We start from the raw sequence: 115,343 nt of genomic DNA, 5'->3' as shown, positions 1-115,343 counted from the left end.
AAAAGCTTTGCATAATTGAGCCAAAAAATTGCAAGAAAAATGCAATGAGAGTTTCATCTCTATGCAACCTAATGTTTATAAATTGGTCATATTTTAATAAAAGACGAATGAAAACATGAAACTACAAGTTTCGGTACTGATATGGTTAAACAAGGCGATGTGGGACCTGAAGGTCTGATTTTTATTGCGGCCAAAGATTCACCCAATGCTCAACCTTTGTTGGTGGTTGGAAATGAAGTGAGCGGTAGCACGGCGGTTTATCAGATTAAATTGAAATAATTAAAGTTTAAAGCATTTGTTTTATTTGAGGTTTTTGTTTTAGTGTCGAGAAATGCACGGAACGAAATTGTATGAACGCCAGATAAACTGTCATAATGCGCTCAAGTCCTTCATTTATTGGAGGGCTTTTTCTTTATGGCAAAGGTGTTTTGTTTTCATGACAATCGAAATTCTGATGGTCATAGGCTTCTGTCTCGCGGCCTATTCTATTGTCGGTAATGATGTGCCACAGACATTGGGAACCTTTATTTCATCCAATGCACATCGCCCTTGGTGGCTGTTGTGGATCTATGTCAGCAGTATTTTAGCCATTGTATTGGTTTATGGTTGGTACAGTTCTGGCGTGGGGGATGCATCTTATGGTCGTTTAGAAACGATTCCATTTCCTGCAGAAGGGGTCACGTGGCTCTATATTGTGCCACCGATCTTACTGATCATTTTGACTCGCTACGGAATCCCAGTCAGCACCACATTCTTAGTGTTGACGATCTTCTCTCCGAGTAGTCTCGGTTCGATGTTAACCAAGTCGATGATGGGTTACGCGGTTGCTTTTGTTGTCGCGATTATTGTTTATCGTTTTGTGATTAAAGGCATCTCGGTTTATTTCAGTAAAACACGTGATGAAACCCCCTCGAATATTTGGGTGGGACTACAGTGGGTTTCGACGGCATTTTTATGGAGTCAGTGGCTGATTCAGGATTTGGCCAATATTTTTGTCTACGTCCCTCGTCAGGTGCCGCTGGAGTTCCTGATTTTTGCAATTGTGGTGTTTATCGTACTGCTTGGGATCATTTTGTACCAACGTGGTGGAGCGATTCAGGGCATTATCGACACCAAAACAGGTGTGGCTGATATCCGCTCGGCAACCATTATCGACTTTATGTATGCCTTGATTTTATTGGTGTTCAAAGAGTGGAGTAATATTCCAATGAGTACCACTTGGGTGTTCTTGGGCTTACTCGCAGGACGTGAATTTGCCATGTCCATGCATTTACATGAAGTGAATAAATATCGAACTTCACGAAATGTCAGCAAAGATGCGATGAAATTGATGCTTGGTTTATTGATGAGTATTTTCTTAGCGACAACCTTGCCATGGTTCTATCGTGTGGTGTCGGGTTAAGTCGGCACGATATAGATTTGAAGTAGGACATCGAGTAATAAAAAAGGGGAATGATTTATTCCCCTTTTTAACATCCAAAATACAGTTAGACCACGAAATTTTTCGGGCAATCTAAATTTTTCAGTGCGCTAAAGATCTGCTTCGAAGAATTACATACGATCAGTTTGGCACGATGCTGCGGCGGCAAGAAACCTTCAGCGACCGCATGGTCTAATTGTGCAATCAGTGCATCATAGAAGCCATTGACGTTATAAAGCATCATCGGTTTTTGGTGTTGATTCAACTGTCCCCAAGTGGCGATTTCTAGAATTTCTTCGAATGTTCCAAGACCACCGGGCAGGGCAACAAAGGCACTTGCACGTTCTGCCATCATGGCTTTACGTTCATGCATACTGCGTACGACGTGTAGTTCAGTCAAATGATTATGTGCAATTTCATAATCCAACATAAACTCAGGAATCACACCCACAGCTTCGCCGCCATGATCGACCACAGCGTCAGCAACTTGACCCATCAGGCCAATACTGGCGCCACCATAGACCAGACCAAAACCATGTTCAGCCAAGCCTTGCGCCAATGCAATGGCTTTTTCTTGATAAATTGGATTGTTACCAGAGCGGGAGCCGCAATACAGTGCGATTAAAGGTTGTGTTGTAGCAGGAGAAGGATTACCACGTTTTTCTGTCATTTTTAATCCGCTATTCATTACGTTTTAATTTTACCTTAGCATGTTATTTTTTATGACACTACATTGGCAGCTAAATATGACAATTTAATGTCATCATTGGGTTTAAATTCTTCCATACTGAGATTGTACTTTGGTAAAAAAGGGTGAATTTTTACCTTAACTTGCTATACTTAAAACTTCATTTTAAGCTAAAGAACCGTCATGGGTAGTGGTTGTTGTCACTCAGCACACATCAAAATATTAGAAAGAACGCCATTAAAAGCGTTTGCGCATGTCCAATGCATTTCATCTTCAAATCAGCATGATCTACGTGTGAATAACATTCAGGAGATACAACCATGATCTTTGAATGGATGTCCGATCCTTCTGCATGGGTGGGATTATTGACACTGGTGGTGCTTGAGATTGTTTTAGGTATCGATAACCTGGTTTTTATTGCGATTCTTGCGGAAAAATTACCGCCAGAACAGCGTAATACTGCACGGATTGTCGGCTTATTGCTTGCATTGTGTATGCGATTGATCTTACTGGCCTCGATTGCATGGGTGGTGACCCTAACCAACCCACTGTTCCATATTTTCGACCATCCATTTTCCGGTCGAGATCTAATTTTACTGTTTGGTGGGGTGTTCTTGCTATTTAAAGGCACCATGGAACTGCGTGAACGTCTTGAAAACAAGCCTATGCTAAAGGAAGAAAATCCTGTGCATGCGACGTTTTGGATGGTGATTGTGCAGATTGTGGTGCTCGATGCCGTGTTCTCGCTCGATAGCGTGATTACCGCTGTTGGGATGGTGAAACACCTTTCTGTCATGATGATTGCGGTCATTATTGCTGTCGGCATTATGCTGTGGGCATCTAAACCACTGATGAACTTCGTGAACCGTCACCCAACGGTGGTGATTCTGTGCCTGTGCTTCTTAATGATGATCGGTTTCTCGCTCTTGGTCGAAGGCTTTGGTTTCCATATTCCAAAAGGTTACTTATACGCGGCCATTGGTTTCTCTGTCATGATTGAGTTCTTGAACCAAACCATGCGTCATAATCAGGAAAAAATGGTGACAACCACAGACTTACGTTATCGCACAGCCTCAGCAGTGATGCGTATGCTCGGTGGGAAAAATGTTGCAGACAATCAAAATGAAAATGAAGATGTGCTTGCAACACGTGCTTTTGCTGATGAAGTCTTTGATGAAGACAACGGGGTTTACCACAGTGTCATGGTACAAGGGGTACTGGGTTTATCTGAGCGTCCAGTAAAGTCCGTGATGACACCTCGTCCTGAACTGGAATGGATTGATTTAGATGAAGAACCTGAGGCGATTCGTGCTCAATTACTCAGTACCACGCATTCACGTTTAATTGTGGCACATGGTGAGCTTGACAATATTGCGGGTGCGGTACTGACTCATAAAGTCATGAATGACTATATTGAAACGGGCGTACTCGATTTCGAAAAACATCTCCGTGAGCCAGTGGTGGTGCATGAAAATGCTCAAGTTTTGATGGTGATGGAACAGCTACGTCAAGCGCCGTTGCAAATGGCCTTGGTGTTAAACGAATACGGTTCAATTGAAGGGATTGCAACACCGATTGATGTCTTAGAAGCGATTGCTGGTGAGTTCCCTGATGAAGATGAACCAGAGACGGCAGCAGAAAGTCTCGATGATGGTTCATTGTTACTCGATGGCTCAACCGATATTCGCCACGTGTCTTTATTGTTGGGTCGTGACTTGGTGGATGATGCTGAACAGTATTCGACATTGTCCGGATATATCTTATTTCATTTGGGCCGTTTACCAGCCAATGGTGAAAAATTCAAAGCGGATGAACACATCTTTGAAGTGGTCACAATGGATGGCCATAAGATCGAAAAAGTGCATGTCATTCCCATGCCAACTGAAGATTAAGCTGAAGCCAAGAGAACATTCAGCTTAATCTATATAGATCAATATTGATTCACATACTGCTGATGAAAATTGTGTGGAAAGATCCGTTAAAATAGCCTGCATTGTCAGGCTATTTTTTATGGAAACAAATATGTCACAAGTCCAATGTCCATGTGGCAAAGGTGAATATGGTAGCTGTTGTCAGCCCTTACATACGGGGCGTGAAAATGCACAGACTGCAGAGCAGTTGATGCGTTCACGTTATAGTGCTTTTGCACAGCATGAGATTGATTATATTGTACAAACAACTGCGCTTGGACAGCAGCAAGCCTTGGATGTGAGTGCCATTGCAGCGTGGAGTCAGGCCAATCAGTGGTTAAAACTTGAAGTTGTACAAGCCCAAGAAAAACTCGATAAAAACCATGCTCAAGTTGAATTTAAAGCCCATTATCACGATGGGCATCAAGCGCAGGTACATCATGAAATTTCACACTTTGTGAAGTTCGAGCAGCGCTGGTATTTCCTTGATCCGACCACAGAGATGCAAATCACCATGAAGCAACCATGTATTTGTGGCTCTGGACGAAAATTTAAACAATGTTGTGCGCAATTTTTATAACATTTGAGCAGATTTAGCTTAGAATAGCGCGCATCTCAACCCTCAGTGGAAGAAGGGCGATGTTACTTACCGTTATTTATATTATCGCAATTACGGCAGAAGCAATGACAGGTGCATTGTCTGCGGGTCGGCGGAGTATGGACTGGTTTGGGGTAACATTGATTGCCTGTGTCACGGCACTGGGGGGCGGTTCGGTTCGTGATGTGCTGCTTGGGCACTATCCACTGACTTGGGTTAAGCATCCAGAATATCTCATGCTGACCTGCTTTGCTGCATTTGTCACCATCCTGATTGCAAAGTGGATGCGTCATCTTCGTAATATCTTCTTGGTTCTCGATGCCCTTGGTCTCATTGGTTTTACCATTATTGGCTGTCAAATCGCTTTAGAAATGGGACATGGTTTTGTCGTTTCTGCGGTAGCAGGGGTGTTAACTGGGGTCTCTGGCGGTATTTTACGAGATATCCTGTGTAACGATGTCCCACTGGTGTTCCGTCGTGAACTTTATGCCAGTATTTCTTTTGTGTCCGTGATTTGTTATTGGCTCTGCATTGAGATTGGCTTATCGCTAGAATTGACCGTCATTGCGACGCTCATTTTCGGTTTCACCTTACGTCTGATCGCCATTTACTTTGGCTTAGAAATGCCTAAATTTATTTATAAAGATGATGATGATCAGTCAGTATCTTCAAAAGATTTGTCATAGCCGCGTTGCTATAACATCACATTAAAATGCTAAAAAGACGGATCAATGGTCGGTCTTTTGCATGGATCTATACTAAAAAACGCAAAATCATACATCCTGTTGGGAAAGCAGTGTTCATCCTTCCACCAGTTCAGAGATCTTGTTATGGACTTAGTCTCACGTATACAACGCTTACCCATCGGTAAGTTTCACTACACTTTACTTTGGGTTATTGGCCTTGGCTGGATGTTTGATGCCATGGATACGGGACTCATTTCCTTCATCTTAGCGAAAATGGCTGAAGATTGGGCTATGACGCCAAATGATAAAAGTTGGGTGGTCTCGATTGGTTTTGTTGGGATGGCGATTGGCGCGGTGTTTTCTGGAGGACTGGCAGATCGCTTCGGCCGAAAAACAGTGTTTGCATGGACATTGGTGATTTATAGCTTAGCCACCGCTGCATGTGCGTTTGCACCTAATCTAACTTGGTTGTTGGTATTTCGTTTTATTGTCGGCTTAGGTTTAGGGGGGCAACTCCCAGTCGCGGTGACTTTGGTCAGTGAATATATTCCGGCTCATGTACGTGGACGTTTTATTGTCTTACTAGAAAGTTTTTGGGGGCTGGGCTGGTTGGTTGCTGCATTGGTATCACGCTTTATTATTCCGGATTTTGGTTGGCATGCAGCGTTCCTGATTGGCGGTATTCCTGCGTTATATGCAATCGTGATTTGGAAAATGGTGCCCGAATCGGTGCCTTATTTAATCAACCGTGGACGTTTTGATGAAGCACATGCATTGGTGAAAAAGATTGAAGCCAAATGTGGTGTAGAAGTTGTTGAAATCTTTGAAGTCAAACCAGTTGCAGAAAAGCACAATATCAGTTTTTCACAGTTGTGGTCAGGGATTTTTGCACGTCGTACTTTAATGCTGTGGCTCATTTGGTTCGGTATCGTCTTTTCTTATTACGGTATTTTTACATGGTTACCAAGCTTATTGGTCAAAGAAGGCTACACAATTGTTCAATCCTTTGAATATGTTTTGGTCATGATTTTGGCACAATTACCGGGTTATATTGCAGCTGCATGGTTGGTCGAAAAATTAGGTCGTAAAGCTACGTTGGCGGGCTTCATTGGGATGTGTGCCATTTCGGCATATTTCTTCGGTCAGTCTGGCAGTGTGACAGAGATTGTGATTTGGGGCTGTTTAATGTCCTTCTTTAATCTCGGTGCTTGGGGCGTACTTTACACCTATACACCAGAACAATACCCGGCCAATATTCGTGCCTTTGGTTCGGGCTGGGCGGGTGCCATTGGTCGGATCGGGGGCATTGCCGCGCCTTTTGCTGTGACACATATGATGGATATGGATCATGGTTTTAGCTATGTCTTTATGATGTTTACTGCAGTCTTAATTGCCGTTGCCGTGGTGATTTTGGTTTTAGGTGAGGAAACCAAAGGCAAAACTTTAGAATCCATTGGTCTATAAAGACTGTTGAATTTTTAGTTGATCATGGTGAATAAAATGGATATTTTTACGCCATAAGACACAATTTGTCGCAGAGTGTTAGATCATCCCCTTGTATAGGGGGCACCTGCGACATAGCATAAGAACCCAATAAAGAACGAACAATTTAGGATTACAGGTTGTTATGACAAGCCTTGCGCATCATGCGACAGAAAACCGTTCCGTAGCAGAATTTACCGAACAAGCATATCTCAACTACGCCATGTACGTGATTATGGATCGTGCATTGCCACATATCAGTGATGGTCTAAAACCCGTTCAGCGTCGTATCGTCTATGCGATGAGCGAGCTCGGGTTAAAGCCAACGGGTAAGCCAAAAAAATCTGCACGTACGGTTGGTGATGTACTGGGTAAATACCATCCTCACGGTGACTCAGCTTGTTATGAAGCCATGGTCCTCATGGCGCAGCCGTTTAGTTATCGCTATCCATTTATTGAAGGTCAGGGAAACTGGGGCTCACCAGATGATCCGAAATCCTTCGCAGCGATGCGATATACCGAAGCAAAACTGTCTGCTTATAGTGATTTATTATTGTCTGAGTTAGGACAAGGAACCTGTGATTGGCAGGATAACTTTGATGGTTCGATGAAAGAGCCAGTGAATTTACCAGCACGTGTTCCAAATATTTTACTCAACGGCACAACGGGTATTGCTGTGGGTATGGCAACGGATATTCCACCGCATAACTTACGTGAAGTGGTGAAGGGCACCATCGCCTTAATTCGCAATCCAAACTTAACCGATGAGAAAGTCGCAGAATATATTCCTGCACCTGATTTGCCGACACGTGCGGAAATTATTACCTCTCCAGAAGAATTACTTAAAATTCAAACCACGGGTCGCGGTAGTTATCGAACTCGTGCAGTGTACAGCATTGAGAAAAATGAAATCGTGATTACGGAGCTGCCGTATCAGGTTTCAGGTTCGAAAGTGATCACGCAGATTGCAGATCAAATGCAGGCGAAGAAGTTGCCATTGGTCACGGACTTACGTGATGAGTCAGATCATAAAAACCCAACACGTTTAGTGATCGTCCTGCGCTCAAACCGTATTGATGCTGAATCGGTGATGAGTCATCTATTTGCAACCACCGACTTAGAGTCGAGCTATCGTGTCAATATGAACATGATTGGCGCAGACGGTCGTCCACAAGTGAAATCGATCCGCCGTATTTTGTTGGAATGGATCGAAATCCGTAAAAATACCGTGACACGTCGTTTGACTTATCATCTGAATAAAATTGAAAAACGATTACATATACTTGCAGGCTTGATCATTGCTTATCTGAATATTGATGAAGTGATTCGTATTATTCGTGAAGAAGATCAGCCTAAACCGGTGTTGATGACGCATTTTAATATCGATGAAATTCAAGCCGAAGCGATTTTAGAACTCAAGTTACGTCATTTGGCAAAACTTGAAGAAATGGAAATGCGCCGTGAACAAGAAGAATTGGAAGCCAAAGCAGCCATTATTCGTGAACAATTGGCGAACCCTGAGTCATTAAAAGCATTGATCATTAATGAACTTAAAGAAGATGCGAAGAAATTTGGTGATGACCGCCGTTCTCCAATTGTGAAACGTGCAGAAGCCCATGCGATTAATGAACAAGATATGCTTCCTGCAGATCCTGTGACTGTGGTGTTGTCTGAAGCGGGTTGGATTCGCTCGGCGAAAGGGCATGAAGTCGATGCTGAGAACTTAAATTTCCGTGCAGGTGACCAATATCTCAGCCATGCGCAAGGTAAATCGAATCAACGCGTTTATGTCTTAGATGATGCCGGTCGTAGCTATGCTTTGGGCATCAATACTTTACCATCCGCGCGTGGTTTAGGTGAGCCTCTGAGTTCTAAACTTGCACCTGCAAGTGGTGTCGGCTTTAAACAAGTATTTATTGCTGAAGATGAAACAGAAGTCTTGGCGATGAGTAGTAAAGGCTATGGCTTTAAAACCCAAGCCAAAAACCTCGATACCAATGCAAAAGCAGGTAAAGCCTTTCTTAGCTTGTCTGAAGGGGCGGCGGTCATGAATTTAACGGCGATTGAGAATGCAACACATCTTGCACTCCTCAGTTCTGCGGGGCGTTTGCTGTTGGTTGAACTTGATGAATTACCAGTATTGAATAAGGGTAAAGGTAATAAATTGATACAACTTGAGGAAAAAGATCAAATTGTATCCATGACAACTTTGAATTTAGATGAAATAATTCAAGTGCTTGCAGGAAATCAACAATTAAAGCTTAAAGGCGACGATCTGCAAAAATATGTGGGTAAACGTGCATCGAAAGGCGTGTTGTTACCACGTGGATATCAAAAAGCAAATAAACTGTTCATTCAAAGATAATACTAGCATCCATGGAACGAAATACGTTATATATGCTGTTATTCGTGAAATGGATGCAATATTAAGCACAAACAAGTTAAATAATGGCCGCTTAATATTGAAAAAAAAACAGTTGGATTATTAAGGATTACGACAGGAGAATTGGGCGTTATGGAAAAGATTTGGTTCGCTGAATACCAAAAGACAGGGATTCCAGAAACTGTAGAATTACCCGCAGAAAATACCTCATTGGTCGATATTTTTGAGCGTAATTTTCAGAAGTTTGGCTCAAGAGATGCCTTTATCTTCATGGATAAAGTCTTAACTTTTAAAGAACTTGATGAAGCTAGCCGTAAATTTGCAACTTATTTGCAAAGTTTAGGTTTGGCACAAGGTTCACGCGTTGCAGTTATGATGCCTAACGTTCTTCAATATCCTGTTGTTGCATTAGGTGTATTCCGTGCTGGACTGGTATTGGTCAACGTGAATCCACTGTATACCTCTCGTGAGCTTGAACATCAATTAAATGACTCTGGTTCAGAGGCATTGGTTATCATTGAAAACTTTGCATCTGTTTACCAAGCGATTATTGGTAAAACCCCAGTAAAACATGTGATCGTGGCATCTGTGGGTGACATGCTTGGTACGCTGAAAGGCACATTGGTTAACTTTGTATTACGTTCAGTACGTAAACAAATTCCAGCTTGGAACATTCCAGGTCATATTCGCTTTAATGCAGCAATGTCTAAAGTGAGTGCAAACAATTACAAACGTCCAAACTTAACTCTAAGTGATACTGCAGTACTTCAATATACTGGTGGTACAACTGGCGTATCTAAAGGCGCAGAATTGACACATCGTAACCTTGTGTCAAACATGTTGCAGTGTGATGGTATTTTCCAAAGTAAATTTGGTCAGCAAGATGGTCAGCCAGATGATCGTATCTTCTGTGCATTACCGCTGTATCACATCTTTGCATTTATGGTGTGTGCACTTTACGGCATGTACAAAGGTCAGGCGAACGTATTGATTCCTAACCCGCGTGACCTACCTGCGGTAATGAAAGAATTACGTAAATACCAACCTTCATTCTTTCCAGCAGTGAACACTTTGTTTAATGCTTTGGTGAACAATGAAGAGTTCAAGCAACTTGACCACAGCAAGCTAAAAATGGCGATGGGTGGTGGTATGGCAGTACTTCCTTCGACTGCAGAAGCGTGGAAGAAAGTTACCGGTACCAATATCATCGAAGGTTATGGCTTATCAGAAACTTCACCTGTTGCAACTGCAAACCCTCCAGCATCAATGGAATTCAGCGGTACGATTGGTATTCCATTGCCACTGACTGAAGTTGCTATTTTAGATGATGATGGCAATGAAGTTGCTCAAGGTGAGCAAGGTGAAATTTCGATTCGTGGTCCTCAAGTCATGAAAGGCTATTGGAACCGTCCAGATGAAACTGCCAAAGTAATGACGGCGGACGGTTTCTTCCGTACTGGTGACATTGGTGTCATGGATCCACGCGGTTATGTGAAGATTGTAGACCGTAAAAAAGACATGATTTTGGTATCAGGTTTCAACGTTTATCCTTCTGAAATTGAAGAAGTTGTTGCAAAACATCCAAAAGTACTAGAAGTTGCTGCGATTGGTGTTCCTGATGAAAAATCAGGTGAAGTACCTAAATTATTCGTTGTGAAAAAAGATCCATCTTTAACGACTGAAGAAGTTTTGGCATTCGCAAAAGAAAACTTAACTGGCTATAAACGCCCACGTTATGTTGAATTTATGGATGAATTACCAAAATCGAATGTTGGTAAGATTCTACGTAAAGATTTGCGTAAAACAGCATAATATAATGCATAAAAAAAGCGCCTTCGGGCGCTTTTTTTATCGCTTTTAATTTTGATCATTAAAGCTTGCCTTTATTCATCGACCAGCGATCAAAGTAGCGACGTCCTACACCAAAGACACCTAAGAAAATAAACATCGCGCCGAACTGACGACTAAAGCCAGATTGGTTATAGCTGCCATAGGTTAAAATATTGTCGACTAAACAATATAGTGCAATGACAATGACCCAATGCCAAAGGGGAAGTTGCTTGATGGAAACTGCATAGAATGCAATCCACATGATGACAAAGCTGAAAACAGTCGACCATACATTTAAGTTGGCACAGATCACAGCAAGTAAAAATGCAGTCACAGGAATGACAATTTTTAAAACACGATCGACGCGAAGCTGATGGCGTTTTTGCTCTTCAAGAACTTCAAATAATTGATCTTGATCAGAAGTACTCATAGAGGATCCTTTCATCTGCCGATTATAAAAACACTATATTTAACAAAAATTATTCACGAAATGCCATGTTATTATAGCAGCCATAAAATCTTCTTGAGAAAAAACACATGCACAGCATCAGTGGGATCATCTATCTCATTTTGGCCGCTTGTTTATTGCCATATGTATTTACATTTATTGCGAAGCGAGCTGCAGGTTTTAAGTCGAGTGATAATCAAAATCCACGTGAAGTTTTAGCGCGCTCTACAGGATTGGCGAGCCGCGCACATGCAGTGCAGCAAAATAGTTTTGAAAGTTTACCTTTATTTATTGCGGCTATTCTAATGGCCGAATACATGGTGATTCATCAACAATACATCATGACCTTTGGGATTGCCTATCTCGTTTTACGCGTCATTTATGGGCTATGTTATTTAGCCAATTGGGCAACTTTACGTTCAATCATTTGGACTTTGTCGATGTTATGCCCAATTTGCCTGATGTTATTGGTCATTAAATTAAGCTAAATGTTCTGCTTGATGATTAAATTATCAGCATGATCGCTAAAATCACAAAAAAAGCGATAAAACCGTTATAATTGTGCCGGATTAAAAGATTTAACTTTGTTTAAAGAGTGATGCTATGAGCTACAGCAATATCCCAGCGGGTAAAGATGCACCAAACGACATCTATGTCATTATTGAAATTCCTGCAAATGCAGCACCAATCAAATACGAAATCGATAAAGATTCTGATGCGTTATTTGTAGACCGTTTCATGGGTACTGCAATGTTCTACCCAGCGAACTATGGTTATGTTCCAAATACATTATCTTTGGATGGTGACCCACTAGACGTACTTGTGGTAACTCCACATCCAGTAGAACCAGGTTCTGTAATTCGTTGCCGTCCTGTTGGTAAATTGAACATGGAAGATGACGGTGGTGTTGACGCAAAACTCGTTGCGGTTCCACACGACAAATTGACTCCGCTTTATAAAGATGTTCAAGAATATACAGATCTTCCTGCGTTATTGATCAATCAAATTGAACATTTCTTCCAACACTACAAAGACTTAGAGCCTGGTAAATGGGTTAAGTTAAGTGGTTGGGAAGGTGCTGATGTTGCTAAACAAGAAGTACTTAGCTCAATTGAAGCTTACAAAGCTGCGAACAAATAATATTGTTTTAAGCTGAGCATCGTTTTTATATAAAAACGATGCTCATAAAAAAACCTGCACAGTGTGCAGGTTTTTTTCGCTATCTTAGAGGAGCTGTGAAATTAAAATAATTTCACAGGGATGTCTAAGAATAAACGCCATTCGTTTGTATCGCCGATATAAGCATTTGTTTGGTAATCATCGCTAGCACGGTAGTATGAGTGACGAACACGTAAGCTTGCATCTTTGGCAAAACCAGATTGAACAGTATATTTCACTTGGTTAAAGAATTCGCGTTCTTGTGCATCGTCAGTTAAGCCAGCAACTTTGATGTCCCAGCCATATACAAATGCAGTTGTCCAAGTTAAACCAGGAACATTCATACCCGCAAAGTTATATGTGTATTGAACCTGAGCAGATTTTTCATCATTACCGATGAAGTCAGATAGATAAGAGTTTGGTAGGTAGATACTTTGACCGCCATCAGCATTTTCGCCATAGTCATAACCAGTGTTGCCACTGTTTTGTTGGTAAGCCAACATTACGTTATGGTTACCCGTGTTATACGTACCTGAAACCGCCCAAATCGAGTTTTGACGATCTGAGTCATCTGCAACGATTTGTGAATAAGTACTACCTTCTTTGTCCCATTCAGTATGGTAACCACTAAAGTCAAAAGTTAATGTATTTTTGTTTGCTAATGGATAGGTATAGTTCACATTTGCATAATGGCGCTCAAGCGCTTCTTTGCTGTCTAAACCGTAGTATGACGCATTAAGCTGATCATTAAATTTGTATTTAGCACCCCAAACAATTGCGCGGTCTAATTTACGGCCATCAGTATCAATTTGATCTGAGTATTGGTTTTTAGTGAATTTACCAGCTGTCAGTTCTAAGCCATTAATTTCACGGCTTGTTGCTAACACACCTTCAAAATATTCAGGAACTAAACGAGCTGTGTTACTTGCAAGTACAGGTAGATCTAGAACTTGAGTACCATAAGTCACAGTTGTATTTGAAATACGTGCTTTTACGTTCGCGCCACCACGAGCCCAATGATCATAAGTATCACCAGAGTTTTCTTTGCCATTCAACGTTTCACGAGGAATCATGTTGTTGCCGGCATTGTTGTTGTCACCGATTTTAAATGAACCATCACCAACAACACCTACACCAAAGCCAACAACACCTTGAGTGAAGCCTGAATCTAATTTCACAATCGCAGTTTGTGCCAGTGAGCTAGTGTCATCTACACCATTTTTCTTATCGCGCTTAATGTAACCTGTACGGAACAATACAGAGCCTTCGGCATCTTCCACAAAGCCTTTAGATTCACTTTGTTCGCTAGCAAAAGCAGTAGAAATAAGAGCAGCGTTTACTAAGACTGCAAGTGTTAGTTGTTGAGCTTTAAGCATTGGGAGAGAGCCTCATGCAAATTTGGTTAATATGTAGTGCGATTGTATATTTTTTCTTAAAAAAATCACTATTTTTAATGCGCTTATTACACTAAAGTTAGAAAATGGCCAGATCATTGGTCAATCTGTAATAAGCAAATTTTTCGTATGTTATTGTTGTTTAACAAATAGTTTATTTAAATTGAATATATATCAATCTAAAGAGAAGTTTATTCATTACTTATCATAAAAAAATATAAAAAATGGTAAAAACTTTCATTTAACTTGCTGATTTATTATCATTCTTATCGCCATTTTGTGCTGAATCTAAATTCGTATTTTGATCAAAAAGTATATCAATGGTTGAGGTGCATGGCATCACTGTTCAGGCACAGTAAGCACCGTTGGCGTGTTTTTTGTAAATAGAGAATGACTTTTAGCGAAGTCGTCAGAAATTTTTCCTTAAAAAAACAGTTCAATAAAAGATGATAATATTCGTGATAAATACATATAAATGAATGCATTAAATCATTGTTAAAGACTAGAACAAGATAAAAGATATTTTATGAATCAAAAGCTTGGTTTTTACTGTTTTATATAATCTTACCTTTGTTTTTAAATGATTTAATTTATCAAAATAAGAAAAAAGGGGCTATGCAGGGCGGTAAAATCGATTAAAATCGGCGCTAAATTTTACTCAACCCAATCCACGATCGATCCGATGTGGGGACTAAACATGATTCAATTTTATAAAAAAGCAATTTTAAGTATTTTAGTGACCCTAGGTACAGTCCCTGCATTTGCAGAACAAACTGAACAAGCCACAACTGCACAAGGGAATTGGTCTGGAAGTCTGGGCGTGGTAAACAAATATGTGTACCGTGCGAGTGAAGAAAATGATCAAGCGGCATTACAAGCCGGACTTGAATATGCACACAACAGTGGGCTGTTCGCGGGCTATTGGGGTTCTACACTCAACTATGATCCTACGGACGACAGTCAGTCGCATGGTTTTGAACATGATTTCTATGTCGGATATGGACGTGAACTGAATGAAGATTGGAGCTATAAGTCACAAGTGATGGCTTATGTCTATCAAGGTGGAGGTTCTGTTTATAACGACGACCGATCTGAAAAGCGTCGCACGACAGGCGTCGAATTTATTCAGGACATAAGTTATAAAGATTTAACTGCAAGCATGGCTGTATTGTTGTCTGATGTTAATTATGGCAACGCAGGTGATGTATATCTGAATGCTACTTATAGCTATGCATTACCTTATGATGTTTCATTAAATTCATCGCTTGGTGTTTCTGTTTTTAATGACAGTCGTGATGACAGCCTATTAACAACCACAGAAGATGTGGTGTTCACTGAAGCACGTTTGGGCTTGAGTAAACCGATTGCAGATACTGGATTTGAAATTGCTGCTGACTATGTATGGGGCGGTAAAGATCGTGAAGGCGAGCAATTAGACGATAACGTTGTGGTTGGATTGACCTATTCTTTCTAACATTAACGAGTTGATCGTATTCGGTCATATTCTTGAAAGTGCATAATGGTGATTGTGCACTTTTTTTATGCATTTTTGAGATCGGTGTTGAAAAAATATACTCAAAAAAGCGCATTTTTAAAATCCTGTTACAACTATCAACCCGAAGATTTAAATAATCTAAATAGATGAAAATCTGCATTCTAAAATAAATTAAAGAGAAAAAAGGCCAAATAGGATAATTAAAAAATAATAAATAAAAACAGTAATATATTGGTTTTTGATAAACCAAAATGGTGGCTTTTATAAAAAAAATATGCGCTTATTTTTAAACATGGCACAGTGCTTGCTAATACCTCATTGAGTTCAACGAAATAACCAAAAAATACGTCGTCGCACGATGTGGGGGAACAAACCATGAAATTTGCACTTAAAGCTTTATCAATCGCTGTACTAGGAGCAGCATCGACGTTTACTTTTGCTGAAGCGCCTGCTTCTGAGCATTCTGTATCCGGAAATATCGGCGTACTGTCTAGCTATAATTTACGTGGTATTACCAATGTACCTGAAAATAGCGGCGCAACTATTCAAGGTGGTTTGGACTATAGCCATGCGTCAGGCTTCTATGCAGGTTACTGGGGTTCAACCTTAGATTATGCACTTGGTGAAGAAGGTCGTGATTCTTTTGAACATGACTTTTATGCAGGTTATAACGGCAAAATTACTGAAGATTTAGGTTATACCGTCGGTGGTACGTATTATTACTACTATGAATCGGATGTTGATTCAGATGGTTTCGAAACACTTTTAGGATTGAACTACAAAGACTTTAGCGTATCTGCGCAAACCTTAACGCAAAATACGACTTGGGGTAACAAGGGCGATACGTATATCTTAGGTAGCTACAGCTATGCATTGCCAAAAGATTTCACCCTAAATACTTCATTGGGCCTATATGCATATGGTGATGATGACGAATTTGTAGAAACCACTGAAGACTTTGGCTTCCGTCATTTTACAGCAGGTTTAAGCCATCCATTGGGTGACACCGGTGCGAGCGTAAATATGGATTATATCGTGGGTGGTTATGACCGTCTGGATGAAAAACAAAAGAATAAAGTCGTATTTGGCTTGAAATACGAATTCTAATGTTAAAAAGCATTAAAAAATGGCGACCTAGGGTCGCCATTTGTTTAAGCATTGAGCTGGCTTCGATAGGACAGTGCTTCAGAAACGTGCTGAGCTTGAATATGTTCACTTTGAGCCAAGTCGGCAATGGTTCTGGCAACACGTAATACCCGATGATAAGCACGTGCAGATAAATTCATTCGCTGCTGGGCTAACTGTAAAATATTCTGTGCAGTAGCATCCAAAACCGCCTGTTGCTCCAATTGCGTCGGCGTGAGCGCCATATTGGATTTTTGCTGACGCTCTATTTGTAACTCATAAGCTTGTATAACACGATGCCTAACCACACTTGAACTTTCAACCTCTTGCGAACTTTGTAATTCATGCGCTGCCAGTGGCGGGACATCTATATGTAAGTCAATTCGATCTAATAATGGACCTGAAATACGGTTTTGATAGCGTTTAATACTTTCAGCACTACATTGACAGCGGCTGTCTTGGTTAAAGGCATAGCCACATGGACAAGGATTCATCGCCGCAATCAGTTGAAAATTTGCAGGGAAGGTGATTTGACGAGAAGCGCGTGAAATCACAATTTCTTTGGATTCGAGTGGTTGCCGTAACACCTCTAACACCTTTCGATCAAATTCAGGCAGCTCATCTAAAAATAAAACTCCTAAATGTGCCAAGGTGATTTCACCCGGTTTAGGATTTGATCCTCCACCGACGAGGGCAATCGCAGATGCGGTATGGTGTGGCGCACGAAATGGACGCTGCCCAAAATGATGATTTGCACCTGCAATAGAATAAATACTCGCGACTTGCAAATTTTCTTGCATATCTAAGGGGGGCAGAATACTGGGCAAACGCGAGGCGAGTAGAGTTTTGCCTGTGCCCGGTGGACCCCGAAATAGTAGAGAATGACCGCCAGCCGCTGCAATTTCTAAAGCACGACGTGGTCTGAGTTGACCTTTCACATCAGATAAATCAAAAGGGTAACTGAGTTGATTGGCTGACGATGTCGAGGGATGGCTACTGATTAAGGCTGAACGACTTAAATGTTCACACACATCCTTAAGATGCTGCGCAGGAAAGACTTGGAACTCCGGCAGTTGCGCCGCTTCATCGGCATTGAGTGCAGGTAGAATCAGATGATGCCCGATATGCTGACAGGCAATGGCTATACTTAAGATGCCACTGACAGGTCGTAAATAACCATCAAGTGCTAATTCTCCAATAAATTCAAAACCATCTGCTGCATTTTCAGGAAGTTGTCCCGACGCGATCAGAATCCCTAAAGCAATAGCGAGATCTAAACGTGAACCATCTTTGGGTAAATCTGCGGGTGCAAGATTAATGGTCAGACGTTTGGTTGGGAACTGAAAGCCGCTATTAATAATCGCAGAGCGGACACGGTCTTTACTTTCACGGACGGCGGCCTCAGGTAGGCCCACAATGGTCAATGAAGGCAGACCTTGGCTGACATGGACTTCAACTTCAATTTGGGGTGCATTTAAGCCGAGCAAACCCCGAGTATAGATTTTGGCAAAAGACATATTATTGTTCCATTATGGTGCATTATTTTTAATCGTTATGCGTCTTTTGTTGCACTAAAAAGGTGCTTATTTTTTGTTCTGAATTTTTTGTTCGAGTTCTTCGATGTGTTTCAACAATTCATTTAAACGTAAATTGGCATTATTCAGTGCAGTACGTTGGCGTTCGATTTCTTCTTTAGATACGAGATCCATTTTGCTCACAGCTTCATTGAGTAAGCTGCGAAGATTATGTTCGACGTCTTTTTTCGGCTGATCGATTTGTTCTAATATCGCTTGTAGTAAGGTTTCAATCATTGTTTAGACCATCCTCAGTGAATTGGTGGCAGCAGTTTAACATCGCCACATTCATGACCATAGTGCTTTCATTTAAATATGCGTTTAATCGATCAGTAAAATCGTAATTCTTCTAGTAAAAACGTCTATTTTTATAAGCATACGCAAGATTATCCGTATAAAATAGGTTATAAAGAAATCTCATGCTGGGCTGACTATTTTCCCCCGACTGTAGTCATATTGGCATGAAAATTGAACATAAAACCTTACAGGTGAAATAAGCCGAAGGAAAACAAAACATGAAGCTCGTAACTGCAATTGTAAAACCTTTTAAATTAGATGACGTGCGTGAAGCACTCTCTGAAAATGGTGTTCAAGGGATCACTGTCACTGAAGTTAAAGGCTTCGGTCGCCAGAAAGGTCACACTGAACTTTATCGTGGTGCTGAATATGTGGTTGATTTCTTACCAAAAGTAAAAATCGAAATCGCAATCAGTGATGAAATGGTCGATACCGTAATTGAATCAATTACTCGTGTTGCAAGCACAGGAAAAATTGGCGACGGTAAAATTTTTGTAAGCAATCTGGAACAAGTCATCCGTATCCGTACTGGTGAAACAGGTGCAGATGCCGTTTAAAAAATTGGCATGAAGTTTGCTGAGTAGCTAATAACTCAGAAAATCAGGTCGGGGGATACGAATGAAAAAGATGCTAATTGCACTCGGCTTGTCCAGTGCACTTTTAGGTGGTTCTGTTGCGTGGGCTGAAGAAAGCGCAACAGCACCTACAGAAGAAGTCACAGTAGTTGATACTGCAAATACAACAACGCTAAATACAATAGAAGCTGCAGTTCCAGTTGAAGCAGCGCCAGCACCTGCAGAAGAAGAGCCTAAGCTCGATACAGGTGATACAGCATGGATTTTAGTGTCCACTGCACTTGTGTTACTCATGACAATTCCCGGTTTAGCATTATTTTACGGTGGTATGGTCCGTAAGAAAAATGTACTCAGCACCATGGCACACAGTTTTGTTGCGGCAGGTGTTGTGAGCTTAACGTGGGTGATTGTGGGTTATACCTTAGCATTTGGTGAAGGTAATGCCTTTATCGGTAGCTTAGACAAATTTATGTTGTCGGGCATCACCACAGAAGCCTTGTCCGGTACGATTCCAGAGATTCTTTTTGTTATTTTCCAAATGACATTTGCCATCATTACCGTTGCCATTATTAGCGGTTCGATTGCAGAACGTATGAAATTCGGTGCTTTCGTTGCGTTCATCGCAATTTGGAGTGTCGTGGTTTATGCACCAATTACCCACTGGGTATGGGGCGGTGGTTGGTTAGGTAACGACGGTGCGCTTGATTTTGCGGGTGGTACGGTTGTTCACATCAACTCAGGTGTTGCGGGTCTTGTTGCAGCGTACATGCTTGGTAAACGTATGGGGCTTGGTCGTGAATCTATGGCGCCACATAACCTAACTTTAACCGTCATCGGTGCAAGCCTTGTATGGGTAGGTTGGTTCGGTTTCAACGGTGGCTCTGCACTGGGTGCAAATGGTTCAGCTGGGTATGCATTGGTGGTAACACAAGTTGCAGCAGCGGCAGCAGCAGTGGCATGGTTAATTACTGAAAAAGTGGTTCGTGGTAAAGCGTCTGTCTTGGGTGGTGCTTCTGGTGCAGTAGCAGGTCTTGTAGTGATTACACCTGCGGCAGGTTTCGTAACAGTTGGTGGTGCTTTAGCGATGGGTCTGATCGGTGGTGTGGTTTGCTTCTGGGGTATTACTGCGCTGAAACGTGCGTTGAAAGCGGATGACTCTTTGGATGCGTTTGGTCTACATGGTGTCGGTGGTATCGTGGGTGCGATCCTTACAGCATTCTTTGCCAGCGAATTCATCATGGGTGATAAAGCACCGAGCAACTTAATGCATCAATTATGGGTTCAAGTCGAAGGTGTACTAGCGACTATTGCTTACTCAGCTGTGATGACATTCATTATCTTGAAAGTGATTGATCTAGTGATTGGCATCCGTGTTGAAGCTGATGACGAACGAATGGGTCTAGACTTAAGTCAACATGGCGAACGTGTAGAATAATAAGATCACAGTAAATCAATATATTGTGTAAAACAGCCCGAAAGGGCTGTTTTTTTTCCATATCTAGCGTAAAGCTCTACAAATTTCAAAATTTTTGCTACACTCTAAATCCATTCGGATTTGTTCAATTTAACCGCTATGCATTGTCCATTTTGCAACGCTGAAGACAGTAAAGTGATTGACTCACGTCTTGCTGCTGAAGGCTGTCAGATACGCCGCCGCCGTGAATGTATTAGTTGCGGTGAACGTTTTACAACTTTTGAAAGCTATGAAGTGGTGATGCCGCGTGTCATCAAGTCTGATTCAAAGAGCGAACCTTTTGATGAAGCCAAGCTCCGCCGCTCGCTCATGCATGCCTTGCAAAAGCGTCCAGTAACGCAAGAGCAAATTGAAACGGTACTCAGTGATATTCAATTGCAAATTCGCCGTTTGGGTGAACGTGATGTGAAATCACGCACCATTGGTGAAATTGTCATGCAGTCATTGTTTGCTTTAGATCATGTGGCTTATGTACGTTTTGCTTCTGTGTATCAAGATTTCCAAGATGTAGAAGCTTTTCGTCGTCAAATTGAACAAATGCAGCAGCGTGAGCACTAATGCACATCTGCTTCAATTTTTATCATGAGTGATTACATGTCTGAGTTAGATCAAGTGACGTTGCAGCAGCATCAACAGTGGATGCGGCGTGCAATTGCATTGGCACAGCAGGGGCAATACAGCACTCGTCCCAATCCCAATGTGGGCTGTGTGATTGTCAAAGACGGTCAATTGGTTGGTGAAGGCTTTCATCCAAAAGCGGGTCAGCCGCATGCAGAAGTCTTTGCAATGCGTGATGCAGGTGAGGCCGCTCGTGGCGCAACCGCTTATGTGACTTTGGAGCCTTGTGCACACTATGGACGTACGCCACCTTGTGCCAAAGGCTTGGTAGAAGCAGGTGTCGCTCAAGTCGTTGTGGCATGTCCCGATCCCAACCCATTGGTTGCGGGTAAAGGTGTACAAATCCTACGTGATGCTGGCATTGAAGTGATTACGGGTATTTGTCAAGCAGAAGCGCATCAATTGAACTTGGGCTTTTTAAAAGCCATGGCGACGGGTATGCCTTATGTCCGCCTCAAAGTTGCATCGAGCCTGGATGGGCGTAGTGCCATGGCCTCGGGTGAGTCTAAGTGGATAACCGGTTCGATGGCGCGACAAGATGTACAGCATTGGCGTGCGATATCAGGTGCCGTAATCACTGGGATTGAAACGGTATTAGCCGACGATTGCTTACTCAACGTACGTCAGCTCGATGACGCTGTTGACATGCGTAACGTGGTTCAGCCGAAACGTATCGTGCTAGATCGTCAAGGCCGCTTGCCATTAAGCGCAAAAATATTGCAACAACCTGAAACCGTGATGGTCATGGGGCCATATCGTCAGGAACTTGCTGACTTGGGCGTGGTACAATTTGAAATTCAGCCTTTGGCCGATCTGTTAGCAGCATGCGTTCAACAGTTCCAAATTTATGATGTACTTGTGGAAGCCGGTGCGACACTTTCGACCGCTTTCTTACAAGAACATTTGATCGATGAAATGATCAGTTATGTTGCACCGACCTTGTTGGGTCAGTCAGCACGTGCGATGTTTAATGCGGAATTTGACCGCATGGCAGAGCAGCTTCGATTTAAGCTGAAAGATGTCACTCAATTGGGTGATGACATTCGCTTAAGGTTAATCCCTTCTCAAGAGACGCTATGAATTCAGAGTCTACGGTTTATCACAAACGTCGTCATGCGGCTCGTACCACAGACGAATATCTTTTCCATCAGTTGGTTCCTTATTTGGGAAACAAACGCCGTCTATTACATCTGATTTTAGAAGCACTTGAGCAAACGGGAACCTTAAAACGCGAAGATGGTCGTGCGCCGATATTTGCTGACTTTTTTGCAGGTTCGGGTGTAGTGTCACGGTTGGCACGTCAAAACGGCTATCGTGTTATTGCCAATGACTGGGAACCCTACAGCCATGCTTTGAACAGTGCGATTCTCTCTTGTGTTGAAGCACCAGCGTTTAAAGAGTTGGGTGGCTATCAGAAAGCCATCGATTATCTGAACCGTTTGCCAGAAGTTAAAGGTTGGGTGACCCATAACTTGTGTCCACGTAATGATGAAATCTACGATCCTGCACGTGACCGCTTATTCTTTAAACGCCGTAACGGTATGCGTATCGATGCGATTCGTCAGCAAATTGCAACTTGGCAAGCTCAAGGCGCGATTGATGATGTGGAAATGAGTGCTTTATTAGCGCCGTTATTGTATTCAGCAAGTTTTGTCAGTAATACCAGCGGTGTATTTAAAAGCTTCCATCATGGTTGGGGCGGTAAAACCCAAGCGGCATTAGATCGTATCGGTTCTTTGTTATGGCTGACTCCAAGTCGTTTTTGTGAAATTGGTGATCCGAAAAAACCCGCCGCTGAAATGTGGTGTGTCGACGCACAGCATTTGGCTAATCAAATGAGTGGCTTTGAAGTGGATGTGGCTTATCTCGATCCACCGTATAACCAGCACGCTTACAGCAGTAACTACCATGTGTTGAATGCTTTAACGTTATGGGATCAGGTGGATTTACCAACACCAGACACCAAGGGTTTTAAGAGCGGAATCGATCGTGCATGGCGTAAAGAACGTCCAAGTCCATATAATTCTTCGAAGCATGCGAAAGAAGCTTATGAAAAATTATTAGAAACCATCAATGCACGTTACATCCTGACGAGCTATTCAACCGATGGTAATATCAGCGCCACAGATTTGTTACAAGCCAATTTAAAACGTGGCCGAGTAAGCTTATTGACGCAAGATGTACCACGTTACCGCGTGAGTAAGCAGCGTCAGTCTGAACGTGCACGCGTCCTAGAGTTTATTGTCATCACGGATACACATGCCAAATCAGGTCCACCAATCCGTCAGTTGTTGAGTCAATTGCACCATTTTGCAGAATTAGGTGGTGTCGATACCTCTGGCGTGAGCACGCAACTTGATTTGTGGTAAAAATCATCGCCCCATATTTTTCAGGGATTGAACATGTTTACAGGCATTATTGAAAGTCTAGGTAAAGTTGAAAGCATTCAAAACGTGGGTGGCGATGTCCGCTTGCGTATCCAGACAGATTTAGACATGTCGGATGTGCATTTGGGGGACTCGATTGCCACCAATGGCATTTGCTTAACCGTGATTGACTTTGGTAGCAATTGGTATGCAGCTGATGTATCACGTGAAAGTTTAAATCGGACCACTTTGGAACACTGGAAAGCAGGGCAGGCAGTAAATGTGGAAAAAGCCATGTTGCCGACCACGCGTTTTGGTGGACATATTGTCAGTGGTCATGTCGATGCAGTGGGTGAAATCACTCAAGTTCGTTCAGATGCACGTTCAATTTATTTTGAAGTGACCGCACCGAAAGAAATTGCACGCTATTTAGCAGAAAAAGGCTCTGTGACCGTGGATGGTATTAGCCTGACAATTAACCATTTACGTGGCAATGTGCTGAGCTTAAATTTAATTCCGCACACGGCTGAACGAACCAATATCGGTACGTGGAAAGCTGGGGCTAAAGTGAACTTGGAAGTGGATGTTTTAGCACGTTATATTGAGCGTTTATTGCTCGGTGATAAAGCCGCTGAGACCACAGCGCAATCGAAAATTAGCTTAGATTTTCTCGCTGAAAATGGCTTCTTGAAATAAGTTGATACCGAAGAAAACCAAACAGTCTGATTGAAAAATTAGACTGTTTTTTTATTTTTGGTGATAATGCGTCGCGGAATGACATATATGATGAATAATCAGACAGGTGATAATGATTGATTTCTTACTGAATCTGGAACAGTGGTTACCCATGTTATTGGAAAATTATGGTGTGTGGATTTATGCCATTTTATTTCTGGTGATATTTTCAGAAACGGGTTCAGTATTTATGTTCTTCCTGCCGGGAGACAGCCTATTGCTTGCCATCGGCGCATTATGCTCAACGACGGAAGTGGTGCATTTACACACTATGGGGCTGCTGTTATTTGTCGCATCGGTCTTGGGCTACTGCGTCAATTACTACACGGGCAGCGTGCTAGGCATTAAGTACTTTAATAAGCACACACGTTACTTTAAGCCCGAATATATGGTCAAAACCAATAAATATTTTATGAAGCATGGTGGTAAAACGATTTTAGTCGCACGCTTTGTACCCTTTGTACGTTCTTTTGCGCCTTTTGCTGCTGGATCTGCACGCATGAACCTTGGCACATTTATGTTCTATAACGTGCTAGGTGGTTTCATCTGGATTGGATTATTACTCGGTATCGGTTATTTCCTAGGACATACCGTTTCTGCAGTTGCAGATTTGGTCTAAGCCAAACTTAGACATAAAAAAAGCCCACAGTTGTGGGCTTTTTTTATGGAGTAGATGACCACTTAGTGTTTTGTAACGGTCACTACATCAAGGGTTTGAAAAATCGAGCTGTGGGGCGGTTGCTGAATGCTAAAACCACCTTTTTCTGATTCACGGCTGAGATAAACCGAAATACTGTGAAAGTCTGAATGACTCAGCCAAAGATCTTTGGCACGAATGTCCCATTGTTCTCCAGCAGATAGAGAGGATATTTTCTGGGTAATCTGGTGAATGATGTCCATATTGAATTCCCATCTGGATGCATGATTATATTTTTAGGATGCCTGAAGCATTGTATTTTAGGGACAATGCTTCAGCCATATGAACATCATGTTGCAAATACATGTCAGTTTAATGACAGTGACCAGATTTCGATGCACGGCTTAAGATGCTTGGGACGATGTAGATTCTGTCGAAAAATTAGAGTTTTCTAAGATATAGTCAATTTCTTCTTGTGCGGCTGCTTTCAATTTTGCACGGAAATCACTGACGGCCATTTCGATTTGCGTTTCTGCTTCAAGTTCCAAACGCACGCGTACACTTTCGAGTTCTGACAACATCTGTCCTTCGCTCACCGATAAGCTTTGACTTAATCCCGCTAAACCCGTTTCAGGGTTTTTATGATAGCGAGCGGCATAGTGTTGTACTTCACGATTAAGATTATGCTGCATCATGGTGAGCGTTTGCGTTTGTGCAGCAAAGCGTAACTCTTCGTCACGTTTCAGTTGTTCTGCATAGGCTTGTTCAGCTTCACGTTTTTCTTCTAAGGCTTTTTCTAAAGCCAGTTGTTTGCGAATACGAGCATCTTCAATCAGCTGTGCTTTCAAATCTGCATAGGCAGACTCAATTTTGTCAAAAGACACTTGCTGCTGCTGTTGGTCATTGACCAGCCATTGTTGAATGTCTGTACTAGGATTGAGTACATCGCAAACGCGACCAAGGTCATCAATAAAGGTCTGACGAATAGCTTCAGGTACTTTTAACCAGCGCTGTTTAAAGTCTGGACCGACATTCAATGCCATGGTGCACCTCCTTGCAAATAGGGTAAAACCAATATCACGTTAAAGTTTATGGGTCTGCGGTTGAACGCCTAAACGTCGATATTGTTTATATTTTTCACGCCCGATAATTTTAGCGGGTTCGTTATTTTCAATAATTTCGATAATGTGACTAAAACTTGCGAACTGTTCAAGTGCTTGATCGTTAAAATTAAACACAATCCAGTCGGCTTGCTCAGGCAATTGGGCAGAAATACAGACCGTTGCCTCGGGTTGATCGATACCATGGGGAATGAAACCTGTGTGATCGAAACTCCACAGGCGTTCATCAAGTTGTTGCTGTAAGTCTGGGTCAGCACAATGTAGCCAAATACGTACAGGCTGACGCAGGATCTTACGGCATAAACGACAAGTGCTTTCGACTTGTCGTTCAGGACTTTTTTCAAATAAATAAAAGCTAACTTTAGCCATTCGCTTGAGCACGATTCGCTAAAAATTGCATTAATAATGGCACAGGACGACCTGTTGCGCCTTTATTTGCACCTGAGTTCCATGCAGTACCAGCAATGTCTAAATGCGCCCAACGATATTCACGCGTGAAGCGTTGAAGGAAACATGCAGCTGTTACAGAACCTGCTTTGGGACCACCAATGTTGGCAATATCTGCAAATGGAGAATCAAGTTGTTCTTGATAATCTTCAATCACGGGCATACGCCATACGCGGTCAAAGCTGTGTTGACCCGCAGCAGTCAATTCAGCCGCAAGTTCATCATCCGGAGTGAACATACCAGTAAGGACTGAACCCAGTGCTACGACACATGCACCAGTGAGAGTTGCAATATCAATCACCAGTGCAGGGTTAAAGCGTTTTACATAGGTCAAGGTATCGCACAGAACCAAACGACCTTCGGCATCGGTATTTAAAATTTCAACGGTTTGACCGCTCATGGTTGTCACGATGTCGCCCGGGCGAGTGGCATGACCAGACGGCATGTTTTCTGCAGCAGCAATTGCGCCGACCACATGAATCGGTAATTTCGCTTCACACAGCGCACGGATGGTACCCAAAACTGATGCAGAACCGCACATGTCGAATTTCATTTCGTCCATGCCCGCACCTGGTTTAAGTGAGATACCACCAGTATCAAAAGTCACGCCTTTACCAACAAGCACTACAGGGGCTTCTTCACGATTTGAAAGGTATTCGATGGTAATAATACGGCCTGGACGGTCAGAACCTTTACTCACAGCAAGGAAAGCACCCATACCGAGATCAGCCATTTGCTGTTCATCGAGTACAGTCACTTTGAGTTGATCTGGGAATTCAGTTGCAAGTGCTTGAGCTTGTTCGGCTAAATATTCAGGAAAACAGATATTGCCCGGACGGTTACCTAAGTCACGAGTAAAACTTTGACCTGATTGCACTGCAGAAATTAATTCAAGCTGTGCAGTGGTTAATGGACTTTCAGTAGCGATTAAATGGATCTGCTCCAAAACAAATTCATTTTTCTTAGACTTGTATTCATCAAATGCATAAGCCGCTTGCGTCAGGCTAAGTGCAAATAAATAATGTTGTTCTTGTGGTAGGGCAGAGATATCGACACTGATCTGTTTGAATTTTTTTTGTGACGCTTTAATAATGGTTTGTGCAATTTTTGCAAATTTATTGACCTGTAATTCAGCAACTTTGCCGAGGCCTAAAAGTGTGCTGTTACGACAAGCGGCAATGTTCGCCACCAAAGGCAGGCTTTCATTGAGTGCTGCTTTAAATTGAGTCGCTTCAATTAAATTATCTAAATCATTGATTTGATATGAAGTAGCTGCATTTGTAACGTGCTCAGAATCTACTAATATCAACAAATATTGGCTGGACGCATTCGCTTGGAATGACGTATTAATAGAAAGTTTCATGTGCGGTATTTATGCCTTTTTAAATTTATAAACCATTAAACCATTGAAACATTTATATGAATAGAGTTTCAATGAGCAACAAGGGTATAGGTTTTATATTTTCTACATTCGGGTAAACTAACGCTAGTTTTTATTGGCCCTATTTTTGGAAGAATTAATTTGATTATTCGGCGTTATCTGGTCAAGCAAGTGGTGTCGACATCACTGGTTGTGATTGCCTTATTGACCTTGATCATGATGGGTGGTCGTTTGATCAAGTACTTTGGTGTGGCGGCGCAAGGTCGTTTAGATGCAAGTATTTTATTTAGCATTATTGGCTACCGTTTGCCTGAGTTTTTAACTTTAATTCTTCCGCTCGGTTTCTTTATTGGTCTGATGTTAGTCTTTGGTCGTCTGTATGTCGATCATGAAATGGCTGTGCTTAATGGTAGTGGTGTCAGTCGAAATCAATTGTCACGTTTATTGGTGCCGATGACTGTGGTCTTTATGACTGTTCAAGCATTTTTGATGCTGTGGGCGTCGCCTTGGGGCATCCGTCAATTTGAAGCATTAACGACTTCGCAAGCGGTACGAACAGGCTTTGACTTGGTTCGACCAAAAGAGTTTATTTCCTCTGGGCCCTATACCATTTATGCAGGGGACTTGTCAGAAGACCGTAAAAACTTAAAAGATATTTTCTTTTATCAGCGTGCAGAAAAAGAGGGTAAGCCTGATGTCATTATTTTGGCAAAAGAAGCGACCCGCGTCGAAGTGCCCGATGACAATGCCAATGTCGTTGATTTAGTTGAAGGTCGCCGTTACGAAATCTATCCGGGACAACCGCGCTATTCTCAAGCAGAATTCCAAAGTTATCGTTTACGTTTAGAAAATGATAAAGAAGCAAAATTTGAAAGTACCGAAGTAGAAGCTTTACCTACCTCGAAGTTATGGGATAACCGTAATGATCCTGTGGTTGCCAGCGAACTCGGTTGGCGGATGTTTGTGCCGTTCGCTATTTTGGTGGCGTTATTACTCGCTACCGCTTTGTCTGAAGTGAGTCCTCGTCAAGGGCGTTACCTGAAACTGTTCCCAGCTTTACTTATTTTTGCCAGTTTAATCGTAGCCTTAATGGCGATCAAAACGCGGATCAGTAAAGATGAAATGGGGATTTGGGCTTATCCACTGGTCTTAGTGATTTACGGCATTGCAGCAGCATTGTTCTCGCGTAAACAAAAATTAGCGCCCAAAATTAAGAAACAAATTCAGCGAGTGAGGTCTTAAAATGTTGGCACGTCGTATAGTTGCAAAACATGTGACCAAAACTACTGCTTTAGCCATGCTTGGTGCGACCGCGGTATTGGCTGGCTTACAAGTGCTTTTTACTTATTTAGGTGAATTGGGCTCGCTGAAAGAAGGCTATAACGCATGGAATGCTTTGCAGTATGTGTTATGGAGTTCACCGAATTATTTATATGAAATTTTACCGATTTCAGCCTTGATTGGCGCGGTACTGGGTTTAGGGACTCTAGCTTCAAACAGTGAATTGATTGTCATGCGTTCGGTCGGAATCAGCCTTTGGCGGATTGTGGGCTGGGTGATTCGTTCGGCACTCATTTTGGTGGTTTTATCCTTTGCATTAAGCGAATGGGTCATTCCCTATACCAATGAACAAGCCAAAAGCGTCAAAAGTCACCGCACTGCGGCTGAGTTGGGTGAAGTCAAAGGCTATTGGTCGCGTGAAGGTCAGCGCTTTATTTATATTGACTATGCCAATTCGCAAGGTCAAATTAAAGATGTTCAGGTTATTGATTTTGATGAAAAATATCGTTTGCGAGGCACTTTGGATGCGGAGCAAGGGAATTTTGTCAAAAATGGTTCTTGGTCGCTGCAAAATTCAACCCAAGTGGATCTATTAGCGACGGGTGATGCTGTAGCGAAGCAAAATGCTGAACAACCGCTTTCATTGGCCTTGCAACCCAAATATGTGCATATGGTTACCATTGACCCTGAAGACCTATCACCGAGTCAATTGGTGAGCTTTATGAGCTATATGCATGAATATAGCCAAGTCCCGAAAACTTACCAATTGGCGTTTTGGCAAAAGTTTGGTTCGCCCTTTGCTTTAATTGCCTTGGTGGTGATTGCTTGTTCATTTATTTTTGGACCTTTACGTCAACAGTCGATGGGTTTCCGCTTGGTGATTGCCTTATTTGCTGGACTGGGTTTTTACTACTTACAAGATTTCTTGGGTTATGCAAGTTTGGTGTACGCGCCATCGCCTGCATGGTTCGTCTTTATACCAATTATTTTGATGTTTGTAGCGGGTGGCTACTTGCTGCATCGCGCACGTTAAGTGCATGCAAGATTGAGTAAAACAATGTTGATGACCTAGATAAACCATGGTTGTCACATAGAGTCTTCACCGAAAATTCGGTAAGATAGTATGATTAATTTATAAACGAAAGAGTGTTCATTATGACGGATGCAACTGCTGGCAAAATCCCACACGTATTGGTAATTATGGATGGTGTGGGTCATCGCGAAGCGGTCGAGGACAATGCCTTTTTAGCAGCAAAACGACCAAACTTGACTGCAATGCAGGAAAAGCATCCGCATGGATTGATTTCAGGCTCTGGCGAAGACGTTGGTTTACCTGATGGACAAATGGGTAACTCTGAAGTGGGCCACATGAACCTTGGTGCAGGACGTGTGCTGTATCAAGACTTTACTCGTATTACCAAAGATATTCGTACCGGTGCATTCTTTGAACATGATGTTTTAGTTGATGCGGTTGAAAAAGCCAAAGCTGCCAATGGTGCAGTGCACATCATGGGCTTATTGTCTGAAGGTGGCGTGCATTCACATGAAGATCACATTGTGGCGATGGCTGAATTGGCATTAAAACGCGGTGCAAAAGTTTATCTTCATGCATTCCTTGATGGTCGTGATACACCGCCAAAAAGTGCACAACCTTCGCTTGAAAAATTAGATGCACTGTTTGCTCAGTATCCGGGTCAAGGTCGTATTGCCACCATGATTGGTCGCTACTTTGCAATGGATCGTGACAACCGTTGGGATCGTGTTGAGCAAGCCTATCGTCTTTTAACTGAAGGTGAAGCAGTGCGTACAGCAGCGACTGCTGTTGAAGGTCTAGAGCAGGCTTATGCTGCTGAAGAATCAGATGAATTTGTGAAAGCGACGCGTATTGGTGATTTAGCACCGATTCAAGATGGTGATAGCGTTGTCTTCATGAACTTCCGTGCTGACCGTGCGCGTGAAATTACCAAAGCATTTGTGGAAAAAGATTTTGCAGGTTTTGAACGTAAAGTGGTTCCCGCTTTATCAAAATTTGTCATGTTGACACGTTACCAAGCGACAATTGATGCACCTGTGGCTTATATGCCAGAAGCGTTGCATAACTCGATTGGTGAATACCTGTCTAATTTGGGTAAAACACAACTTCGTATTGCTGAAACTGAAAAATATGCACACGTGACCTTTTTCTTCAGTGGTGGTCGTGAAGATGAATATCCGGGTGAAAAACGTATTTTGATTCCATCACCAAACGTTGCGACCTATGATTTAAAACCAGAAATGAGTGCTTATGAAGTCACTGATGAATTGGTTGCCGCAATTAATTCAGGTGAGTACGACTTACTGGTGGTGAACTATGCCAATGGTGATATGGTTGGCCATACCGGTGTGTTTGATGCAGCAGTCAAAGCGGTTGAGGCTGTAGACACGTGCTTAGGCCGTGTATATGAAGCTGTGATGGCAAATAAAGGTCACATGCTCGTGACTGCCGATCATGGTAACGTAGAGCAAATGCAGGATTACCAAAGTGGTCAGGTGCATACTCAACATACCACTGAACTTGTACCGTTTATCTATGTTGGCCCGACCAATGCAACAATTGCAGAAGGTGGTGTTTTGGCTGACGTAGCGCCGACACTTTTAACGCTTATGCACATTCCTGTACCAACAGAAATGCAAGGTCGTAACTTGATTACTCTTGAAGCTTAAAATGTAAGGAAGCATGAATGACTAAAGCACACTGGACGTCAGTTGTAAGCCTTACAGCCTTGCTGCTGTGTTCTAGTCATTCGACATGGGGAGCCGACAAAGCAAAGTCGGCTTTCGATGAATTTGATGGCAGCTATGAACAAAGTTATGCCGAAGTACCTGTCGAATCGATCCAACAATTTGTTCAGATCTATGGCATTGTCAAAGAAAATTATGTCGTTGAAAAAAATGACGATGCATTATTCCAACAAGCCATCAAAGGCATGGTCAGTGGTTTAGACCGTTATTCACGATATCTTTCACCTGAAGACTATAAGCAGCTTTTGCAATACACCGAAGGGGATATTGCGAGTGTGGATTTCAATTTGCGCTTTGATGCAGGTCTACAGCAATGGGTCATCACCAATTTAAAGCCTGATGCCGATTCAGCAAAGTTAGGTCTGAAAAATGGCGCAGCGGTGTTTAAAATTGATGATCAAGAACTCAAAAAACTTAATCAAGATCAAGTGCGACACCTGCTCACAGGCAGTATCGGCTCGACGCTGAATCTACAGCTGATAACTGCAAGTCAACCGGTCAATTTGGTCAGAAACACTAAAGTTGAAACAGATATAGAATCTAAATTATTAAATAATCAGGTTTTAGTTTTACACGTTAAAGTTTTTCAACAAGATACTGCCAACGAAATAAAGCGTTTAATTGAAAGTCATGGCTCACGTGTCAAAGCTGTATTGTTTGATTTAAGAAATAACCCCGGGGGGTTACTGTCCGCAGCAGTGGAGTCTGCCGATTTATTTTTGAATCAGGGCATTATTGTGTCGACTCGAAGTCGATCTGAAGGTGACCAACAATTTCAGGCTTTACCGAGTTTTGAATTTCAAAATATGAAAGTTGGTATTTTAATCAACAATCGTTCTGCTTCTGCCGCAGAGGTCTTTACCGCAGCATTAAAAGAGCATAAACGTGCATGGGTAGCGGGTGAGAAAAGTTATGGTAAAGGTGTGGTTCAAAAACTATTTCCATTGAGTAATGGTGCGGCTTTACAAATGACTGTGTCGCAATATCTGACACCGAATGGCAAAATGATTGAAGGAATTGGAGTGCAGCCAGACTATAACTATCCGCTGCAACATGATGCACGTGAAGATCACTATGTCGATCATGTTGCAGAGTTATTGCTGAATCAAAAATAAACAGCAATACGCTTGAAAACTTTTACTCTTCGTCTTCAGTATCTAAGCCGAATTTTTTCAAACGATAGCGCAATGAGCGGAATGACATACCTAATTTTTTTGCGGCAAGGGTTCGGTTCCAGTGAGTCAAATTCAACGCATTCATGAGCACTTCTTTTTCGATATTTTCTAAAAAGAGTTCTAAACCTTCTTCAGGTAGTTTACGAGGAACCACACTCTGTTCGTTGCTGTTTGCAGCAAGCTGTGCAGAATCATTCGTTGTTGGAGCGGAATTGAACTGAGCACTCGGTTGTCTTAATGGCGCACTTTGCAGATGTTGAAGATCAATTTGCTCATCATCGCAGAGGGTCATGGCACGTTCGATAATATTGCGGAGTTCACGGACATTACCCGGATAATATTGGTTGAGTAGGAAGTTTTTCGCTCGTTCAGTCAGAGGCTTAGTGGCAATTTCCCATTCATGGCTAATTTTTTGAATAAAATGTTGTGCCAATAAGAGGATGTCGTCGCCACGTTCACGTAAGGCAGGCAACACTAAATCCATCACATGGATACGGAAGAATAAATCTTGGCGGAATCGACCTTGTTGGACGAGCGCTTCTAAGTCCTGATGACTGGCACTGATCACACGGAAATCAACATCAATTTCACAGTCTGAACCTACGGGGCGAATACGTTTTTCCTGTACCGCACGTAGCAGTTTAACTTGCATGGCTAAAGGTAATTCGGCAATTTCGTCCAGAAATAAGCTACCGCCATGTGCAGATTGAATCAGACCTTGCTTGTCTTGGGTGGCACCACTAAAGCTGCCTTTTTTATGGCCAAAAAGTTCACTTTCCATTAACTCTGTGGGAATTGCCCCACAGTTAATAGCAATAAAGGGCCCTTCATTACGGTTGCTTAAACGGTGAACCAGATTGGCTACGACCTCTTTACCCGTACCAGATTCACCCGTAATAAAAACAGGTGCTTGTGAACGTGCAATTTTCTTTAGAGTTCGACGCAATTGCTGGATTGGAAGCGATTCACCAATCAACATTTTATGTTCTAAAGCATCTTGCGAAGTAATGTCTTCGGCCAATGGCTTATTCAGGGCTTTTTGTAGCAGTTGTTCAAGATGTTTGGGATTGATCGGTTTGCTGACAAAGTCGAAAGCTCCCGCCTTTAATGCGGCAATGGCAATGTCCATGTTGCCATAGGCTGTTAGCACAGCAACAGGCAGGGTAGGACAGTGCTCATTCATCCAATCTAAGAGCTGTAGACCATTACCATCGGGTAAGTTGAGATCGGTTAGGCAGGCATCGTAGCTATAGGTAGACAAGGCTTTTTTAGCTTCGTCGAGGCGATGTGCAACATGTGTTTTAACCCCCATCCTTGATAAAGACATTTGCATCAGCATACATAAGTCTTCTTCGTCATCAACTAACAATACCAGTGGTTGTGAATCCACAGTTTTCCCCTAAAAACAATTAAATAACAGCTTGTAAGCACTCAATCCTAAAGCAAGCTCCCTGTTTTTGTTCTACATAGGAAAGCTGTGCTTGATTCGCTTCACAGAAGCTATGAGCAAGATATAATCCTAAACCAGTTCCAGTAATTTCGGTACTAAAAAATGGTTGAAATAACTGTGTGCGGTTTTGTAAAGCAACCCCATTGCCGAAATCTCGGACATCGATCTGGACTTTTTTCTGATCCGTCCGCGCTACCACTTCGATATACGACATGTCCGGATTGTTATGGCGAATGGCATTACGAATTAGGTTGATTAAAATTTGTCTGAACTGTGCCTCATCAAAATCAATCAAGGTTTTGGCTTGCACATTGAGCCGAATATTCTGTTGAATGTCTGCCAGATCTTCTTGCAGGAACAGCGGTAAAAATTGTTCTAGATTTAGACGAGTCGGATGGGTTTCCTTATTACGCACCATATTTAGGGTGTCTTGAATAATTCGGTCAATCCGCACCGCTTGACGTGAAATCATATGATTCAACATGTGCTGTTGTTCGGTATCACTTTGCGGATATAAATCATTGGCATGCACAATCGCCGCTAAGGGATTGCGAATTTCGTGAGCAATACTGGCGGAGAGTTGACCTAAAGCGGCTAATTTTAATTGTTGCACTTGCTGATTGAGTTTTTGTGCATCTTGTAAAATCAGCAAGGTCAGCATTTGATGCGGCACAACGAGTTTTTGTACGAGTACCTGAATGTGGTATTGGCTTTGTTGCGATTCAAATTGAAATTTTTCCCCGCTTTTTAAATCTTCAAACTTGAGTAATTCAAATAAGTCGGGCTGCGTGGTATACAGTGGATATTGATCATGATGATAAGAATTTGGCATGCCGAGTAAATGGCAAGCAGCAGGATTACTCAGTACTACATGACAGTTTTCATCCAATACTAAATAGCCCGTGTCAATCTGCTCTAAAATATAGCGATTAATGTTTTGTAGCCGATGGAGCTCTAAGGATTGCGAAAAATTCAGATTTTCCAATAACTGGAAACGTTTCACGGCAATTTGCGCACTGCCATACACTACACAAAATAAAAAAGCCAAAATCGCACTGTTGGTTAAATTTTTAAGTGAGGTAAATTCAAGAATTGAACCTAAAAACAGTTGATATACTACACAGATCACAGCGATGAGGGTGATGACCAAGGCTTTTTGGGCATCTAATAATAGGGACGCTGCAAAAATCGTAATCACAAACAGCAAACTCAAATGTAAATTGGGTCCATCGATGGCTAAGGTCAGTAAGCTCAGCGAAATGACATCTACAATGAATAACAGCAGTAACTGGTTTGGAATACGGACTTTGAAACGTCCAAGTGACATGAATTGAATGCTGGTAAACAGCAAATAAATCGTCAATACATATAGATATAAACGTGGGTATTCATAATCTGAAGTGAATTGAGTGTAGGTCAGTAAAAAGACCAGTAACAGACAGGCACTGATGATAAAGCGATAAGCACTGTACCAAAGGCCCAAATGATACTGGTTCAATTCACTATGAATTGAACGCTGTGTCATAAGTAACAGGATATACGTTGTGTTAAGGTTTGATTAACCCGTAGCGAATCGCCAAGTGAGTTAGTTTGACATCACTATCAATATTCAGTTTTTCAAAAATGCGGTAACGGTAGGTATTCACTGTTTTAACACTAACGAATAATTTATCAGAAATTTCTTGTGCACTAATACAATTGACCACCATCATGGCAACTTGCATTTCACGCTCAGACAGGGCGTCAAAAGGTGATTGTTGTGTATCAGACAAATATGAGCTGGCCAGTTGTTCTGCAATGTCTGCACTGAAATATTTGCCGCCTTGCATCACTTTATTAATCGCACGGACCATTTCATTAACTGGTGCACCTTTGGTGATATAGCCTTTGGCACCTGCTTTTAACAATAAAGACGGGTAGGGTTCTTCAGCAAGTCCACTGACGGCGAGGACTTTTGTATCTGGCGCTGTTTGAAGTAGGCGACGTGTGGTTTCTACCCCCCCGATCCCTGGCATATTGACATCTAATAGTACGACGTTTGGATGATGTTGGCGAACAAGTGTAATCGCATCTTCACCAGATTCGGCTTGTCCAATGACTTGGACATCTGCATGGTCTTCGAGCATACGGCAAATACCAGTACGGACTAATTCATGGTCATCTACCACCAAAACTGTGATCACCTACACTCTCCCTTAAGTCAAAACCTGTTTTTTTTGTTACATAAAGCAAAATAAGCTTGCAATGAAACGACAAAATTAGCAATCCTATTCTTATATGAAATGAAAAACTTCATACACAATGTGTGAGCAAAAAATGTTCGTAGTTGTGACCAATGTACGGCATATTGCTGGTCTTGCGCAAATGTTTAGTATCCTGAGTTGAGTGAGCAATGGTGAAAAAATTAAATAAATCCTTCATGCACGTTTTGGGCATGTCAATTTTATTCAGTATGAGCAGTTTCAGTTCTGCTGAAATTGTGATGAATAGTGCTGCAAATCAGCAGTCAAATATTAGCTGGTCATCTGAAGATGCAAACCAGTTACTCAACGGTGACGTGTCTTATAGCGCTGAAGAGCCATCTCCTCAAGGGTCAACTAAAGTGACTACTTCTGTACGTAGTACAGGCGGTGTGGTACAGACAGCACCATCGAAAACGGTCCGTATTATTGATACCAATCAATACGCAGGACAGCCCTCTGTAAATGCGCGTGCAGCACTGGTTATGGATGGTCAAACTGGTGAAGTGCTATATAGCAAAAATAGCAATACCGCTTTACCGATTGCATCAATTACCAAACTCATGACAGCAGTAGTGATTTCAGATGCCCGATTAAACATGTCTGAAAAGATTACCTTACAACAGTCTGATTTCTCATGTTCAGGTTGTAAAAGCTCAAGTTCAACGCTGCGTGCTGGCGACAGTATGAATCGTGCAGAAGCATTGCTGTTTGCTTTGATGAAATCTGAAAACCCAGCTGCTTCGGCATTAGCACGTACTTATCCAGGTGGTCGTTCTGCATTTATTGCAGCGATGAATGCGAAAGCACGCTCATTAGGGATGAACTCGACTCATTATGTGGAATCGACTGGCTTGCACCCAGGCAATGTCGCTTCGGCACGTGACTTAGGTATTTTGGTGAATACCGCTTCGCAGTATGGTTTGATTCGTCAATTTTCAACCACACCAAGTTATGACTTTAATTTGGGCTACCGCGTATTGAAATCAAACAATACTAATGCTTTAGTGCGTAATGGTGGTTGGAATATTAATATTTCAAAAACTGGATTTATTAATGAAGCAGGGCGCTGTGTAGTGATGCATACCACATTGAATAACCGTCCAGCGGTAGTGGTGTTATTGGGTGCGGATTCTTCAGTTGCACGAACCAATGATGCGACACGTTTAATGAATTGGGCGAGCCAGTTACCAAAACGTATTTAATAAGATTTCAGATTTTTCATTCTTTCAGTATTTGGATTTACTCAACGTTTAAATGCTGAAGTGAATGCAAGATATAAAAAGCCCTGCAAGAGCAGGGCTTTTTTATTTATTCAGCATATGAATTACATATTTGACAGAATTGAATCGCGAACTTGATCCATAGTTGCATCAATCGACAACATCACTGCATCTTGGCATTGCTTGATGGCAGTGTCAGGATCTTTTAAACCGTTACCTGTCACAGTACATACGATCACAGAACCTTCAGCAATTTTACCTGCTTTGATGTCACGAATCGCGCCACCGATAGACGCTGCAGAAGCAGGTTCTACGAATACACCTTCGTACATAGACAGTAGACGCTGTGCTTCTAAGATTTCAGCATCTTGGAGTTCATCGAACCAGCCTTCTGAATCGCGGACTACTGCTTTAGCATGGTTCCAGCTTTGTGGATTACCGATACGGATTGCAGTTGCTACTGTTTCAGGGTTTTCTACAGGTGCGCCGCGTAGGAATGGTGCCGCGCCAGCAGCTTGGTAACCCACCATTGTTGGTAGACCCGCAGGTTTTGGACCTGTGAATTGATCAGTTTCAGGATCATAAACCACTTGTACAAATTCTTCTTTAGGCTGATTCGCCACAGCTTCGGTATAACCCATCCAGTGTGCTGTGATGTTACCCGCATTACCTACAGGTAGGCAGTGGTAATCTGGCGCACGACCTAATTCGTCAACGATTTCGTAAGCAATGGTTTTTTGACCTTGCAGACGGTATGGGTTGATTGAGTTTACAATCGTAACTGGTGCTTGATCTGCAACTTCTTTTACAAGACGCATACCGTCATCGAAGTTACCGTGAATTTGCATTGTTACCGCGCCATACATCATCGCTTGTGCCATTTTACCCATGGCAATTTTGCCTTCTGGGATGAGCACAAATGCTTTAATGCCTGCACGTGCAGCATAAGCAGCCGCTGCAGCAGATGTATTACCTGTAGATGCACAGATAATTGCTTTAGAGCCTTCTTCAACTGCTTTTGTTACAGCCATGGTCATACCACGGTCTTTAAATGAACCAGTCGGGTTTAAGCCCTCGTACTTCACATAAATTTCAACATTTTTGCCAATAATGCGTGGAATGTTCTCAAGCTTAATCAGTGGCGTATTACCTTCGCCCAAAGAAATTGCGCGAGTAGTTGCAGATACGGGTAAACGGTCGCGATAGCGGTCAACTAAACCAGTATAACGATTGGCATTAGACATGATGATGTTCCAATTGTGTGTAGAGCTTGGCGAGAGGAACTGAAATATTCCCCTCGACCCGATTAATTATCAAGCGATTCTAAACGAATTCGTACAATTTCGCCATGAATGACAGGCAATGCTTGAATTTGTTGAAGGGCTTCATCCATTTTAGATTCTTTAACTGGATCAGTCAGAATCACGATAGGAATAAGGTCTTTTAAGCGCGGCTGTTGCATGATTGCATCGATGCTGATTCCTGCACGGCTTAAAATCGTAGTGACATCAGCAAGAACGCCAGTTTGATCTTCGGCATTAATACGGATGTAGTATCCAGTGGTCATTTCTTCACGTGGAAGAATTGGTAAATCAGTTAGGGCTTCAAACGCAAGCTGTGGAATTGTACCTGCACCATCTTCGGTATAGGAGATGTCACGGACAATATCGACAACATCGGCAACCACTGCTGATGCTGTCGGGCCTGCACCTGCACCTGCGCCATAGTAAAGCGTTGGACCAACGGCATTGGCTTGAACCAATACAGCATTTTTAACGCCATTTACATTGGCAATCAGTTGGTCTTCAGGGATCAGCGTTGGATGAACACGAAGCTCAATACCCGTTGCAGCACGACGTGCGATACCTAAATGTTTAATACGGAAACCGAGGTCTTCTGCATATTTGACATCTTGCGCAGTAACTTTGCTGATGCCTTCAGTGAAGACTTTGTCAAATTGGAGTGGGATACCAAAAGCAATAGAAGCCAGCAATGTTAACTTGTGCGCCGCATCGATCCCTTCGACGTCGAATGTAGGATCTGCTTCGGCATAACCGAGTTCTTGCGCTTCTTTGAGAACGTCTGCAAAGGCACGACCTTTTTCACGCATTTCAGTCAGGATAAAGTTACCAGTACCGTTAATGATACCTGCAAGCCAGTCAATTTTATTGGCTGCCAAACCCTCACGGAGGACTTTAATAATTGGGATACCACCTGCGACAGCTGCTTCATAAGCAATCTGAACGTGATGATCATCGGCCAATTTAAATAATTCATTACCGTGTTCAGCTAATAAAGCTTTATTGGCTGTGACCACTTGTTTGCCATGAACGATTGCTTCACGAATCACTTCATACGCAGGGTGAATGCCGCCCATAACTTCAACCACAACGTCTACATCGGGTTGACGGACGATATCCAATAAATCAGCACTTTGCTTCACTGAAGCAGGCAGTTCTAAATCAGGACGAGGGCGACGCGTACCCACATGGGTAATTTCAATTTCACGACCGGTGCGACGTTTAATCTCAGCAGCATTTTCTTTTAGTAGTTTAAGGGCACCACCACCCACAGTACCAAGACCGAGGATTGCCAGACGAACTGGTTTCACGTCACACTCCATTTATTTCATCATTGCTTTAAGTGAGTTTAGATCATAGCTAAAAAAACGTTCGGACTCTAGGGTAGAAATCACTTTATTCCCACCCATAAAAAACATTCATTTAGCCTATAAAAATTAGTTATTTAAGCGCACTTTCAAGTTCGGAAGCCGACATGTAAGCACCGATGTGTTTGCCTTCTGCGTTATAGATCGCTGGCGTACCATTCACACCAATATTTAGACCCATTTCATACATGCTGCGCACTGGGTTTTTACATGATGCTGGCTCGATTTGCTCACCGGCAATGGCTTTATCAAATGCGGCACGACGGTCTTTGCTACACCAGATAGTTTCCATCATTGGCATGTGTTGTTCACCACGTGGCCAAGCGATGTAACGGACTTCAATGCCACGGGCATTAATATCATCCATTTGTTCATGTAATTTGTGGCAATAAGGACAGCTGACATCGGTAAACACATAAACCACGTGTTTGGTTTTACCTTTGGCTTTATAAATCAGTAGGTCTTCAGTTTTTAATTGATCAAATAATTTTTTGTTGGCCTCTGCTTGTAGTGTATCGCCTACATTAAAGAGTTGTTTTTCACCTAAACGAACCACGTCGCCTTGGAAAATGTATTTACCATCAGCTGTAGCATAGACCGCAGGCATGCCTTCAAAGCTTACCCAAAACAAATTAGGAACTTCAGTCGCTTTCACCCCAGTGACTTTGGCATTGATATTGGCTTTTTGCAGATTGGATTGCAAAGTATCAATTAAACGCTGCTGAGCATTACGTTCAGATAAATTCGAAGCTTCACCAGTTGCAGGCGTACTTGCCGTTAATGTCGCATCTTTCTTTTCGTCATTATTTGAATTAGAACAAGCCACTAACGCCATACTGGCAACAAGTGTCGATGCGAGAAAAATTTTTGAACGGGTAAATAACATAAACAACCCTTTTCTTTTAGCTTTATCAAACAGGTGAGTAAGCATAGCAAAAAATATCGGGCACAATAGAACTTCTTGGTCTGATATTTCCTGCCGTTAAGCTCTCGGATGATAGTCTGCATGTAATTTTTGCATACGAATCTGCGCGACATGGGTATAAATTTGCGTGGTAGACAAGTCACTGTGGCCGAGCAGCATCTGCACGACACGTAAGTCGGCACCGTGGTTGAGCAAATGCGTGGCAAAGGCGTGGCGTAAGGTATGTGGTGATAATTCGGCTTGAATGCCTGCAATGAGCGCATAGCGTTTAATCGCGTACCAAAAGTTTTGGCGACTCATCATTCCACCAAGTTGAGTGAGAAATAAAGCATCGGTTGCGCTTTTGTATAAGACGGGACGTGCTTCAGCTAAATACTTCTCGATCCATTCCACCGCCATTTGTCCTAAAGGGACTAAGCGTTCTTTATTGCCTTTACCGGTAATTCGTAAATAGCCTTGTTTAAGATTGATCAGTTCTAATCTTAAATTTAATAACTCAGAGACACGTAAACCACAGGCATACAGCACTTCGAGCATGGCACGATCACGTAGACCCAATGCGGTGTTGAGGTCTGGGGCATTAATCAGGGCTTCAACATCTGCTTCAGATAAATCCTTTGGTAGGGCACGACCCAATTTGGGTGTTTTATGGATTGCAACAGGATTGTCACTGCGTATTTTTTGTTCACGCAAGAACTTGAAAAATGAACGCAGTGCAGAAAGTGATCGGGCGATCGAGCGAGGGCTTTTTCCTTGTTTCGTCAGGCTAAGCAAGACATCTGAAATGTCGTCACTGCTCCAATCAGTCATGACATGCGTATGACACTCACTGCATTGAATTAAATCAGATAAATATGCATTTCGAGTGTGTGGACTGACGGTTTGAGCTATTAAATCATCACGATATCCGTGTAAAAAACTGAGTGATTCTGGAATTTGGACTGGGGTTGGAATACGTGGTTTTTTATTTAACATGTGCCGCTCATTTTCGAAATTAAACCAAGAAATCACAATGGTTTAATGCAATGTAATTTAAAAAAATAGTCGTGTCGATGCTAGATTGTTAAATGAGAATTGAAATCGAATCCGATTTGTTAATTATTCTCATTTGTTTGTATAATATTCAAAATTTTTTAGGGTTAGTTGCGTGCGATTATCTGATTTGAAAGTGAAACAAAGCGCAGTCATTCATAAGGTACATCGTAACCAGAATGGCAACAATGCTCCGGCTGATTTAGTCGCTAGCCGTTTAGAGACTTTGGGTTTTGTTCCCGGAACAAAAGTACAGGTGATTACCAAAGGTATTTTTGGTGGTGACCCGATTTTAATTCAAGTTGGGTTTACTCGTTTCGCACTGCGAAAAGTAGAAGCTGAAAAAGTGGAAATAGCAATGGAAGGGGCATCAGCATGAGTGATGCGTTACGTATTGCCCTCGTTGGTAATCCAAACTGTGGTAAAACTTCATTATTCAATCATTTAACGGGTACACGTCAGAAAGTTGCGAACTATGCTGGAGTAACGGTTGAGCGCAAGGTTGGTCAATTTACGTTGCCATCGGGTAAATCTGTTCGAGTTTTGGATTTGCCGGGGACGTATAGCTTAGAAGCGACGAGTCCTGATGAAGCCATTACGCGTGATGTCGTGCAAGGTAAAATTGCAGAAGAAGGGCATCAAGATGTCTTTTTATGTGTAGTTGATGCGACAAACTTAAAATTGCACCTCGGTTTGGTCATGGAAATGATCGATTTGGGTCGTCCAATTTTACTTGTCCTCAACATGATGGATGAAGCACGTCGTCGTGGCATGCAAATCAATACCCAAAAGCTGTCTCAGCGTTTGGGTGTGCCTGTTGTAGAAACCGTTGCAGTACGTAATGCGGGTATTGAAAACTTAATGGGTGCTTTGGATGCTGAAGGTTTCAGAAAACCAGATGCGTCATTAAGTGATACCAATCTTTCTGGGACTAACCACGAAAAAATTGAACAAATTTTAAAAGACGTGGTGATGTTTGTTGATCATGAAGATAAACGCTCAGACTTCCTTGATAAAATTTTTCTACATCCAGTCTTTGGTTTAATTACCTTAGCGGTGATGATGTTTATTATCTTCCAAGCGGTGTTTGCATGGGCTGCGCCGTTTATGGACGGTATTGAAACCTTCTTCGGTTGGTTCGGTGAATTAGTCGGTGAACACATTTCACATCCACTACTGAACAGCTTGGTGGTTGATGGGATCATTGCGGGTGCAGGCGGTGTAGTGGTGTTCTTGCCGCAGATTTTAATTTTATTCTTCTTTATTTTGGTTTTAGAAGAATCAGGTTATTTACCACGTGCAGCATTCTTACTAGATAAGCTGATGTTTAAAGCAGGTTTGAGTGGACGTGCTTTTATTCCTTTGCTGTCGAGCTTTGCCTGTGCTGTACCGGGCATTATGGCAACCCGGAGTATTCAAGACCCCCGAGATCGTCTGGTAACGATTTTAGTTGCGCCGTTGATGACGTGTTCGGCACGTTTACCAGTTTATGCTTTGCTGATCTCGGCATTTATTCCACAGCAAATGGTCTGGGGCGTCTTTAACTTACAAGGCTTGGTACTATTTGCATTATATGCAGCAGGGATTGTGAGTGCCTTAATTGTGGCAACAGTGCTGAAATTCTTCCAAAAAGATAAATCACAGCATGCCTTATTGATGGAACTTCCAAGCTACCGTTTCCCAGATATTAAGAGTGTTTGGATTGGTTTACTGGACCGTGCCAAGATCTTCTTGAAACGTGTCGGTGGCATCATCTTCGCTTTATCGATTTTGTTATGGTTCTTGTGTACTTTCCCGCAACCGCCAGAAGGCGCAACTTTGCCGGATATTGATTATTCATTGGCAGGTATGCTTGGGCATGTATTACAACCGATTTTTGCACCATTAGGTTTTAACTGGCAGATCTGTATTGCCTTAATTCCAGCGATGGCTGCACGTGAAGTCGTTGTAGCGGCATTGGGTACGGTGTATGCCTTGTCTGCAACAGATGAAGATGCCATGTCTCAAGGTCTGGCAAATTTAATTAGTAGCGATGGGTCATTGGGTTGGTCATTGGCAACCGGTCTATCATTATTGGTATGGTTTATTTATGCGCCACATTGCTTGGCGACATTGGCGACAGTTAAACGTGAAACTGGCTCCTTGAAAACGGTGAGTTTCATGACTATCTATTTATTTGGTTTGGCTTATCTAATGGCATTCATCACGTATCAAATTGCAACACGCTATTTTGGATCGTGAATTGTGAATGGCAAAAGCTGAACAAAGGAGAGAGACATGCTTGAATCAATAATTATTGCGGTATTGGTGATTTGGAGTGCTGTCGTGGTGTTTAAGAAGGTATTTCCAAAAACATCGAACTCAGTCTTCACAACTTTTTCTGAGCACTGTGCAAACCGTGGTTGGAACAGTTTAGCCAAATGGTTAAAGCCCAAAATGGCCGCAAGCTGTGCAGGCGGTTGTGGATGTTCAGCTTCGGATAATCCATCTGCAAAAAAAGCTGAAGTACAAGCGGTGAAATGGAAATAAACTCACCGTCCGTTGCGTGAAGAAACCGCCCAAGATGGGCGGTTTTTTTACGAGCGGACACAAAAAAACTGCGAGAAAGTGAAAACATAAAAAGCATTCAAAACAGCAAAGTGCTAACATTTTGTCAGATTTAAAAACCGACCAAAAAATGGGGCGAAAATGTTAATACAGCGTGGTGGATTGAAGGTTGTTGCCGGATTAGGGATTTCTGGTGTTTCCGCAGTGAATTTCTTACATAGCCATGGCTACCGCGTTGCAGTCACCGATTCACGAGCAGTTCCACCGGGTCATGATCAAATTCCAAGTGATGTACAAACTAGTTTCGGTCAGTTGGATCAAGATTTATTACTTCAAGCAGAAGAAATTATAATCAGTCCAGGGCTAGATCCAAAATTACCACAAATTCAGGCGGCCATTGCAGCCAACATTCCTGTGGTTTCAGAAATTCAAATTTTACGTCGTGCGACAGATAAGCCGATTGTCGCAATTACAGGTTCGAATGCGAAAAGTACCGTAACAACTTTATTTGGTCTTATGGCAGCAGATGCAGGCAAAAAAGTGGCAGTGGGTGGTAACTTGGGTCGTCCAGCTTTGGATCTCACCAAAGATGATCCTGAACTTTATGTTTTAGAGCTTTCAAGTTTTCAATTAGAAACCACGTCGAACTTGGCAGCAGAAGTGGCTGTGGTGTTGAACATGAGTGAAGACCATTTGGACCGTCATGGCGATATGATGGGCTATCACACTGCGAAGCATCGTATTTTCCAAGCGGTGAAAAAAGTGGTGTATAACCGTGATGATTCATTAACACGTCCATTGGTTCCAGATGTCACCCCAATGCAAAGCTTTGGCCTAAATGCTCCAGATATGAATCAGTTTGGTATTTTACGTGATACTGATGGCACAATTTGGTTGGCACGTGGTCGTGAGCGGTTACTGAAAAGTGCAGATATGTATATCCAAGGGACACATAATGTGGCAAACGCCTTGGCATGTTTAGCTTTGGGTGAAGCGATTGGTTTGCCACTAGAAGGCATGTTGGAAACTTTGAAAACCTTTAAAGGTTTAGAGCACCGCTGTGAATTTGTCAAAGAAGTGCATGGTGTTCGTTATTATAATGACTCTAAAGGTACCAATATTGGTGCGACTTTAGCTGCGATTGATGGCCTAGGTGCTGCGATTGAAGCCAAAGGCGGTAAAGTGGCGATTATTTTAGGTGGTCAAGGCAAAGGGCAGGACTTTACTGCACTGCGTGATTCACTTTCAAAATATGCCAAAGTTGCGGTATTGATTGGTGAAGATCGTCCAATTATTGAAAAAGCGATTGAAGGGACAACCACGCTGATTCATGCTGAAAGTTTGAAACAAGCGGTTGAGCTGTGCCAACAAAATGCGGTAGCCAATGATGTGGTGTTATTGTCTCCAGCGTGCGCAAGTTTTGATATGTTTAAAGGCTACAGTGAGCGTGGACACCAATTTGTTGATTGTGTGAATGCACTCGTTTAAAAGAACGATAAGGAAAGTTGTATGGCTGGGTTGGCTCAGACGACCATAAATAGAATAAATGAAGTTGTAGAGCGTTGGCTTCCTCGGTTACCTGCCGAGGTCAACGTGCGCAATGTTCTGGTGTTCTGTGTTTTGGCATTGTTGTGTATTGGTTCGATCATGGTGGCATCAGCATCGATGCCTTATGCAGAACGCATGCATGAAAATGCCTTTCATTACATTTCACGACACGGTATTTCGATTGCCGCTGCCGCCGCCGCCGCCTATATCGCCTATAAAGTGCCGTTAAATGTCTGGTTTAACAACACCTTCTTTTTATGGATAATCACGATTATCTTACTGGCTGCTGTATTGGCTGTCGGGACAGAGGTCAATGGTTCTAAACGTTGGATTCGTATTGCTGGTTTCACCTTACAGGCTTCGGAAGTTGCCAAAGTCATGATGGCGATATTTACCGCGGACTATGTGGTACGGCGTGCCGAAGAAGTCCGTAATAATATTAAGGGCTTGGTGCGTTTGGCAGTGATTATGGCTGCAACTGTCGGTTTGGTCATGGCAGAGCCCGATTTAGGGGCGACGGTGGTGATTGCCTTAACCATGCTAGGGGTATTCTTCCTCGCAGGAGCACCGTTGATTCAGTTCGCAATTGCCTTTGGTGCGATCATCATGGCCTTTGTGTTCTTGATTTTATTTGAACCTTACCGTTTAGAACGTTTGATGTCGTTCTCAAATCCATGGAATGATCCATTAGGCGCAGGCTACCAGTTGTCGAATGCATTAATGGCTTTTGGTCGCGGTGAATGGTTTGGTGTCGGCTTGGGTCATAGTATTCAAAAAATGTCGTATTTACCTGAGGCTCATACTGACTTCATGTTGGCGGTTTTGGGCGAAGAATTTGGCTTCTTTGGGATTTTGACCGTATTGACGCTGTCATTTGTGATGTTGATCTGCTGTATTCGCATTGGTCATCGTGCTTTACGTCATCAATACTTACGTGCAGGCTACTTGGCTTATGGCATTAGTATTATCTTCTTGCTGCAAATTTTGGTGAATGCCGGCATGAACATGGGCATGCTTCCTACCAAGGGTTTGACCTTACCGTTTATTAGTTATGGGGGGTCTTCTCTGATTATCTGTGCGGTTATGGTGAGTCTGATCTTAAAGATCGATGCGACGACCAAAGAAGTGAACCCAAGTAAAGAAGAATCAAGCTTCTAAATTGGTATCTCGTTGCGGATCGGGAGATGCATGGTGCAGTACACTCGCCGGCATCTCCGTTCCACAATGGAGACATTTGACCAAGCTCGCCTTGGCTTTAGATAGTGGAATCAATGGAATAAAAAATAAAGAAAAATAATTACGTTGCTGTTTCAACTCATACTGAGTTCTGCTGCGGCACACAGGGCAAGTAAATTGGCTCTTTTCAATGACTTTGGTTTTCGGACCAACTCCACAAATAAAAAACATTAGACTCTCCAATGGTCGATTGATCACTTTATTAAAGCATAATTCAATTGAATATCGAGTGATTGGCTCAGATAGGGATGTGGGTTTATTGATAGATTTGAGGCAATGCTGTGCCATGGGGAATTTGTTGAATATCCCACTGCGCAATCGCCTGTTGCAGCATAATACGCGGCGTGTCTAAGTCGACTGGCGGTTGATGTAGAGCCTGCAATGCTTGTTGCAATAAAGATGCTGCTTGGTTTAAATCAAGAGCTTGAGCCATATTCTGTTTTGACAGCTTTTGTCCCTGATTATTCATTGCCAATGGCAAGTGCATGTATTCAAGGTGCGGATAACCCAAAACCTGTCCGAGCCAAATTTGACGTTCGGTATTGTCCAAAAGATCAGCCCCACGTACAACATGGGTCATCCCTTGTAGGTAGTCATCCACCACGACAGCAAGTTGATAATTGATAATGCCATCACGGCGTTTTAAGACAAAGTCACCCAAATCCTGTTGCAGATTCGAGCAATGCGTCCCTTGTAAGCGGTCGGTAAAACAAATCTTCTGTGGATCGACTTTGATTCGAATAGCCTGATCCTGAAGGGGAAGGCCAAGATTACGACATGTGCCTTGATAGATATGATTCGAACCAAGCATTTTTCGGGTGCATTGACAGGCATAGATCAAGTCTTGGGAATACAAATGTGCAATGACTTGCTCATAGATTTCGAGGCGGTCTTTTTGGAAAATGATCTCGGCATCTGGTTCGAATTGAAATGCATCAATACAACGTAAGATATGTTCTTCGCTACCGGGAAATATGCGTGGAATGTCGGTATCTTCGATACGAATGACCCATTGCCCCTGATGGGCACGGGCATCGCAGTAGCTTGCGACTGCTGTAATTAAAGAGCCAAAATGCAAAGGGCCGGTTGGCGATGGCGCAAACCGACCCACGTAATGCTCTGCAGCTTTCCCACCCTTATCTAAAGGGAGGGCTAGAGAGGAATTACTCAACACAGAATTAACCGTTATTTTGCTTCTCTTTGATCTCTGCAAGTGTTTTGCAGTCGATACATAAAGTTGCTGTTGGACGTGCTTCTAGGCGACGTAAGCCAATTTCGATACCACACGTTTCACAGAAGCCGTAGTCATCATTTTTGATCGCTTCAATTGATTGTTCAATTTTACGGATCAGTTTACGTTCACGGTCACGTGTACGAAGTTCAATCGCAAATTCTTCTTCTTGCGTTGCACGGTCGTTCACATCTGGAAGCGCAGTATTTTCGTCTTGCATGGTATTCAAAGTACGGTCTACTTCAGACATTAACTCAGCTTTCCACGCCAATAAGATATGACGGAAATGCTCAAGTTGCCCTTCAGACATGTATTCTTCATTCTTTTTAGGCTGATAAGGTTCAATACCAAATAAGCTTGCAGTAGAACCACCTTCAGTCGCCTTTGGCTTTGATTTGCGCACGCGTTTGGTAGACTTTTCGTCTACTACATCAGTTTGTTCGTCTAAGACTTGATTTTGGTTGTCATTCGCCATGTAGGGCATTCCTCATCATATGCATATATCTATACGCAAAAAATATGGTGATATGCAAGTTTTTTATCCACCCAACACAGAGTTTCCTTCTGTGGGGGTCGTCATCATATAGACTTTTTCTGCTTATTGATAGTCTTTGATGTTTGGATTCTAACTATCACTTTTCCTTTAGAAGCCATAAAGTAAAGCAAAAAAATCAAATTGAAAAGTTAATAACCTGAAATTTCAACATTAATTTGAGGTTGTTTCAATTTGACCCGAACAACTTCAGTTTTAAATTCACCATTATCATTCAGATAGAGTGCACGATACCCTGGTAAAGCCTCATCTAAGGCAAAATTTTCACTATGCGGTTTGAACTGAACACTGGTCGAAGGCGTCGATAAAAACTGAATATTGCGCCATTGATTAGACGAGTCTTGATGTACGTGTCCGCATAGTACAATTTTGACATTGTCATGGCGTGAAAGCACATCTATGAGATGTTCAGCGTTCTTTAGTTTATGCTGATCTATCCAATGCGATTGCATGGCAAAAGGGTGGTGGTGGCATGCCACAATGATGTGTTGCTGTGGGTGTGCTGTGAGTAACTGATCTAATTGTTCCAACTGCTGTTGTGATACCCAACCATCCACTTTTCCTTTAACCGCACTGTTCAGTAAAATCAGACACCAATTGCCTAATGCGATGCAGTGAGCACGATCTTCCTGTTGATGAAATGGGAAGCAAGACGCTTCGTCATGGTTCCCCGGAATCTGATAAAACGGAAACGGCTGCTGTTGCATATATTCGAGATAACGCGCATAGGTACGCTCTACCGGCACTTGTGCAAGATCGCCAGTATGGACAAGCGTATCGATGTGATGATGGTTCAACTGAATTTGTTGAATCACATCGTGAAAACTCTGCTCTGGATTCATGCGGACAAATTCAAGATCTTCCTGATCCATTAAATGTGTGTCCGAGATCTGGATCAGTGTCCAGTCGTATTGTGGTGTATCCCTTAAAGTCATGTCCTTCCCCTTAGACATTCCTTGTAGTATGTATTTGTTGTTGTAACCATTGCAAGGCCATAATGACAGGTGCATTTTTTAGCCGACCATTGGTTAATAATTCAGGAATATCAGCATAATCTAAGATATGCAATTGAATATTCTCTCCTTCATCAGGCATGCCAAAGACTCCGCCATGTTCAGGAAGTTCAGCTTCAGCACTATAAAGGTGGAATAATTCCGCGCAGGCACCCGCAGAGGGATAAAAACTAAATAAATGCTGTAGTGCATCTAATTCACAGCCTGATTCTTCCAAACTTTCACGGCGGATGCAGCTTTCAGCAGATTCATCACCATCGAGCACGCCGGCAATAATCTCTAGTTGCCATGGCGAAGTTTCATCATCAATCGCCCCAATGCGGAATTGTTCAATTAAGGCAAATTTTTGTTGTTGATGACTATAGATCAGCACACCTGCTGCTTCAGGACGATGAATCAATTCACGCTGAATGGTTGGAATCATGCTGTCTTGATGGAATAAGCGGTGTCGAAGCTGAACTTTTTCAACTTGAATAAAGCCTTTATAAAGATGTTCACGCCCTTCAATGCTGTAATCTTTTTTGTTATATGTGGCCTGTTTAATAATATTCATAAGCGCTAATTAGGATGAAATCTTCCATTTCATCCTAACCGAGATTTTGTTGAATACAAAAGATTTTTTTTAAGCTTTACACTTTGTGGTACAACTTTTGACCATGTTCATGATAGGCCGCTTTCATGCTTTGTAAACCTGTTTCAATTTCAGGATTAGATTCTGAAGAAAGCTGCATATCTTGCTGATTTTTTGCATAATCTCTCACATTTTGTGTGATTTTCATCGAGCAAAATTTAGGTCCACACATCGAACAAAAATGGGCTGATTTATGTGCTTCTTTCGGCATAGTTTCATCATGCATGCTACGCGCTGTATCAGGGTCTAAGCTCAGATTAAATTGGTCTTCCCAGCGGAATTCAAAGCGTGCTTTGGATAATGCATTATCACGAGCCTGCGCACCGGGATGACCTTTGGCAAGGTCTGCCGCATGGGCTGCAATTTTGTAGGTGATAATGCCATCTTTGACGTCTTTTTTATCTGGTAGACCAAGGTGCTCTTTCGGGGTCACATAACACAGCATCGCGGTGCCGTACCAACCAATCATTGCTGCACCTATCGCAGAGGTAATGTGGTCATAGCCCGGGGCAATATCGGTGGTGAGTGGTCCAAGGGTATAGAAAGGCGCTTCTTTGCATACCTCGAGTTGTAGATCCATATTTTCTTTGATCATATGCATTGGGACATGGCCCGGGCCTTCAATCATGACTTGTACATCATGTTCCCATGCCCGGTGAGTCAATTCACCTAAGGTGCGTAATTCACTAAATTGAGCTTCATCGTTGGCATCTTGAATACACCCTGGACGTAAACCATCACCTAAACTGAATGACACATCATAGGCTTTCATGATTTCGCAGATTTCATCAAAATGCGTATACAGGAAGTTTTCTTCATGATGCGCTAAGCACCACTGCGCCATGATGGATCCGCCACGTGACACAATCCCTGTTAAACGGTTGGCGGTGAGTGGAACATAACGAAGCAGTACGCCTGCGTGAATCGTAAAATAATCGACACCTTGCTCGGCTTGTTCAATCAGTGTGTCTTTGAAAATTTCCCAGGTTAAGTCCTCTGCGACACCATCAACTTTTTCTAAAGCTTGGTAAATTGGCACGGTGCCAATCGGTACAGGGGAGTTGCGAATAATCCATTCGCGGGTTTCATGGATATTTTTACCTGTCGATAAATCCATGATGGTGTCAGCGCCCCAACGAGTTGCCCAAGTCATTTTTGCCACTTCTTCATCGATGCTTGAACCAAGTGCTGAGTTACCAATGTTGGCATTGATTTTCACCAAGAAGTTACGACCAATAATCATCGGTTCACATTCAGGGTGGTTAATGTTGGCAGGGATAATGGCACGGCCTTCAGCTACTTCTTGACGTACAAATTCAGGGGTGATTTCAGTTAAATTGCGTGCGCCAAAATTTTGACCGGCATGTTGGCGCATATCAACACCTTCACGCTGGCGCTGATTTTCACGAATCGCAATGTATTCCATTTCAGGAGTGATGATGCCTTGTTTGGCATAGTGCATTTGAGACACATTGTGTCCACGACGAGCGCGACGGGGTTTTGAAATATGCGCAAAACGAATCTCTGCAGTACGAATATCTCGAAGACGCTCTTGTCCAAATTTTGAAGTTAAGGTATCGAGTATTTCCGTATCATTTCGAGACTCGATCCAAGATTCACGGACATTAGGTAGACCTTGATTCAGGTCAATTTGAATATTGGGGTCTGTATAAGCACCAGAGGTGTCATAAACCATGATCGGCAGATTTTTTTCTCCACCCAGACCTGTAGGCGTATCTGTAAGACTGATCTCACGCATTGGTACGCGAATATCTGGACGTGAGCCTTGGATATAGACTTTCTTTGACGCGGGGAGAATACGAGTGAGATCTTTAGCATCTTGTTCATGTTGAGCAGCGCGATCTGAAGCGGTGAGATTCGTTAATTGGTTCATTGCAATGATCCTTATGAATGACATCAACGAATCAAGCACGACCAAAAACGTGGCAGTTTATCTGATGGATTCACCTGAAAATAAAGGCGTAAAACCAAGAGATAAGAAAGGCTTAAGTTTTTAGATGGCTTGATTCCTACGCAGGTATTAACCTGATCAGGTTCAACGGTACTCATCCTTAAATTTAGCGAACTAAATTTAGATGATCTCAGCAGGAAATTACCTGCGCTCCGTCAAGCTTTGTGCGGATATTAGCATGAAGGCTGTTTTAAAACAGTGTTATTTTTCATCGATTTTGCATTGCAGAATTTTGGCTAGGCACATGTGCAATTGAACTTGCATTGGCTAAGTAGAGGACTGATTTACACAGATGGCGTCACTAAAACAGTCTTTCTTATAATGCGGATCAGGATTGCGGACACCAATTAAATTCAACAGCTGCGCTTCTGATCGCTGATTAGATGCAGCAGTATTTTGATCTAATAATTTTAAAAATAAACGCGCCTGATCTGCCAATTTGGAGTTTTTTAATTGAGCCAAGCGTTCAATTTCTTCTAAAGAACTGGCTTGAATACTGAGGCGGTCTGAAAAATCATTAGAAACGGGACTATGTGCCGAACCAATAAATAACAACTGGCTATATTGATATAGCAATTGTTGTGCATCTTTTTTGTAGGGGCTATCTGGATATTGTTTCAGATAGTCTTCCCAAAAAATAGCACGTGTTGCAATCTCTTGCGGCTCAATGGCTAAACTTTGTTGCAGCAAGGCGGGTTGTGCATTTTGTTCAGCCAGTTTTTCAATAAAGACCTGCTCAGGTTCTTCCATATAAGGCGCAAAAATTTTGGCTAAATATTCAGGACTTCGGCGATAGCGTAATTGTCCTTCACCTGCATCGAACAATTCTACATAGGCTTGGCCTTTATGTTTCAGTAAGTATTGATCTCGGGCAGTGAGCTGCTCATAATGATTTTGTTGAATTGTGGGATGCTGAGCCATATCAAAGGCAAATTGTTCGAACGCCATTTGCTGTTGAGCTGTACGTTCAACATGTAAAAAGTTGCGATACATTTGATTGGACAAACGCAGTAATTTTTTTTGTTCGTCCGCTTTTAACAGCGGTAAGCAGACTTTGAGATCTTGGTTGATTTGTTCTAAAGCGAAAGTTGTGCGTTGATCGTCTATTTCCAGCATGTTTTTTTCAAGTTTTTGGCACAGCAAAGACAAATCGACTGCTTCTTTTTGAACAGTCTTATTGTTGGGAAACTCTGGTGCAGGTTGAGGTTCAGGCTGTTGTTGGCATCCATTCAACATACTGAAACATAAAAACATTGCACTAAACTTTGCAGGCAGCTGAAAAAATTTTGACACAGGAACTCGATGCGCTATAGAAGTGGTATTGTCCGATGGAATGTCGACTATTTTATAGATGAAACACGTGCAATATGTGTACTATTGTACAGTTCTTTGTTATAGCGTTGTGAGTAGTGTCCGAAAACGACTGAAATTATCCGGTTTTGTCGCATTTGATATAAAAAATTAATAAAAATCATACGGAAATTTGTAAGGATATGATTAGTATCTGCTTAGTTTTAGGCTTGAATATTCAATCTCGGGCATTTGAATATTAGGAATTTACAAAAAAAATGAACAAAAAAGTTGTGGTGGGTCTTTGTTTGCTTTTCACGAGTCAATGGGCGTGTGCGCTAGACCTTGTGCAAGCTTATGAACGTGCAAAACAAGAAGACCCCAATTGGCAAGCCAATAAACTACAATATGAAGCGGATAAATTGAATTTGGGGATTGCCAATGGGAACTTACTTCCAACGGTAACAATCTCCGGAAATGTGACCCGAAAAAATCAAAATTCCAACCAAAGTGGCGCTCAAGCCGGGCTGATCATGCCAGACAGCACCACAACAAGACAAATTGCGCTTACTGCCCGTCAGCCCATTTTTCGTTGGGATGCATGGGAAGGGCTGAAGCAAGTCAAGACCTCGATTAATTTAAGTGAAATCAATCTGCGGATTCAAAAACAAGATCATATTTTAAATGTCTCTGAAGCTTATTTTAATGTCCTACGTCAGCAAGCATTGACGGTTGCCAACTTACAAGAAGAACAGGCGCTATCGGAACAGCTGCGCATGATGAATGCTAAATTAAAAGAAGGTTTGGTGGCAAAAAGTGATGTCAGCGAAGCCAATGCTCAATATCAAAATGCTCGGGCCAACCGCATGGCGACTAATGTTCAATTGGTTTTGGCGCAGGAACAATTACAACAGTTGATTGGGCCATATCGAGAAAATTTGGCGGTGTTACGTGAAGATTTTCAGTTTGAAAAACCGATTCCAAACAATGTACAAGCGTGGGAAGAACTGGCTCAGGAGCAGAACCTAGGCATTTTACAAGCGCGTATGCAACAACGTTATGCGGAAGATGGCAAACGCGTCGAAAAAGCTGCCTTATATCCTCAGATTGAAGCGGTAGGGACCTATGGTTATAACAAGCAAAGTCCACAATCCATCATGTCGCAAGATGGTCAATTTGATCAGGTGGGGATTGAAATGAACTGGAATGTGTTTAATGGTGGACGGACACAGAAATCCATTAAGCAAGCGGCGATCAATGTTGAAAAAAGCCAAGCACTGGTGGATGCAGCGATTCGAAAAGCACAAACCGATGTAAAAAAATCATATATGCAAGTCGAAACGGATCAGAGTAAATTACAGGCACGTAAAGCCGCGATGGATTCTTCCGCGCAAGTGTCTTTGGCCTCACAAGCCCAGTACCAAGAAGGTCTGAAAACTATGGTTGATGTGCTACTGGCACAGCGTAATGCCTTTTCAGCCCGTCAAGATTATTTAAATTCCAAGTACGATTATTTAATACATGTACTGCAACTCAAAGCCTCCGTTGGGAAATTAACGGAAGCTGATTTAGTGGAAATGAATGCATGGTTGGTCGATCAGAAAAATCAGCCATCGATCCTACTAAAGAAATAATCCATGGTCATAAAAGTTTCACAATCAATATGCTTTAATATGGCACTAAAATCTGCCGATTCACGTTGTAGTGGAGACTCGCTTTGCCTAATAATCCCGTTTTAAACCATCACATTTCTTCGCAATTCAATGAAGAGTTGCAGGATGTGCATACCAAATTTATGACTATGGGCGGTTTGGTGGAGCAGCAGGTTGCAAATGCCATTCATGCCTTATTGGATACGGATGCAACGATGGCGATCGATGTTCAATTTCAAGACAATACGGTGAACCGTATGGAAACTGAAATTGATGAAGCGCTTACCCTAATTTTGGCGCGTCGTCATCCTGCTGCGATTGATCTACGCATGGTGATTGCGATGTCGAAAGCCAACACCGATTTAGAACGGATTGGTGATGAAGCGGCAAAAATTGCCCGTATTGCACAAAGCTTGTGTGAAGAGGGTGGTTCACCGCGTGGTTATATGGAAACACGTCATATTGGCAACCAAGTCCGCGTGATGATTCATGATGCGCTCGATGCCTTTGCACGTTTGGATGTAGATCAGGCTTTACGTGTTCTTTTGGCCGATGCTGATATTGACCGCGAGTACCAATCGGCAACCCGTACCCTCATGACGTATATGATAGAAGATCCACGGCACATTACTCGGGTCATGAATGTGCTTTGGGTGCTGCGTTCACTGGAACGTATTGGTGACCATGCACGAAATATCTCTGAACAAGTGATTTATATGGTGAAAGGTCTAGATGTCCGTCACACTAGTGTTGAAGAAATTGAGCAAAAAGTTCAGCGTTAATTGATAAAAACCAATATTAACGAAGCCATCACACGATGGGCTTTTTTTTGTCTAAAATTAACTATGTGTTTCTTCGTCTTCCTCAAAAGTTCGGGCAATTTTGTCAATATTCAAACTTTTTGCCATCGCATCAAAGATTTGCTTATAGGCACCTTCTTGATGATACAAATCGTGATGTTCCCCGTGTTCTACGATTTGTCCGTCTTTCATGACATAGGTGTAATCGGCATCGATAATTTGCGACAAACTATGTGAAATCATGATGACGGTACGCCCTTGTTTAATTTGATCCAGACTATTTTTAATTTGTTCAGCAGCGATCGCATCTAAACTTGCAGTCGGTTCGTCCAAGAAAATAATCGGCGGATTTTTCAGGAACATACGTGCCAAGGCAATACGCTGTTGCTGTCCACCTGAGAGCAGCAAGGCATCGGCTTCATAGGCATGCGGCAGTTTTAAGATCTGATCATGGATCGAGGCTTTCCGTGCTGCATCGAAGACTTCTTGCTCTGTAGCTGTACTTTTTCCATAGCGAATATTTTCAAAAATTGAACCTGGGAAAATATGATTTTTTTGCAATACCAAACCAATATTTTCACGTAAATACTGTGTATCAATCTGTTCTAAATCGATGCCATCGAGTTTGATATTGCCCGCTTGAGGATGATAAAACTTATCCAGTAAGCTAATTAATGTCGATTTACCAGCGCCAGATAAACCAACCAAGGCGGTGATTTTGTTCGGTTGGATGGTCATATTGATGCGGTGCAATGCCTGAAAACCATTGGGATAGCTAAAGTCGACATTGCTTAATTCAAACTGACCTTGAATCGGAGGTTGAGCAGTGCCACTGGTTTCAATTTCATGATCCGCTTCTAAGATGTTAAAGAAGCTTTCTGAATAAATCATCGCAGAGTTAATTTCATCATAGATACGATGCAGCGAGCGAATCGGGGCAGAGACATTATTAAATAACAACACGTGATACATAATCATCCCGATACTCATTTGCCCATCCAAAACAAAATAGGCTGTCAGAATGATGATCAGTACCACACCGACCTGTTCAATAAAGGTTTTGAGTCCGTCAAAGATATAACTGGTTTGCCGTGTCTGCATCTGGTTTTCAGTCAGTGACTTTTGCAGATTTAATTGCTTTTTCGATTCGACGGCTTCTTTGTTAAAAGATTTAATGACCGTTATCGAGTTGATAATACTCAGAATACCCTGATTTTTCTTTTCAAAATTATCGCGTAGGGCACGGCGTTTGCCTGCCAGTTTTTGTGATTGTTTGAAAGTTAGCCAAAAATAAATCGGCACAATAATTGTGGCCACCACGCCAACCCAAACATTGGCATAATACATTAAGCCCAGTGCAATAATCGCACTGGTAAATAGCGGTAAAATATCAATAAAAAAGATTTGAACCAGTCGTGTAAGCGAGCTGACACCCCGATCAATTCGAGTTTGGAGCTTACCTGCTTGGTTGTCTTGTTGATCGAAGAATGCCAATCGATAGGTGATAAATTTTTCAATAATGCCTTGGGACAAATCCTGAGAAATTAAAATACGTAACTTTTCACCAAACGATTTTTGTCCAAATTGCACGATGGCATTGATGACTTCTTTTCCCAGTAAGACTACGGTGATGGTGATTAATATATGCCAACCATTGGCTAGACCGAGGCCTTGTTGTAAAAGCTGATTGATGCTGTCTACGGCATATTTGAGTGTCAGGGCATTCACCTGTGCCGTGAGTGAGCCAATTAAAGTCAAGATCAGCGTCACGACCACCAGCCAACGGTATGGCTGTACGAATGGGCGTAATTTTTGGAAAAGTTGCCACAGATTCATAAGCAATTATTTTTATTGTGAATATGAGCTTTAGTCTAAGACTGAAAATTCTATGCGACAAGTAATGACAATGTTTTGATTTGTGACGAGAGTTTTTCGGCTAAGATATTTTTTAAATGTGCTCACGACATCAGCATCACGCTGCTGTGCCAAATAGTGTTGAGTTGAACCGATGAATTTTGAATTATTTACGCCTGAACCGCATGCAAATCTGTTGCCCTATGATGGTGAAGTTGAAGATTATGGATTGATCTTCAATGCTGAAGACAGTGAAAAATATTTACGCTATTTCCTCACGCAGTTGGCTTGGCAGCATGATGAAGTCATTTTGCATGGACAGTATTTTCAAACGGAACGAAAAGTGGTTTGGTATGGAGATGCTCATTATGAGTATCACTATTCAGGCATGCAAAAGCAGGCATTGATCTGGAATCCAGCTTTACTGCGCTTAAAGAAATATATTGAGCAACGGGTGGGTCAGACGTTTAATTCCTGTTTGGCCAATTTATACGAAAATGGTACGCAAGCGGTGGGGTGGCATAGTGATGATGAGCCATCTTTGCTTTCACCCACACAGCAGGTGGTGATCGCATCTTTGAGTTTTGGTGCAAGCCGAAAGTTTTGCTTTAAACATAAAAGCACTCAAGAGAAAGTACAGCTTTTACTGCAAAGTGGACAGTTGATTGTGATGCGTGGGAAAACCCAACGGTATTGGAAACATGCCCTAATGAAGTCGATGAAAGTGACCGAGCCGAGGGTGAATTTAACCTTTCGTTATTTCTATGATCAACAGCCGTAAAAAAAGCCCATATCTAGATGAGCTTTTTTCTTTCTCTGAGGAAGAGTATAGCGACAATCAACTGAAATCATGGAACACATGGTTGAGATGACTGCTAAAGAACAATAATCATATTATGATAATCTATCTGGAATTTATAATTAATAAATTCAATTAATAATATAAATTTATCAGATTAATTAAATATCATCTTTACAACATCGCATCAGTTGTGCGCAAACTGATCAGATTTAAATGGCGTCCGATTCTTCCATCATACTGCTGTATTTTTTCTCAATACGCGCTGTACAGTCTTGCATCATTTCTACGACTTTTTGAAAATTCATAAATTCAAAACGATTTTTAGACGCCAATAGGGTCAAAGCAAGCGGGGGTTCTTTACTGGAAAATTTAATCGGAATCGATAAGCTCGACATATTCGGGTCAACTTCACCATTGGAAAAATAGTAACCCTGCTTTTTAATCTTTTTCATTTGCTGCATAAATTCTTCTTCATTATGCGCAAAACCAACTTGAGATAACTCGTCCGCAAAACGGTGGTAATAATCTAAAATCCGTTGCTTAGGTAACTGCGACAAAATCACTTTAGACGATGAGCCTTTGTACATCGGACGCGGGCTACCTCGACCATAAGCCAAGGCTGCATAGTCTTTATACAGTTCATGATGTACATCAATACATGAGTCGATATTCAGATGCGTCAATAAGCAACAAGACTCTGTGCGTTCCACAATTTCTTTCATGAAGGGAATGCTAATTTGCACCAATGGATCGGTGGTGCGAGAAATAAAATCAAGCACAGCAATTTTTGAACCCAGTGTGTAATCGCCAGAAGTCCCACTGAGGCGCTGCAATAATTCAGCAGAAACCAGTTCTTTTAAATAGCGATAGCTCGTTGGTTTAGATAAGCCTAATTCTTCACTAATAATGTCGACATTGATGATGGGACGAGCAACTGAAAATAAGTCGAGTACGGTGAGAATTTTACCAAAACTGGAAAGCGCCATAAGAACCTGCTTGGTCACAATAAAAATGAATCGTTAAGTTACTTTATAACAAATTGCTCGGCCTGATGTTGCGCTTTTCTACATTGAAAATGAAACAAATCTGAAATATCACAGGGTTTCTTGGGTTATTCTGATAAAAGCATAATAAAAAATTGAAATACGCATTTAAAATATAGGTAAATTATCAAAATAAGATATTAATATTGACTTTAATTTGTTTTTTTATCAAAATTGTTGTGAAAATATCCTATATTGAATAAATATTGCCCATTCTTTCGATGCGCAGGCAATGTTGCACACTACTTTTTGTATTCAAATGGTTTGAAACACGATTTGAATCGCTTCTTTACTTATTGAAATTTCTAGTCATTCCTGTGCCGTGATACAGGTTGTGCTGTCGAATGTTTAAGCATTCGATACGAGGCCGTTTTCACTAAAAAGAAGCAAACCGATGAGATCAATCATGCTGCTGACGAAACAAATACTCGCTTTTCGGCCCAATAAAATGGACTGGATTTTTGCGACCAAAACGTTCATCGCGGGCATGTTGGCATTGTATGTGGCCTTTGTACTGAATTTGGCTTATCCGATTTGGGCGATTGGCACCGTTTTCGTGATCGCGAATCCATATTCAGGGATGACGTCTTCAAAAAGTTTGTATCGTGTATTAGGAACATTCTTAGGGGCGGCCGTGTCGGTGGTGGCACTGCCACATCTTATTCATATGCCAGTACTGTTTACAGTGTTTTTGGCTGTTTGGGTTGGGTTTTGCTTGTATTTGTCACTGCTAGACCGTACGCCTCGTAGTTATGTTTCCATGTTGGCGGGTTATACCACGGTCATTATCTGTTTTAACGTCGTGTATTTTATTGATACCGCTTCGATCTTCGATATGGCCTTGGGGCGTTTTCTCGAAATTACGGTGGGTGTGGTATGTAGTGCCATCGTGACTACGACATTATTTCCAATGCATATTGGTCCTGCAGTCGAAACACGGGTGAGCAAAACCTTTGCCGATACCAAAGAAATTTTTGATCAGATTTTATTAGAGCCTGCCGAACTAGAAAATTATTCAAAAAATCTCGGCAATATTGCACGAGATATCGCGGATATACATGTCATGGCGGTGCATTTGTCTTATGAAAAATCAACCTTAAAAGGCATGACACGTCCGTTGCAGGAAATCTTGCATCAGTTGAGTTTGTTGGTCAGTAACTTGGTGGCCATGTCTGAGCGGATGAAACAATTAGACGGTCTGGACACACATTATCGGACGGCACTCAAGCAAGCCCATGAACATATTGCCGCGTTTTTATTAGATCAACATCAGATTGAGGAAAGTGAACTTAATCAATTGCCTGAACAGTTTGAGCAAGATTTTCAACACATTCAGACACAGGCATTGCCATCACAGCAGGTGATTTTGGGCAGTCTAAAAATGGATATTCGCCATTTTATTCAGAATATCCGTGCGATTCGCTTGCTTTGGCAGCGGGTACAGCAAGGCGACTCAACTTTACCAGCCACACTGACTGCCTTGGGCAATAGTCATTATCCGACTTTGCACCGAGATGCGGGGGTTGCCATTCGTGGCGGGGTGTCTGCATGTTTGATTATTTTAATTTCTACGGGTTTTTGGATCGCCAGTGGTTGGAAAGCTGGATTTATGATGGCCGAAATGGCTGCGATCAGTGCCTGTATTTTAACTGCAATGGATAACCCTGTTCCTGCATTGAAAATGTTTATTCGCGCCAATATGTATGCGGCTTTCATAGTGTTTATCTACGCCTATGGCATTTTCCCGCATGTGACCGTTTTTTGGCAGTTGATCGTGGTGTTAGCACCGTTTGTGATGTTCTGTCTGATGCTGTTTTTACATCCGCCTTTGATTGGGATCAGCTTGCCGCTTTTGATGGGCACCATCATGGGACTGAATTTTCAAAACCGCTTTAGCCTCGATCAGGTGTTTTTCTTTGATGCATCGATTGGGACGGTTTTGGGACCCATTATTTCGGTGTTTATTATTCATTTAGTGCGTGCAATGTCACCAGATATGACGGCCCAACGCATCCTTTCTCAGCATTATAAGGCACTGCGTCAGGCTTTATATCTGCCGTACGGCTTACCGTTTCGGGTGCATTTACGCAGTATGTTGGACCGAATCGGCATCCTAAATAGCAAAATGGTGCAATCAGGGAACTTGAAACAACAGATCGAGTGGGCTTTGGTGGAAGCCAGTGCGGTGATTGATTTGACCCGCTTGCAAGAACTCATGAATAAACTCGATCTGAATGATGCACTGGTCGGTGAACTCGAGGAGTTACAACAAGATTTAGATGACTATTTTCGGGCCATGGAACAAGGGCAAAAGAATGTGTATATGAGGTTGAAACAGCAAATTGTAGAGCGAATTCAACGATTGAATCAGGCCGTTCAGGGTATTGAAAACGACGATGTTATGCATCGAATTCAGTATTCACTGAACAATATTCAAAGCAGTTTGTGTCATGTTCTAACACAGCAGACTCCAAATCATTTACAGGTCGAGGCACAACATGGGTGAGCTAAATGTATATGGCGTCTATGTGCCCATTCTATTGATTCAAGCGGTATTGGCCTATCTGTTATTGCGGATCATCATGCGTTTGCTTGACCGATGGATGGCACAAGATTGGGTGCCGATGCCCAATATTTTTTATTTGGGTGTATTTGTGATGTTGCTTTGGCTGGTGCATGAAATCTTTATTTTCTGCCAGTTCTAAGCCCCTAAAAAAATGAAATGATTGAGGTAATCGTATGACCAATTTGAATGTCCGAAAATATGTTCGGCCTGTACTGTTGATAATCGTGCTATGCGGCGCATTACTTGCGCTGAAACATATTTGGGACTATTACAATTCGGAACCATGGACGCGTGATGGACGGGTACGTGGTGACGTGATTCAAGTGTCATCGGATGTTTCAGGTTTGGTCACAGACGTTTTAGTTCAAGACAACCAACAAGTGAAAAAAGGCCAAGTGCTGTTTCGTATAGATGTGGCACGTCAAGCCTTGGATGTTGAGCAAGCCAAATCTGACCTGGCGAAAGCCAAAGCAGGACTGGCAGGGGCTGAAGCGCAGCTTGCTGAAGCAAAAGCCAATCTAGTGAAGTCACAAGCCAATATTAATCTTGCAGATAAAAATGCAAATCGTTATGCAAGTTTGATGGACGGTGCGATTTCAAAACAAGAACAAGATCAAATGTTTGCAGTACGTGATCAATCCCATGCAGAGCATGAGCAAACTCAGGCCGCGATTGAACAAGCCAAAGCCAGTGTGGTGCAGCAAAAAGCCCTAATTGAAGCGGCCAATAGCAGTTTGCATTTGGCTGAGTTGAATTTAAAACGTTCGGAAGTGGTTGCACCGACTGATGGAACATTGTCTAACTTTGAACTCAAAGCAGGGAATTACGTCAAAGTAGGCCAAGCCGTAGCGGCCTTAATTGACCGTCAACAATTGTATGTTGTGGGATATTTTGAAGAAACCAAACTGGATAAAATCTATGTTGGCGCACCTGCAACAATCCAACTGATGGGAAGTTCTGAAGTTTATAAAGGCCATGTACAAGGCGTTGCAACAGGGATTGAAGACCGTGAACGTACCTCGACTGATGGCTTACTGGCCAATGTCAATCCAACCTTTAGTTGGGTCCGTTTGGCACAGCGTGTACCAGTGAAAATTGTACTGGATGAAGTACCGCATGATCAGTTGGCTTTTGTCGCGGGTCGAACCACCACGATTCATATTGTGGATAAAAACTAAGTTATCCCCAATCATTTCATTTGCGCAGCATTGAGTGATCAATCTTGCGCATAAAAAAGCATCCTTTTTCGGATGCTTTTTTATTTGCCTGCTCGTTGAACGCGCTTAAGGTTTTAGTCCCACTGGATTTCGATACCAACTTTCAATAAACAATGCTGCAGCAAGGCTGTCGGCAGAAAGATTCTTCGCACGGCCTTGGGCTTGATAATGATCTAATTCATCACGCGCTTCACGCGTAGTTAAGCGTTCATCGACCATCAAGGTTTCAATATTGGTTTGGTGGCGAAGACGTCGTGCAAATTTACGCGCACGTGTGGAGAGCTCAGATTCGCTATCATCCATATTGAGTGGTAGACCCACGATGAACAAATCCGGCTGATACTGTTTCACAATCTTGAGTAGATTATCCCAATTGGGAATGCCATCTTTCATGGGAAAGAGTGGTAGGGGATTTGCACTTTCAATCAGGGCTTGTCCAACAGCCATTCCTGTTTTTTGTGTGCCAAAGTCAAAGGCCATAATCATTTGATATTGTGGTAAATCAGGCATGTCCAATCTCAGATGATAACCACATGCGGTCTACGCCCATTTTTTTATAGGCAGCGTCCCAGCGGTCGTCATAAGGTAAGTTAAATATTAAATCCATGTCTGAGTCACAAATGAGCCAATCACCCCGAGCAATTTCTTCTTCTAATTGGCTTTTACCCCAACTGGCATAGCCTAGAGCCACCTGATAACGACCCACACCTTCATTGTGTGCAATCGCATCTAAAATATCTTTAGACGTGGTAATGCAGACATTTTCACCTACAGCAATAGACGAATGCCATGTCGGTTGACCGGTATGAAGAACAAAACCTGCCTCTGGGCGCAAAGGACCACCTTGCAACACTTCATGAGGATGCACATTATCTGCCTCAATTTCCAAATCATTCAATAGTTCTTTGATCTGCAAGCCCGAAGGACGATTAATAATGATGCCTTGAGCGCCATCTTCATCATGTCGCGCTAAATAAATCACCGTATTGGCAAAGAATTCATCGTTCATTTCGGGTGGAGCAATCAGGCAGCGGTGTGTGAGGTATTGTTTAGTCACCTAATGGCTTCTCCTTATTGGGGTAAGTTTCATTCTTGGGGGTGAATTGCATTCGAATAACGTTGTATTTATCAACATACTAGACTCACAAGTTTTCAACAATGAGTTTTTCTGCAAATTCAATATTTGTCATGCTCGACCAGTGAGGGACATGCTAAAAATCTTCATCGTGCAGGCGGGTCTGTAATGTGGTGAATTGTGAAGCGATGATTGGTGATTTGAACAACAGCAGTACAAAAGTGAGGAGAAGATATACGTGATGGATGACTGAGATTGCTTAAAATAGCAGGATAAACTGAGGGTAAAACAATGACACATTATTCAAAAATAATAGGGATGGCACTCTGTGCAAGCCTACCTATTTCAGGCTTTGCAGGAAGCGCTGACTTACAAAAACATGAATCTCAGGTGATTAAAAAATATAAAAACTTAAATTTTTATGAGGTCAATGAAGCGATAGAACGTGAAATTGTGGATATCATTGCGGCAGATCCGAGCAGTTTTCACTACGGATTTACGCAACTCGAAAAGCAAGGTTTTGTTCATGTGCAATATTCACCAGATAAAAAACTTAAATTTTATAGTTTTGATGTGTCTGGTGGAGGCACCATGGGGGAGTGGAGCAGCTATGTGCAATATGCAACGGGAAAAACGCAACATTTAGATCAATTTGACTCAGGCTATATCAATCAAATTTTGCCGGTCAACATCCAAAATAAAACCGTATATTTGGTGAAGAGTTATTATAAAGGTGATAATTGCAGTGGACTACATCATCTAAGAGCTGTTGAAGTTGGACCAAAACAGTTACTTAAATCTTATGTATTTCAAACTAAGCAAAAGAAACTAGATCAAATCTCGGTAGATTATGACTGCCATTATGAAACTGATCGTCGTAGCGGTAATGAATATCTCAAAATCAGTCCGAAACACGTGGATGTTATGTTACTCAATCAACAACATCAGCCGCAGTATAAATATATACGCTATAGCTTAGGCTCGAAAGCCTTTGTGTATCAGGGGATTGTCAAATAGTGTATTTAAGAAAAAAGCCTGTGTACTTTGAATACACAGGCTTTTTTGAAAGCATCAAAAATTAACTATGTTGAAATTTTAATTGTCGCAACTGTTTTGCGTGTTGTAAGGTCGTTTGACTAATCTCCACACCACCAGTCATTCGAGCCAGCTCTTGGATCCGATCATCTTCTTCTAATTCGATAATGGTACTGCTTGCAGGATCCGTTTGACGTTTTTTCACCAAGAGATGTTGGTCAGATTGGGCAGCGACTTGGGCTTGGTGAGTAATACATAAAATTTGAACATGCTGCGCAAGGTCTGCCAATAAACGCCCGACAATTTCTGCCGTTCCGCCACTGATCCCGACATCAATTTCATCAAAGACTAACACTTCGGATTCGGTTTTTTCAGCATTCATCACTTGCATGACTAAGGCGATACGTGACAATTCACCCCCCGATGCCACGCGTGCTAGAGGCTGAGCAGGAATCCCTTTGTTGGCTGTGAATAACAGCTGAATAAAGCTTAAACCTTCACTTGAAGCTTGTTCTAGAGGCTCAAATTTAAATTCAAAATGAGCCTCTGGGAGCGCGAGCTGCTTCACTTGTTCAGTCAACTGCTTCGCCAATGGGGTAGATGCTTCACGACGAATATCATCCAAATGCTGTGCTTTGGTTAAAAAGTCTTGATGAGACACTTCCACTTGTTCTGCCAACGTTTCAGGATCTTCCAGCTGATGCAGTTGCTCTAACTCAAGTTGCCACGCTTCGTATTCTTGTTTTAAATCTTCAGGCTGAGTACGATATTTACGCGCTAAGCGATGAAAAACTTCCAGTTTGGTATTTAATTCGTCCATACGTTCAGGATCAAAACTTTGACGATCAATAAACTGACGTAAATTTGCGGTGGCATCTTCAATTTCACTTTGAGCGTTCAGTAGCGACGTATAAATTTCAGAAAGTTGTTCACTACGTCCTGCATGCGATTCAATTCGACGAATGATCGCGCCCATTTCTTGATTGATATTTTGCTCGGCGTCATCGAGGGCATTTAGACCATAGCTACAATCCTGCATGATATGTTCATGATGACTGAGACGGTCAAATTCTTGCTCGATTTCTTTGTAGTCCGTTTGCACAAGGTCTTCAAGTTCTTCCAATTGAAGTTCAAGCGTTTCTATCCGTTGCTTACGTGTGGCTTGGGCGTCGAGTGCTGCTTGGTGCTGTCGAATGTCCTTTTGCCACTTGCTATAGGCATCACGAACGGCTTGAGCCGGCTGATAAAAATTGTAATAGCGATCTAGCCAATGTTTTGGATAGGGCGGTTCTAAGAGTTGTTGTTGGCTGTGTTGGCTATAGAGTTGTACCAATAAGCGGCCAATTTCTTTTAACTCAGATAAGCTGCTCGGACGTCCATTAATCCATGCTTTGCTACGACCTGTTGCAAAAATCACGCGACGTAAATGGATTTCTCCAGACTCATCATCCAGTTCGTGTTCTTTGAGCCAAAGCGCTTCAGGACTGTGCTCTTGGTAGCTAAAGGTCGCTGTCACATCGGCTTTGTCTGATCCATAGCGCACATAGTTGGTGTCTGTTCGTTCACCTAAACATGCTGATAGTGCGTCTAGCAGCAAAGATTTACCTGCACCTGTTTCACCCGTCAGGACGTTAAAGCCTTGTTCAATGTCGATGGCTAAATGGTCGGCTAATGCAAAATTGATCAGAGTTAAATGTGTCAGCATACACGCATCCGAGCTGCGAAAAGTTCTAGTTAAAGATAATTAAGTTTTGTTTTGGTCACAAGATAAGTTTTATTTTAAGATGACGAAAAACCTCATAATTCTATCCTAAATTTCAGTTTAATAAGAAATTAGTTTCGTATCTGCCGTAAGTACGCAGTGTAGTGATGCAAAGAGTAAATGATCTTGCATAACGTGAGCTTAAACCATCCAACATTTTGCTAAGTTCTCACAAAACACGTTTGTGTATGTATTCTTGTATCTAATCTAAAGTGTTATTGCCTTAAAACGTCATGATTTGGTCTCTTAAATCCGTCCATATAATTCATTATCCATGTATATCTGTGAAATGATTTTGCAGCGTTTCTATAGACCCTAACTAGGACTTTAGTGGATGAAATAAAAAAAGTATTTTGTACAAAAGTACAGTTTGTTTTAGATTCTCAATGTCAAGATAGTGAGATGGTATTGGGACATATCCACTTCTCAGATTTTTGTAATTATCTATCTCAAAATTTTCAACACTGATTGATTAGTTTTTGCAGCACAATTAAACTACTTCGATCAAAATATTATAAATATGCTTTATCTGGAGAAAACGCATGTCAGCACAGTTTGATCATGTATCAGTCATCAAAAAATCAAATGTTTATTTTGGCGGTCTATGTATCAGCCACACTGTGCAATTTGAAGATGGAACCAAGAAAACACTGGGTGTGTTGCTTCCAACTGAACAAGCGCTGACTTTTGAAACCCATGTACCTGAACGTATGGAAATTATTTCAGGTGAATGTCGTGTTCAAATTGCTGATAGCGAAGAAAGCGAACTATTCCGTGCGGGTCAATCGTTCTACGTGCCAGGTAATAGCCGATTTAAAATTGAAACAGATGAAGTCTTGGATTATGTGTGCCACTTAGAAGGCTAATAATTCAATCCATTTAGGCACAGTTTTTTAACTTCAAATCGGTTAAACTATGTGTCATAGCATAAATCCTGTAAAGCTTGCTTTGCAGGATTTTTCTTTTTGATAACCTAAGCTGTGCGCTGGGTGATCATACCCTGTTTAAAAGTTTATCGAAGTTTGCAAATTAGAGGTCGTTCATGGCGAAACCGGAATATTATTATGGCGTTCATTCAGTGGAGTCATTACTGGAACTTGAGCCAGAACGCGTATTAACTTTATTTGCGTTAAAAGGACGTGATGATCAGCGTTTAAAACGTATTTTTGAGTTGGCAGAACCGTTTGGTGTCAGCATTCAAAAAGCTAGCCGTGATAGTTTGGAAAAACTTGCGGGACAACCGTTCCATCAAGGTGTGGTCGCGGCTGTACGCCCCCATCCAGTCTTAAACGAAAAAGATTTAGAGGCTTTATTACAAGCCAATCCCAATGCGTTGCTATTGGCTTTAGATCATATTACAGACCCACATAACCTTGGTGCATGTATCCGTACAGCGGCAGCTATGGGCGTTGAAGCCGTGATTGCACCGCGTGATCGTTCAGCGACGCTTACCCCAACAGCCCGCAAAGTTGCTGCTGGTGGTGCTGAAAAAGTGAAGTTTATTCAGGTGACCAACTTAGCACGTACATTGGCTCAAATCAAAGAAGATTTTAACGTGCGTGTGGTCGGCACCATGCTAGATGAAAAAGCGTTGCCGATTCAAAAATTTGACTTTACTGGTACGGGTGTATGTGTGGTGATGGGCGCTGAAGATACAGGTTTGCGTCCTATTACGCAGGCGCAATGTGATCAAACTGTTTATATTCCAATGGCTGGAAACTTGCAAAGCTTAAATGTCAGTGTCGCAACCGGTATGGCATTGTATGAAGCATGTCGTCAACGTAATAATGAATTGAAATAGAAGTAATGATGTCTCCCCAAAAGCAAGGTTATTTATATGTTTTCATTACCATGTGTATTTGGGGCGGATTCACCTTAACAGCACGTTTAAGCGCCAATTGGGGAATCAGTGCTTGGGACATTACCGCACTTCGGTTTGCTTTGGCATTTTGTATATTAATGCCAATTTTGATTTATAAAAAAGATACGGCTTTTTTATGGAAGAAAGAGCCTTTTATCCTTGCCATGCTCGGCGGGGTGACCTATTGCTTAACGGCCTATAGTGCGTTTCATTATGCTCCTGCGGCCCATGCTGCAATTTTTCTCAATGGTTGTATTCCCTTATGTACAGCCATAGCCGCGTTTCTGATCTTCAAACAGCCGATCGATAAGCATACGTGGATCAGTGTGGTGATTATGGTCTCTGCCATTAGCTTAATGAGCTATTTAATGTACGTCGAGACTGGTGTGGCATTTGGTTTAGGTGATTTGCTATTTTTTATCAGTGCCATTTGGTGGGGGATATTTACGGTATTGCTTAAGCAATGGAGGCTCTCTGCTTGGCATGCCATGGCGGGGGTTGCGGTTTGGTCTGCCGTGGTATTCGTGCCTATTTATCTACTATTTTTCCCTAAACATTGGTCTGACCCAGAGCCACTGCAACTCATTGGACAAGTTATCTTTCACGGTATTTTTGTGGTGATTATTGCGACTTTAACGTATGTAGAGGCGATCAAGCGTCTGGGTGCATTTAAAGCCGGAAGTATCGTAACTTTGGCACCTTTTATTGCTGCAATTTTAGCGGTACCGCTGCTGAATGAACCCTTAAGTTTTGCAATTGTGTGTGGATTGGTCGGGATGGGGATTGGAGCGATTCAACCTTGGAAATGGTTGGGACGAAAGGATAGTCTAGAGCAGCAACTCGAACAACAAAAAAAGCAGTCTGAGTAAGACTGCTTTTTATTTAGCTTTTTTCAGCGTGCGCTAAGTACTTAAGATGCAATGGCCGAAGCTGCGCATAAAGATGATCTAAATGACCATCATTCAGCACGATATCATCGGCGATTTTTTGCTTTTCCTGACGTGACATTTGTACGTGAATAATTTTTTGGATTTGCTCGATAGTTTGACCATCACGCTGTGATGCACGCTGAATTTGCAATTGTTCCGTGGCATCAATCAGCAAGGTGTGATTGGTCAATTCATGTTGATTGGTTTCAAATAACAGCGGCGAAACCAAGATGACATAAGGACTGGTGGCTTCATTTAACTGTTGGGTAATGGACTGACGTATTGCAGGATGGGTAATGGCTTCAAGTGCTTGACGTGCTGTGGGATCTTTAAAGATATATTCTCGTAAAGCGCGCCGATTTAACTCACCATTCGCAAGTAAAACCCAATCACCAAATTGTTGTTGAATCTGAATCAGTGCGGGTTGGCCCGGTTCGACAACCTCGCGAGCAACGATATCAGCATCGACGACTTGAATGCCTTGGAGTTCAAACCAATTGCTTGCAGCAGATTTTCCGCTACCGATACCACCTGTTAAACCCAAGACAAATGTCATACAACCACCTTACTGACCCAAATAAATTTTCATAATTTGATCACCCCATAAAAAGGCGATCCATCCAGCGATGGCAATATAGGGACCAAATGCAAAAGGTTGGTTTTCTTTACGGACTTTGAGCAAAATAATGCCAATGATTGCACCTACCAGTGAAGAGAGTAATACAATCAGTGGGAGCAGGAAAGGGCCCATCCATGCACCCAACGCAGCTAAAAGTTTAAAGTCACCATAGCCCATGCCTTCTTTGCCAGTGATGATTTTAAATAAAAAGTAAACAATCCATAGGCATAAGAACCCGATGATATACCCCCAAATGGCTGAGGTTGCAGAGGTATAAATGGCATAGCTATTCACGCCAAGCCCGAGTGCAGCCAAAGGAAGGGTATAGCGGTCTGGTAAAAGTTGGGTGTCAAAGTCAATAAATGTTAAGGCAATCAATACATAAGTTAGCACTAGACCAAACAGCATTTGGATAGTTGGACCAAAAACTGCAACAACAATCAGCGCACAGATCATGGTAAGTAATTCGATCAGTGGATAACGGCTACTGATCGGGTTTTGGCAACTTCCACATTTTCCGCGTAACACGATCCAACTGATAACCGGAATGTTTTGATACCAACGAATGGGCGTTTTGCATTTTGGGCAGGTTGAAGCAGGTGTGCTCAGTGTGATCTTTGTTTCGTCAATAATCGGTTGATCCGGATGTAAAAACAGTTGGCAATCCGTACGCCATTCTTGTTCCATCATCTTTGGTGTGCGGTAAATTACCACATTCAAAAAACTACCGATGCAAAGACTAAAAATCCCAATTGCGATATATAACGCAATTGGGGTATTAATTAAATATGTTATTAATTCTTGCATTAAACCACAGAACCCATTTGGAAGATTGGAAGATACATTGCAATCACAAGACCACCAACGAGGACACCTAGTACCGCCATAATCAAGGGTTCCATCATCGAAGTTAAGCCATCTACGGCATTATCCACTTCATTTTCATAATGCGTTGCCACTTTGTCTAGCATAGCATCCAAGGCACCGGATTCTTCACCAATAGCCACCATTTGAATCGCCATAGATGGGAATTTATCGGTGACACGCATAGCAAATTGCAGTTGTTGACCAGTCGCCACATCTTCACGAATTTTCATGACCGCTGTTTCATAGACCACGTTGTTGGTTGCACCTGCAGTTGATTCGAGCGCATCGATTAAGGGTACGCCCGCGGCAAATGTGGTTGCCAAGGTACGGCTATAGCGGGCAATAATTGCTTTATAAACCAAATCACCAAAAATCGGTGCTTTGAGTGCAGCTTTGTCTAAGAAGTCTCTGAAAGCTTTGCTACGTTTTTTTGCTTCCATGAAACCAGCAATCACAGCGCCAATTCCAATGATGAGGAAGAACCAATATTTTTGCATCCATTCCGACATGTTCACTACCATTTTGGTAAAGGCAGGTAGGTCTGCACCAAATGATGAAAACAAGTCTTGGAATACGGGAACTACTTTTACCATCAAAATGATTGTCACAATAACAGCGACAACAATTACCGCTGCTGGGTATTTCATGGCTTTTTTGATTTTTTGCTTAAGCAATTCACTTTTTTCTTTGTAAATTGCAACACGGTCTAGCATAGTTTCAAGTGCACCCGACTGTTCACCTGATTCAACCAAGGAGCAAAATAGGTTATCGAAATACTGCGGATATTTTCGCAGCGCACCGGCAAAGGTATTACCGCCTTCAACTTCACCTTTAATCCCCAAGACTACTTCACGCATGGCTGGGTTTTCTAAGCCTTCCGCTACGATTTCGAATCCTTGAACGAGCGGTACACCAGCTTTCATCATGGTTGCAAGTTGGCGCGTGAATACCGTGATATCCAAAGTGGATACTTTCTTTTTCATCAAGCCTTCGAGAATATTTTTGCGTTTTTCTCGAATGGTTTTAATGGTGATGCCTTGCTTACGTAAAGTAACTTTGGCTAAAGCCATATTACGCGAAGGCATTTCCCCTTTGATTTTCGCCCCTTTGCGATCCACGCCTTCATAACTGAAGGTTGGCATCATCTGCGCTTTTTTTACAGCCATGAATTTATCCTTATTTTTAAATACTAATTCACTTACTCACTGGTCACACGATTGACTTCTTGAAGTGAAGTCACCCCCTGCATGACCTTAATTAAGCCTGAACGGCGTAAATTGTTAAAACCTGCTTGATTTGAAGCTTCGGCAATTTGTAAGGCATTGCCGTCTTCCATAATAATTCTTGAAATTTCAGGTGTCACTTTCATGACTTCGTAAATACCCACACGACCTTTATAGCCTTCACGGCATTCGGCACAACCCACAGGCTGGTATATTTGGAATTCTGGTGTATTTAAATCATCTTCGGTAAAACCAAGCTCCAATAGACTTTGTTTTGGTACGTCTACTGTTTCTTTACATTGTGAACATAGGCGACGTGCAAGTCGCTGCGCAATGACAAGGTTCACGGATGTCGCGATGTTAAATGAAGGCACGCCCATATTGCGTAAGCGTGTCAGTGTTTCAGGTGCACTATTGGTATGCAGTGTAGACATCACCATGTGACCTGTTTGAGCCGCTTTAATTGCAATTTCAGCCGTTTCTAAATCTCGAATCTCACCGACCATCACAATATCAGGGTCTTGACGTAAGAATGATTTTAAGGCTGCAGAGAAGGTGAGGCCGACTTTATTATTTACGTTGACCTGATTGATCCCTTCTAAGTTAATTTCCACAGGGTCTTCGGCCGTTGAAATGTTGGTATCTTCACGGTTAAGAATGTTTAAACCTGTATATAGAGATACGGTTTTACCGGAACCCGTTGGACCGGTAATGAGTAGCATGCCTTGTGGTTTTTCTAAAGCCTGCATGAACAGTTCTTTTTGATCCGGTTCATAACCCAACGCATCAATCCCTAGCATCGCACTAGATGGATCAAGGATACGTAGAACAAGTTTTTCACCAAACAAGGTCGGTAAAGAGTTTACACGGAAGTCGATAGCTTTGTTCTTTGACAGCTTTAACTTGATACGACCGTCTTGAGGTATACGCTTTTCCGAGATGTCCATTTGTGACATGACTTTTAAACGTGAAGCGAGTCGTGTAGCGAGCTGCAAGGGCGGATTTGTAATTGTTCTTAACACGCCATCGACACGGTAGCGGACACGATAGGTTTTTTCGTAGGGTTCAAAATGTAAGTCAGATGCACCCATACGAATTGCGTCGACTAGCAGCTTATTGATGTATTTAACAATCGGAGCTTCATCCCCCGTTGCCTCATCTTCATCTTCTTTCGCTGGATCAATAGTTTCCTGTTCTAAATCAAGATCAAAGTCATCATCAAAGTCAAAAGTACTTTCTTCAGCGAAGTTCTGCTCAATTAACTTTTCAAGTTTGTCATGTTCAACAATAATTGTTTCGGTATTTAGCTTACTACCAAATCGAATGGCATCCACTGCTTCAATATTGGTGGGATTACTGATCGCAACGAATAATAAATTGCCATGTTTAAAAATAGGCAAAATACGATGCTTGGTAATGAGTTTATCTTCAAATTCATCACGTATAATTAAAGACGTATCATAAGTTGAAATATCAAAAACCGGTTCACCGAACTCTATCGAGATGGTTTCTGCGATCAGGCGTGCTGAAAGGTGATATTCCTGAATCAAATGCGGCACGATATCTTGATGAGCCTTTTTTGAATTTTGCAGCGCTGCTTGCATTTTTTCGGCAGACAGATGCCCTTCGTCAACTAAGCGACGAATAAACCCCGTAAATCTTGAAGAACCTTGAACTGCTGTCATGCTTTTACTTGCCTATGCTTCAGTCTGTTTATAATTGGTATAGCAAAATTATACTTTTGTTGCACAAAAATACCATATCTTAAAGTGTTGTCACTAGCTAAGAATTGGTAAAAAGCATGAACCAGTCCTTAAATCTGCTTAATTTTTTTACAGAAAAGTGAAGGTATTGGAATGACTGGTGTGCTTCGAAGATGCAAATGTGTTGAAATTTATCTTCAAAATTATGAATTACGTGTAGAATGTGCCCGATTTCATCTTTGTCATGTGGGATAAATATGTCGGGTTCGACGATTACGCCTTGGGTAGTGGGTAACTGGAAAATGAACCCATTGCAAGCCGATGCTGGCGCACTTCTTAAGAATTTTAAGCAATTATTAGATGAACAAAATATTGCTGAAGCGGCATGTCATATTGGGGTTGCACCAACAGCTATTGCTCTGACCACGGTGCAAAATGAATTAACACAAGCTAGCCGTAACATCATAACCGTTGCACAAGACGTTTCTCGCGTTGCAGGTACAGGCGCATATACGGGTGAGCTCAGTGCAGAGCTATTAAAAGATTATGGTGTTGAATTTGTACTGATTGGTCATTCGGAACGCCGTGAAATATTCGCTGATCAACCGCATATCATTAATGAAAAAGTAAAAAATGCATTAAACGCAGGTTTGACTGTGATTTATTGTGTGGGTGAAAGCTTAGAACAACGTGAAAGCGGCCAAGCAGAACAGATTGTGTTACAACAAATATGTGATATTGCTGCTGTTGTACAAGCAGAGCAGTGGAAACAAATTGTGGTAGCTTATGAGCCAATTTGGGCCATTGGCACAGGTAAAACAGCGTCACCTGAAGATGCGCAAGCGATGCACGCTAAAATTCGTGAAGGTTTAAGCCAAATCACCCCAATGGGACTTCATACTGCGATTCTTTATGGTGGTAGTGTAAAACCTGAAAATGCAGTAGAGTTGGCAGCCTGTCCGGATATCAATGGTGCGCTGGTCGGTGGTGCATCATTAAATGCAGAGTCGTTTTATAAAATTGCTCAAGCATTTGCAAATACAAAATAATTAGGAGTTCAGCATGCATACGTTTGTGCTGGTGGTACATATTATCTTAGCGATTTTAATGATCGTGCTGATTTTAGTTCAGCATGGTAAAGGCGCAGATGCGGGTGCATCTTTTGGTGGCGGCGGTGCTGCAACTGTATTTGGTGCATCGGGTTCGGGTAACTTTATGACCCGTTTGACTGCGATTTTAACGGCTTTGTTCTTCGTTACGAGCTTGACACTTGCTGTGTTTGCAAAGAAACAAACGACAGATGCTTATAGTCTGAATGCGATTTCTTCAGTACCGACTGCGCCTGCAAAATCGGCTGAAACTTCGCCAACTGCACCAAAAAGCGCTGAATAATTTATTTAGCACTTTCTTTTTTGACGTGTTGCGACTAGAATGCGTCACAGCTGCGGTGGTGGTGGAATTGGTAGACACGCTACCTTGAGGTGGTAGTGCTTTCGGGCGTGGGGGTTCAAGTCCCCCCTTCCGCACCAACTTATAATCCAGAACATAAGTTGGTGTATGCAGCAAAACTCTGTTGATGCGGGATGGAGCAGTCTGGTAGCTCGTCGGGCTCATAACCCGAAGGTCGTTGGTTCAAATCCAGCTCCCGCTACCAATCAATTCTATTTTTAAGATGCAAACTTTTAAATGGACAGCTTTTAAAGCTGAGAAAACTATTTGCATATTGATGCGGGGTGGAGCAGTCTGGTAGCTCGTCGGGCTCATAACCCGAAGGTCGTTGGTTCAAATCCAGCCCCCGCTACCAATCTTATATAGCACACAATCTATATAAGCAGTTTATCTGAAAGTCATTGTGATGTTGATGCGGGATGGAGCAGTCTGGTAGCTCGTCGGGCTCATAACCCGAAGGTCGTTGGTTCAAATCCAGCTCCCGCTACCAATCCTCTGAGATGCAACTCAGTAGGGCAATTCTTCAGGTTGTTTTAGATTGAAAATGACCAAGAAATTGTATATAATTTTTGCATGTTGATGCGGGATGGAGCAGTCTGGTAGCTCGTCGGGCTCATAACCCGAAGGTCGTTGGTTCAAATCCAGCTCCCGCTACCAAGTTTCTAAAAGAGGCTCACAACTAGGTGGGCCTTTTTGCACAGTGGACTATGGTTTTCTGTGTAATAATGGGGCGATTTACGCCCTTTTTTATTGGCTATCGTGTAGTGTCGACAGTATTCTGGTCAAACCGTCATGTTTCACTACTACTATAGTTTCGTATTGGTCTGTAGTGGTCATTTCGACCATCGAATCGCACAAATTTGACGAGAGTAAATGAAGCTATCAAATAAAACTCAAGCACTTCAGGACTTAATTGCCCCAGCGGTGCAAGCATGTGATGTAGAACTTTGGGGGATTGATTTCCAACCTCAAGGAAAACGTTCACTGTTACGTATTTATATCGACCGTGAAGTTGATGAAAATGCAGAACCTGTCATCAATGAAGATGGCGAAGTTGAGCAAGGCCGTGGTATCGGCGTGCAGGACTGTGTTCGTGTCACTCAGCAAGTGGGTGCGATGTTGGATGTACATGATCCAATTTCAGGCGAATATGCATTAGAAGTGTCATCTCCAGGTTGGGATCGTCAGTTCTTTAAATTGGAACAAATGACGGCATACATTGGTCAGCAAGTCGCTTTGCGTTTGATCAGTGCTGTAGATAATCGTCGTAAATTCCAAGCCAAACTTGTTAACGTAGACCTTGAGAACGAAATGATTCAGGTTGAAGTTGAAAAGCAACAAGTGTTGGATATTGACAGCCACAATATTGATAAAGCAAATCTGGTTTTCCAAGATTAATTTAATAAATAAGAATCTGAACGAATAGGTGACTTATGGCTCGTGAAATTCTTACCGTAGTAGAAACGGTTAGTAACGAAAAAGGTGTAAGTCGTGATGCAATTTTTGAAGCGCTTGAACAAGCTTTAGTTGCAGCGACTAAGAAGAAATTCTACGAGGGAACTCACTCGGAAGAAGCTCGTCTACGTGTAGAAATCGACCGTCGTACTGGTGATTACCGTACTTTCCGTCAATGGGAAGTGGTTGCCGACGAAGATCACGAAATGCCAGCATGCCAAGATGCGATCTCTGATGTAGATCCTGCAAAATGGGCAATTGGGGATATCCGTGAACTTGAAGTTGAATCGATTGATTTCGGTCGTATTGCGGCACAAATTGCGAAACAAGTAATTGTTCAAAAAATTCGTGAAGCAGAGCGTGCGCTAATTGCAGATGCTTACGAATCTAAAGTTGGTGAACTCATCTACGGTGAAGTGAAAAAACAAACCAAAGATGGCTTTATCATTGATTTAGGTGACAATGCAGAAGCATATCTTGCGCGTGAAGAAATGATCGCTAAAGAAATTCTACGTCCTAAACAACGTGTAAACGCGATTTTGTTTAACGTAAATCGTGAAGGCCGTGGTGCTCAGTTATTACTTTCTCGTTCTAAACCAGAAATGCTCATTGCATTGATGAAGAAAGAAATTCCTGAAATTGCTGAAGAAATCATTGAGATTAAGGCTGCTGCACGTCAACCTGGCGTTCGTGCTAAAATCGCTGTGAAAACAAACGATCACCGTATTGATCCTGTAGGTGCATGTATTGGTATGCGTGGTACACGTATCCAAGCAGTTCAATCAGAGTTAAATGGTGAGCGTATTGATGTAGTCGTTTGGTCTGATGACGCGGCACAGTACATTGCAAGTGCTCTAGAGCCTGCTGATGTATCAGGTATCGTGATTGATGAAGAAGAACGTACTGCAGATATTATTTTTGCAACGAGTGATCAGTTAGCACGTGCAATTGGCTCTCAAGGTCAAAACGTACGCTTAGCATCTGAATTGACTGGTTACAAGCTCAATATGATGCTTGAAGAAGAATATCACGCACGCCAACAAAACGAAGCGCAACAATATTTAGATATGTTTGTTACACGTCTAGATATTGATGAAGACTTAGCGATGGCGTTGGTTGAAATGGGTTTCACATCATTAGAAGAAATCGCGTATGTTCCTGCGGAAACATTCGATGAGATCGAACTTGATGCTGAAACTGTTGAAATGCTACAAGGTCGTGCAAAAGAAATTGCATTGGCTGATGCATTGAAGCAACAAGAAAACATCCAAGAGCCAAGCGAAGAGCTTGCTGCAATGGAAGGCGTGACTAAAGAAATCGCATATGCGCTTGCCGCTCGCGGTGTGGTAACTGTAGATGATCTTGCAGATCAAGCCACTGACGATATCTCTGATATCGAAGGTTTAGGTGCTGAAAAAGCAGGTCAACTTATTATGAAAGCGCGCGAATCATGGTTTAACTAGGAGGTAATATATGACGGACAAGTCGATTAAGGAGTTAGCTCTCAGCGTGGGTCGTCCAGTTGAGAAGCTGCTGGAACAGGTTCGTGATGCGGGTTTACCACAAACTAAACCTGACGATATTATCTCCACTGAACAACAAAATGCCCTCGTTAACCATTTGAAAAAAGTTCATGGTCAGGATGCGGGCAATGCAGGACAAATCACGTTGAAACGTAAAACTACCAGTACTGCTAAAGTGGCGAGTACATCGGGCAAGGCAAAAACGATTAATGTAGAAGTTCGTAAGAAACATACATTTGTTAAACCGGATCCTGAGCAAATTAAAGCTGAAGCATTAGCGAAAGCACAAGCTGACCAACAAGCACGTAAACAGGAACCTAAGGTTGAAGCGAAAGCTGAAGAACCGAAGCAACAACCAGTATCTAAAGCGAAACAAGCTTTAGAAGCAATGCGTGCTGCTGCGAAGCAAGAACATGCGAAGCAAGAAACACCGAAAGCTGCGGTTGTTGTAAAACGTAAGTCAAACAACAAGCCAATTACAAAACCTGTTGAAACTCTAGAACAGAAAAAAGCACGTGAAGCTCAAGCAGCACAATTGAAAGCTGTAGAAGAAGCGGCGCGTCGTAAAGCCGCTGAAGAAGCGCAACAACGTACGCTTGAGCAAATGCGTCAAATGGCGTCTAAGTATTCTAACGAAGACACTACTGCGACCATTCGTGTTGTAGATGATTCTCCGCTTGCTGCCGGCCTTGTAGGTCAGGCATATGAAGATTCATTTGCGAAAGAAGACCGTGAAATTAAACGTGGTACCAATACCAACAATTCACGTTCACCTAAAAAAGGTGGTCGTCGTGGCGAAGAGCAATCTTTCCGTGATAACTCACATAAACGTGGTTTGAAAACAAGTCAAGCGAACAAGCATGGCTTTGAAAAACCAGTTAAAAAACAAGTTTATGATGTTGAAATTGGTGAAACAATTGTTGTTGCTGACTTGGCTGCGAAAATGGCGGTTAAAGTTCGCGAAGTTATCAAATCACTCATGAAAATGGGCGAATTGGTTACTCAAAACCAAGCGATTGATCAAGAAATTGCAGCACTTGTTGTTGAAGAAATGGGTCACAATCCAGTACTTGTTTCGGATACACAAGCAGAAGACAACTTACTTGAAGCAGCTGAAGAAGCGCGTGGTGTCCAAACCACTCGTCCGCCAGTTGTGACAATTATGGGGCACGTTGACCATGGTAAAACATCACTTCTTGACCGTATTCGTCGCTCTAAAGTGGCTGCAGGTGAAGCAGGTGGTATCACACAGCATATTGGTGCTTACCATGTGAAAACTGAAAAAGGTATTATTACTTTCTTAGATACACCGGGACACGCAGCATTTACTGCAATGCGTTCACGTGGTGCGAAATCTACAGATATCGTAGTGTTGGTTGTTGCAGCAGATGATGGTGTTATGCCACAAACTGCGGAAGCGATTGACCATGCACGTGCAGCAGGTACACCAATTATTGTTGCTATCAATAAAATGGATAAAGAGTCTGCTGATCCAGATCGCGTATTGAATGAGTTGACGACGAAAGAAATCGTACCTGAGCAATGGGGCGGTGACGTTCCAGTGGCAATGGTTTCTGCGCACACCGGTGCAGGTATCGACGAACTTCTTGACTTGATCTCAATTCAAGCCGAACTTCTTGAGCTTAAAGCATCTGAAGAGGGTGCAGCACAAGGTGTTGTAATTGAAGCACGTGTAGACAAAGGGCGTGGTGCGGTAACATCGATTCTTGTTCAAAACGGTACATTGAAAGTGGGTGACCTTGTTCTTGCAGGTTCGTCATACGGTCGTGTACGTGCGATGACAGATGAAAATGGTCAACGTATTAAATCTGCTGGTCCTTCGATTCCTGTGGAAATCTTGGGTCTACCAGAAGCGCCAATGGCGGGTGATGAAGTTCTTGTTGTAAATGACGAGAAAAAAGCACGTGAAGTTGCTGATGCGCGTATGGATCGTGAACGTCAAAAACGACTTGAGCGTCAATCTGCGATGCGTCTTGAAAATATCATGGCGTCTATGGGCAAGAAAGATGTGCCTATTGTCAACGTGGTATTGAAAACAGACGTACGTGGTACTTTGGAAGCATTACACGTTGCACTTGCTGAACTTGCAACTGATGAAGTGAAAGTACGTATTATTGGTTCAGGTGTTGGTGCGATCACTGAGTCTGACGTAACACTTGCTGAATCTTCAGAAGCGGTTCTTCTCGGCTTTAACGTACGTGCTGATAATACTGCACGTCAAAAAGCTGATGCTGATGGTATCGACATTCGTTACTACTCGATCATCTATCAATTAATTGATGATGTGAAAGATGCGATGAGCGGTAAATTGGCGCCTGAACACCGTGAAACAATTCTGGGTGTTGCTGAAGTACGTGAAGTGTTCCACTCAAGTAAATTCGGTGCTGCTGCAGGTTGTATGGTACTTGAAGGTACATTACACCGTAATAAACCGATTCGCGTATTACGTGATGACGTGGTGGTATTCCAAGGCGAGCTTGAATCTCTTCGTCGCTACAAAGATGTGGTTGAAGAAGTTCGTGCCGGTATGGAATGTGGTCTTGCGGTGAAAGGCTATAAAGACATCAAAGCACAAGATAAGATCGAAGTGTACGATGTTCAATTGATTAAACGGAGTCTTTAATGGCGGGTAGTCAACGTCTGAAGCGTATGGCGGATACAGTACAACGTGAGTTGTCAGAACTGATCCGTCAGGAGCTGAAAGATCCACGCTTAGGTGGTCTCGTGACCATCTCTGCCGTGAAGGTGAGCCCAGACTTAGGATATGCCGAAGTTTATGTGACTGTAATGGGTCGTGAGCTAGGCGATGAGCAAAGTGAAGCCGCAAATAAAGAGACTTTAGATGTCTTGAATAAAGCATCTGGTTTCTTGCGTCATGAACTAAGCCGTCGTATCAAAACACGTATTACGCCACGTTTGCGTTTCCATTACGACAAAACAAATGCTTATGGCAACTATATGTTTGGTCTAATTGCGGAAGCGGTCAAGGACTTACCTCCTACTGACGAAGCAAAAAAAGATGATGAATAATTCAGTTCGCTGAATGAAAAAAGCCACCTTTGGGTGGCTTTTTTATGTTTGAATAACGGTAATTTAAAAACTCAATCACTTTAAAATTATAATATGCCAATGAAAGACAGGTCGAACATGATATTTAATCCGCCAATCTGTAAAAATAATGAATTGAAAAAAATAATCCTTTTGAGTAGCGCATTATTTATTACTATGCCAAGTTGGGCATGTTTAAATACCTATGTAGAAGATTTTTATACATCTGATTCACAAAAAGAAAATCAACGCGAAGAACATCATGACGAGAAATTGAATAACTTTGTATCAAGGTATCCTAGCCCAATAGACTATCAGGCAGAAAATGATTATGCCGTACATCAGATTTATGCAGGTAAATACGATTTAGCCATTATGGTTTTAAATGAAATTGAAAAAGAGCATCCAGGTTTACCAAAGACTGCAGTGAATTTAGGTACTGCATAGGAGTTGATTGGCAATATTCCACAGGCCAAAAGATGGATTGCTGAAGGTATGAAACGTGATCCAACGATTCACCTTGGAAGTGAATGGATTCATCTGAATATTTTAGAAGCCAAAACCAAGCGCGCGACACCAAAATATTTTCATGAATATCCATTGTTAAATGTACATTATGGAACAGGCTATGTTCCTGATGGACATTGGAGTGATCAGCGCAAACCCACAACAGCGGAATACGATGCCATACGAGAACAGGTCAGCTTACAAATCAGTGAGCGGAAGAATTTTGTTTCAAGACAGGATGCCGTGATGGCACAGCTGTTTTATGAATTGGCGAATCTTGAGATGAGCCAGAATCAGCCTGGCTGGTATAACAATTTTCAAAGTAGTTTTGAGACTAACTTACTGATTGATTTAGCTAGGCAGTATGGTTTAAAAAAAACACCTTATAACCAAAAACGTTTGCAATATATGGCTCAAGGGAATGTAATTGAGAAATTATGGATGAAAATTAAAGACTTTTGGGCTATAAGGGATAATCAAACTGGATCTAGATTTAATCCAGATCCTCCGGTTTTGAATGGCGTTTAGAGTGAAATGCACGGCGCCGAGTTCGCTGCCAAGGAAGAGGGCGATTCAGAGCTTCTGGTGCCTCACCACTCATCGAGCGCAGTCGTAAATGTAATGCCGCTTGTGCCATGAGGTTTGCAGAAACCGGTGCAGTGATAAAAGCAAAAAGCGTGATCAGGATTTCTGCAAATCCAAAACGGCCTTGAAATGCTGCATAAATAATTGCAGCGATTAGAAAACTTCCTAAACCTAAGGTGCTTGATTTAGTCGGTGCGTGTAGACGCATAAATAAGTCGGGTAGGCGAACCATACCAATACCCCCGACCAACATGAAGAAAGCACCAATCACCAAAAAAATCGAGACCAAAATTTCCATGACTAATTGCATATTAAAGGACTCCTAGTCGATGACATGTCCAGTGGTGAAATAGCGTGCTAAAGCGGCTGTAGATACAAACCCAAGCATGGCAACCAATAAAGCCCCTTCAAACATTGATGTACTTGCCCAATAAATACCTAAAATGACGATTAAGCAGGTGGCATTTAAGAACAAAGTATCTAAAGCAAGTAGTCGGTCCACAACTGAGGGTCCCATCACCAAGCGGATGAGGCACAGTAACATTGAGATCGTCACCGCAACTAAACAAATGCCAAGCGCATAAGGTAAAATTGTCATGCAGACTCTCCTGTATCAGCGCCAAAAATAAGGATGAGAGGGCGCTCATAGCGCTCTTTAATGGTTTGAATTTCTGCTTCAGGATCATCCGTGCTCAGCGCATGGACCAAAATATCACCACGGTCTTGGTCAATCCCAGCAGACACCGTACCGGGTGTCGTGGTGATGATCATCGCAAGCAGAGAATTGACTTCTTCATGCTGTGTATCGAGAGGAACACGGAACCATTTCGGATGCAATTTATGTGTCGGACCAAGGACGAGTTTTGCAACATGGATATTACTGACAATAATATCCCATAACACCACAAAGAATAATTTACATGCTGCCAGCCAGTTGATATTCGGTGTTCGATCAATAAAAGGGCGAACCATTCGCGGAATAACAATTGCTAAAACCAAGGCCATGCATAGTGTGGCCGCATCTAAACTGTGCGCTAACATCACCCAGCTCAGACCAACCATGACTGATACCAATGGATGCGGAAACCAGCGATTAAATAAAGATATTGTCGCCATGTTAAGGCACCTCCATTGGTTTCAGCTGGGTCTCTTCAGGCAATTTTTCTTCTTGTTGCTGTCCCTGAATTTGGCGTCGCTTATATTCAGAAATATGTTCGCCATTTAGGGTTTCAGGCGCAATCAATGCGGGGATGAGGTGTGCATTTGGATCCGCTGATTCGCCACCATATTTGGTTTCAGGTAAATTTTCAGGATTATAAGGTTGAACACTGATAATTTGACCTTCTTTATCCTTTTTCAATAGCAACGATTCATATAATGGGTTGTCTTGAATTTGCTGCGCAGTCTTGTAGGTATAGTCATAGATTGGTGCAGCAAAGACCATATATCCCACAAGCGCTGTTAATAGTAGATAAATGGTCTTGTCATTGCGTAGCGGAGCCTTATTCGGCAAAGCCTGATAGCGTTGATATTCTTCAGTATCACTATCATCTTCTGGACGAGATGAACGCCAGAAAAGTACAAAACCAGCGCGGGTAAATGCCATGATACTGAGTAAACTCACCAACAAAACAATTAAAATAATCATGATTTGGTAAGGTGAATTGGCTGTGGCTTGTAAGATAAATACTTTACCCAAAAAGCCGCTAAAGGGTGGTAGACCAGCCATCATCAACGCAATGATGAAATAGCAGACAGCAACGGTATTATGCTGTTTCATGCGGGGCGCAAGTTTAAAATGATCTTTAAATTCGCCGCGTTGTGAGGTAATCCAACCCGATAGAATATAAAAAGCTGCACCAATAATGGTACTGTGAATCAGGTAATAAAGTCCTGCAGCCCATGCATCCGTATTAAAGAGTGAAATCGAAACCAATATTGTGCCGATAGAAGACAAAATCATAAAACCGACAAAACGACGTAAACGATCCGTTCCGATAGCACCATAGGCACCATAGAGCGAGGTTACTAAGCCAATCGGTAACAGCCACTGTTGTAAGATTTCACGGCTAATCCCATCGTCAAACACAGTGCCATTAACACGGAGAATGGCATAGATGCCGACCTTGGTCATAATGGTGAACAAGGCTGCAACGGGAGTGGTTGCCACAGCATAGGTCTTCGGTAACCAGAACCCTACAGGCAGCATTGCTGCCTTGATGCCAAAGACGGTAAACAGTAACAATGCACCAGCTACAGCAATACGATGTTGATCCGCTTCAAGCAAAGGCATAAGCCGTGCAACATCTGCCATATTTAAGCTACCTACACTGCCATAAATCATCCCGAGTCCAATCAGGAAGAGGGCAGAGGCAAATAGGTTAATGGTGACGTAATGAATACCCAATTGAAAACGTGCTTTGCCTTGGCCGTGTAAGAGCAAAACGTACGATGCCATCAACAGGATTTCAAAGAACACAAATAGGTTAAATAAATCGCCTGTTAGGAACGCACCACACAAACCCATCAGTAAGAAATGGCACATAGCATGGAAATAACGACCACGCTCATCCCATTCTTTGCTGGCAAACCACATCACTGGCACAGCAAGACCATAAGTCAGCACCAACATGAATGCTGAGAGTCGATCTAGAACTAAGACAATACCAAACGGTGCGGCCCATTCACTCAGGTTATAAACCAAGACTTGGCCAGAGCTGGCGATCATCAAATAACTGATAGATGTGATCAGCCCAAGGATGCCAGAAACATAGCTGATTCCACGACGCCAAGGTTGTCGCCAGTCATGTGCCAACGAGCCAGAGCCGGGGTTGCCCAACAGGACTAAAATAAATGCAGTAATTGCAGGAATTAAAATACTGAAAATCGGGCTGTGGGTAGTCCAAAATTGGATGAAATCATGCATTATGGCTCATCCTCCCGCGGGTCAATTTGCGGTATTTCTTCTTTGGAGTCCACATGATCTGTTCCGGTTTCATAGCGGCTACGCAGAGCCAATTGTACGATAAAGGCAGTGGTCGCAAAGCCAATCACAATGGCGGTTAGGACCAAGGCTTGTGGTAAAGGATCGGTCGCTTTGGTTGTTTCCGTTAACACAGCCGGTGCGTTGATATGAATACGCCCCATGACAAATAAAAATAAGTTGACGGCATAGCCAATCATGGCTAAACCCAGCACGACAGGAAAGGTACGTGCCCGCAAAATCAGGTATACCCCTGTTGCGGTCAGTAAGCCAATGGCTGAAGCGAGTAAAAATTCTAAACTAATCATCTTATTCGCCTCTTGGAACTGGACCAGACATACTCGAGTGACGCGAGTCGCCTAAGACGGAAATCATTAACATCGTCGCGCCCACCACGGTGATGTAGACACCTGTGTCGAAGAGGGCAGCGGAGGCAAGGTGCATTTCACCTAAAATGGGTGGTGAGACATAGATATGAGCACTGGTCAGGAATGGGCGGCCCCATAGCCAAGCAGCGATCCCTGTCAGACCTGCAATGGTTAAACCAATACCAATCCACACTTCATATAAGCGACCTGATTTTGCACCAATCAATTGTTCGGCACGGTCTTGACCGAGCGCGATATATTGAATCACTAAGGCTAAAGAGGTAATTAAACCTGCAATAAAGCCACCGCCCGGTAAGTTATGACCCCGTAGGAAAATATACAGACTGACCACCAAGGCCAAAGGCAAAATCCAAGATGAGGTAATACGGAACATCAGTGGCGATGGATTGAAACGATAGGTTAGACCTTGCGTAATGGTGGTGCCATGAGCACGCATACCATCCATCATGCATAGCGTACCAATTGCAGCAATTCCCAGTACGGTAATTTCACCAAAGGTATCGAAACCACGGAAGTCCACCAAGATCACGTTGACCACATTGGTACCACCACCAAGTGGGATAGACTGCTGTATGAAGAACCATGAAATGGAGTTATGATCACGGGTCATGATCAACCATGAAATCCATGCGATCCCTAGACCTACAATAATCGCAATCAATGCATCTCGCCAACGACGTGACACGCTCGACTCATAAGGGGTGAGCTGTGGTAATAACGATAAGCTCATGAGTAAGAGCACGGTGGTCACCACGTCAACAGTAATCTGTGTTAACGCCAAATCGGGAGCGGAGAAACAGATAAACACCATGGTCACAACTAGACCGACTGCACCACTGATGAGGACGGCTTTAATACGTTCATGGTGGAACCAAAGCATCATCCAACATGCAGAGAATAATAATAGCCACAGAACAATCGCGATGACCGGTGCATGTACCAGTTCACGACTGCCTGTCCCGATGCCTTGCAGCCAAAATGGAACGATGACGATGGCTACACTAAAGATTAAAATCCACAATACATAGCTTTGTAATTTGCCGTTTTCAGTAAAGCGACGAAATTTTCTTGAGCTGAGTAAGAGATATTTTAAAAATAAGTCGAACAGCACTTTACCTTGCAAACGACCCAAAAATGGATCTAAGTCGATCCGGCGTAATTTGCCGCCCTTTGCCAATGCGAAGTAGAAAATTAAACCACCCAATAGTGCTATTACACTCATCAAAAGCGGTGCATTTAAACCATGCCAAATCGCTAAATGTGTACCTTCAAACGCAGGGTTTTGAATACTCGCACGTGCTGTGCTGTTGACTATATGCTCAACCAATAGGGCAGGGAATAATCCAACTAAAATACATAAAGCAGCCAGTAATGTTGCTGGTGCGCGCATACCAAACGGTGGTTCATGTGCTTCTTTATTGGGAATTTCTTTCCCCAGTGGACCATCAAAAAACACCCCATGAACTAAACGTACTGAATACGCGACAGCAAAGATACCGGCAAAGGTGGCAATGATGGCTGATACGATCATCACAGGCCCAGTCAGATTGGCTAAAAGCTCAGTAAAGAACATCTCTTTAGAGAGGAAACCATTGGTTAATGGGACACCTGCCATAGAGGCCGCAGTGATCATGGTTAGCGTTGCGGTAAACGGAAGTAATTGCCATAAACCAGAGAGTTTTCGTAAATCGCGTGTACCTGATTCGTGGTCAATAATCCCTGCGATCATAAACAAGGCTGCTTTGAAGGTCGCATGGTTAATGATATGGAAAATGGCAGCCGCAACTGCGAGGGGAGATCCGATCCCGAGTAGGCAAACAATCAGACCTAAATGGCTGATGGTGGAATAGGCCAAAAGCCCTTTTAAATCTTCTTTGAAAATGGCAAAGAATGCTGCCATACATAAGGTAAATAAGCCAATAAAGGTGACCAAGTTGTGATACAACGTAGCGCCTGCAAAAATCGGTAATAAGCGTGCAAGCAGGAAAATTCCGGCTTTCACCATCGTGGCAGAATGTAAATAGGCCGAGACAGGGGTCGGTGCCGCCATAGCATTTGGCAACCAAAAATGGAAAGGGAACTGCGCACTTTTAGTAAATGCTCCCATTAATATTAATAGCAGTGTGGGTACAAAAAGCGAGTGCTGCTGAATTTGGCTACTCATCGTTAGGATTTGATCAATCTGATAGGTGCCCGTGATTTGCGCCAACAGAACAAAACCACCCAGCATACATAAACCACCCATACCTGTAATGGTCAAAGCCATTCGAGAGCCACGCTGAGCTGCGTCGTAATTGCTCCAATAACCAACCAAAAGGAAAGATGAAATGCTGGTAAGTTCCCAGAAAATAAGCAATAAAATTAAATTATTAGACAATGAAATGCCGAGCATGGCAGCCATGAACAGCATCAATAAAACATACAGTTTACTGAGCGAATTCTTTGGACTTAAATAATAGTAGGCATAGATATAAATTAAGGTGCCGATCCCGGTAATGAGCAGGGAGAACAACAAGCCCAGTGCATCGAGACGGAAACTGAAATCAATGCCAACTTGAGTGAGCCACGGCCAAGTTTGAATGATGGTTTTGCCATTAAATACATTTTGAGCCTGACTCAATAATAAAACTAAACTGCTGAGGCTGACGCCAATCGCCCCTAAAGCTGTTACCCCGCGAGAGAATTGCTTCAACCACGAGACAAGTGTTGTGCCTAGTATTAACGGTAACAATATAATAATCGGTAGCACACTCGTATCCATTGTCATGATTAGGCGGTGAAACCTAGGTGTATTTCATCTTTCAAGGATTACAGGACAGCAAAGAGCAGTCCAAAAATTCAATCTTGAAAGCCATGTGTGTCAAAAAAATTAAAAACAAGCTGTGTTGCGCAACTCGTGAAGCGATAGCAATTTCCGATGTTACTATGAAAATTGCAAATAAAACCGATCATATTACATGCGTAAAACAACATCAATCTTTTTTATGACCCACTTACACATTATACGCCTGACGAAACTGTCTAGACATCTATTGCGGCCTTATTGCTGAATATTTAAACATCGAGGCTATGGATTACACTCAGTCAATCAACCTCAGTATTTTTAACTCAGCGGTTGGATCGTAATGTCCTGATCACCTCGCTGTGATAAAGCCCTAACCAATTCTTGTTGCTGTTGCTCGGTCAGTTGTGTCTGAATTAATTGCAACATGTGCTGGATGGTATCCGGATGGTTCAGCGGCTCATTTAATTCAGTCTCTTCAGTTTTAGGTGGAAGCGATGGTTTAGATCCGAGTTGCAACTGCTGATAAATTTGATCATAGGTTTCTTGTAGTTTTTCAGGCTGAATTTCACTGAGCTTTTTATTCTGTAATTGTAAGCACTGAAAGCGAGAAGCCTGTTCCATCAGTTCAGGACGGTTGCCGCTGGCAATGATTTGGAGTCGTGGAAACGCTTGATTTAAACGGGTTAAAATCACTTGAGTCATGTTTTGATCGAGTTGGTGGTCTATGGCGTCGATCAATAAAATACCGTCACCTTCTTGGCACGGATATAAGCTATGAGGATTGAGCAGACAGAGGCGACGCACAATATCACCAATTAAGGCCACAAGGTTGCGTACACTATTTGATAGCTGTTGGAACAACATATCTTTGCCTTGATAGCAGACCATTAACTGTAATTTGGGGTGATATTGCAGATAAATATTGGTCACATCGGGCAACACGGTCTCTAAGGCTTGTTTTAATGATCTGAGTGACGGCGCGTGTAGATCGGCCTGAGCTTGTGCTAGTTTATGCCCAAAAAGAGGCGTTTCTGATGCGTTGGGTATATCTGCTTGGGTTTTAGGATGTAATAAATTTTGAATTAATTCGGCACTTTGCGCATTTTCAATGTCGGATATTTCTCGAAACCACTCAAAAAAACGAATAAACGTGGTAAAGGGAATGGCCGATATTTCATAAGCATGCGAAGGCTGAAAAATAGCAGGATTATTTTTATTGAGAATATTCACATCGTTGACGAAACGTTCAGCAGGGTAATAGGCAATGAGTGGCAACCCTTGTAACGTATCGGCTTTGAGGGCTTTTTGATACAGCGCAACCATCGATTCTAATTGCTGTGTTTCAGCCTTACTGAGACCGACGCCTTGACTGTTTAAGGTTTTGTACAATTGCCATGAACAACATTGTGGGTCTTGGTCTTGTTGATCACTTGAAAGCTGAAATGAGCCAATCTCTTCGGGAAAACTGACTTGAATATCAAGTTTCGATTGCAAGCGATTTAACATGATGTCTTGATCGAGCATTACCACGCCTGCGGTACGTAAATCTTTATAGCGTGCAGCAAACCAAGTGAGGGCCTGATAACTAAAGCGTAGTAGGGAGGTTTTTCCAGAACTTTGATCACCCAAAATTAAGGTGATCGGCAGATCGTGGTAATTAAAATTGAGGGTGATATCAGTAAAATGAAGGGTGTGCTTGAGTTGGATCGATTGTAATTTCATGGTGCACCTTTTACTGATTTATTGTTTATTCACCCTTTTCATCATACTAGCTGACCGCTTGTGCCAAAGATTTGGGCATTTGACGTTTTAAGTGCTGCATCAAGTCATAAATATGATGGATATTTAAACTTACTTTAGCACGTGTGCAAGCCACGTAAAGTAACCGTAACTCTTCGTCACTAATTTTATAATCTTCATCGTTGAGCTTAAATTGGTAGTCATCTTCAATATGTACCCGATCCCATTCTAAGCCTTTGGCTTTATGGGCGGTCGAGATGATATAGTCGGCTTGATCAATTGGGGTGATTTTCGCCAGCGCCTTTTTCAGTGGGTCAGTACCGTGGTCATCGACCAACTTCACTAGCGGTTTAATATCGCTGCCGTCATTGGTTTCACAATATTCATGCACATCATGCCATGAGTTAAACCACGCAAGCTCTGGGACATCGACTACGCGCTTGCCTTGCTTGAGCATGGCTGCAGCATCGACAAAACGATTGAGTCGCGCGTGATCTGCTTGCAGGCTAACTTTTTCGCCCTTAACCAAACCCGCCAATAACAGTTCCATCGCACGTGCATTGGTACGACATAAAATGGCATCGCGCATCTTGGTATGTGGTTTATTGACCACTTTAGAGTTGAGCTGCGGATTACCCAATAACGGCACGGTTTCGTTCAATGCGCCCAGTAGAGCATTGGCGTTCAAGGCAATTTCTTCACCAAAACGGAAAGACGTGGTTAAACGGGATTCGGGTAAAGGGAGTTGCTGCATGGCATTGACTGCGCCACGCCATGCATAAATTTGTTGATGCGCATCGCCAACATAGATGACTTGAGTATTCCGCTGTTTCAGTAAAATCCCTAGCATTAGCGGGTCAGCATCTTGAGCTTCATCGAACAGCACATAATCCGCAGGAATATTCGGTTCAGACAAAGCCCAAAGTTTTAAATAAATATCGTGTCCAATCCCTGCTGCATGATTCGGATCAATCGACTCTAACCAACGACGTTCAATGGCAGGATACAAATGCTTTTGTAAGCTTTCGATATCGTCCGGATGCAGCCAACTCGGTGCTTGTAGATGTCGTGGGGCAGGGTATTGCGAACTGGTCGAACAGAAATAACTGACAGCGTTTGCCACCAGACTTGCCAAACGTGAAGGCATGAGTACATATTTTTCATAACGACCGCCCATCATACGACGTAAGGTGATCGGTTCTAGTCGATATTCTTTGGCAATAAAACTCGGACTTAAACGTGGTAGACGCAGTTTGTCAGTCACTCCACGTGGAACACTACGATAAGCCAATGAGTGGAAGGTTCGACAGTCGACATTTTGATGAAAACGATTCTGTGCTTCGGTGGCAATGGCTTTGTTAAAGGCCAAGTACATGCCACGCCGCTGAGGCATGGCATCACTGATCATTTGGAGTGTGGTTGTTTTACCTGTGCCAGCATAGGCAATCACTTTAAATGATTTACCAAGACGTGCGTTATCTATGGCGGTGGCCTGCTCATAGGTCGCGGTCGGTTTTTTAAGATCTGGCACGGTTGCGTCTTAGTGCTGACGGTTGGCTTTTTCAACCAAACCGGAAAGGCCTTGACGACGAGCGAGTTCGTTAAGTACCAATTGAGGATCAATATCAAAATAACCCAACATCACAATGGTATGGAACCAAAGGTCTGCTACTTCGTAAATCAAATCGTTTTTGTTGTCTTCATTGGCTTCGATTTTGAAATCTTTAGCGGCAATGATGGTTTCAACACTTTCTTCACCGATTTTTTCTAAAATTTTGTTGAGGCCTTTATGGTAAAGCTTTGCCACATAAGAGGACTCAGGATCAGCTTGTTTGCGTTCAGCCATCATTTTACCTAAGTAGTCGAGTACTTCGACTTGCTCAGATTGCGCATTGGATGCATTCATCGCAAGAGTATGTGGATTTGCTGATTTTGCACCATAAATTGCAGCCGGATCTTTTAATTGCGCATCGACAATTTCCCAGCCATTGGCAGTAAGCTTGCGGTAGAAGCATGACTCACGGCCGGTATGGCAGGCAATGCCGCCATGCTGTTCAATTTGTAGCACAATCACGTCAGCATCACAGTCCAAACGGATTTCATGTACGGTTTGGAAATGGCCAGATTCTTCACCTTTGTGCCATAGCTTATTGCGTGAACGTGAAAAGTACACCGCCTGATTTTTTTCTGCAGTTTGCGCCAACGCTTCACGGTTCATCCATGCCACCATCAATACGCGCCCGCTTTGATGATGCTGTGCAATAGCAGGCACTAAGCCTTGTTCGTTAAATTTTACTTCATCGAGCCATTGCAGGTTGTTCATGAGGATTTCACCAATTCAAAAATCAAAAAATAAATGCCGCAGCATTTGAGCAGCACTATAGTGTAAGCCATCAAGAGAATGATGGGGAGTTAATTCTTAATCAAATTTTAAATTGCGCAGTTCAGCCGCAGAATCATCTGCAGGCTTTCGGGCAATGTCAGCATAATTCATTTGCCCAAATGCACCCGTTTTTAAGCCGGAAATCGTAATCGCCATTTCTTTGCGGAAAAACGGCAGCTGATACATAGCACGAAATGAAAAATCACGGAGCGGTGCTGTCCAGCGATGATGTGATTGATAAAAAGGAGTCAGCAAGCGACTAAAAAATTGGTAAAATCGCACGGAGGGCAACCGTAGCTGATGATACTCCTGCCAGAGGTTTTGCAGTGAGGAGTCCTGTTGATATTGAAGCAGAGCTTGACTGATGGCCCATGCATCGAGCAAAGCCATATTGGCGCCTTGTCCAAGCTGTGGACTCATGGCATGAGCAGCATCGCCTAATATGCCGATACGACCTTCACCAAGTTTGCTCAGCACCACATCACGATAATTGGCAGATAGCCATTGCTGCGGATCATCTGGATGTGGAATCACATGCGCTAACCATTCTGCAACACTCGGCCAGCGTTTTGAAACTTCAAGCAACCATTGCTGCTGTGCGTTCTTTGTTTTTAAGAATCCCTCTAAATTTTCTGTAGGCAGACTCCAGAAAATGCTCGAAAGGCGCTGTTCAGGCTGCGTTGGAATTGCTCCCGTTGGCATCACACCCATCATGATATTGGAACGGTCATAGAACTGATGCAAGATCTGCGGATTGAGTACTTCGCATTCAGGCACGATGATCCACTTCGCCCCCCCAAGGATAGGCTTGGTTGAGCTTTTCCCATGCATTAGGGCGTAAATGGCTGCGTGCACCATTGGCGATCAGCACGAGATCAAACTGACGTTGAAAGGATTGATCTGCGGACTGCCCAATTACGTTTATACCCTCACTGGATTCTTGAAGTTCATGCACTTCATGCGCCATGCACCACTCAACGTGTTGAGGATATTCACAGACTTTGGATGCGAGGACATGACAGAGCGTGGCACGGTGAATGCCGAGTCCATATGAACGTTCATCGGCTTGTCGATAATGACTGTTAATCAGCAAGTCGCCGCCAGCCAGTTGACCTTCCAGACCTGTTACCACAGCACCTAGGCTTAAGGCATGTTCCAAAATGCCTAAATGTTCGAAAACCGCAAGCCCGGCGGGTTGTAATAATAATCCTGCGCCCACAGGTTCAAGTTGTGAGACTTTTTCATATAAGCAGATTTGATGGCCTTGATTAGCAAGCATTGCTGCAGCAGCCAATCCTGCCGTACCTGCACCGATGATGGCAATATTTTGAGTTTTCATTGTTATAAAAGTTGATTTTATCTCAGCCCAATGTAGCAAAGATGCTGCATAAAACCCAATAAAAAAGCCCTCAAAAGGGCTTTTTTAGGGGTGAATCAGGTCTTACCAGTGTTCACCAGGGAATAGGCGAGCATATGCTTTTTGTACCCAATTGAGTTTTTCTTGCTTCCCAATAGACGCTGAAGAGCTTGGGAACAAGTTATAACCAATCGACATGAGTTTGTTATTAATGTCAGGAGCAATGGAGTAGGTGATCGAAGCCAGACGGCCCAAATTGGTCGCCACTTTCTTCGGACGTTTCACGATGGCATAGGCAATCAGGTCTGTCGCTTGTTCTGGAGAAAGGGTTGGTACGTATTTATAAATTTTGGTTGGGGCGATCATTGGTGTGCGCACCAATGGCATGTAGACAGACGTGATGGCAATATTATGCGAGTGAACTTCAGCACTTAGGCAACGACTGAAAGCATCTAATGCGGCTTTAGACGCAACATATGCAGAGAAGCGCGTTGCATTGGCCAATACACCAATCGAGCTGATATTAATAATATGACCTTCACGACGAATCATCATTTTTGGCAACAGGTTCATGACCAAACGTACCGCGCCAAAATAGTTAAGCTGCATGGTGCGTTCAAAATCATGGAAACGATCAGTTGATTCATGCACGGCACGGCGAATAGAACGGCCAGCGTTATTAATTAAGATGTCAATATGATCGACGGAAGCGAGGATTCGTTGTGCCACAGCATCAATGGATTCCATATCATTGAGGTCACATGGGAAAACATCAGCTTTACCGCCAGTGGCTTCAATTTCAGCTTTTACGGCATCAAGAGTTTCTTTGGTACGTGCAACCAATAGAACATGTGCGCCTGCGTTGGCAAGGCGATGCGCTGTGGTTAAACCGATACCACTTGATGCACCGGTGATTAAAATGGTCTTGCCGTTGATACGGTCAACGAAACGTTTCTCAAGTCTTGAATTCACGATGAGGTTCCCTGTTAAATCAGTTTTATTGTATTCATTTATCGGCCCGACAATGCTATGTGCAGGGCTGTTTTAAGTCAGCGGTATGATAGCGTTTTATTTCAAAAAAGCCATATGATAAGTAATTGATAATAAAATAATATTTAGAGTTTTTACTCTAAATTAAAATCCCTATTTACTCATTTTTTAACACATAAATATGTGAAAGAGAAGTGCTTTTATCCACATCGTTGCAACGTAAAAAAAGTCGATTTTCAAGATAAATAAAATTGTAAATAAATATAGAAGCAGGGCCATAGATGCGCAAAATTGAAAGGCGGATAATGTGGGGGTGGTTATTTAAATGAAATGGAAATAAAAACAGGCCTTAAAAATAAGACCTGTGGATTGTGCACTTGTGGTTTAAACAGCAGCTAAGGCTTGCTCTAAGTCGGCAATCAAGTCATCTGCATGCTCGATCCCAATCGATAAACGAACCATATCAATGCTGACTCCGGCTGCTTTGAGTTCATCTTCATTGAGCTGACGATGTGTCGTGGTCGCAGGATGGCAAGCTAAACTTTTGGCATCACCAATATTCACAAGGCGAGTAAATAACTGCAACGCATCGATGAAACGTGTGCCACCTGCAAGGCCGTCTTGAACCCCAAAGGAAAGAATCGCAGATGGTTTGCCTTTGACATATTTTTGCGCCAAAGCATGCTGAGGATGGTCTTTTAGGCCAGCGTAGTTGACCCATTTTACTTTTGGATGCGCTTGTAAATATTCCGCCACTTTTTGCGCATTTTCAGTATGACGCTCCATGCGCAGGCTTAAGGTTTCCAAACCTTGTAAGATTAAGAATACATTATGCGGGCTGATCGCAGCGCCTGTATTACGCAGCGGGACCACGCGCGCACGGGCAATATAGGCTGCGTCACCTAAGGCTTCGACATAATTGACCCCATGGTAGCTTGGATCAGGGGTGTTGAGTGATTTAAAGCGTTCAGGGTATTTGCCCCAAGGAAATTTGCCGCTATCGACGATGATGCCACCGATCGAATTACCATGACCGCCAATATATTTTGTGAGTGAGTGCACCACGATGTCGGCACCAAATTCAAATGATTTTTGCAGAACAGGTGTGGCAACAGTATTGTCTACGACTACAGGTATGCCAAATTCATGCGCAATTTTCGAAATTGCTTCGAGGTCAATAATATTGCCCAATGGGTTACCAATAGATTCGACAAAGACCAGCTTGGTTTTGTCATCGATGAGGCTACGCAGCGCTTCAGGGTTTTGATAATCAAAGAAGCGAACTTCAATGCCTTGTTTCGGCAGGGTGTGGGCAAACAGGTTATATGTGCCGCCGTACAGGGTCGAAACAGAAGCGATATTGTCGCCCGCTTCAGCAATGGTTTGAATCGCATATGTAATGGCAGACATACCTGATGCCAACGCCAGTGCGCCTATACCGCCTTCGAGCGCTGCAACACGCTGTTCAAGTACCGCCGTGGTTGGATTCATAATGCGGGTATAAATATTACCCTGAACTTTTAAGTCAAATAAATCAGCACCATGCTGCGTGTTATCAAACGAATATGATGTTGTTTGATAGATCGGAACTGCAACAGCTTTGGTGGTTGCTTCCGGGGTATACCCCGCGTGAATTGCTAAAGTTTCGTCTTTATATGTCATGATTACATCATCTAAGTGAGCTAATTTTTTAAATAGTCTATCATTTATATATATGAATAAAAGTGCTTTATTTATAAAATGAATATCATAATTATTCATATTGTTGAAAAATTTTCAGCTAAAGATGAGCGAAATCATGCTTAAAAACGCATGTTTAAATTTTGTTCGCCATTAAACTTGTAACAATGCATTGAAGGCGTGTGCGAAACCTTATTTTTTCACGACTTTATGCGTATAATAGCCGATTATTTTTTCGCTCAATTGAGCAGGGGCAACTTTGTGTTGTTCCGTATATGTTTTGACTATTGAGGAGTCCTAAGTGGCCCAATATATTTACACGATGAACCGTGTGTCGAAGATGGTTCCGCCTAAGCGCGAAATCCTGAAAGACATCTCTTTATCATTTTTCCCAGGCGCAAAAATTGGTGTGCTTGGTCTAAACGGTGCAGGTAAATCTACCTTGCTTCGTATTATGGCGGGCGTAGATAAAGATTTCTCAGGTGAAGCACGTGCTCAACCGGGTATCAAAATTGGTTACCTTGAACAAGAGCCGCCATTGGATGAAAGCAAAGACGTTCGTGGTAACGTTGAAGACGGTTTACGTGAGCCGTTAGATGCTTTGGCGCGTCTTGATGAAGTGTTTGCAGAATATGCAGCAGAAGATGCTGACTTTGACGCACTTGCAAAAGAACAAGAGAAGTTAGAAGCCATTATCCATTCATGGGATGCACATAACATTGTGAACCAAATGGATCAGGCTGCTGCAGCGTTGAACCTTCCAGCTTGGGATGCAGATGTATCTAAGTTGTCTGGTGGTGAGCGCCGTCGTGTTGCACTTTGCCGTTTGTTATTGTCTAAACCAGACATGTTGCTTCTAGATGAACCAACGAACCATTTGGATGCTTCATCAGTATCATGGTTGGAACGTTTCTTGAAAGACTTCCCTGGTACGATCGTTGCGATTACCCATGACCGTTACTTCTTGGATAACGTGGCAGAGTGGATTCTTGAGCTTGACCGCGGCATGGGTATTCCATACCAAGGCAACTACTCTTCTTGGTTAGAGCAGAAAAATGCCCGTTTAGAGCAAGAACAGAAGCAAGAAGAATCTTTTGCTAAAGCATTGAAAAAAGAACTTGAATGGGTTCGTTCAAATGCCAAAGGTCAGCAAAAGAAAAACAAAGCGCGTATGGAGCGTTTTGAAGAGCTTAACTCACGCGAATTCCAACAGCGTAACGAAACGTCTGAAATCTATATTCCACCTGGTCCACGTCTAGGTAACAAAGTTGTAGAAGTTGAAGGTATCAGTAAATCCTTTGGTGACCGTACACTTTATAAAGATTTATCGTTCGTTGTACCACCTGCTGCAATTGTAGGTATCGTGGGCGAAAACGGTGCGGGTAAAACCACATTATTCCGTATGATGACAGGCGAACAACAACCAGATACAGGTACAATTACACTGGGTGAGTCTGTTAAAGTGGCTTATGTTGGTCAGATTCGTGACACCTTAGATGACAACAAAACTGTTTGGGAAGAAGTTTCTGGCGGTTTAGATATCTTGAAAATTGGTGAATACGAAATCGCATCTCGTGCGTATATCGGTCGCTTTAACTTCAAAGGTCAAGATCAGCAAAAACGTGTAGGTCAATTGTCAGGTGGTGAACGTAACCGTTTACAACTTGCGAAAATCCTGCAAATGGGTGCAAACGTCATCTTACTCGATGAACCGTCAAACGACTTGGATATTGAAACTTTACGTGCGCTTGAAGATGCTATTCTGGTATTCCCAGGTACTGTCATGGTGATCTCGCATGACCGTTGGTTCCTCGACCGTATTGCAACGCACATCTTGTCATTTGAAGGTGAAACCCCTGAATTCTTCACAGGTAACTACCATGAATTTGAAGAATACCGTCGTAAACGTGATGGTGATGACCTTGTTGCAAAGCGTCAAAAATACCGCAAAATTGGTAACTAAGTTCCAGTTTTAAAATAAAAAACCAGCCTGCGGGCTGGTTTTTTATTACTTTGGATTCATCTGTTGTGATAACAGTGCATAGACTTTTTTCAGAGCTTGTATCATCATTGTTAAACTCCTTGCTTAAAAATATAACCACTTGATTAATAAAAAATTAATTGCAGTCATTCGTGCGCTGTGTTGATTGATTTAATTGTTTTATGCAGAACACTAAGATGAAATTAGCATGCTTGTCATGATATGTGAATAGTTCTTGAAAAATATCTATAAGTGATTTAAGTCATCTAGATTGCGAAAAATTATTTTTAATAAATTGAAAGTAGATGCTGAAAAAAGCAGTTTTAAAGTTTGAAGGTAAAACGTAGTACTGAAGGTTGAATAATGTAATTTTATTACGCTTACTGCACCTGTTAAGCTCAAGACTGAAGAACATATAATTTATAAAGGTCAGAAAATAATGAGTGAGCATCATGGGCATGACCACAGCCATGCCGTTGTGACGGAAGGGAATGTCAAAAAATTAAGTTTTGCCTTAGCACTGACCACGACGTTTTTGATTATTGAAGTCATTGCAGGATTTATGACGCAAAGTTTGGCGCTATTGTCAGATGCGGCACATATGTTCACCGATGCTGCAGCCCTTGCCATAGCATTGGTCGCGATCAAAATTGGCAAGCTTCCTGCTGACAACAAACGCACCTTTGGCTATCAGCGTTTTGAAATTTTGGCAGCCTTGTTTAATGCCTTGATGTTATTTGTAGTTGCAATATATATTTTGTATGAGGCCTATCAGCGCTTTTCAACGCCGCCGGAAATTCAAAGTATGGGCATGATGATTGTCGCCGTTATTGGTTTGATCATTAACTTAATCTCGATGCGTATTTTATTTTCCAGTTCACAAGAAAGCTTGAATGTGAAGGGGGCGTATCTAGAAGTGTTGAGTGATGCCCTAGGTTCGGTTGGTGTAATTATTGGTGCAGCGATTATTTATTTTACGGGCTGGATGTGGGTCGATACACTAATTGCGGTGCTCATTGGCTTTTGGGTTTTACCAAGGACTTGGATTTTACTCAAACAAAGTATCAATATTTTATTAGAAGGCGTGCCTGAAGAAATTGACATAGAAAAGTTACGCAATGATTTATTGGCACTCAATGGGGTAGAGAGTATTCACCAGTTAAAGGTCTGGGCAATAACATCAAAGAATGTGCATTTGACAGTTCATCTCTTTGCACCTGAAGCCGATCGTAATGCCTTGTATTTTGAGGCGATTGAAATGTTGCAACATGAACATGGAATCACGGAGATGACATTACAAATCGAAGAAGATGAATGTGTGGTACACCAACATACCCAAAAGTCTGATCATGCACATGGGCATCATCAAGATGATCACGCGCATTCTCATGATGAATCACATCAGCACTAATGCTGATGTAATTTAAATGGCCGGCTTAGATTTCCCACTCATGATTACATTCGCGGCATTTCCATTTTTTCTGTGATTGCATAAAACCTTGCATTGAAATTTTGAAATCTGGCAGGTCGCGATAGAACATGAAGCCAGCAATCAAGCAAGCAATAAATACAACAACAGTCGCAGTTTGTAATGTAGTGCCTGCACCGTCACCAAAAATCCACATTGCGATGCTGATAATCACCAACAGTAAAAGAATAAATACCGCAGGGATGAGGATAATCAGGCTTTTAGGCACGACAGGACGAGCAACAGGCTGGCCTGCTTGCGCAAGAGGCATAATTTTAGGGCTTTGACATTTTGGGCAACGGTATTGCATTGCAACTCCATAATTTTAATCTATGGTTTATTTTAATCAGAATGACGCAGAAAGCAAAAATACCGTAAATTTAAATCAGATAAAATTTAGGCAATAAAAAACCCAAGTCATAATGCTTGGGTTTTTTATAAGATGATTTGCATCACCTTGAATATGGCGTCCCTACGGGGATTCGAACCCCGGTTACCGCCGTGAAAGGGCGATGTCCTAGGCCTCTAGACGATAGGGACAATTTGAGGCAACTTAGAGTTGGTTGACACCATCTCTCGGTATGGGCGCTATATTAGGGGGATAACGCCCATCCGTCAACTAAAAAATCAATTAAGCTTCATCAACTGCATCATTTTTCGGCAGTTTTAAGCTTTCATTGAGTTTTTCCCATGCTTTTGTTTCTTTTTTACTCGGGCCGCCCACAATTTCAAGTGCATGACGTAAGCGAGCAAAGGTTAAATCAGGACCAATGGTTACCATCGATTGCATAACCGGTGTCGAAGATGTTGAACCTGCAATAGCAATAAAGAAGGTTGGCATGAAGTCACGAAGTTTAATGTTCATTTGGTTCGCCAAATCCATAAGCGTTTGGCTGACGGTGTCATTGTTCCAAGTGAACATGCTTTCTAGACGCCAAATGGCAAATTGAAGGCTTTGACGCACTTGTTCTTCAGTCAATTTTTTGCTTTCAAACTGTTCTTTGCTGAGTGTTGGGAATTGGTTGAAATAAAAACCTGCCCAATTCACTGCTTCAGACAATAAATTAATACGCGGTTGAATCGCAGCAGCAATTTCTTCCAAGGTATTACGATCTGATTTCCAAGCCAGCAGGGTGTCGAGCAATTGACCTGGTGTTAAACCTTTAATCCATTGACCATTTAACCAGTTCAACTTTTCAACATCAAAGATTGGACCGCCTAGTGATACACGTTGAATGTCAAAGTGTTCAATCATTTCAGCCAAAGTGAATTTTTCACTTTCATCCGGCATTGACCAGCCCATACGGCCTAAATAGTTCAATAATGCTTCAGGTAAAACGCCGATGTCTTTGTAGTAGTTAATTGACGTTGGGTTTTTACGTTTAGACAGTTTTGATTTATCTGGGTTACGTAACAACGGCATGTGGCATAGCACTGGCATGTCCCAACCAAAATATTTGTACAACAATTGGTGTTTAGGCGCAGATGGAATCCATTCTTCACCACGAATCACGTGAGTGATTTCCATTAAATGGTCATCAACCACGTTTGCCAAGTGATACGTCGGTAAACCATCGGTTTTCAGTAGAATTTGCATGTCGACTTGCGCCCAAGGAATTTCGACTTCACCACGTAGTAAGTCGTTAAATTTACAAATCCCTTCTTCAGGCACTTTCATACGAATGACATGCGGTTCACCAGCAGCCAAACGCTGTGCCACTTCTTCTGGAGTGTGTTTTAAGCCACGACCGTCATAACGCGGTGATTCACCACGTGCTTGTTGTTCCGCACGCATTTGATCGAGTTCTTCTGCTGTTGCGAAGCAGTAGAATGCATGACCTTTTTCAACCAGTTCCAAAGCATATTGTTTATAAATGTCCATACGTTCAGATTGACGGTATGGCGCATGAGGGCCACCCACATCTGGACCTTCTGACCAGTTCAAACCTAACCAACGCAATGAATCTAAAATCATTTTCTCAGATTCTGGGGTAGAGCGCAGTTGGTCTGTATCTTCAATACGAAGAATAAATTCACCGCCATGTTGCTTCGCAAAACATAAGTTAAACAATGCAATATAAGCAGTCCCAACATGCGGGAAACCAGTAGGAGAAGGTGCGATACGAGTACGAACAGTCATAATCAGCTTTTAATCAGAATGTAAATTGGGATCTATTATAACGAAAAAGCCTGATCACTTAATGCTTAATTCAACATTGAATGATCAGGCGTTTTTTAGTATTTTTTAGACGACAGTAGGGGAACTCGTCTAAAACAATAGCTTGGACAGCATCAGTATGCTGATGTCGTTATGAGTTGCTACCAGAAAAAATGGCTTGAACAAAACGAGAAAAACTTTGGTTTTGTGATGCAAAGAAACTTTGAGTCGGTGCAGCTTTAATAGACGTAAGTACTTTTAAATTATCGTCTGTACGGCCTTTACCTTCAGATTTTTGCTGATTAATCGCTTTTTCGATCAATGAGGTACGTTCAGCAGGCATCGTAAGTTTATTATTCGATGCGGTGCTGGTTGCAGCACAAAAACCAGTCTGTGCAGTCACACTTAAACTTAAGCCTAGGCATAATGCGTATGAAAATTTCATGTCCAAATCTCCCCCTAGTTTTGGTGATGGAACTTTTTATTTGCAAAATAGTTTTAATATTTAGACTACGATTTAACCATCTTTCGTAATTAAAAAGTAGAACTACGTCACAATTTTTACAAAAAAACTAAAAAAGTCTGTACTAGGATTACCTAAATAGACTGTTTTCTCCAGATTTTCGGATGTTTTAGCAAACAACTATGAAGATAGCATGGAGATCGCTTCTGATTGTTGCTGTATTAGCAGAATTAAAGCTTTAAATACGTTATTTTTAGATATCTTTAAAACAGAAATAGATTTGAATTTATATTATAGATAGCTGATTGTTAAAGTTATTTTTGATTTATATAGTGCTCTCAAGATCAATTTGAGTTTGAGCAGATGAAAAAAATAATAGCATCGGGCATTTTCGCATTGTTGGGTGGGGTAGCGGTACAGGTGTATGCCGCAAAAGATTTCTTAAATGTCTCATATGATCCAACACGTGAGTTTTATCAGGAATATAACCAAGAATTTGGACAATATTGGAAAAAACGTACAGGACAAGAGATTAATTTTAAACAATCTCACGGTGGCTCTGGCAAACAAGCTCGTGCCGTGGCAACAGGTTTGCAAGCAGACGTTGTCACTTTGGCATTGGCTAATGATATTGATGAAATTGTGGCGACCGGACAAATCAATAAAAATTGGCAAAAACAATTTCCACATAATTCTGCACCGTATACCTCAACCATCGTATTTTTGGTGCGTAAGGGCAACCCGAAAAAAATTAAAGATTGGAATGACCTAACCAAACCGGGTGTTGAAATTATTACGCCAAATCCAAAAACAGGTGGGGCACCGCGTTGGATCTATTTATCAGCTTGGGGATATGCTTTAAAACAACCGGGTGGAAATGAGGCCAAAGCCAAAGAATTGGTGAAAAAACTCTATAGCAATGTCAAAGTATTGGATTCTGGTGCACGTGGTTCGCTCACGACCTTTGTTGAGCGTGGCATTGGAGATGTCTTACTATCTTGGGAAAATGAGGCGCTATTAGCGACTCAGGGCCTAGGCAAAGATAAATATGACATTGTTTATCCGTCTATTTCGATTTTAGCTGAACCTTCGGTGGCTGTAGTAGATAAAACCGTCGACAAAAATGGTAATCGAAATTTGGCGAAGGGTTATTTAAACTATCTATATTCACCTAAGGGCCAAGAGCTGGCAGGCAAATATTTCTTCCGCCCTCGCGATGCAAAAGCCACAGCAAAATACGCTGCTCAATTCCCGAAAGTTCAAACCTTTACCATTGATAAAGTGTTTGGAGGTTGGGCAAAAGCGCAAAAGACACATTTTGTGAATGGTGCGATTTTCGATCAAATCTATAGTGAAAAGAATAAAGAGTAAGTCTGCAAATAAAGTTGATTGGTGTAAAAACGGATAATTGGGGTTATCCGTTTTTTTGCATATGTAATGCATAAAAATCTATATATAGGGAATAAGTAGATTGTTTTTGTGTATTTTAATATGAAAAACAAACAATTAAATTCGCTGCGTTAGCTGTATCCAGCAAGACGTTTAAACACGCTACAATTGCGATTTATGACTTTATTTCATATATTTAGCAGTATTGAATATAACTTTATGCTGGCTGTTATGAAAACTCAATTTAAGGCGTGGCTTAGTGCTGCGTTGCTTGCCACTGGTGTTGCTTTCTCAGCGTCTGCTCAGGCCGCTGATCGTGAATTTTTAAACGTTTCTTATGATGCAACGCGTGAATTTTATGACGAATTTAATAAGTCATTTGGTGCATATTGGAAAGAGCGTACCGGTAAAACGGTCGCATTTAAACAATCACACGGTGGTTCAGGTAAACAAGCCCGTTCTGTGGTTGACGGTTTAAAAGGTGATGTCGTGACTTTGGCATTGGCCAATGACATCGAAGAAATTGTGAAGTCTGGACAGATTCAGCCGGGCTGGCAAAAAGAGTTTCCACATAACTCAGCGCCATATACGTCAACGATTGTCTTTATGGTGCGTAAGGGCAACCCGAAACATATTAAAGATTGGTCTGATTTAACCAAACCGGGCGTACAAATTATTACCCCGAACCCGAAAACTGGCGGTCTCCCACGTTGGGTTTACTTGTCAGCTTGGGGGTATGCTTTGAAACAGCCGGGTGGTAATGAAGCCAAAGCCAAAGATTTCGTGGGTAAAATGTACCATAACGTAAAAGTGATGGACTCTGCGGCACGTGCATCGATGACTACTTTTGCTGAACGAGGCATCGGTGATGTGTTATTGACTTGGGAAAACGAAGCTTTAGTTACGCAAAAAACTTTGGGTAAAAACAAATTTGATATCGTATATCCATCGATGTCGATTTTGACTGAGCCTTCAGTGGCAATCGTAGACAAAACTGTCGATAAAAATGGTAATAAATGGTTAGCTCAAGGCTATATCAATTATCTTTATTCTCCATTAGGTCAAGAGATGGCAGCTCGTCATTTTTATCGTCCACGTAATGCAGCAGTTTTAGCAAAATATAAAACTCAGTTCCCACCTTTAAAAACTTTTACTATTGATGAAGTCTTTGGTGGCTGGGCAAAAGCACAACAAACACATTTTGTGAATGGTGCGATCTTCGATCAGATCTACAATAACAAGCGCTAATACATCGAAATCTAGGATTTGAGATGTTCAAAGACCTCCTTCGGGAGGTTTTTTAATGGATGGCAAAAAATAAAAACGGTTTTCTCTATAGAAAGTAATATTTCTGTACAAAAAGACGTTTGGAGCTTTGCTAAAACAAGGTAATAATGTGCAGTTACATTTTTAGCTGTGTTGAACGAACCCTTATGTCGCATATTTCTGTATTACTTCATGAAACTGTTGATGCTTTACTGGCAGATCGCAATACAGGAATTTTCGTAGATGGCACATTTGGGCGTGGTGGTCATACGCGTTTATTACTGTCTAAATTAGATGAAAACGCACGTGTTTATGCCTTTGATAAAGACCCGCAAGCGTTGGCTGTTGCAGCAGAATTAGAACAAGAAGATGCGCGTTTTAAAATCATTCACGCTAGTTTTGCCGATTTAAAAGAGGAACTGCGTAGTCGTGGTATCGACTTGGTAGACGGTGTTATGGCGGATTTAGGGGTGTCATCTCCGCAGCTAGACCAAGCAGAGCGTGGCTTTAGCTTTATGAAAGATGGCCCACTCGATATGCGTATGGACAATTCACAAGGTCCAACAGCCGCAGAGTGGTTGGTTGATATTGAAGAAGAAGATTTGGCCAATATTATTTTTAAATATGGTGAAGAGCGTTATAGCCGCCGTATTGCCAAAGCGATTAAAGCGGCAGGATATATTGAAACTACAGCTCAATTGGCAGAAATCGTGAAAGTTGCCCACCCGAAATGGGAAAAAAATAAACATGCAGCGACACGAACTTTCCAAGCAATTCGTATTGCTATTAACAAAGAACTCGACGATATTGATATCTTCTTACCTCAAGCGGTGGATATGCTGAAACCTCAAGGCACTCTGGCAGTGATCAGTTTCCACTCTTTAGAGGATCGTTTAATTAAACAATTTATTCAAAAAGAATCTACACTTGCAGAAGACACAGGCTGGGGTTTACCACAAAAACGCGAAGATACCCGCCGCTTAAAAAAAGTGTCACGAATTAAAGCAAGTGAAGAAGAAGTTAAAGCCAATCCACGATCTCGTAGTGCTTGGCTTCGTGTGGCAGAGCGTTTAGCTTAAAAGGCAAAGAATGAAAACCGAAGCAATCGAAAAAAACTCTGATCAATCGCAGTCAAAGAAAATCATTACATACGGCATTTTATTGCTCTTGGTTTTTGTGAGTGCGATTATGGTGGTGTTTCAAGTCTTTGAATATCGCCAAGATTATCGTCAATTGAGTACCTATATGCGTGAAAGGGATGACCTCAATGCAGAATGGGGACGTTTGCTGATCGAACAACAAACTTTTGGTGCAACAGCCCAAATTGGGACACGTGCAGTTACCCAATTACGGATGTATTCGCCTCCTATTGCACAAACCGTTGTTATTTCATTGCCACAAACTCCTGAACAGAAAAAATAGGCTGCCGGTCACATGGTTGAAAAGAGAAACAAACAAACTCCGCGTAAAAAACAGCAGTCTGTTACTGGTCGTACAGCCATTTCGGTGGAGATGTGGCGCTATCACTTGATGTGGGCAGTGGTTTTACTGTGCTTTATTGCATTGGTCGGGCGGGCTTTTTATGTACAAATCATCAATAAAGACTTTTTACAAAATAAAGCCAATGCCAAAATTTTAAGAACTGAAACCTTAAAAGCCATGCGCGGTGTAATCTATGACCGTCACGGCGTTCCTTTAGCCATTAGTACTCCGATCATGAAAATCGTGATCGATCCACGTGATTATTTTGACAATAAAAAACTTTTTGAAGAAATTACGGCCGAATTGGCTAAAGATCCAAACAACCGTAAGTTAAAACGTCAATTACCGGATAAAAATCTGAATTTAGATGAACTTGCTGATGCTGTAGGGATGGATCGTGCTGAACTGAGACGCAAAATGAATGAGCGTCCACGTTCTCGTTATTTAGTTTTAAAGAAAGAAGTGCCACCACAACAAGCTGAATTGATCATGAAACGTGACTTTCAGGGGGTATATACCGAGAAAAACTATAAGCGCTACTATCCACAGCCTCAGCCAAACTCACAAATTATTGGTTTAACCAATAGTGAGGGTATGGGCATCGAAGGTTTAGAGATGCAATTGAATGAACGTCTTGCAGGCGTAGATGGTGCGCAGCAAATTGTCCGTGATAAAAAGGGCAACCGCGTTAAAGACCCTGAGATCGTGAAAGAAGTTGAGTCGGGTGAAAATATCACGCTGAGTATTGATTCACGTTTGCAATACATTATGTATCGTGAGTTGACTGCAGCCGGCGTAGCCAATAACGCACGTTCTGCCACAGCGATTGCTGTCGATGTCAAAACGGGTGAAATTTTAGCGATGACCTCTTGGCCGTCTTACAACCCAAATGATAAAAAAGGTGTCTTAAATAAAGATGCCATGCGTAACCGTGGTGCAATTGACTCCTTTGAGCCAGGTTCAACTATGAAGCCATTGACCGTGGCAATGGCATTGGAAAGCGGTAAATACACGGCAAATACCGTTGTAAATACCACACCCGGTTCTATGCGTGTAGGGAATCATACTATCCGAGATACGCATAACTATGGCCCTCTGACTTTGGGCGGCATTATTCAAAAATCGTCTAACGTCGGTGTGGCAAAAATCGCTTTATCTCTCCCTTATGAAACATTGCCGACCTTCTATCAACGTCTTGGCTTTGGTCAACGTTCAGCGGTGAAATTCCCCGGTGAAAGTGCTGGTCTGATTTTGCCGAAGAGCAAATGGAATGTGTCTGAAGTAGCAACCATGGCGTATGGTTATGGTTTGAACGCTACAGTGCTCCAACTGGCTGATGCATATGCCATGATTGCCAATAAGGGCGTCAAAATGCCACTGAGCTTGTACAAGCTTGAGGAAAAGCCGAAAGGTGAGCAGATGGTTGACCCTAAAATTGCTGATCAAGTACTTTTAATGATGGAAGCGGTGACCTTGCCGGGTGGTACGGCACGTCAAGCCAATATTCCGGGTTATCGCGTGGCGGGTAAAACTGGTACAGCACATAAATTACGTGCAGACCGTAAAGGCTATTCGACTTCAGAATATCGTGCACTCTTTGCTGGTGTCGCACCAGTGAGTGATCCACGTTTGGCCATGATTGTTGTGGTGGAAAACCCAACAGGTCAGTATTACGGTGGTCTGGTGGCTGCACCCGTTTTTGCTCGTGTAATGCAAGAATCTTTACGTTTAATGAACGTACCTTTAGATAAACCTTTAGACACTCCTAAGATCCAGTAATAGGTGATGAATGAAAATTACGTTTCAAGATCTATACACCGTTGAACAGCCCGCTGAATGGATGTCGCAATCCTTTCAGGGCTTCAATCTGGATAGTCGCAAAGTTACAGCAGGGCAAATATTTATTGCCCTGACTTCGTTTTCGCAACCTGAAAAAACAGCACAATTTGCACGTACAGCGTTAGAAAATGGTGCGTTGGCAGTTATTTCCGAAACTGATTTGGGCTTGGATCAAAGTGTCGTGATCGCTGATGTGCGTCAATTGATGGGGCAGTGGCAAAAGCAATATTTACAGGCGACTCAACCGGTTCAAGCTGCACGAATTTTGGCAGTGACGGGTACCAATGGTAAAACCACGATCTCTCGTTTAATCGCTGAATTACTCATGTTGCAAGGCAAAAAATGTGCAGTGATGGGAACCACTGGTAACGGAATTTTACCGAATTTAGAAGCCTCTTCTCACACCACTTTAGATGCGTTACATATGCAAAATGCATTGCATGCCTATGCGCTTGAGGGTGCAGAGTTTGCTGCCATTGAGGCAAGTTCGCATGGCTTAGAACAAGGTCGATTAAATGGCTGTGCAATTGAAATTGCCGCTTATAGCAATTTAAGTCGTGACCATTTGGATTATCATAAAACCCTTGAAGCCTATGCTGAAGCGAAATCACGTTTGTTTCAGTTTCCATCGCTCAAAGTTGCAGTCATCAATCTCGATGATGAACATGCAGAAGTGATGCTGAATGCCGCACGCCAAAACTCGGCTCAGCCTAAAATTTTGACTTATTCAACGCGTCAGGCTGCGGATTATCAAGTGACGGATATTCAATACAGCTTAACGGGCGCAAAATTTAAATTGCGTACTGCTCAAGCTGGATTTGTGGTGCAAAGTCCATTATTGGGACACTTCAATATTGAAAATATTGTGGCGAGCTTAATTTCAGCGGAGCAAGCGGGTTTTGATTTATCTGCCTTGATCGCAACTGCGCCCGAGTTAAAAGGTGCACCGGGTCGTATGCAAGTGATTCGTGATGATGAACGCCTGTTTGTGGTGGATTATGCACATACACCAGATGCTTTAGTTCAAGTGTTACAGACTTTAAAACGTCATGTATCGCAACAGTTATGGGCGGTGTTTGGCTGTGGTGGTGATCGTGACCGTGGTAAGCGTCCATTGATGACACAAGCGGCATTAAACCATGCAGATGTTGCGTTGATTACCTCGGATAATCCACGTACTGAAAACCCAGAACAAATTTTTGCAGATATGAAGGCTGGTATTGATTTTACTGGAAAAACTGTCCATGAAATCCATGACCGCCGTGAAGCGATTAAATTCGCAGTCAACCATGCGCAAGCGGGTGATATTGTGGTGATTGCTGGTAAAGGCCATGAAAACTATCAAGAAATTGATGGTGTTCGACATTGGTTTGATGATGTGGTGGAAGTGAAATCAGCGATTGATTCCCAGCATCATAACACTGACTCGGCTTATCCAGCGCAATAGGAAACAGATATGCATACTTCAACGACCAGTACGGTTCCGTTAGAACCATGGACTGCCGAACAGTTGGTTCAAGCGACACAAGGTCACTGGCATAATAATCAAGCGCCGACAGGTTCTGTAAAAAGAATTTTGACCGACTCACGTCATGCAGAGCAAGGCGATGCTTTTCTTGCCCTGAAAGGTGAACGCTTTGACGCGCATGACTTCCTTGCTCAAGTGGCTGAAAAGGGTTGTGAAATTGCCATTGTGAGTCATCCGGTCGATGTGGATATTTGTCAGTTGGTGGTTGCAGATACACGTTTAGCGCTCGGACATTTGGGTGCATTTCGTCGTGCCCAAAACCCAGCTTTAAAAGTCATTGCCTTGACAGGAAGCAGTGGTAAAACTACGACCAAAGAGATGCTCGGGAGTATCCTTTCTCGTCTTGCACCAACATTAATTACGCGCGGTAATTTAAATAATGACCTTGGCGTACCGATGATGTTACTTGAGTTGCGTCCAGAACATCAGTATGCCGTGATGGAGCTTGGTGCCAGTCATAAGGGTGAAATTGATTACACCTCAAATTTGGTACAGCCTCAGGTTGCCGGTATTTTAAATATTGGTACTGCTCATATGGGTGAATTTGGTGGGCGTGATGGCATTTGTCGTGCCAAGTCTGAAATTTATGCACATATAGCGAAAACAGGAACTTCGATTGTTCCTGCGGCAGATGATTTTACAGATGCCATTCGTCAAGCGGTGCAAACTGAGCAAGTAATGAGTTTTGGTCAGGGCGGGGATGTCTTTGCGACTGAGACGGAGCTTCAGGCTCAATCTTCACGTTTTATCTTAAATACGCCACAAGGTGCACGTCCTGTTCAACTGCCATTTGCTGGTGAACATAATGTGCAAAATGCCACTGCAGCCGCAGCTTTCGCGTTGTCGATTGGTGTGAGTTTAGATGATATCGTTGTGGGGCTTGAACATGCGACAGGTGCCAAAGGCCGTCTAAACTTTATTCAACATAAAGATTATTTGTTTATTGATGATACTTACAATGCAAATCCAACCTCAATGCGTGCTGCTGCTGATGTACTTGCGCAGCAAGATGGCATCAAAGTCATGGTCATTGGGGATATTGGTGAGTTAGGTTCATCTGCTGCACAGCAGCACTACATGTTGGGACGTGATCTTGTCTCACACTCTGGTCTTCAATTTGTCGTTGCTGTCGGTGAGTTTTCACCTGCTGTGCAAGAAGGCGCGCGCAGTACACAATATGGTAAAAAATTACAGGCCTTTCTTACTCAAGAACAGGCTTTACCGTTATTAATTAGTCTAGTCAAAACACATCAGCCTCAGTCCATGAGTTTCCTGTTTAAAGGTTCTCGTTATACCCACATGGAAACTTTGATGGCTGAATTGATGGAGAAACTTTAATGCTGTTATGGTTATTTGAGCAGCTTGCGGGTTATCACAGCTCGTTTCAGGTTGTTCGTTATTTAACGCTTCGTTCGCTACTCAGTGTCTTAACGGCATTGGCCATTGGTCTGTTGCTTGGACCTGTGATGATCCGCAAATTGCAAGCTCTCAAATATGGTCAGGCAGTCAGTTCATTTGCACCTGAAAATCATGCCAAAAAAATGGGCACACCGACTATGGGCGGTGTGTTGATTTTACTGTCTATTGGGATTTCAACCTTACTTTGGGCCGATCTTTCAAACCCTTATGTATGGATTGTACTTGTCGTGATGGTGATCTTTGGTGCTGTGGGTTGGGCAGATGACTGGATTAAAATCCGTTATAAAGATAATGCCGGTCTACCTGCGAAGAAGAAATTCTTTTGGACTTCTGTGGCATCGTTAGGCGCCGGTATTGCGCTCTATGTGATTGCGACACAGCAAGCAAACCCAGTACATACCTCAAATATGTTGGATCTGCTGATTCCATTCTTTAAAGAAATTAGCATTCCGTTGTCTATTATTCCACTCGGTATTGGCTTTATTGTTTTTACTTATTTGGTGATTAACGGCGCATCTAACGCTGTGAACTTAACGGATGGTTTGGACGGTCTGGCGATTATGCCAATCGTTCTGGTTGCCGCAGGTTTAGGTGTATTTGCTTATCTGGCTGGTGATGTTCGTTTTGCCGATTATTTACATATCCCTTATGTAAAATACGCATCTGAACTTGTCGTGATCTGTGCGGCAATGATCGGTGCTGGTTTGGCATTCTTATGGTTTAACGCGCATCCAGCGCAAGTGTTTATGGGTGATGTCGGGGCCTTATCTCTAGGTGCGATGCTCGGTACGATCGCAGTCATGGTTCGTCAAGAAATCGTTTTTGCCATTATGGGCGGTGTCTTTGTGGTTGAAGCTATTTCTGTTTTCTTGCAAATTGGCTCACTGCGTATGCGGAACAAGCGTGTATTCTTAATGGCACCGCTGCACCATCACTATGAGAAAAAGGGATGGCGTGAAACTCAGGTGGTGATTCGTTTTTGGATTATCACAATTATGCTGGTAGTTTTGGGTCTAATGACTTTAAAATTACGTTAAGCAAATAAATAAACGAAGCCGGCATTTGCTCCCACAGATGCCGGTTTTTTTATTTCAAAATCTAGTGGAGTAAATGATGAACCTGTTGATGTGTCCTGTATGCCGTGAAGCATTGAAACTCACAGAGCGGACATGGCGCTGTGAAAATAATCATAGCTATGATGTTGCAAAACAAGGCTATGTCAATTTACATGTGGTTCAGCATAAACACAGTAAAAACCCGGGTGATACGCCTGAATCTGTACAGGCGCGTCGAGCATTTTTAAGTGCAGGTCACTATGCACCTTTGCAACAGGCAGTAGTGGCTTTGATTCAAAAGTTACGTGTTGAAAACTTGTTGGATATTGGCTGTGGTGAAGGCTATTACACCAATGCGATGCAAGCTGAAGTATTACAGTGTGTGGGTGTCGATATTGCTAAAAACGCAGTACAAGTGGCTGCTAAGTTGAATAAAGAGGTGACTTGGGTGGTAGGGACAGGGGCGACCTTGCCTGTGTTAGATCACTCAATTGACTTGTGTACGAGTTTATTTAGTCCTATTCCTAAAGAAGAAATCCTTCGTGTGTTAAAGCCTGAGGGGCACTTGATGGTGGTCACACCTGCGCCAGAGCATCTTTATGCAATGCGTGAAGCCTTATTTGAAGAAGTAAAACCCCATGAACCGCATAAATTTGTGGAACAACTAGCTGCTGACTTTGAATTGGAAAGTGAGCAAGTAGTACAGGCGAAAATGTCACTTTCTCAGCAGGATCTCAAAAACTTAATTGCAATG

104 protein-coding genes, 6 tRNA genes, 1 pseudogene and 1 riboswitch (1 of these 112 only partly in view) are annotated in these 115,343 nt (G+C 42.4%); of the genes and pseudogenes, 63 read left to right on the top strand and 48 right to left on the bottom strand.

Annotated elements, in window-relative coordinates:
- Positions 1-141: 141 nt before the first annotated feature.
- Both B1201_RS16930 and B1201_RS05205 read left to right on the top strand, forming a co-directional pair.
- Positions 142-279 carry a hypothetical protein gene (locus B1201_RS16930; protein ID WP_171263741.1) on the top strand — a complete coding sequence of 46 codons (138 nt, stop codon included), beginning with the start codon at positions 142-144 and terminating at the stop codon, positions 277-279.
- 157 nt (positions 280-436) lie between these two features.
- The gene (locus tag B1201_RS05205) at positions 437-1,402 is read left to right on the top strand and encodes a hypothetical protein (protein WP_078189479.1); all 966 of its coding nucleotides are present in this window, start codon (positions 437-439) and stop codon (positions 1,400-1,402) included.
- 85 nt (positions 1,403-1,487) lie between these two features.
- On the opposite strand, the gene B1201_RS05200 is transcribed toward B1201_RS05205, so the two are convergent.
- On the bottom strand, positions 1,488-2,108 hold the full coding sequence (locus tag B1201_RS05200) for a TIGR00730 family Rossman fold protein (RefSeq protein ID WP_078192607.1): 621 nt from the start codon (positions 2,106-2,108) through the stop codon (positions 1,488-1,490).
- Between the two features lie 320 nt (positions 2,109-2,428).
- Between B1201_RS05200 and B1201_RS05195 the strand changes: the two genes are divergently transcribed.
- The 6 genes from B1201_RS05195 (at position 2,429) to B1201_RS05170 (ending at position 10,979) form a co-directional block, all read left to right on the top strand.
- On the top strand, positions 2,429-4,000 hold the full coding sequence (locus tag B1201_RS05195) for a TerC family protein (protein WP_078192606.1): 1,572 nt from the start codon (positions 2,429-2,431) through the stop codon (positions 3,998-4,000).
- A gap of 130 nt (positions 4,001-4,130) precedes the next feature.
- The gene (locus tag B1201_RS05190) at positions 4,131-4,598 is read left to right on the top strand and encodes a YchJ family protein (protein ID WP_078192859.1); all 468 of its coding nucleotides are present in this window, start codon (positions 4,131-4,133) and stop codon (positions 4,596-4,598) included.
- 59 nt (positions 4,599-4,657) lie between these two features.
- Positions 4,658-5,302: a trimeric intracellular cation channel family protein gene (locus tag B1201_RS05185; protein WP_078189475.1), complete on the top strand. Its 645-nt coding sequence runs from the start codon at positions 4,658-4,660 to the stop codon at positions 5,300-5,302.
- 144 nt (positions 5,303-5,446) lie between these two features.
- Complete coding sequence (locus B1201_RS05180) at positions 5,447-6,766, top strand: MFS transporter (protein WP_078189474.1); 1,320 nt, start codon at positions 5,447-5,449, stop codon at positions 6,764-6,766.
- Between the two features lie 163 nt (positions 6,767-6,929).
- Positions 6,930-9,149: a DNA topoisomerase IV subunit A gene (parC, locus tag B1201_RS05175; RefSeq protein ID WP_078192605.1), complete on the top strand. Its 2,220-nt coding sequence runs from the start codon at positions 6,930-6,932 to the stop codon at positions 9,147-9,149.
- A gap of 150 nt (positions 9,150-9,299) precedes the next feature.
- Complete coding sequence (locus B1201_RS05170; RefSeq protein ID WP_078189472.1) at positions 9,300-10,979, top strand: long-chain-fatty-acid--CoA ligase; 1,680 nt, start codon at positions 9,300-9,302, stop codon at positions 10,977-10,979.
- 58 nt (positions 10,980-11,037) lie between these two features.
- On the opposite strand, the gene B1201_RS05165 is transcribed toward B1201_RS05170, so the two are convergent.
- Positions 11,038-11,427 (bottom strand): hypothetical protein, encoded by a 390-nt coding sequence (locus B1201_RS05165; protein WP_078189471.1) that lies wholly within the window; start codon positions 11,425-11,427, stop codon positions 11,038-11,040.
- 107 nt (positions 11,428-11,534) lie between these two features.
- On the opposite strand from B1201_RS05165, the gene B1201_RS05160 reads away from it, so the two are divergent.
- Together B1201_RS05160 and ppa are read left to right on the top strand one after the other, a co-directional pair.
- Complete coding sequence (locus tag B1201_RS05160) at positions 11,535-11,933, top strand: MAPEG family protein (protein ID WP_078189470.1); 399 nt, start codon at positions 11,535-11,537, stop codon at positions 11,931-11,933.
- A 115-nt stretch (positions 11,934-12,048) separates the two neighbouring features.
- Positions 12,049-12,585 carry an inorganic diphosphatase gene (gene ppa / locus B1201_RS05155; RefSeq protein ID WP_078189469.1) on the top strand — a complete coding sequence of 179 codons (537 nt, stop codon included), beginning with the start codon at positions 12,049-12,051 and terminating at the stop codon, positions 12,583-12,585.
- Between the two features lie 101 nt (positions 12,586-12,686).
- Here the strand turns inward: ppa and B1201_RS05150 are convergent, their stop codons facing one another.
- The gene (locus tag B1201_RS05150; RefSeq protein WP_078192604.1) at positions 12,687-13,979 is read right to left on the bottom strand and encodes an OprD family outer membrane porin; all 1,293 of its coding nucleotides are present in this window, start codon (positions 13,977-13,979) and stop codon (positions 12,687-12,689) included.
- 715 nt (positions 13,980-14,694) lie between these two features.
- On the opposite strand from B1201_RS05150, the gene B1201_RS05145 reads away from it, so the two are divergent.
- Positions 14,695-15,471 carry a TorF family putative porin gene (locus B1201_RS05145; RefSeq protein ID WP_078192603.1) on the top strand — a complete coding sequence of 259 codons (777 nt, stop codon included), beginning with the start codon at positions 14,695-14,697 and terminating at the stop codon, positions 15,469-15,471.
- A 396-nt stretch (positions 15,472-15,867) separates the two neighbouring features.
- Entirely contained in the window at positions 15,868-16,599 is a 732-nt protein-coding gene (locus B1201_RS05140) for a TorF family putative porin (RefSeq protein ID WP_078192602.1), read from the top strand.
- A gap of 44 nt (positions 16,600-16,643) precedes the next feature.
- On the opposite strand, the gene B1201_RS05135 is transcribed toward B1201_RS05140, so the two are convergent.
- A complete protein-coding gene (locus tag B1201_RS05135) occupies positions 16,644-18,134 on the bottom strand; it encodes a YifB family Mg chelatase-like AAA ATPase (RefSeq protein WP_078192601.1) in 1,491 nt (496 codons plus the stop codon).
- Positions 18,135-18,200: 66 nt separating this feature from the next.
- Positions 18,201-18,428 carry an accessory factor UbiK family protein gene (locus B1201_RS05130; protein ID WP_078192600.1) on the bottom strand — a complete coding sequence of 76 codons (228 nt, stop codon included), beginning with the start codon at positions 18,426-18,428 and terminating at the stop codon, positions 18,201-18,203.
- Between the two features lie 278 nt (positions 18,429-18,706).
- Between B1201_RS05130 and glnK the strand changes: the two genes are divergently transcribed.
- From glnK to B1201_RS05095, 7 genes are all read left to right on the top strand, one after another.
- Positions 18,707-19,045: a P-II family nitrogen regulator gene (gene glnK / locus B1201_RS05125; protein ID WP_067763174.1), complete on the top strand. Its 339-nt coding sequence runs from the start codon at positions 18,707-18,709 to the stop codon at positions 19,043-19,045.
- A gap of 61 nt (positions 19,046-19,106) precedes the next feature.
- The gene (locus tag B1201_RS05120) at positions 19,107-20,498 is read left to right on the top strand and encodes an ammonium transporter (RefSeq protein WP_078192599.1); all 1,392 of its coding nucleotides are present in this window, start codon (positions 19,107-19,109) and stop codon (positions 20,496-20,498) included.
- A gap of 138 nt (positions 20,499-20,636) precedes the next feature.
- Positions 20,637-21,095, top strand: a complete 459-nt coding sequence (gene nrdR / locus B1201_RS05115) for a transcriptional regulator NrdR (protein WP_067763170.1) — start codon at positions 20,637-20,639, stop codon at positions 21,093-21,095.
- 36 nt (positions 21,096-21,131) lie between these two features.
- Positions 21,132-22,235, top strand: a complete 1,104-nt coding sequence (gene ribD, locus B1201_RS05110) for a bifunctional diaminohydroxyphosphoribosylaminopyrimidine deaminase/5-amino-6-(5-phosphoribosylamino)uracil reductase RibD (protein WP_078192858.1) — start codon at positions 21,132-21,134, stop codon at positions 22,233-22,235.
- Complete coding sequence (locus B1201_RS05105; RefSeq protein WP_078189462.1) at positions 22,232-23,524, top strand: DNA adenine methylase; 1,293 nt, start codon at positions 22,232-22,234, stop codon at positions 23,522-23,524. Before ribD ends, B1201_RS05105 begins: the two co-directional genes overlap by 4 nt.
- Before the next feature lie 33 nt (positions 23,525-23,557).
- Positions 23,558-24,217 (top strand): riboflavin synthase, encoded by a 660-nt coding sequence (locus tag B1201_RS05100; protein WP_078192598.1) that lies wholly within the window; start codon positions 23,558-23,560, stop codon positions 24,215-24,217.
- 112 nt (positions 24,218-24,329) lie between these two features.
- Entirely contained in the window at positions 24,330-24,875 is a 546-nt protein-coding gene (locus B1201_RS05095; RefSeq protein WP_078192597.1) for a VTT domain-containing protein, read from the top strand.
- 62 nt (positions 24,876-24,937) lie between these two features.
- Here B1201_RS05095 and B1201_RS05090 read toward each other — a convergent pair whose 3' ends face one another.
- The 4 genes from B1201_RS05090 to B1201_RS05075 form a co-directional block, all read right to left on the bottom strand.
- Complete coding sequence (locus B1201_RS05090; RefSeq protein ID WP_078192596.1) at positions 24,938-25,156, bottom strand: hypothetical protein; 219 nt, start codon at positions 25,154-25,156, stop codon at positions 24,938-24,940.
- Between the two features lie 141 nt (positions 25,157-25,297).
- Positions 25,298-25,936 carry a hypothetical protein gene (locus B1201_RS05085; protein ID WP_078192595.1) on the bottom strand — a complete coding sequence of 213 codons (639 nt, stop codon included), beginning with the start codon at positions 25,934-25,936 and terminating at the stop codon, positions 25,298-25,300.
- A 39-nt stretch (positions 25,937-25,975) separates the two neighbouring features.
- Entirely contained in the window at positions 25,976-26,383 is a 408-nt protein-coding gene (locus tag B1201_RS05080) for a DNA polymerase III subunit chi (RefSeq protein ID WP_078192594.1), read from the bottom strand.
- Entirely contained in the window at positions 26,376-27,824 is a 1,449-nt protein-coding gene (locus B1201_RS05075) for a leucyl aminopeptidase (protein ID WP_078192593.1), read from the bottom strand. Before B1201_RS05075 ends, B1201_RS05080 begins: the two co-directional genes overlap by 8 nt.
- Before the next feature lie 159 nt (positions 27,825-27,983).
- Between B1201_RS05075 and lptF the strand changes: the two genes are divergently transcribed.
- The 4 genes from lptF to B1201_RS05055 all read left to right on the top strand — a co-directional run bounded on the left by lptF (position 27,984) and on the right by B1201_RS05055 (position 33,019).
- Positions 27,984-29,084, top strand: coding sequence for an LPS export ABC transporter permease LptF (lptF, locus tag B1201_RS05070; RefSeq protein WP_078192592.1), 1,101 nt, complete (start codon positions 27,984-27,986; stop codon positions 29,082-29,084).
- 1 nt (position 29,085) lies between these two features.
- Complete coding sequence (gene lptG, locus B1201_RS05065) at positions 29,086-30,156, top strand: LPS export ABC transporter permease LptG (protein WP_078192591.1); 1,071 nt, start codon at positions 29,086-29,088, stop codon at positions 30,154-30,156.
- Between the two features lie 122 nt (positions 30,157-30,278).
- Entirely contained in the window at positions 30,279-31,826 is a 1,548-nt protein-coding gene (gpmI, locus tag B1201_RS05060) for a 2,3-bisphosphoglycerate-independent phosphoglycerate mutase (RefSeq protein WP_078192590.1), read from the top strand.
- A gap of 17 nt (positions 31,827-31,843) precedes the next feature.
- Positions 31,844-33,019, top strand: coding sequence for a S41 family peptidase (locus B1201_RS05055; RefSeq protein ID WP_078192589.1), 1,176 nt, complete (start codon positions 31,844-31,846; stop codon positions 33,017-33,019).
- Between the two features lie 22 nt (positions 33,020-33,041).
- On the opposite strand, the gene B1201_RS05050 is transcribed toward B1201_RS05055, so the two are convergent.
- Genes B1201_RS05050 through B1201_RS05040 form a run of 3 tightly spaced genes read right to left on the bottom strand, consistent with a single transcriptional unit; the run spans position 33,042 to position 36,712 of the window.
- The gene (locus B1201_RS05050; protein WP_078192588.1) at positions 33,042-34,469 is read right to left on the bottom strand and encodes a sigma-54-dependent transcriptional regulator; all 1,428 of its coding nucleotides are present in this window, start codon (positions 34,467-34,469) and stop codon (positions 33,042-33,044) included.
- A 19-nt stretch (positions 34,470-34,488) separates the two neighbouring features.
- Positions 34,489-36,054 (bottom strand): sensor histidine kinase, encoded by a 1,566-nt coding sequence (locus B1201_RS05045; RefSeq protein ID WP_078192587.1) that lies wholly within the window; start codon positions 36,052-36,054, stop codon positions 34,489-34,491.
- A 22-nt stretch (positions 36,055-36,076) separates the two neighbouring features.
- On the bottom strand, positions 36,077-36,712 hold the full coding sequence (locus tag B1201_RS05040; protein WP_078192586.1) for a response regulator: 636 nt from the start codon (positions 36,710-36,712) through the stop codon (positions 36,077-36,079).
- Positions 36,713-36,924: 212 nt separating this feature from the next.
- Between B1201_RS05040 and B1201_RS05035 the strand changes: the two genes are divergently transcribed.
- Positions 36,925-37,974, top strand: a complete 1,050-nt coding sequence (locus B1201_RS05035; protein ID WP_143221671.1) for a serine hydrolase — start codon at positions 36,925-36,927, stop codon at positions 37,972-37,974.
- A gap of 122 nt (positions 37,975-38,096) precedes the next feature.
- On the opposite strand, the gene thrC is transcribed toward B1201_RS05035, so the two are convergent.
- From thrC to xerD, 4 genes are all read right to left on the bottom strand, one after another.
- Complete coding sequence (gene thrC, locus B1201_RS05030; RefSeq protein WP_078192584.1) at positions 38,097-39,236, bottom strand: threonine synthase; 1,140 nt, start codon at positions 39,234-39,236, stop codon at positions 38,097-38,099.
- Positions 39,237-39,298: 62 nt separating this feature from the next.
- The gene (locus B1201_RS05025) at positions 39,299-40,603 is read right to left on the bottom strand and encodes a homoserine dehydrogenase (RefSeq protein ID WP_078192857.1); all 1,305 of its coding nucleotides are present in this window, start codon (positions 40,601-40,603) and stop codon (positions 39,299-39,301) included.
- Between the two features lie 130 nt (positions 40,604-40,733).
- A complete protein-coding gene (locus B1201_RS05020; protein ID WP_078189446.1) occupies positions 40,734-41,546 on the bottom strand; it encodes a DsbC family protein in 813 nt (270 codons plus the stop codon).
- Positions 41,547-41,642: 96 nt separating this feature from the next.
- Positions 41,643-42,560, bottom strand: a complete 918-nt coding sequence (gene xerD / locus B1201_RS05015) for a site-specific tyrosine recombinase XerD (RefSeq protein WP_078192583.1) — start codon at positions 42,558-42,560, stop codon at positions 41,643-41,645.
- Positions 42,561-42,732: 172 nt separating this feature from the next.
- Here xerD and B1201_RS05010 point away from each other — a divergent pair, with 172 nt between their 5' ends.
- The 5 genes from B1201_RS05010 to ftsW all read left to right on the top strand — a co-directional run bounded on the left by B1201_RS05010 (position 42,733) and on the right by ftsW (position 47,870).
- Complete coding sequence (locus B1201_RS05010; protein WP_078189444.1) at positions 42,733-42,996, top strand: FeoA family protein; 264 nt, start codon at positions 42,733-42,735, stop codon at positions 42,994-42,996.
- Positions 42,993-44,858, top strand: a complete 1,866-nt coding sequence (gene feoB / locus B1201_RS05005; protein ID WP_078192582.1) for a ferrous iron transport protein B — start codon at positions 42,993-42,995, stop codon at positions 44,856-44,858. The genes B1201_RS05010 and feoB overlap by 4 nt, the downstream gene beginning before the upstream one ends.
- A 36-nt stretch (positions 44,859-44,894) precedes the next feature.
- On the top strand, positions 44,895-45,146 hold the full coding sequence (locus B1201_RS05000; RefSeq protein WP_078192581.1) for a DUF6587 family protein: 252 nt from the start codon (positions 44,895-44,897) through the stop codon (positions 45,144-45,146).
- Positions 45,147-45,305: 159 nt separating this feature from the next.
- Entirely contained in the window at positions 45,306-46,652 is a 1,347-nt protein-coding gene (gene murD / locus B1201_RS04995; protein WP_078192580.1) for a UDP-N-acetylmuramoyl-L-alanine--D-glutamate ligase, read from the top strand.
- Positions 46,653-46,673: 21 nt separating this feature from the next.
- The gene (gene ftsW, locus B1201_RS04990; RefSeq protein WP_078192579.1) at positions 46,674-47,870 is read left to right on the top strand and encodes a putative lipid II flippase FtsW; all 1,197 of its coding nucleotides are present in this window, start codon (positions 46,674-46,676) and stop codon (positions 47,868-47,870) included.
- Here ftsW and B1201_RS04985 read toward each other — a convergent pair.
- The 7 genes from B1201_RS04985 to B1201_RS04955 form a co-directional block, all read right to left on the bottom strand.
- Entirely contained in the window at positions 47,859-48,119 is a 261-nt protein-coding gene (locus tag B1201_RS04985; protein WP_078192578.1) for a zinc-ribbon domain-containing protein, read from the bottom strand. The two genes, ftsW and B1201_RS04985, sit on opposite strands and share 12 nt — an antisense overlap.
- A gap of 85 nt (positions 48,120-48,204) precedes the next feature.
- Positions 48,205-49,122, bottom strand: a complete 918-nt coding sequence (gluQRS, locus tag B1201_RS04980) for a tRNA glutamyl-Q(34) synthetase GluQRS (protein ID WP_078192577.1) — start codon at positions 49,120-49,122, stop codon at positions 48,205-48,207.
- Positions 49,123-49,126: 4 nt separating this feature from the next.
- Positions 49,127-49,654 (bottom strand): RNA polymerase-binding protein DksA, encoded by a 528-nt coding sequence (gene dksA / locus B1201_RS04975; RefSeq protein WP_078189438.1) that lies wholly within the window; start codon positions 49,652-49,654, stop codon positions 49,127-49,129.
- Positions 49,655-49,863: 209 nt separating this feature from the next.
- Positions 49,864-50,667 (bottom strand): 3',5'-cyclic-AMP phosphodiesterase, encoded by an 804-nt coding sequence (gene cpdA, locus B1201_RS04970; RefSeq protein WP_078192576.1) that lies wholly within the window; start codon positions 50,665-50,667, stop codon positions 49,864-49,866.
- Positions 50,668-50,677: 10 nt separating this feature from the next.
- Complete coding sequence (locus tag B1201_RS04965) at positions 50,678-51,298, bottom strand: NUDIX domain-containing protein (protein ID WP_078192575.1); 621 nt, start codon at positions 51,296-51,298, stop codon at positions 50,678-50,680.
- 76 nt (positions 51,299-51,374) lie between these two features.
- Positions 51,375-53,270, bottom strand: a complete 1,896-nt coding sequence (thiC, locus tag B1201_RS04960) for a phosphomethylpyrimidine synthase ThiC (RefSeq protein WP_078189435.1) — start codon at positions 53,268-53,270, stop codon at positions 51,375-51,377.
- Positions 53,271-53,386: 116 nt separating this feature from the next.
- Positions 53,387-53,513, bottom strand: a riboswitch (TPP riboswitch).
- 102 nt (positions 53,514-53,615) lie between these two features.
- Complete coding sequence (locus tag B1201_RS04955) at positions 53,616-54,602, bottom strand: hypothetical protein (protein WP_078192856.1); 987 nt, start codon at positions 54,600-54,602, stop codon at positions 53,616-53,618.
- Between the two features lie 314 nt (positions 54,603-54,916).
- Here B1201_RS04955 and B1201_RS04950 point away from each other — a divergent pair, with 314 nt between their 5' ends.
- Together B1201_RS04950 and phoU are read left to right on the top strand one after the other, a co-directional pair.
- Positions 54,917-56,272: a TolC family outer membrane protein gene (locus B1201_RS04950; protein WP_078192574.1), complete on the top strand. Its 1,356-nt coding sequence runs from the start codon at positions 54,917-54,919 to the stop codon at positions 56,270-56,272.
- Positions 56,273-56,355: 83 nt separating this feature from the next.
- Positions 56,356-57,072: a phosphate signaling complex protein PhoU gene (gene phoU / locus B1201_RS04945; RefSeq protein WP_078189433.1), complete on the top strand. Its 717-nt coding sequence runs from the start codon at positions 56,356-56,358 to the stop codon at positions 57,070-57,072.
- 57 nt (positions 57,073-57,129) lie between these two features.
- On the opposite strand, the gene B1201_RS04940 is transcribed toward phoU, so the two are convergent.
- Positions 57,130-58,926 carry an ABC transporter ATP-binding protein gene (locus B1201_RS04940; protein ID WP_078189432.1) on the bottom strand — a complete coding sequence of 599 codons (1,797 nt, stop codon included), beginning with the start codon at positions 58,924-58,926 and terminating at the stop codon, positions 57,130-57,132.
- 172 nt (positions 58,927-59,098) lie between these two features.
- Here B1201_RS04940 and B1201_RS04935 point away from each other — a divergent pair, with 172 nt between their 5' ends.
- Entirely contained in the window at positions 59,099-59,725 is a 627-nt protein-coding gene (locus tag B1201_RS04935; RefSeq protein WP_078192573.1) for an alpha-ketoglutarate-dependent dioxygenase AlkB family protein, read from the top strand.
- 230 nt (positions 59,726-59,955) lie between these two features.
- On the opposite strand, the gene B1201_RS04930 is transcribed toward B1201_RS04935, so the two are convergent.
- Complete coding sequence (locus tag B1201_RS04930) at positions 59,956-60,732, bottom strand: IclR family transcriptional regulator (RefSeq protein WP_078189430.1); 777 nt, start codon at positions 60,730-60,732, stop codon at positions 59,956-59,958.
- 463 nt (positions 60,733-61,195) lie between these two features.
- Between B1201_RS04930 and B1201_RS04925 the strand changes: the two genes are divergently transcribed.
- The 3 genes from B1201_RS04925 to B1201_RS04915 are packed head-to-tail and all read left to right on the top strand — an operon-like array spanning position 61,196 to position 64,533.
- Positions 61,196-63,295: an FUSC family protein gene (locus B1201_RS04925; protein WP_078192572.1), complete on the top strand. Its 2,100-nt coding sequence runs from the start codon at positions 61,196-61,198 to the stop codon at positions 63,293-63,295.
- Positions 63,288-63,494, top strand: a complete 207-nt coding sequence (locus B1201_RS04920; RefSeq protein ID WP_078192571.1) for a DUF1656 domain-containing protein — start codon at positions 63,288-63,290, stop codon at positions 63,492-63,494. The genes B1201_RS04925 and B1201_RS04920 overlap by 8 nt, the downstream gene beginning before the upstream one ends.
- A 34-nt stretch (positions 63,495-63,528) precedes the next feature.
- On the top strand, positions 63,529-64,533 hold the full coding sequence (locus B1201_RS04915) for an HlyD family secretion protein (protein ID WP_078189427.1): 1,005 nt from the start codon (positions 63,529-63,531) through the stop codon (positions 64,531-64,533).
- A 105-nt stretch (positions 64,534-64,638) separates the two neighbouring features.
- Here B1201_RS04915 and ruvX read toward each other — a convergent pair whose 3' ends face one another.
- Together ruvX and B1201_RS04905 are read right to left on the bottom strand one after the other, a co-directional pair.
- Positions 64,639-65,082, bottom strand: coding sequence for a Holliday junction resolvase RuvX (ruvX, locus tag B1201_RS04910; protein WP_078192570.1), 444 nt, complete (start codon positions 65,080-65,082; stop codon positions 64,639-64,641).
- Entirely contained in the window at positions 65,075-65,629 is a 555-nt protein-coding gene (locus tag B1201_RS04905) for a YqgE/AlgH family protein (protein ID WP_078189425.1), read from the bottom strand. Before B1201_RS04905 ends, ruvX begins: the two co-directional genes overlap by 8 nt.
- A gap of 309 nt (positions 65,630-65,938) precedes the next feature.
- Here B1201_RS04905 and B1201_RS04900 point away from each other — a divergent pair, with 309 nt between their 5' ends.
- Positions 65,939-66,664 (top strand): hypothetical protein, encoded by a 726-nt coding sequence (locus tag B1201_RS04900; RefSeq protein ID WP_143221660.1) that lies wholly within the window; start codon positions 65,939-65,941, stop codon positions 66,662-66,664.
- A gap of 61 nt (positions 66,665-66,725) precedes the next feature.
- Here B1201_RS04900 and recN read toward each other — a convergent pair whose 3' ends face one another.
- The gene (gene recN / locus B1201_RS04895; RefSeq protein WP_078192568.1) at positions 66,726-68,387 is read right to left on the bottom strand and encodes a DNA repair protein RecN; all 1,662 of its coding nucleotides are present in this window, start codon (positions 68,385-68,387) and stop codon (positions 66,726-66,728) included.
- 599 nt (positions 68,388-68,986) lie between these two features.
- On the opposite strand from recN, the gene B1201_RS04890 reads away from it, so the two are divergent.
- From B1201_RS04890 to B1201_RS04880, 3 genes are all read left to right on the top strand, one after another.
- Complete coding sequence (locus B1201_RS04890; protein WP_067763086.1) at positions 68,987-69,310, top strand: pyrimidine/purine nucleoside phosphorylase; 324 nt, start codon at positions 68,987-68,989, stop codon at positions 69,308-69,310.
- Positions 69,311-69,486: 176 nt separating this feature from the next.
- On the top strand, positions 69,487-70,245 hold the full coding sequence (gene rlmB / locus B1201_RS04885; protein WP_078192567.1) for a 23S rRNA (guanosine(2251)-2'-O)-methyltransferase RlmB: 759 nt from the start codon (positions 69,487-69,489) through the stop codon (positions 70,243-70,245).
- A gap of 8 nt (positions 70,246-70,253) precedes the next feature.
- Complete coding sequence (locus B1201_RS04880; protein ID WP_372491165.1) at positions 70,254-71,174, top strand: DMT family transporter; 921 nt, start codon at positions 70,254-70,256, stop codon at positions 71,172-71,174.
- Between the two features lie 13 nt (positions 71,175-71,187).
- Here the strand turns inward: B1201_RS04880 and coaE are convergent, their stop codons facing one another.
- The 4 genes from coaE to pilB are packed head-to-tail and all read right to left on the bottom strand — an operon-like array spanning position 71,188 to position 75,628.
- Positions 71,188-71,790 carry a dephospho-CoA kinase gene (gene coaE, locus B1201_RS04875; RefSeq protein ID WP_078192565.1) on the bottom strand — a complete coding sequence of 201 codons (603 nt, stop codon included), beginning with the start codon at positions 71,788-71,790 and terminating at the stop codon, positions 71,188-71,190.
- Positions 71,791-71,799: 9 nt separating this feature from the next.
- A complete protein-coding gene (locus B1201_RS04870) occupies positions 71,800-72,660 on the bottom strand; it encodes a prepilin peptidase (protein WP_078192564.1) in 861 nt (286 codons plus the stop codon).
- On the bottom strand, positions 72,660-73,886 hold the full coding sequence (locus B1201_RS04865; protein WP_078192563.1) for a type II secretion system F family protein: 1,227 nt from the start codon (positions 73,884-73,886) through the stop codon (positions 72,660-72,662). Before B1201_RS04865 ends, B1201_RS04870 begins: the two co-directional genes overlap by 1 nt.
- Before the next feature lie 32 nt (positions 73,887-73,918).
- On the bottom strand, positions 73,919-75,628 hold the full coding sequence (pilB, locus tag B1201_RS04860) for a type IV-A pilus assembly ATPase PilB (RefSeq protein WP_078192562.1): 1,710 nt from the start codon (positions 75,626-75,628) through the stop codon (positions 73,919-73,921).
- A gap of 275 nt (positions 75,629-75,903) precedes the next feature.
- On the opposite strand from pilB, the gene tpiA reads away from it, so the two are divergent.
- From tpiA to B1201_RS04795, 13 genes are all read left to right on the top strand, one after another.
- Positions 75,904-76,695 carry a triose-phosphate isomerase gene (tpiA, locus tag B1201_RS04855; protein ID WP_078192561.1) on the top strand — a complete coding sequence of 264 codons (792 nt, stop codon included), beginning with the start codon at positions 75,904-75,906 and terminating at the stop codon, positions 76,693-76,695.
- A gap of 13 nt (positions 76,696-76,708) precedes the next feature.
- Positions 76,709-77,038, top strand: a complete 330-nt coding sequence (secG, locus tag B1201_RS04850) for a preprotein translocase subunit SecG (RefSeq protein ID WP_078192560.1) — start codon at positions 76,709-76,711, stop codon at positions 77,036-77,038.
- Positions 77,039-77,090: 52 nt separating this feature from the next.
- A tRNA-Leu gene (locus tag B1201_RS04845) sits at positions 77,091-77,175 on the top strand.
- A gap of 48 nt (positions 77,176-77,223) precedes the next feature.
- Positions 77,224-77,300, top strand: a tRNA-Met gene (locus tag B1201_RS04840).
- 73 nt (positions 77,301-77,373) lie between these two features.
- Positions 77,374-77,450, top strand: a tRNA-Met gene (locus tag B1201_RS04835).
- 58 nt (positions 77,451-77,508) lie between these two features.
- A tRNA-Met gene (locus B1201_RS04830) sits at positions 77,509-77,585 on the top strand.
- 90 nt (positions 77,586-77,675) lie between these two features.
- Positions 77,676-77,752 (top strand) — tRNA-Met (locus B1201_RS04825).
- A 216-nt stretch (positions 77,753-77,968) separates the two neighbouring features.
- The gene (rimP, locus tag B1201_RS04820; protein WP_078192559.1) at positions 77,969-78,493 is read left to right on the top strand and encodes a ribosome maturation factor RimP; all 525 of its coding nucleotides are present in this window, start codon (positions 77,969-77,971) and stop codon (positions 78,491-78,493) included.
- A 35-nt stretch (positions 78,494-78,528) separates the two neighbouring features.
- Positions 78,529-80,013: a transcription termination factor NusA gene (gene nusA, locus B1201_RS04815; protein WP_078192558.1), complete on the top strand. Its 1,485-nt coding sequence runs from the start codon at positions 78,529-78,531 to the stop codon at positions 80,011-80,013.
- Between the two features lie 10 nt (positions 80,014-80,023).
- Positions 80,024-82,717: a translation initiation factor IF-2 gene (gene infB, locus B1201_RS04810; protein WP_078192557.1), complete on the top strand. Its 2,694-nt coding sequence runs from the start codon at positions 80,024-80,026 to the stop codon at positions 82,715-82,717.
- On the top strand, positions 82,717-83,124 hold the full coding sequence (locus B1201_RS04805) for a ribosome-binding factor A (protein ID WP_078189413.1): 408 nt from the start codon (positions 82,717-82,719) through the stop codon (positions 83,122-83,124). The genes infB and B1201_RS04805 overlap by 1 nt, the downstream gene beginning before the upstream one ends.
- 171 nt (positions 83,125-83,295) lie before the next feature.
- A complete protein-coding gene (locus B1201_RS04800; RefSeq protein WP_143221659.1) occupies positions 83,296-83,589 on the top strand; it encodes a hypothetical protein in 294 nt (97 codons plus the stop codon).
- Positions 83,590-83,592: 3 nt separating this feature from the next.
- Positions 83,593-84,177 carry a hypothetical protein gene (locus B1201_RS04795; protein ID WP_078192555.1) on the top strand — a complete coding sequence of 195 codons (585 nt, stop codon included), beginning with the start codon at positions 83,593-83,595 and terminating at the stop codon, positions 84,175-84,177.
- Here the strand turns inward: B1201_RS04795 and B1201_RS04790 are convergent.
- The 12 genes and pseudogenes from B1201_RS04790 to B1201_RS04730 all read right to left on the bottom strand — a co-directional run bounded on the left by B1201_RS04790 (position 84,143) and on the right by B1201_RS04730 (position 98,523).
- Entirely contained in the window at positions 84,143-84,544 is a 402-nt protein-coding gene (locus tag B1201_RS04790) for a Na+/H+ antiporter subunit G (RefSeq protein WP_078192554.1), read from the bottom strand. The two genes, B1201_RS04795 and B1201_RS04790, sit on opposite strands and share 35 nt — an antisense overlap.
- A gap of 12 nt (positions 84,545-84,556) precedes the next feature.
- Positions 84,557-84,832, bottom strand: coding sequence for a monovalent cation/H+ antiporter subunit F (locus B1201_RS04785; RefSeq protein ID WP_078192553.1), 276 nt, complete (start codon positions 84,830-84,832; stop codon positions 84,557-84,559).
- Positions 84,829-85,350 carry a Na+/H+ antiporter subunit E gene (locus B1201_RS04780; RefSeq protein ID WP_078192552.1) on the bottom strand — a complete coding sequence of 174 codons (522 nt, stop codon included), beginning with the start codon at positions 85,348-85,350 and terminating at the stop codon, positions 84,829-84,831. Before B1201_RS04780 ends, B1201_RS04785 begins: the two co-directional genes overlap by 4 nt.
- Position 85,351: 1 nt before the next feature.
- Entirely contained in the window at positions 85,352-87,160 is a 1,809-nt protein-coding gene (locus tag B1201_RS04775; protein WP_078192551.1) for a monovalent cation/H+ antiporter subunit D, read from the bottom strand.
- Positions 87,160-87,525, bottom strand: a complete 366-nt coding sequence (locus B1201_RS04770; protein ID WP_078192550.1) for a Na+/H+ antiporter subunit C — start codon at positions 87,523-87,525, stop codon at positions 87,160-87,162. The genes B1201_RS04775 and B1201_RS04770 overlap by 1 nt, the downstream gene beginning before the upstream one ends.
- A gap of 1 nt (position 87,526) precedes the next feature.
- Positions 87,527-90,367: a monovalent cation/H+ antiporter subunit A gene (locus tag B1201_RS04765; protein WP_078192549.1), complete on the bottom strand. Its 2,841-nt coding sequence runs from the start codon at positions 90,365-90,367 to the stop codon at positions 87,527-87,529.
- Positions 90,368-90,709: 342 nt separating this feature from the next.
- A complete protein-coding gene (locus tag B1201_RS04755) occupies positions 90,710-92,113 on the bottom strand; it encodes an ATP-binding protein (RefSeq protein WP_078192548.1) in 1,404 nt (467 codons plus the stop codon).
- 46 nt (positions 92,114-92,159) lie between these two features.
- Complete coding sequence (locus B1201_RS04750; protein WP_078192547.1) at positions 92,160-93,662, bottom strand: UvrD-helicase domain-containing protein; 1,503 nt, start codon at positions 93,660-93,662, stop codon at positions 92,160-92,162.
- A gap of 9 nt (positions 93,663-93,671) precedes the next feature.
- Positions 93,672-94,454 (bottom strand): bifunctional phosphoribosyl-AMP cyclohydrolase/phosphoribosyl-ATP diphosphatase HisIE, encoded by a 783-nt coding sequence (gene hisIE / locus B1201_RS04745; protein WP_078189402.1) that lies wholly within the window; start codon positions 94,452-94,454, stop codon positions 93,672-93,674.
- A 96-nt stretch (positions 94,455-94,550) separates the two neighbouring features.
- Positions 94,551-95,853, bottom strand: a pseudogene (locus B1201_RS17260) (FAD-dependent oxidoreductase).
- 102 nt (positions 95,854-95,955) lie between these two features.
- Positions 95,956-96,843, bottom strand: coding sequence for an SDR family NAD(P)-dependent oxidoreductase (locus B1201_RS04735; RefSeq protein ID WP_078192546.1), 888 nt, complete (start codon positions 96,841-96,843; stop codon positions 95,956-95,958).
- Between the two features lie 402 nt (positions 96,844-97,245).
- Positions 97,246-98,523 carry an O-acetylhomoserine aminocarboxypropyltransferase/cysteine synthase family protein gene (locus B1201_RS04730; protein WP_078192545.1) on the bottom strand — a complete coding sequence of 426 codons (1,278 nt, stop codon included), beginning with the start codon at positions 98,521-98,523 and terminating at the stop codon, positions 97,246-97,248.
- Positions 98,524-98,842: 319 nt separating this feature from the next.
- Here B1201_RS04730 and ettA point away from each other — a divergent pair, with 319 nt between their 5' ends.
- Entirely contained in the window at positions 98,843-100,504 is a 1,662-nt protein-coding gene (gene ettA, locus B1201_RS04725; RefSeq protein ID WP_078192544.1) for an energy-dependent translational throttle protein EttA, read from the top strand.
- 457 nt (positions 100,505-100,961) lie between these two features.
- The gene (locus B1201_RS04720; protein WP_078192543.1) at positions 100,962-101,933 is read left to right on the top strand and encodes a zinc transporter; all 972 of its coding nucleotides are present in this window, start codon (positions 100,962-100,964) and stop codon (positions 101,931-101,933) included.
- Between the two features lie 25 nt (positions 101,934-101,958).
- On the opposite strand, the gene B1201_RS04715 is transcribed toward B1201_RS04720, so the two are convergent.
- The 4 genes from B1201_RS04715 to B1201_RS04700 all read right to left on the bottom strand — a co-directional run bounded on the left by B1201_RS04715 (position 101,959) and on the right by B1201_RS04700 (position 104,593).
- Positions 101,959-102,300 (bottom strand): hypothetical protein, encoded by a 342-nt coding sequence (locus B1201_RS04715; RefSeq protein WP_078189395.1) that lies wholly within the window; start codon positions 102,298-102,300, stop codon positions 101,959-101,961.
- A 154-nt stretch (positions 102,301-102,454) separates the two neighbouring features.
- A tRNA-Glu gene (locus tag B1201_RS04710) sits at positions 102,455-102,530 on the bottom strand.
- A 91-nt stretch (positions 102,531-102,621) separates the two neighbouring features.
- Entirely contained in the window at positions 102,622-104,130 is a 1,509-nt protein-coding gene (gene gltX / locus B1201_RS04705; protein WP_078192542.1) for a glutamate--tRNA ligase, read from the bottom strand.
- A 169-nt stretch (positions 104,131-104,299) separates the two neighbouring features.
- Positions 104,300-104,593 (bottom strand): hypothetical protein, encoded by a 294-nt coding sequence (locus tag B1201_RS04700; protein WP_078192541.1) that lies wholly within the window; start codon positions 104,591-104,593, stop codon positions 104,300-104,302.
- Positions 104,594-104,974: 381 nt separating this feature from the next.
- Between B1201_RS04700 and B1201_RS04695 the strand changes: the two genes are divergently transcribed.
- From B1201_RS04695 to B1201_RS04655, 9 genes are all read left to right on the top strand, one after another.
- The gene (locus B1201_RS04695; protein ID WP_078192540.1) at positions 104,975-105,982 is read left to right on the top strand and encodes a sulfate ABC transporter substrate-binding protein; all 1,008 of its coding nucleotides are present in this window, start codon (positions 104,975-104,977) and stop codon (positions 105,980-105,982) included.
- Between the two features lie 249 nt (positions 105,983-106,231).
- The gene (locus B1201_RS04690; RefSeq protein ID WP_078192855.1) at positions 106,232-107,248 is read left to right on the top strand and encodes a sulfate ABC transporter substrate-binding protein; all 1,017 of its coding nucleotides are present in this window, start codon (positions 106,232-106,234) and stop codon (positions 107,246-107,248) included.
- 185 nt (positions 107,249-107,433) lie between these two features.
- Complete coding sequence (gene rsmH / locus B1201_RS04685) at positions 107,434-108,345, top strand: 16S rRNA (cytosine(1402)-N(4))-methyltransferase RsmH (RefSeq protein WP_078192539.1); 912 nt, start codon at positions 107,434-107,436, stop codon at positions 108,343-108,345.
- 10 nt (positions 108,346-108,355) lie between these two features.
- The gene (gene ftsL / locus B1201_RS04680; RefSeq protein WP_078189390.1) at positions 108,356-108,688 is read left to right on the top strand and encodes a cell division protein FtsL; all 333 of its coding nucleotides are present in this window, start codon (positions 108,356-108,358) and stop codon (positions 108,686-108,688) included.
- Between the two features lie 12 nt (positions 108,689-108,700).
- Positions 108,701-110,527: a penicillin-binding protein PBP3 gene (gene ftsI, locus B1201_RS04675; RefSeq protein ID WP_078192538.1), complete on the top strand. Its 1,827-nt coding sequence runs from the start codon at positions 108,701-108,703 to the stop codon at positions 110,525-110,527.
- 10 nt (positions 110,528-110,537) lie between these two features.
- Positions 110,538-112,034 (top strand): UDP-N-acetylmuramoyl-L-alanyl-D-glutamate--2,6-diaminopimelate ligase, encoded by a 1,497-nt coding sequence (locus B1201_RS04670; protein ID WP_078192537.1) that lies wholly within the window; start codon positions 110,538-110,540, stop codon positions 112,032-112,034.
- Between the two features lie 9 nt (positions 112,035-112,043).
- Positions 112,044-113,453 (top strand): UDP-N-acetylmuramoyl-tripeptide--D-alanyl-D-alanine ligase, encoded by a 1,410-nt coding sequence (locus tag B1201_RS04665; protein ID WP_078192536.1) that lies wholly within the window; start codon positions 112,044-112,046, stop codon positions 113,451-113,453.
- A complete protein-coding gene (mraY, locus tag B1201_RS04660; protein WP_078192535.1) occupies positions 113,453-114,571 on the top strand; it encodes a phospho-N-acetylmuramoyl-pentapeptide-transferase in 1,119 nt (372 codons plus the stop codon). The genes B1201_RS04665 and mraY overlap by 1 nt, the downstream gene beginning before the upstream one ends.
- Before the next feature lie 76 nt (positions 114,572-114,647).
- Positions 114,648-115,343 carry the 5' portion of a putative RNA methyltransferase gene (locus B1201_RS04655; protein WP_078192534.1) on the top strand. Its footprint extends 108 nt past the window's final position, so only the first 696 of its 804 coding nucleotides appear in the window; it begins with the start codon at positions 114,648-114,650; its stop codon lies off the right edge, out of view.

The organism is Acinetobacter sp. ANC 5600 (genome assembly GCF_002018395.1).
GTDB classification, from domain to species: domain Bacteria; phylum Pseudomonadota; class Gammaproteobacteria; order Pseudomonadales; family Moraxellaceae; genus Acinetobacter; species Acinetobacter amyesii.
This window is presented reverse-complemented; position numbering and strand designations above follow the sequence as displayed.

Bases quoted from the DNA above. Each gene is read 5' to 3' on its own strand.
- B1201_RS04805 (WP_078189413.1), top strand. From the start codon at position 82,717: ATGGCGGGTAGTCAACGTCTGAAGCGTATGGCGGATACAGTACAACGT.
- B1201_RS04665 (WP_078192536.1), top strand. From the start codon at position 112,044: ATGCATACTTCAACGACCAGTACGGTTCCGTTAGAACCATGGACTGCC.
- thiC (WP_078189435.1), bottom strand. From the start codon at position 53,270: ATGAACCAATTAACGAATCTCACCGCTTCAGATCGCGCTGCTCAACAT.
- nusA (WP_078192558.1), top strand. From the start codon at position 78,529: ATGGCTCGTGAAATTCTTACCGTAGTAGAAACGGTTAGTAACGAAAAA.
- ribD (WP_078192858.1), top strand. From the start codon at position 21,132: ATGTCTGAGTTAGATCAAGTGACGTTGCAGCAGCATCAACAGTGGATG.
- B1201_RS04770 (WP_078192550.1), bottom strand. From the start codon at position 87,525: ATGATTAGTTTAGAATTTTTACTCGCTTCAGCCATTGGCTTACTGACC.
- B1201_RS05185 (WP_078189475.1), top strand. From the start codon at position 4,658: ATGTTACTTACCGTTATTTATATTATCGCAATTACGGCAGAAGCAATG.
- gltX (WP_078192542.1), bottom strand. From the start codon at position 104,130: ATGACTGTTCGTACTCGTATCGCACCTTCTCCTACTGGTTTCCCGCAT.
- B1201_RS04715 (WP_078189395.1), bottom strand. From the start codon at position 102,300: ATGCAATACCGTTGCCCAAAATGTCAAAGCCCTAAAATTATGCCTCTT.
- B1201_RS04670 (WP_078192537.1), top strand. From the start codon at position 110,538: ATGAAAATTACGTTTCAAGATCTATACACCGTTGAACAGCCCGCTGAA.
- tpiA (WP_078192561.1), top strand. From the start codon at position 75,904: ATGTCGGGTTCGACGATTACGCCTTGGGTAGTGGGTAACTGGAAAATG.
- B1201_RS05190 (WP_078192859.1), top strand. From the start codon at position 4,131: ATGTCACAAGTCCAATGTCCATGTGGCAAAGGTGAATATGGTAGCTGT.
- B1201_RS05200 (WP_078192607.1), bottom strand. From the start codon at position 2,108: ATGAATAGCGGATTAAAAATGACAGAAAAACGTGGTAATCCTTCTCCT.
- B1201_RS04720 (WP_078192543.1), top strand. From the start codon at position 100,962: ATGAGTGAGCATCATGGGCATGACCACAGCCATGCCGTTGTGACGGAA.
- cpdA (WP_078192576.1), bottom strand. From the start codon at position 50,667: ATGACTTTAAGGGATACACCACAATACGACTGGACACTGATCCAGATC.
- B1201_RS05140 (WP_078192602.1), top strand. From the start codon at position 15,868: ATGAAATTTGCACTTAAAGCTTTATCAATCGCTGTACTAGGAGCAGCA.
- B1201_RS05135 (WP_078192601.1), bottom strand. From the start codon at position 18,134: ATGTCTTTTGCCAAAATCTATACTCGGGGTTTGCTCGGCTTAAATGCA.
- B1201_RS16930 (WP_171263741.1), top strand. From the start codon at position 142: ATGGTTAAACAAGGCGATGTGGGACCTGAAGGTCTGATTTTTATTGCG.
- B1201_RS05120 (WP_078192599.1), top strand. From the start codon at position 19,107: ATGAAAAAGATGCTAATTGCACTCGGCTTGTCCAGTGCACTTTTAGGT.
- B1201_RS05100 (WP_078192598.1), top strand. From the start codon at position 23,558: ATGTTTACAGGCATTATTGAAAGTCTAGGTAAAGTTGAAAGCATTCAA.
- B1201_RS04965 (WP_078192575.1), bottom strand. From the start codon at position 51,298: ATGAATATTATTAAACAGGCCACATATAACAAAAAAGATTACAGCATT.
- B1201_RS05085 (WP_078192595.1), bottom strand. From the start codon at position 25,936: ATGGCATTGAATGTCGGTCCAGACTTTAAACAGCGCTGGTTAAAAGTA.
- secG (WP_078192560.1), top strand. From the start codon at position 76,709: ATGCATACGTTTGTGCTGGTGGTACATATTATCTTAGCGATTTTAATG.
- xerD (WP_078192583.1), bottom strand. From the start codon at position 42,560: ATGTTAAATAAAAAACCACGTATTCCAACCCCAGTCCAAATTCCAGAA.
- B1201_RS04690 (WP_078192855.1), top strand. From the start codon at position 106,232: ATGAAAACTCAATTTAAGGCGTGGCTTAGTGCTGCGTTGCTTGCCACT.
- B1201_RS05145 (WP_078192603.1), top strand. From the start codon at position 14,695: ATGATTCAATTTTATAAAAAAGCAATTTTAAGTATTTTAGTGACCCTA.
- ftsL (WP_078189390.1), top strand. From the start codon at position 108,356: ATGAAAACCGAAGCAATCGAAAAAAACTCTGATCAATCGCAGTCAAAG.
- B1201_RS04880 (WP_372491165.1), top strand. From the start codon at position 70,254: ATGTCTCCCCAAAAGCAAGGTTATTTATATGTTTTCATTACCATGTGT.
- mraY (WP_078192535.1), top strand. From the start codon at position 113,453: ATGCTGTTATGGTTATTTGAGCAGCTTGCGGGTTATCACAGCTCGTTT.
- infB (WP_078192557.1), top strand. From the start codon at position 80,024: ATGACGGACAAGTCGATTAAGGAGTTAGCTCTCAGCGTGGGTCGTCCA.
- murD (WP_078192580.1), top strand. From the start codon at position 45,306: ATGTTAATACAGCGTGGTGGATTGAAGGTTGTTGCCGGATTAGGGATT.
- B1201_RS05205 (WP_078189479.1), top strand. From the start codon at position 437: ATGACAATCGAAATTCTGATGGTCATAGGCTTCTGTCTCGCGGCCTAT.
- B1201_RS04790 (WP_078192554.1), bottom strand. From the start codon at position 84,544: ATGCAATTAGTCATGGAAATTTTGGTCTCGATTTTTTTGGTGATTGGT.
- rimP (WP_078192559.1), top strand. From the start codon at position 77,969: ATGAAGCTATCAAATAAAACTCAAGCACTTCAGGACTTAATTGCCCCA.
- B1201_RS05180 (WP_078189474.1), top strand. From the start codon at position 5,447: ATGGACTTAGTCTCACGTATACAACGCTTACCCATCGGTAAGTTTCAC.
- B1201_RS05000 (WP_078192581.1), top strand. From the start codon at position 44,895: ATGCTTGAATCAATAATTATTGCGGTATTGGTGATTTGGAGTGCTGTC.
- B1201_RS05080 (WP_078192594.1), bottom strand. From the start codon at position 26,383: ATGGCTAAAGTTAGCTTTTATTTATTTGAAAAAAGTCCTGAACGACAA.
- gpmI (WP_078192590.1), top strand. From the start codon at position 30,279: ATGACGGATGCAACTGCTGGCAAAATCCCACACGTATTGGTAATTATG.
- B1201_RS04920 (WP_078192571.1), top strand. From the start codon at position 63,288: ATGGGTGAGCTAAATGTATATGGCGTCTATGTGCCCATTCTATTGATT.
- B1201_RS04755 (WP_078192548.1), bottom strand. From the start codon at position 92,113: ATGAAATTACAATCGATCCAACTCAAGCACACCCTTCATTTTACTGAT.
- feoB (WP_078192582.1), top strand. From the start codon at position 42,993: ATGAGTGATGCGTTACGTATTGCCCTCGTTGGTAATCCAAACTGTGGT.
- B1201_RS05170 (WP_078189472.1), top strand. From the start codon at position 9,300: ATGGAAAAGATTTGGTTCGCTGAATACCAAAAGACAGGGATTCCAGAA.
- B1201_RS05055 (WP_078192589.1), top strand. From the start codon at position 31,844: ATGACTAAAGCACACTGGACGTCAGTTGTAAGCCTTACAGCCTTGCTG.
- B1201_RS05095 (WP_078192597.1), top strand. From the start codon at position 24,330: ATGATTGATTTCTTACTGAATCTGGAACAGTGGTTACCCATGTTATTG.
- B1201_RS04765 (WP_078192549.1), bottom strand. From the start codon at position 90,367: ATGGATACGAGTGTGCTACCGATTATTATATTGTTACCGTTAATACTA.
- ftsI (WP_078192538.1), top strand. From the start codon at position 108,701: ATGGTTGAAAAGAGAAACAAACAAACTCCGCGTAAAAAACAGCAGTCT.
- B1201_RS04870 (WP_078192564.1), bottom strand. From the start codon at position 72,660: ATGCAAGAATTAATAACATATTTAATTAATACCCCAATTGCGTTATAT.
- ruvX (WP_078192570.1), bottom strand. From the start codon at position 65,082: ATGCCTGATTTACCACAATATCAAATGATTATGGCCTTTGACTTTGGC.
- B1201_RS05150 (WP_078192604.1), bottom strand. From the start codon at position 13,979: ATGCTTAAAGCTCAACAACTAACACTTGCAGTCTTAGTAAACGCTGCT.
- parC (WP_078192605.1), top strand. From the start codon at position 6,930: ATGACAAGCCTTGCGCATCATGCGACAGAAAACCGTTCCGTAGCAGAA.
- B1201_RS04915 (WP_078189427.1), top strand. From the start codon at position 63,529: ATGACCAATTTGAATGTCCGAAAATATGTTCGGCCTGTACTGTTGATA.
- B1201_RS05020 (WP_078189446.1), bottom strand. From the start codon at position 41,546: ATGTTATTTACCCGTTCAAAAATTTTTCTCGCATCGACACTTGTTGCC.
- B1201_RS05105 (WP_078189462.1), top strand. From the start codon at position 22,232: ATGAATTCAGAGTCTACGGTTTATCACAAACGTCGTCATGCGGCTCGT.
- rsmH (WP_078192539.1), top strand. From the start codon at position 107,434: ATGTCGCATATTTCTGTATTACTTCATGAAACTGTTGATGCTTTACTG.
- B1201_RS04785 (WP_078192553.1), bottom strand. From the start codon at position 84,832: ATGACAATTTTACCTTATGCGCTTGGCATTTGTTTAGTTGCGGTGACG.
- recN (WP_078192568.1), bottom strand. From the start codon at position 68,387: ATGCTGACACATTTAACTCTGATCAATTTTGCATTAGCCGACCATTTA.
- B1201_RS04700 (WP_078192541.1), bottom strand. From the start codon at position 104,593: ATGAAATTTTCATACGCATTATGCCTAGGCTTAAGTTTAAGTGTGACT.
- B1201_RS04985 (WP_078192578.1), bottom strand. From the start codon at position 48,119: ATGTTTTTTATTTGTGGAGTTGGTCCGAAAACCAAAGTCATTGAAAAG.
- B1201_RS04695 (WP_078192540.1), top strand. From the start codon at position 104,975: ATGAAAAAAATAATAGCATCGGGCATTTTCGCATTGTTGGGTGGGGTA.
- ppa (WP_078189469.1), top strand. From the start codon at position 12,049: ATGAGCTACAGCAATATCCCAGCGGGTAAAGATGCACCAAACGACATC.
- rlmB (WP_078192567.1), top strand. From the start codon at position 69,487: ATGGCGAAACCGGAATATTATTATGGCGTTCATTCAGTGGAGTCATTA.
- B1201_RS04925 (WP_078192572.1), top strand. From the start codon at position 61,196: ATGCTGCTGACGAAACAAATACTCGCTTTTCGGCCCAATAAAATGGAC.
- B1201_RS05130 (WP_078192600.1), bottom strand. From the start codon at position 18,428: ATGATTGAAACCTTACTACAAGCGATATTAGAACAAATCGATCAGCCG.
- thrC (WP_078192584.1), bottom strand. From the start codon at position 39,236: ATGTCTAATGCCAATCGTTATACTGGTTTAGTTGACCGCTATCGCGAC.
- dksA (WP_078189438.1), bottom strand. From the start codon at position 49,654: ATGGCGAATGACAACCAAAATCAAGTCTTAGACGAACAAACTGATGTA.
- B1201_RS04935 (WP_078192573.1), top strand. From the start codon at position 59,099: ATGAATTTTGAATTATTTACGCCTGAACCGCATGCAAATCTGTTGCCC.
- B1201_RS04900 (WP_143221660.1), top strand. From the start codon at position 65,939: ATGACACATTATTCAAAAATAATAGGGATGGCACTCTGTGCAAGCCTA.
- pilB (WP_078192562.1), bottom strand. From the start codon at position 75,628: ATGACAGCAGTTCAAGGTTCTTCAAGATTTACGGGGTTTATTCGTCGC.
- B1201_RS05165 (WP_078189471.1), bottom strand. From the start codon at position 11,427: ATGAGTACTTCTGATCAAGATCAATTATTTGAAGTTCTTGAAGAGCAA.
- B1201_RS04930 (WP_078189430.1), bottom strand. From the start codon at position 60,732: ATGGCGCTTTCCAGTTTTGGTAAAATTCTCACCGTACTCGACTTATTT.
- glnK (WP_067763174.1), top strand. From the start codon at position 18,707: ATGAAGCTCGTAACTGCAATTGTAAAACCTTTTAAATTAGATGACGTG.
- hisIE (WP_078189402.1), bottom strand. From the start codon at position 94,454: ATGAACAACCTGCAATGGCTCGATGAAGTAAAATTTAACGAACAAGGC.
- B1201_RS04730 (WP_078192545.1), bottom strand. From the start codon at position 98,523: ATGACATATAAAGACGAAACTTTAGCAATTCACGCGGGGTATACCCCG.
- B1201_RS05090 (WP_078192596.1), bottom strand. From the start codon at position 25,156: ATGGACATCATTCACCAGATTACCCAGAAAATATCCTCTCTATCTGCT.
- ftsW (WP_078192579.1), top strand. From the start codon at position 46,674: ATGGCTGGGTTGGCTCAGACGACCATAAATAGAATAAATGAAGTTGTA.
- B1201_RS05160 (WP_078189470.1), top strand. From the start codon at position 11,535: ATGCACAGCATCAGTGGGATCATCTATCTCATTTTGGCCGCTTGTTTA.
- B1201_RS05075 (WP_078192593.1), bottom strand. From the start codon at position 27,824: ATGAAACTTTCTATTAATACGTCATTCCAAGCGAATGCGTCCAGCCAA.
- B1201_RS04940 (WP_078189432.1), bottom strand. From the start codon at position 58,926: ATGAATCTGTGGCAACTTTTCCAAAAATTACGCCCATTCGTACAGCCA.
- B1201_RS04955 (WP_078192856.1), bottom strand. From the start codon at position 54,602: ATGTTTTTATGTTTCAGTATGTTGAATGGATGCCAACAACAGCCTGAA.
- nrdR (WP_067763170.1), top strand. From the start codon at position 20,637: ATGCATTGTCCATTTTGCAACGCTGAAGACAGTAAAGTGATTGACTCA.
- lptG (WP_078192591.1), top strand. From the start codon at position 29,086: ATGTTGGCACGTCGTATAGTTGCAAAACATGTGACCAAAACTACTGCT.
- B1201_RS04890 (WP_067763086.1), top strand. From the start codon at position 68,987: ATGTCAGCACAGTTTGATCATGTATCAGTCATCAAAAAATCAAATGTT.
- B1201_RS04950 (WP_078192574.1), top strand. From the start codon at position 54,917: ATGAACAAAAAAGTTGTGGTGGGTCTTTGTTTGCTTTTCACGAGTCAA.
- B1201_RS05045 (WP_078192587.1), bottom strand. From the start codon at position 36,054: ATGACACAGCGTTCAATTCATAGTGAATTGAACCAGTATCATTTGGGC.
- B1201_RS04775 (WP_078192551.1), bottom strand. From the start codon at position 87,160: ATGCATGATTTCATCCAATTTTGGACTACCCACAGCCCGATTTTCAGT.
- B1201_RS04865 (WP_078192563.1), bottom strand. From the start codon at position 73,886: ATGGCTGTAAAAAAAGCGCAGATGATGCCAACCTTCAGTTATGAAGGC.
- B1201_RS04780 (WP_078192552.1), bottom strand. From the start codon at position 85,350: ATGGCGACAATATCTTTATTTAATCGCTGGTTTCCGCATCCATTGGTA.
- coaE (WP_078192565.1), bottom strand. From the start codon at position 71,790: ATGACATTTGTCTTGGGTTTAACAGGTGGTATCGGTAGCGGAAAATCT.
- B1201_RS05195 (WP_078192606.1), top strand. From the start codon at position 2,429: ATGATCTTTGAATGGATGTCCGATCCTTCTGCATGGGTGGGATTATTG.